Raw genomic sequence first — 86176 nt, 5'->3', positions numbered from 1 at the left:
ATTTTTCAGTGGGTACACATGGTACGACTTATGGTGGTAACCCGTTAGCAAGTGCAGTTGCAGGTGCAGTATTTGAGTTTATTAATACGCCTGAAGTACTCGAAGGTGTGAAGCATCGTCATCAATATTTCCTCGATGCACTAAATGCATTAAACGCTGAACATCAGATTTTTGAAGAAATTCGTGGTCAAGGTTTATTGATTGGCTGTGAATTAAAAGCTGAGTATGCAGGGAAAGCTAAAGATATTACGACTTGGGCGGGTGAAGAAGGTTTACTTGCTTTAATTGCAGGCCCGAATGTGGTTCGTTTTACTCCGTCGCTTATCATTCCTGAACAAGATATTGATGAAGGAATTGCTCGTTTAAAAAGAGCGTTGGCAAAATTGGCTAAATAAAAAAAAGGAAAGCTAGCCATGATGATCGTCCGTCATGCCGAGTTTCGAGACCTTGAAGATATTTATAAATTAGCGGGTAAGTCGGGTGTAGGCCTGACTTCCTTGCCACAAAATATGGATACACTTTCGGCTCGAATTTCACGTACTCGCAATACTTTAAATGGCAATGTCCATAAAAGTGAACAAGGCTATCTGTTTGTTCTTGAAGATACAGAAGCTCAACGTGTTATTGGTTTAAGCGCAATTGAAGTTGCTGTAGGACTCATTGAGCCTTGGTACAACTTTCATGTTGGTACTCAAGTACACGCTTCAAAAGCATTAAACGTTTATAAGTCACTACCTACCTTATTTCTGAGTAATGACAGAACGGGTAGTAGCGAACTCTGTACATTATTTTTAGATCCAGAGCGTCGTGAAAACCAAAACGGTAAATTCTTATCGAAAATCCGTTTTATGTTTATTGCTGCCTTTAAGCAATATTTCGAGAAAAAGTTAATTGCTGAAATGCGTGGTTTCTCAGATGAAAATGGATGTTCTCCATTTTGGGATGCGATTGGTCATCATTTCTTTAATATGGATTTTTCAACAGCAGACTATTTAAGTGGAATTGGGCAAAAAGTATTTATTGCAGAGCTTATGCCACGTTTCCCAGTCTATGTAGATCTCTTGCCGAAAGATGCGCAAGAGGTGATTGGAAAAATGCATCCACAAACTTTGCCTGCTTATCATGTGCTTGAGTCAGAAGGCTTACGCTATCAAGGATATGTTGATATTTTTGATGCGGGTCCAACCATTGAAGCCAATATTGATGAATTGCGGGCAGTAAAAGAAAGTCAGTTCTTAAACGTCAAAATTACAAGTGAAGCTGCGGTCGGTAAGACCCAATATCTCGTTGCCAATGATAATTATCATGACTATAAGGCAATGTTGATGAAGCTTGATCTTGTTGATAACACTATAAATTTAACACATGAACAAGCTGAAAAACTCGGTGTACAAGAAGGTCACATTGTTCGTGTGTTATCACTAAATCCAATGGAAGTTTCCTGATGTCAAACTCTTTATTTATAAACGGTGTCTGGTTACAAGGCAGCGGCACAACATTTGAAAAAACAAATCCAGTCGATAACCAAACTGTATGGTCAGGTGCCGAAGCAACTGCTGCTGATGTAGAGCAAGCTTGTCAAGCAGCGCGTACTGCATTTCCAGCATGGGCACGTTTACCACTTGCAGAGCGTGTAGCTATTGTTGAGAAATTCGCGGCTTTGCTTGAAGAAAATAAAAAGCATTTAGCAGAAGTGATTAGCCAAGAAACCAGTAAGCCATTTTGGGAAACATTAACTGAAGTTCAATCAATGATTGGCAAAGTTGCAATTTCAATCCGTGCTTATCATCAGCGTACAGGTGAAAGCTCAACTGAAATGGCCGATGGCGTAGCATCTTTACGTCACCGTCCACATGGTGTGCTTGCAGTTTTCGGTCCATATAACTTCCCGGGCCATTTACCAAATGGGCATATTGTTCCTGCATTATTGGCAGGTAATACCGTGGTATTTAAACCAAGCGAATTAACGCCATGGACTGCTGAAGAAACTGTAAAACTTTGGCAGCAAGCTGGTTTGCCAAATGGTGTTATGAACTTGGTGCAAGGTGGTCGTACCACTGGTGAAGCGCTAGCTGCCTTACATGAAATTGATGGTTTATTGTTTACCGGAAGTGCAAACACGGGTTATCACTTGCATAAGCAAATGGCGGGTGCTCCTGAGAAAATCCTTGCGCTTGAAATGGGCGGCAATAATGCATTGATTATTGATGAAATTATTGATGTCGATGCTGTAGTTAATCTCACTATTCAATCTGCATTTGTTTCGGCGGGTCAGCGTTGTACATGTGCACGCCGTATCTTGGTGAAAAATGGTGCAGAAGGTGATGCATTTATTCAACGTTTCGTTGAAGTTGCTAAAAATCTAAAAGTTGGTCGTTGGAATGATGAGCAACAACCATTTATGGGTGGTGTTATCTCGTCAGTTGCCGCATCAAATATGATGCTTGCTCAACAAAAATTGCTTGAGCTTGGCGCAAAAAGCTTGTTGTCAATGACGCGTCCACAAGAAGATAGTTCGTTACTTACACCAGGCATTGTTGATGTAACAGGCGTCACAGATATTCCAGATGAAGAATATTTTGGTCCGCTTACGACGATTCAACGTTATGACAACTTTGATGAAGCATTAAAAATTGCGAATGCAACTCGCTTTGGTTTGTCTGTTGGTCTGGTTTCACCAAAACGTGAACTATTTGATCAAGTACTTATTGAAGCGCGTGCTGGTATTGTGAACTGGAATAAGCCATTAACAGGTGCTTCAAGTGCTGCACCATTTGGTGGTGTGGGGGCGTCCGGTAACCACCGCGCAAGTGCCTTTTATGCAGCTGATTATTGTGCTTGGCCAATGGCTTCACTTGAAAGTGACAGCTTAACCTTACCAGAAAAATTATCTCCAGGGATTGTGTTGCCTTAAACACTAGGGAAAGAAAAATGAAAGGATATGAAGTAAATTTCGATGGTTTGGTGGGACCAACACATCACTATGCAGGCTTGTCGTTTGGTAATGAAGCATCGACAAAAAACCGTAATAACGCCTCGAATCCAAAATTAGCAGCTAAACAGGGCTTGCTAAAGATGAAAGCCCTGGCTGACATGGGAATGAAACAAGGTGTGCTTGTTCCGCATGAGCGCCCACATGTTCCAATGTTACGCCGTTTAGGTTTTACAGGAGATGACATTAGCGTTGTTGCTCAAGCAATGCGTCATTCACCTGAACTATTATCATCGCTAAGTTCAGCTTCGCCAATGTGGACTGCAAATGCGGCAACTGTTTCACCTTCGGCAGATAGCCAAGATGAACGCGTGCATTTTACCGCAGCGAACTTGAATAATAAGTTTCACCGTTCAATTGAAGCTGAAACTACAAGTCAGGTCCTACAAGCGATCTTTAAAAATGAACGTCACTTTGTACACCATGAAGCTTTACCACAAGTGGCCTTGTTTGGTGATGAAGGTGCGGCAAATCATAATCGTTTAGGTGGTGATTATGCTAAGCGCGGTGTTCAAGTGTTTGTTTATGGGCAACAACATTTAAATAATGGTTTACCAGGACCAAAACGCTATCCAGCTCGTCAGACGCGTGAAGCAAGTGAAGCAATTGCACGTTTGCATCGTTTAGATGATGCGCATACCGTTTTTGTTCAACAAAATCCGGATGTAATTGATCAGGGTGTATTCCATAACGATGTTATTGCGGTAAGTAACCAACAGGTTTTATTCCATCATCAACATGCATTCTTAAATCAAGATCAAGCTTTTGCTGAAATTCGTCAGAAAATGGCAAGCATCGGTGAAGATTTTATCTCGATTGAAGTTCCTGAAAACCGCGTTACTGTTGATGATGCCGTAGCAACTTATTTATTTAATAGCCAGATTTTGACTCGTCCAGATGGTGGAATGACCATTGTTGTGCCAGAAGAGTCTCGCCAGAATAAGGCAGTTTGGGGGTATCTGAACGATATGGTTCAGATGGGCACACCAATTGATGCTATTCAGGTATATGACTTACGTGAAAGTATGCGTAATGGTGGTGGTCCGGCATGTTTACGTTTACGCGTAGCTTTAAACGAAACTGAGTTAAATGCTGTAAATCCAAAAGTATTAATGAATGATCAATTGTTTGGAACCCTTAATCAATGGGTCGATAAACACTATCGTGATCGTTTAACACAAGAAGATTTGGCTGATCCGCATTTACTCATGGAAAGCCGTATGGCACTCGATGAGCTGACCAAAATTTTAGGTTTAGGTTCAGTTTATCCTTTCCAAAAATAATGAGGCGGTGACATGCAAGATTTTCTAGCATTAACCTTACAAGGTGAGCAGCCTAAAACCCGCGAAGGAAAACAAAATAATTTTTCTTGGCGTTGGTTAGGTGATGGACTTCTTGAATGTACGCCAAATGCACAGTACGACAAAGCTGTCGTACTGTCAGCTGGAGTACATGGTAATGAAACAGCACCAATTGAATTGTTATCTCATCTATACACAGATTTGTTTGCAGGACGTTTAAACCTTGCTGTGAGATTACTGTTTGTACTGGGTAATCCTTATGCAATGCGTCAAGGTAAACGTTATGTGCATGACGATGTAAACCGAATGTTTTGTGGTGGGTATAAAACTCTACCTGTGACTGAAGAATCAAAACGTGCTGAAGTTTTAGAGCAAGTGGTCACGACTTTCTTTCAAGAAAGTTCAAGCCAAGCAAAACGTTATCACTATGATTTGCACACCGCAATTCGCGCTTCTTTGTTGCCAACGTTTGCTTTATTTCCCTATCAAACACATGCTTATGATGCAGATTTGACAGCGAGCCTTGAAGCAGCTGACTTGGATGCTTTGGTTTACCACAATGCGGTCGGTAAAACCTTTACGCATTTTACTAGTGAAAATTTTAAAGCTGCGAGCGCAACTTTAGAGTTAGGAAAAGCCTTACCATTTGGACAAAATGACTTGAGCCAGTTTGCTGCAATTGATGAAGTGATTCGTCATGTGGTTTCTGAGCAAGCTTTGCCACCACGTAATAAAACAAAAATTCGGGTTTTTAAAGTATCGGACTCTTTAATTAAAAAAGACGAAGATTTTCAGATGAACTTATCGGCTGAAGCACCAAATTTTTCGACTTTTACCAAAGGTGAAATCATTGCAGCTCAACCTTCTGGCAATTATGTTGTTGAGCAAGATCAAGTCTGGATTTTATTTCCAAATCCAAATGTGAAAATTGGTTTACGTGCAGGTTTGGTTTTAACTGAAACCAGCTGAACATTTGATTTTTAAGAAATAAAAAAAGGGCAATTAATTGCCCTTTTTTTATGTATAAGATATTAGTTCGTACCGAAAAGACCTTTAACCCAAGATTTCTTTTCAGCTTTTTGTGCAGACGTTTGAGCACCAGCGTTTATATTTGCGTTTGTGTTAACTCCAACAGGGCCAACGTTAACACCAACATTTACACCAGTTTGAGCATTAATTGCATGTGCTGGTTGAGCTGCATTCAACTGTGCTTGGGCATCAGCTTTAGTATCAGCTACAAATTCTTTTTGCTCAGCTTGATTTTGAGCTACACGAGTTTTTACTGCATCTACATGCGCTTGAGCATTAGCTTGTTTTTCAGCAGTAAATTCTTTTTGGTCTGCTTGTTTTTCTGAAACTTTAGTCTTTACAGCATTAAAACCTGCTTTTGTATCAGCTTTAGCCTCAACAGCTAGGTTTTTAGTGCCGTTTGCAGCTTTAGTCGCTACATTTTTAGTACCTGTTACTGCTTCGGTAGCAAAATGTTTAGTACCCGTTGCAGCTTTAGTCGCTACATTTTTAGTACCTGTCGCAGCTTCGGTAGCAAAGTGTTTGGTACCCGTTGCAGCTTCAGTTGCTATGTGTTTTGTACCATTTGCAGCTTTAGAAGAAAGTTCAGTCACTTTTCCTGTTGTTTTTTTAGTTGCTTTAACTGTAGTGTCAGCAGCGACATGACCAGCATGCTTTGCTGTGCTGCCTACAGTGTGTGCAGTATTTTTGACTGTATTGGCTACGCCACTAACAAGACCACCCGGTTGTACATTTACTTGAGCAGAAGCATCTGCATTAACGCCCGCACTTTGTGCAAAAATAGAAGCAGAAGCAAGAACACTTGCAGTAACGATAGCTGTTTTCATCATTTTCATTGCGATATCCTTCAAAGAATATACCCTTTTAGTGAGGTATTTCATAAACGCAAACGAATCATAGCCAAGGGAATATGGGCTTGGGAACTGACTTCATCAAAACGTTACAACAGTGTTACGTTGAGTAAACAGACTAGGGAGGAATTGTGGAGATTAATAAAAATTAATAATAAAGTGAAAAAGAACATTTATTTATTTGAAAATCTAATTAAGCAAAATGAGTTCTTATTATTTAGTTTTTAAAAAAATATCTTTTAATTTTTTCATTTCGGTTTTTCGAATTTGTTCTCTATATCTTCAAATGTGATGTAAATCTCATTATTTATTGGAGTAAACGGCATAGTTATTGCTTATTATGAGAATAAGGCGCTTTTTAGCACTTTTTTGAACCATCTTCTGCCAGAAATATAAACGTACAGGGCAGAACTGTATTTTTGCTTATTCGGGATAAAGTTATTTTAACTTTTTAGTGGTTATGTATTTCATTAAATAGATTTTTCACATGAAAAATATATGAAAAAATGCTGCTTTATTTCAAATAATCAAAAATAAAAATAGATATCTATAAACAAAAAAACAGAGATATGACAGATGAAAATTATTGCTTCCCTTCTTGTAATAGTCGGCTTGATCGCCGTTGTTCTCTATTTAAAGCCCACAAGTGGTGCATCTGATGTGTTTAATTCTGCTTTACATGAGTCGAATTCGCCACAACCAGACACATCGTCTTTTCTTTCTAAACTTAAGGAGCCTACTCAACCTAAAAATCTATCTCAACATTCAATTCATCCACAATCGGTATCAGCTGATACTGTTCCTTTTTATGACACAAAAAGTGATCCTTCAATTCAACCGATTGATCCAGAAAAAGATCCAGCAAATGAAATAAAAGCGAAATAAGTAAATTGTTAGTTGAAAAACTACGGAGAAAAATAATGCAAAGTAAAACGTTATTTCTATTAGGTCTATGTACGATTTTAAGTACAACTGCATCAGCTCTTCCTTTAGATTCTAAAGGTGCTAAACAGCGATTAAATCAGGCAGCAAAACAAAAAGTATTTCAGGGTAAAATCGATTTAGATGCCTTGGTGAATAATGATTCGAATGATTTAATTGTTGAATACAATATTGCTTCGGTGAGCGTGCCTTCCGGGTTAGAACGGCGAAGTTATATTGCAACAAATAAGAAAAATTTACAGGCAAGATTTAACCGTGCTGGTGGTGTTCAAGTACTTCGGGACTACAATAATTTGCCTTTAGCTTTTTATCGGATTAGTAACCGCGAAGCTTTGGTCTCTTTACTCAATGATCCGAATGTTAAAGAGGTTTATCCAAATCGTATTAATCAAACCACGACCAATGAAAGTTTACCTTTAATTAATCAACCACAAGCAAATACCAATGATTTCACTGGTGAAGGCTCTAGTGTGGCAGTGATTGATACAGGGGTGAATTATCTTCATTCTGATTTTGGTTGTACGGCAGTAAACACACCATCAAATACTTGTCGCGTTGTTTACTCATTTGATAGTGCACCAGATGATGGCGCTTTAGATGATGATGGACATGGTAGTAATGTTTCAGGCATTGTGTCCAAGGTTGCCACCAAGACCAAAATTATAGGCATTGATGTTTTTAGAAAGGTCAGATCCCAAGGTAAATGGGTAAGCACAGCTTATGATAGTGATATCCTCGCAGGGATTAACTGGGCTGTAAATAATGCACAAACCTATAATATTAAAGCAGTTAACTTAAGCCTTGGCGTACCGGGTGTTAAATATACCTCGGAGTGTAGCGACAGCAGTTATGGAACGGCATTTGCTAATGCACGAGCTGCTGGTGTGGTACCTGTAGTCGCTTCAGGCAATGATGCATTTTCAGATGGAATTTCATCTCCTGCCTGTGTTGCTGGTGCAGTAAGAGTTGGTGCTGTTTATGACAGTAATATTGGTGGTGTGTCATGGGGGAATCCTGTGAAATGTTCTGACCCAACAACAGCAGCAGACAAAGTAGCGTGCTTCAGTAATGGTGGTAGCCTTGTAACTTTATTGGCACCAGGAGCAATGATTACGGCAGGTGGCTACACTATGGGAGGTACATCTCAAGCGACACCACATGTGGCAGGTGCGATTGCTTTATTACGAGCGAATAGCGTGAGTCCAACAGAAAGTATTGATCAAACCATCAGCCGTTTAAAAACGACAGGTAAACCAATTACTGACTCAAGAACGGGCTTGGTTTTCCCGCGTATTGATTTACTGGCAGCAACAAATGGTTTAACCATTAATTAATAGCTTATTTATAACTTTTAAATTAGGTCCAAGAAATTTTTAAAATAGCTATAACCCGTTGCAAAAGGTAGCTTTTGCAACGGGCTTTTTATGAAAAAGTATTAATGACACTTTTCTAAATTTGCTGGATTAAAGTTATTTTGGAGTTTTTTGAAATTATTCTGAATTTCTGGATCTTGAATATTAAAAGTCGTTGAGCTTTTGGTCGTAGAGTTTGTTGCCTGATTTAATATGCCTGACTCATCAGGGTATTGTTGTGTAAATGATGTGGCTGAAATGAGCCCTTTATCATTAAATACCCAGTGTTCAGTAACGTGTCCGCCCCCTAAATATCCCGTAAATTCAATCATACAAGCTTGCTTATCTTGTTTAATGAGTTTGGCTACATTACCTGTGGTTGATGGATAAGCTTCGATATTGGTATCTTGCTCTAGAACTTGTGCCTGAGAATAAGATGAAGAAGGCGGTGCAGAGGTTGCACATGCAGTTAATGCTAAGCAGCATAGTGTTGAAAAGAGAAGTTTTTGACTATTCATAAGGCAGATTCCTAGCTCTTTATAGTTGATGATCAATAGTTCTAAATGAATATCTGTATTTATAAAAGCGCGAATTTATCGCGCTGTCCTAGCAAATTAGTTAGTTGTTGTGCTCGATTTACTTAGCTCACCTTGTTCAATTGGGATATTTTCACCGTTTCGACTACTGGTAATATTTTGCTTCGCTTGATCTATTTTATTTTCTGTAAAAGCTTTGGCTGTATCTGCTTTCTGCTGAACAACTTCTGCTTTTTCAGCTGTAAATTCTTTGGTGTTTTTCCACTTTTCGCTAATTTTATTTGAGGTTTTTTCAGAAGCTCCTTGAATAGAGTCTCCTAAATTTTGTATGCCTTTTCCAGTTTTATATAACAATACACGACCTAAACTTGGGTTATCACCATAAGGTTGTGCTTTAGAAGTTGTTTCACCCACTTGTTGTGGTTGCGTTGTTTCAGCAAATAAGGTCGATGAAGCCAACATAGAGGTCGCAATACATATAATGTGTATGGTTTTCATTTTGGATAAATCTCCCCAACCAGAATCAAAAGATGAAGTGGTGATCTTACTGTTAAAAATAAAGCTTGTACTGCAATGAGATAAAACCCATACGATTTGATTACGATAAATCATCATTTCAAATATAATGAAATCGCATATCTAAATTCCTAGAATGATCTGGAGCTTCAGGTGATACAAAATATAGAATTAAAATGGTTATATGATCTGATCATTCTAGAAAAATACCGAAATTTTACAATAGCTTCTGATATTAGAAATATTTCACAATCTTCACTAAGTCGCCGTATTCAGGCTCTAGAAAATAGTTTGGGATTCGAGGTTTTTGACCGAGAAACTTCGCCGTTACAGCTGACAGAAAAGGGTAAACTTTTTGTTCTACACGCCAGAAATTTGCTAGATGATTTTGAGTTCAATATAGATCGAATTAAAGGTGATAATCATGTTAGAAGTAAAGTCACTATTGCGTCTGCTCACTCATTGGCGGGTTATATTTTCCCTAAAATTTTAGGGAATTTAAAAAACTATCAAGAAAAGATTTTTCATGTTGAAGCCATTAACGTAAATGAAACCGTAGATTCTCTTAAAAATGGCCAATGTGACTTTATTGCATCTTTTTATGATGATGATCTTATGAATCCACAATTTTTGTGTCATAAATTATTTTCAGCAAAGCTTTATTTAGTCACTGCACCTAATCATTTGGGTCGTCCTAAATATTCACTTGAAGATGCTTCAGTTCCGCTCATGAATTACACCGATGACAGTTACATGGGTAAAAAAGTAAATAAATTTCTACAAGAGCATCATTCAGACAAATTTGAGACAAACTTTGTGTCTTCAATGAGTTTACTGCTTAAAGATATGATTAAAGGGGGGTATGGAGTAGGGTGGTTACCTGATTACAGCATTCAGGACGAGCTTGAAAAAAATCAACTCATAATTGTGCCTATGAAAGATTCAGTCTTGTCTGTAGATATTTACTTATATCGTAGTAGCGCGAGGCTCAATACAGCTTCTGAAAGTTTATGGAGTTTCGTGAAGGCAATTGATTGGACAATTGCCTAAACTTTTTATGCATAAATCACATTGTCTTTTATTTAATTATGCAACTTTTGCTGTAGGAGCATTCTGATACCACGCAATTGCATTTTTAATGAGTACATCAGTTGTGTCTATAAATAGTTCAGGATAAGCCTCAATACTCTCTTCTAGAATGAGTGGGATTTCTGTACAAGCCAATAGGAATTTTATGTTTTTGTTTTCACTATAAAAATTAATAATTTCTTTCATCATTTGTTTAGATTTTTGAATATCCCCTGCTTTGTATTGGTAAATACTTTGCATTACTTTATTTTGCATTTCAGCCGAAGGAGTAGAGAAACCAATACTATTTTCAATAAACTGGCTTTGATAAAGCTCGGTGTTTATTGTGGCAGATGTAGCAAGAATACACACCTCATCAATTTGGCGATCTTGAATAAAATGAACCGCAGATTCAATAATACTGATCATTTTAGTCTGGGTGCGCTTTTGTAATTGGTTAAACCAGAAATGAGCAGTATTACAAGGAATAATGATACAACCGACTTCTGCTGCCTCTAAGATTTTAAGATATTCAGCCATTTTTTCGAGTGGTTTATTATCCTGATTTATAATCGATTGAGTTCTGTCAGGAATATCTGGGATAGAAACTGTAACGACAGGAATATGTTCCTGATCGCAATGTGCTGGTGTATTTTTAATAATTTTATTCATAGCATCAATCGTAGCTTGTGGCCCCATGCCACCTAGGATTCCAATTGCTTTATTCATGTTGAGCGACTCAAAAAATTCTATAGGTTTAGAATGAGCGTATTTTTATTATGATCATTGCAAAAAGCGGATGGCTTATGCAGGTTTTATTTCTAAATTAAAAATTAATTTAATTTAAAGTATTTGTTTTATAAGTATAAAATTTAAATTTCTGAAATTTAGTTATGCTTTTCATGCATGACAATTTTATATAAAGCATAGATTTTTGCATGGATAGTTTGTTTTAGGTAAAAATCTAAACGATAAATTCAGACTTAATTAAATCTAAAAACATGTCTCTGGCTTTATGGTTGCTCACGTTTTTATGCCAAAAAAATTGATTCTGCATAAAGGCAAGGTGTTCAAATTTATAGCCTCGAATATTGGTTAAATTTTTATATTGTTCATAAATACTCTTCGGTACCAAAGACACACCAGAGCCTGCACTGACACAACCAATAATGGTGGCGTAACTGGTAATGCTAGTAATTGGAAGTGAAATATTTTTGAGCTTAAGCCATTCTTCGAGAGATGCTCGGTAAGGACAACCTTCAGTCCACATAAAAATTTCTTTACCAATCAAGTCTTCTTGGTTGTGGATTTCTCCCAAAGAATGAGATGCAATCAAGACCATTTCTTCTTGGTAAATACTAAGTTTATTTAGCATAGGAAACTCGATATCACCCGCGACAATTGCACCATCAAGTTTGTGTTGAGAAATATCGACTAATAGCTGTTTCCATGTGCCTGTAATAATTTGAATGGAAACCTCTGGAAAACGTTGATGATATTTCGCCAGTAAATTGGGTAGGCGAGTTGTAGCAGAAGATTCAATAGCCCCAATTTTTAATGGACCAGAGGGCGGTGCATCAGGGTGAATACTTCGTTTCGCTTCATCGCATAGCGCTAAAATTTTATGGCAATAATTAAGAAAATTTTCTCCAGAGGGAGTGAGTTTTAAACTTTTTCCTTCCCGATAAAATAGCGGTGCGCCTAGTTCTTCTTCGAGTTGTTTAATGCGCGTTGTGATATTGGATGGTACACAATGTAGTTGCATTGATGCCTTAGCCATTGTTCCGCATTCAACCACGGTCTGAAACATTTTTAACTGTGCGATATCCATGTTTTATCATTCACTTTTAATGAATATTTGACTCAATATAAGTTAATTTTATTGAACTATCCATGCGCATATGATGAAAGAGTTCCATTTCATTAGTGCAGATTTAACATGGCAATTTCTCTTGCTGCCGAAACCCAGCCTCCCGCATTTAAGCTCTATTTATGTATTGCTGTGACCGTCTTTTGTTGGGGCTATTCACCTATTGGCGTACATAGTGCTTTGCATTCATATACACCGCAGCATATTGCCTTGCTCCGTTTTTTGATCGCATCGTTTTTTTTACTGCTTTTGGTCATGAAAAAAGGCATTCAACCTTTAAAGTGGAAAGATGTCCCTGCACTTGCTGTATTAGGTTTTTTCTCTGTAACGCTTCATCATTTGCTTATAAATACAGGGCAGCAATATGTAAGTGCAGTCGCATCTAGTATTTTGAGTCAATCTATTCCGTTATTTACTTTTATTATTTCAGCTTTGCTTTTTAAAGAAAAAATTAGTTTCAAACAATGGTTATGTATTTTGCTCGGTCTTTGCGGCGCCGTGTTGGTGGTTAGTGGAGATCATGGTTTTGGTGTACCGAGCCCTTATAGTTTATTAATTGTTTTAGCTGCAATTGCATGGGGCCTTTATTTTAATTTATATAAGAAATTTGCTTTAAATTATGATGCCTTGAGCATGATGTGCTACATCATTTGGTTTGGGACCATTCCTTTACTATTTTATAGCGCCAATTTACCCAATGAAATTTTACATGCCACTTGGCAAGCCAATATGTCGGTTGTCCTATTAGGTATTTTCCCAAGTGCGATGGCTTATGTACTCTGGGGATATGTACTTAAAAATATGCCGTTAACGATTGCATCGAATTTTTTGTATTGCTCGCCCATTGTCGCGATGAGTTTGGCAGTGCTTTTTTTAAATGAAAAACCATCCATGATGGTGTTGTTGGGTGGAGCGATTATTGTGGGGAGTTTGGTGTGGATGAATTGGGGGAATAGGCGTAGTATCGAATGAGCTATAGATATTTAAATATTCTGTAGATTGATGCTATGTCATGTGTTACTTGCTTTAAGAGAATGAGATGATTGTTGTTACCTTGACTTATAAAAAACCGTTAGCCGAAGTTGATGCTGTACTCAAAGAGCATATTGCATTTTTAGATCATTACTATGAGCAAAAGAAATTTCTGGCATCAGGGCGCCGAGAAAATAGAGTAGGTGGGGTAATTTTAGTTCTAAGCTCTTCGATTCAAGAAGCTGAAGAAATCATGAAAAATGATCCGTTTTATATTCATGATGTGGCTGATTATGATTTTATGTGGTTTGAGCCATCGAAAAGTTTAGAAGAAATTAAAGATTTTGTTTAATTTAAAAAATAAAGGGATCTATAAAAGATCCCTTTATTTAATAATGAACTAATTAGCCCTGCAACACACTCACATCAGCCACAGCAGTAAACAAGTTACGTAACTGAGCCAATAAACGTAAACGGTTTGCTTTTAGGTCAGCATCATCTGCCATAACCATTACACCATCAAAGAATGCATCAATCGGCGCGCGAAGTGCTGCAAGCTTAGAAAGGGCAGCAGTGTAATCTTTTGCTGCAAGTAATGGTTCAACAGCAGGGGTAACTGCTTGAAGTTCAGCGAATAATGCTTTTTCAGCATCTTCAACCAAGTTTGCCTCAACTACAGAACCTTCTGGTGTCGCTTCTTTTGCAAGAATATTAGCAACACGTTTGTTTGCAGCAGCAAGTGCAGCAGCTTCAGGTAATGTACGGAAGTGGTTAACAGCATTTACGCGCTTGTCAAAATCAAGTGGAGACTTCGGTGCAAGTGCTTGAACTGCTTGAAGCACATCAACAGCAACGCCTTGGTCTTCGTACTTAGCTCGGTAACGGCCTTCCAAGAATGCAACAGCATCAGCACGAGTCTTGTCGTGGTCTTTAACGATGTCGCCATAACCTTGAAGTGCAAGATTCACTAACTCTTCAATCGTTACATCTAATTCATTTTCAATAATTAAACGTAAGATACCAATTGCTGAACGGCGAAGAGCAAATGGGTCTTTAGAACCTGTTGGCGCTTGTCCAATACCGAAAATACCAACAAGCGTATCTAAACGGTCAGCAAGGGCAATGGTTGTACCTGTTTGGGTTTTTGGTAAAACATCACCAGCAAATTTTGGTAAATATTGCTCACCTAAAGCTTCAGAAACTTCAGTGTTTTCACCTTCAATGCGTGCATAGTAAGTACCTGCAATACCTTGAAGTTCTGGGAATTCACCTACGAGCTCTGAGGTTAAGTCGCATTTAGCAAGTAATGCAGCTTTTTCAGCATCTGCTGGGTTTGCGCCAGTGATTGCAGATAATGCAACAGCAAGTTTTGCAATACGTGTTGATTTATCCCAAAGCGTACCGAGTTGTGCTTGGAATACCATGTTTGCTAGTTTTTCTTTACGAGATGCAAGCGGTTGCTTTTGATCTTGTAAGAAGAAGAACTCAGCATCAGACAAACGAGGGCGAACAACTTTTTCATTACCTTCAATAATTTGAATCGGATCTTTAGACTCAATATTTGAAACAGTAATGAAGTAAGGCTGTAATTTACCTTCGCTATTGATCAAGCAGAAATATTTCTGGTTGTCTTGCATCGTCGTAATGAGTGCTTCTTGAGGAACAGCAAGGAAGCGCTCTTCAAAGTTTGCACGAAGAGCAACTGGCCATTCAACCAAACTTGTGACTTCATCAAGTAAATCCGCTGGAACAATCGCAGTCGAGTTCACTTCATCAGCTAACTTTTTCACTTGTTCTTGAATGGTTGCTTGACGCTTTTCAAAGTTTGCAACGACATACGCTTTTTCTAAAGCAGCTAAATAGTCATTTGCATGCGCTAACGTCACAGCTTCAGGTGCATGGAAACGGTGACCATAAGTCACATTGCCAGCTTTGTGATCTTGAATAGTTGCGTCAACAATTTGGTCATCTTTAAGTAAAAGAACCCATTTCACTGGACGTACAAATTCGGTACGGCTTGCCGCAGAACGCATACGCTTAGCAATTGGTAAATTGTCTAACGCAGTTTGTAAAATCTGTGGAAGTAAAGCGTCAAGGCTTTGTCCTTTCACATCTTTTAAATAGCAAACTTTTTCAACTTTACCTGCTTGGAAAGTAGAAAGCTGATCAACAGTAATGCCTTGACCACGCATAAAGCCTTCAAGTGCTTTAGTCGGTTTGCCTTCTGCATCGTAAGCTGCTTGAACTGCAGGGCCGTCAAAACGTTTTTGTGTGTCTGCTTGAGCAGCATCGATGTCAACAATTTTAAGTGCTAAACGACGTGGAGCTGCATAAGCTTCAATTGATGCGAAGTTTAAGCCCGCATCTTTTAAGCCTTTTTCTGTTTCAGCTTTTAGGGCATCACGTAAGTTTTTTAAGCTTTTTGGTGGAAGTTCTTCACAGCCAAGTTCGAATAAAACAGTATGTTTGCTCATTAGTTTTTCTCCGCCTTTGCTGCTTCACTTTCAGCTTGTGCTTTTAACTGTGCCAATACTTCATCACGTAAGTGTGGTTCTGCCATTGGGAAGCCAAGCTCTGCACGCGCTTGTACATAACTTTGTGCAATAGCACGCGCTAAAGTACGTACACGTAGGATGTAACGTTGACGCTCAGTCACAGAAATTGCGCCACGTGCATCAAGTAAGTTAAAGGTATGAGATGCTTTAACAACTTGCTCATAAGCAGGAAGAGAAAGTTTTGCTTCAATTAAACGGTTTGCTTCTGACTCGTAAAAATCAAACAGTTCAAATAGTTTTTCAACTGGAGCGTATTCAAAGTTATAAGTCGATTGCTCAACTTCATTTTGATGGAATACGTCGCCGTAAGTCACAGTACCAAATTGGCCTTTGGTCCAAACAAGGTCATAAACCGAGTCAACACCTTGCAGGTACATTGCAAGACGTTCTAAACCGTAAGTGATTTCGCCTGTTACTGGGTAACATTCAACACCACCGACTTGTTGGAAGTAAGTGAACTGAGTCACTTCCATACCGTTAAGCCAAACTTCCCAACCTAAGCCCCAAGCACCTAGCGTCGGAGATTCCCAGTTGTCTTCTACGAAGCGAATATCGTGAGTAAGCGTATCGATCCCGATTGCTTTTAAAGAATCAAGATAGAGCTGTTGGATGTTGTCTGGATTTGGCTTAAGCACCACTTGGAATTGGTAGTAGTGTTGCAAACGGTTCGGGTTTTCACCATAGCGGCCATCTTTTGGACGACGTGAAGGTTGAACGTATGCAGCATTCCAAGTTTCAGGCCCTAAAGCACGTAAGAATGTTGCGGTGTGGAATGTTCCAGCGCCCATTTCCATGTCGTAAGGTTGTAGTACGACGCAGCCTTGTTCGGCCCAATAGTTTTGTAGGGCAAGAATTAAGCCCTGAAATGTATCAATGTGCGAGATGGCGCGACTCATGTAGCATCCACGAATTTATGAGAAAAATTGCCCCTAAGTATAAGGATTTTGTGGGGGAGTGGCAAAGGCTTAATCAAAGGAATGCGCGATTAGCCTATTTGTTTCGGCTTATCCACTTCAAGCTTAACCAGTAGCAAAAGCTGGTAAATAAAATCATGAGATAAAAACTGTAGATCTTATAAATATCCCACCAAGGAGAAGGAAATGATCCGACAAAAATCAAACGTGCAATCGGGCTAATCAAAATCCAGATCGTAGTTGCGCTGATGAAAATACTCATCAGATTTAAACGATTTTTACGGGCGAGAAAATAGGAAATGATATATGCGAAAGGAATAACTAGAAGGCCATAAAAAAATAAATAAAACAAGAAATGGGCTAGTAAAATAACTCCAATCGAATAAAGGCTAAATTCAGCATTTAATGTCATTACCGCTAAGGCAGATAAACTCAGCAATGGGATGGGTGTAAGCGCAAATGCGTGAATAAGCGTTTTTTTGTTATATTGAAGCATATTAAAAATTATAGAATCGAGAATTAGTTATGCTGAAATTTTGCTGCAAACTCATTGTTTTATCCAGCCTTTTTTGTAGTCCATGGCTTTACGCGCAAACCGAAACTGATGAGCAAGATGAATACAGTCAATGTGTAGATCAGACCATTAAAGAAATGAAGCTTGAAAGCATTAATAACATGGTCGTGCATAGTTGTTCTGAAAAAGCTAAAAAGACTTATGAGGAAAAAATAGTTGCTCTTATTGATCAAATTCGCACACAAAGCGAAGAATACAAACAGCCAGAGCGTTACCAAGATATTTTAAAATCTCAGCGACTTTGGAAAGCTTATGTAGATCAGGAATGTAGTAATGCAGGCTCATACATTGGCTCACCGATGTATTCATATTGCCCAATGCAAGAGTATGCCGAGCGTGTAAAGCAGCTAGAAGAATACGTTAATTAAGATGGATTATTTTAAACGTCACCTCATGACGCTGAGCGTACTTCACTGGATTAAATTTAAGAATACAAAATGATATTTTTTAAACGATGCCATAAATGAGTCGTTTGATATGTCTGATCGCATTCGAGAAAAACTACAGATTCTTGCCGATGCTGCCAAATATGATGTGTCTTGTTCATCAAGTGGCAGTGACCGTAAAAACAAAGATAAAGGCCTAGGTGATGCCAGCCATTCAGGAATTTGCCATAGCTATACTGAAGATGGCCGCTGTGTATCTCTCTTAAAAATTCTATTTAGCAATGTTTGTATTTTTGACTGCGCCTATTGTGTTTCACGTCGTTCTAATGACGTCCAACGTGCAGCATTTACAGTGCAAGAAGTCGTAGACTTAACCATTAATTTTTACCGCCGTAATTATATTGAAGGTTTATTTTTAAGCTCTGGCATTTTTAAATCGGCCGATCATACGATGGAGCGTATGCTTCAAGTCGTGAAAAAGTTACGTCTTGAAGAAAATTTTAATGGCTATATTCATTTAAAAACAATTCCGGGGGCATCGCCTGAACTGATTCATGAGGCAGGTTTATATGCTGACCGTATGAGTATTAATTTAGAGATGCCGACCGAGGTTGGCCTAAAAACTTTTGCACCAGAAAAATCACATCAGGAAGTGCAAAAAGATTTAGGTTTGGTCCGTGACAGGCTCATTCAGCTTAAAGATGAACGCCAAATCATTAAGCATGTGCCGAAATATGTACCAGCAGGGCAGACCACCCAAATGGTAGTAGGTGCTCATCAAGAGTCAGATCAAGATGTCTTGTTTATGGCAGACAAACACTATAAGGAATTTAAACTCAAACGTGTCTATTTCTCTGGCTATATTCCAATTAATACCGAAAATAATTACTTGCCAGCAGTTGGTTCTGCACCGCCGTTGCTTCGTGAAAATCGACTCTATCAAAGCGATTGGCTGATGCGTTTTTATGGCTTTCAGGTCAATGAAATCGTCAATGAAAAACATCCAAACTTAGATCTTGATGTAGACCCGAAACTAAGCTGGGCATTAAGGCATCCTGAACAGTTTCCAGTAGATTTAAATCGTGCAGATTATCAGATGATTTTGCGTGTGCCAGGCATTGGAGTGAAATCAGCTAAGAAAATTGTGCAAGCACGCCGTTTTGGAAAAATCCATATCGATTTACTTAAGAAACTAGGTGTGGCTTACCAGCGTGCAAAATTCTTTATTCGCTGTGAGGACAGTCCAAAGTTCCAAAAGGAACTATCTTCTGGCTATATTCGACAGCAGATTTTAATGCAGGGATCTTCGAAATATGTGCAGCAACTCTCGCCACAATTAAGCCTTGGGTTTTAGTCATGTTTAATGATGAAGTGGCTTACTATTTTGATGGTTCAATGGTTGGACTGTTGAGCTGTGTTTTTCGCGCATTTCAGTTTAAAGAGCTACAGGTCAGACTCTGTTTAAATGATGCGGCTCAACATGGCTTATTTGCCGATAAAATTGAGGTTTCAAATAATGAGCAGCATGCCGAGCGTGTTTGGTCCGCACTACAAAAAAAGCTTTCATCTTCTTCGTTAAAACAATTTTATTTTGCTTATTTATCTGAATCTTTAGATGCCTATCAGCATTTATTTAATTACTGTATTTATGTGTTTAGTAGTCATTTTTCTGTAGAAAAAGATTATTCAAATCTTAGTGTTTTGGCGATTGCGCAGTGGACGAAAAAGGTCGGGCGAGAGAAGCATCGAATGGAAGCTTTTATTCGTTTTAAGAAAACAAAAGATGAGCTTTTTTTGAGTTTAGTTCGTCCTGATTTTAATGTTTTACCGCTTATTCAGCCTCATTTTAAACGGCGTTACCAAGATCAGCGTTGGCTTATTTATGACGAACAACGCAAGTTTGGAATTTACTATGATTTACGTGAAATACATGAAGTTTCACTTGAAGCTTCTGAAGTCGACCGTAATTTAAAAAATGGCATGAGTCAAAGCTTTCAGCTTGAGTTGGATGAACAAGAAGTTTTGTATGACCAGCTTTGGAAAGATTATTTTAATAGCGTTAATATTACTGAACGCCAGAATATAAAACTTCATGTGCAATATTTGCCGAAGCGCTATTGGCGTTACTTAAATGAAAAATTGTTGGAATATTAAAGTTTTAAAATAATAAAGATTATTTTCAATAAGCTTTCTTGTTGTTTAAAGATATAATTTAAATGCACTTTATGTGACTTTGGGCGTATACTTTTGCCCGTTATAAATAACGGCATATCCCCAAAGGTGTACTGTGAGTGTTATACAGCGAGAATGGTTACAGATTTTAAAGCCAAATTTTAAGGTTTTACCTTTAAAGGAACGGTTACTTTGCGGTATTGGAGCGTTGTGTGGTTTAGCAATTTCTTCCTTAATTAGCTGGTATGTTCTGGGTGGAATTAATGCTTGGTACATCGCTCCAATGGGCGCCTCATCTGTTCTATTGTTTGCTGTGCCGACTAGTCCCTTGGCTCAACCATGGAATGTGATTGTTGGTAATACCTTAGCTGGAATTATTGGTGTTGCCTGTGCGCAGTGGATTCCTGATTTAACTACAGCTTTTAGTGTCGCAGTAGGTTTTGCCATATTTTTAATGATGACCACCGACTCTTTGCATCCACCAAGTGGTGCAGTCGCAATTACGGCTGTGTTGGGCGGTGCTGCAATTCATAAATTAGGCTTTTATTTTATTTTTTATCCAGTTTTACTCAACTCGTTACTTTTACTCGGTTTCGCCATATTTTTTAATAGATTAATTGGGCGGCATTATCCGGTTACTGCTCATCTTAATGACCGTAGTAAAGATCCTACACCGACTCAAAAAGTATCTATTCAACCCAAAGACATTGAGTATGCATTAGGGCATCACACAGAATTACTAGATATTAGTCAGTACGATTTAGAAAAAATCATTTTAGAGGCTCAGGAACATGCCAATGAGCGCATGGTAAATCAATATATCTGTCAGGATATTATGAGCCGTGATGTTATCAAACTACATGAAGATGACGACATTCATCAGGCGCTCGATAAATTTAAACAAGTGAACTTGATGAGCCTACCTGTTGTAAATGCAGAAAACCATTTGGTGGGAACTTTAGCGTTATATGAAGTTGTTGAGTGGTTTAAGGGCGCAGCAGATCCAAGAAACTCTTGGCAGCACTATGTAAAACAAATTATGAGTCATCGAGTGGTCACGGTACTGCCAACTCAACCTATTCAAGATTTGGTGCCATACTTTGTAGAAAAGTCTTTTAACTACATTCCTGTGGTTGAAGATCGTAAGCTCGTAGGAATGATTAGCCGTGCAGATATGATTGCTGCGTTACAGCAACAGTTAAATCAAAAGCTATAATTTTTAGAATAAAAAAAAGCTACGGTTGATTAGGGGATGCAACCGTAGCGACCAAAATTATTAATTAACGTACTTGCTCTTCATTTACTGTTCGAACGGATTGTCGATAGCCTTCAATATGCTCTGGCTGTTTTTTCGGAATGACTAACCATAAAACCAGATAAACTAAAATTCCTGGAAAGGCCGCACTCATAATTGAGATCAAAACAAAAATGACACGTAGTAAAGTTACGTTCCAACCAAAACGTTCAGCAATACCACCCATTACACCGGCGATCATGCTGTGTCGGTTCGAGCGATATAAACCAGAACTGGCCATCTAATTCTCCTTAAAGATAAATAATTACAAGAAGCTATTGTGCTCTTGCTTAATAAAAATATGGAGGCGAAATAACGGGTTTAAAGTCCTCTCAAAAGTAAATTGGTTAAAATATGTAAAGGATTGGGATGAAGGAAACCAACATCAACTAAAATGCACTTTTTCAGGGCTTAAAGGTTTATTACAGCAATTGGTTAATGCCTGAAATGAATATAAACATGGCGGTTGCTGTTATCTGTGAATAATGTATATGTCTTTGAAGCGGTCTAGTTTTTTAGTTAAGTATTTAGTGGTAGGGGCTATGATGTGCCTGACACTGAGTGCTTGCGATATAAACCATGCCAACTCAAAAGATCACTCTAGTGCCAGCTCTAGTTCTACGCATGAAGAAAATCTAATAAAAAATAGTACATCTACAAAAACATTAGATTATGTGGCAGGCCGTACTTTTTTACCTGAAGAAAACTTAGATCAAACCAAAAAGTTAAGCGGAACCTTATTGCAATATGTAGGGCGCTATCACACCCGAATTTCATGTGAAGATGCTTTTGCTGATTGTGAGTCAGGTGAAGCAGAGTACATTTTAAATTTATTACCCAATGGATCGGCCTATTGGAATGTTATTCATTTTGGTCGCGTGGGAAGTAAAGATGGGGCTAAAAGTGCCGCTGTAAATGAACTGTGTCCTTCTTTAAATTGGAAGGTGGACGAAAAAGAGCATGAGTTAACCATTCAATGTCCTTTATCTAAAGTTAATTTTTATTTTAATTTTGATTCAAACAAAAGATTGGTTATGAATCTGGAAAAACTGTTTTATAGCGATTATGGTAAAAATCGTGAATTTTTAGAGCAAAACTATTTTGTTCCAAATCAGGCTTATGTATTAACTAAAGAATAAATATGACTTGAATAAAAAAGAGCGCAATATGAATTGCGCTCTTTTCGTTTCTCTATTTAAAAATCATTAGTAGTCGAAGCTAAAGTGTTCAACAGGTAATGATGTTAATGTACGAGAGCTTGTCACCATCGACTCTGCATGACCTTGAGTACGAGGTAACATACGGTCAAAGTAGAAGTCTGCAACTTTGATTTTAGCTTTATAGAATTCAGGCGTTTCTGCACCGTCACCTGCTTCAAGTTTTTCAGAAGCAATGACTGCTTGTTGCGCCCAGAAGTAAGCCATCATCACGTAACCAGAGAACATTAAAAAGTCTACAGAAGCAGAAGATACGATGTCACGGTCTTTACGTGCAGCAAGCATGATACGAACAGTTAAAGTATTCCATTGAGCACAAAGCTTAGTTAAGTCCCAAGCAAAACGACGTAAGTATTTATTACGTGCGTGCGCAGCACAGAATTTTAAGATTTCAGCAGTGTAGTCACGAACCACTTTACCTTTTGAGCTAAGCAATACTTTACGACCAATCAAGTCAAGTGCTTGAATGCCTGTGGTACCTTCGTATAGCGTTGAAATACGAGCATCACGAGCGATTTGTTCCATGCCCCATTCTTTGATGTAGCCGTGGCCGCCGTAAACTTGCATACCGTTATTTGCAGCTTCTAAACCAAGTTCAGTCAAGAAACCTTTCAAAATCGGGGTATAGAAACCAAGCTTGTCATCATAGTCTTCATAAGCAGCTTGGTCGCCACGTGTTAATGCATCTGTCATTTTGTCTGCAAGTTTTGCAGCATGATAGATCATTGAACGGCCACCTTCAGCAATTGCTTTTTGAGTCAACAATAGGCGGCGTACGTCAGCATGATGAATGATTGCGTCAGCAACTTTATCTGGATCTTTCTTACCAGAAAGCGCACGCATAGACATACGGTCTTTCGCATAAGGTAACGCACCTTGATAAGATAACTCAGCATGTGCAATACCTTGAACAGCAGTACCAATACGTGCTGTGTTCATGAAGGTAAACATTGCATGTAGACCTTTGTTCACTTCACCGATTAAATAACCAGTTGCATTATCAAAGTTCAATACCGCAGTAGCAGAAGCTCGGATCCCCATTTTGTGTTCGATTGAACCACAAGCGACTGTATTACGTTCACCAACACCGCCATCAGCAGTAGGGATGAATTTAGGTACGATAAATAATGAAATACCACGAGTACCAGCAGGAGCATCTGGAAGACGTGCAAGTACGATGTGAATAATATTTTCAGTTAAGTCATGTTCACCGGCAGAAATGAAGATTTTTGTACCAGAGATTTTATAAGTACCATCTGCTTGAGGTTCAGCTTTAGTTTTAACTTGACCTAAGTCCGTACCACATTGAGGTTCGGTTAAGCACATTGTGCCGCTCCAAGTTCCTTCAACAAGTTTAGGCATATAGGTTTGTTTTTGTTCATCAGTACCGAATTGCAAGATAGTATTCATACAACCCGAACTTAAGCCAGGGTACATCGTAAATGACCAGTTTGCAGTACCCATCATTTCTGATTTAATCAGATTTAATGACATTGGTAGGCCTTGACCACCAAATTCTTCTGGATAAGAAAGACCTTGCCAACCGCCCATTACGAATTGGTCATAAGCTTCTTTAAAGCCTTTAGGTGTTCTCACTTCACCATTGTCAAAATGGCAACCTTCTTCATCACCAGGTTGGTTAAGTGGCGACAATATGTTTTCACAATAATCTGCCGCACCTTCAAGAATCATATCAACTGTATCTGGATCTGCATTTTCACCATTTGATAAAGTTTTATAGTGAGCAGGGTAATCTAATACTTCATTCATTAAGAAACGAATATCATGTAGCGGGGCTTTATATGCTGGCATGGCTTTAATCCTAATTTTGAATCATTGTGGGATTATCTGAATCGATGATTTGATTATTCACTCACCTGATAAAAATACAATGATAATCACATCCGAAAGAAATGTCAGAAAAGCGAATTTTGTCGAAAATAAATACACCCGAAAATACATTTTCTGCTACATTCAGGACTTATACTTTTATGTGAAAAAACAACTATTTTTTATTTTTAGCAAGTTTTGCTAAAAAGATAAAGCTATAAGGTTTTAAAAAAGGTTATGCATTTAAAATATCTCAGTTTATGTTTATTTAGTTTGGGTTTGACCGCATGTGCGCAGCATAACCTACGTCCATCAGTGGCATCTGCCAACTTAGATCAAAAAGTCATTCAGGGTATGAATGCAATGTATGAATACCCAAGCTATGACTACCGCGGCCATTTTAAAGTTAATGTTCATCCAAATCAGCCTAAGAAAATCAGTACTGTAGAGAAAACGGCTCAGCTTGATGCTGGAGTGCAAAAAAAACTAGATCAATATTTACGTGAACAAAAAACTAATTTGAATAAAAAACAGAAGCAGGCGCTTTATGCTGCAATTGCAAATGAGCAATCTGTTTCGGGTGTATCTGACGAATCACGTTCAGAAAAAGTAAATGCCGTATTAATAAATTTATTAAATGATCTCCAATTTAGTTACGATGGTTCAGTTCATTACCGTCAAAAAATGGGGTCATTAAATCTCACGGCAAGATATGAGAAACCGACCTTATTGGTACAGGCAAAATTGCCAATGGTACTTGATCTGAAAGACTATAAATTTTACGTTAATTATTTCGGATTAATGCCTTATTTGGTCAATAAAGACAATCAAAATAACTTGGCGTATGTCGATTTTTCAAAGTATAAAAATCTGTTTACAAACGTCGATATGAAGAAGTTTGTTGAATATGCGAAAGCTTCTAGCGCGGTATCTTATCGTTTGGCTGAACCTCAAAATTTACAGCGTTTACCAATTACTGATGCTGACCGTAAAGCCGGAATTGTAGAAAAAATTCGCTTAAAAGATACGGTCGAAGAGTTATTGCTGCAATCGGAACTCTATGGTCAAGTCAATGAAAAATATTTGCAAAAAAATGTTTTAGGTTTTGATGACCAAAAGATTGCTGAATCTATAGCAACTGATCTTGCTGCTTCTGAAGCTAAGAAAAAGGCGACTGGTGCTGAGGGACAGAAGGTTTCTTCTGAAGATGCAGCGGCTGTCAGTCAGCAACTTTATTCGCTTATTAATGCTCATTTTGGCAATACATTGGCTTCTGAGGAAGGTGATGAAGACCAAGCAAGTGCAGCTCAAGATGTGGCAGCAGCAGAAGCAGCCTCTGATTCAGCTCAAGCCGAAGACATTGCTGTTGCAAATGCTGAACCAACTGCACAAGATGAAGAAGTGGCTACACTTACAGAAGATCAGTGTGTTGAATTACAGTCTCTTAAGAAACCAGTTGCCTTAGGTGATATTAATTACTGTCAAATTTACGGTATTAATGTGCTTGATCAGAGCGCTGTAAATACCGAAAAAACTCAGATGAAAGCTCGTCAAGCTGCCCTAAAACAAACTTTTGCTGCTTATGATCAGAACCAGTTTGTGAATGATGATGCATTTAAAGCTTTATGGTTAAAACATAAAGCCGAGATTGAGCAAGCTTTACCAAAAAAAAGAAATCCAATTACGATTGATGTTGGACTTGATGAAAAAGGCCGTTTAGTTAACGCAGACTATGATGTGGCATATACACCAGCCGAGTTTAATCATCGCTTTAATATTAAAGCGGACATGCAAATTTTAAATTATGGTAAAGCCACTTCAATTGATCAGCAGCAGCTTAAACAAGCTAAATCAGTTGCTGAAGCAAGCAAAGGTTCGCTATTTGAAAACTTTGTAAAAGGCTTTAGTGAAAAACTTGGGCAGAGTGATGTTTCTGAACATCCAGTTGGCTTACATAGCGATGTACAAGATTTAGATTCTAGTCTAGCGCTGTTGGCTAACCAAACTTATGATGCAACACGTGCCTATGACAAAACGTATAAGGCTGTGTTTATTGCAAAATTGACTGCCGAAAAACCGTCATATATTAATTATTATTCAGTTCAACAGTTGCAAGAAATTGCTGAAGTTTATGCTTACTGGTTCTCTGAAGAAGAAACTTATAATCCTCAAGGTAAGGCTTTAGAGCGTATAGAAGCATTGCAGAAAAAGCATCATCTTGAGCAAGAAGAGCAATTTGATAATGATTTAGGTCGTGCTGTGGACCATATTGTGATTACGACAATACAAGGTGAGGCAGGGCGTGAAGCATGGCAAAAATTACAGAAACAATATAAGCAGCCTGATCAGCTTTTCTCGAAGCAATATCAATTAAAATTTGAACAACAAAATGGTGCTTCTGCTGAAGAAAAACCATTGTTGTCGCAAACAGCTGATATTTTAGGTAAGGCTTATGCTGCTGCGCGTAAACAGCAACTTACGGAAAAAACAATTCAGAATTTAAAACCTGAACATAATGAATTTATTGATTATGAGATTTTCCGAGATGTTTATAAGCAGATGGTTACAGCTAAAAAATAATAGATGAGATAAAAAAAGAACCTACTTTAAGTAGGTTCTTTTTTGTTTTATAGAAAATCTTTTAATTCAGGTCTCACACCATTCCATATATAGAAGGCTTCAATAGCCTGACCCACTAACATCCCAAAACCTTCCGCATAAGGCACATTGCGTTGTTTAGCTTGCTCAAGGAAACTAGACGGCTTGCCATAAGCCATTTCATAGGCATATTTGAACTCTAGATTTTCTGGTAATTGTAATGCATCACCTGAAAGGCTTGCAGAAGTTGCATTAATTACAATGTCAAAACTCCCTTCTAACTCACTTAGAGAAATTGCTTGTAATTGAGCTTGAGGAACTGCTGCTTTTAAGTCATCTACCAGTTGCTCTGCACGAACGAGAGTACGGTTTGCAATCACAATCTTCTTAGCACCAGCCTGTACCAATGGGTAAATAACACCACGAGTTGCACCCCCAGCTCCTAAAATTAAAATATTTGTATTTTCTAGGTTCCAGTCTAAGGCTTGAATTGCGGCCACTAAGCCTTGGCCATCAGTATTATCGCCGTGCAATTTACCATTCTGCATCCATAACGTATTCACCGCTTTCGCAATTTGAGCGCGTTCGGTTAACACATCACACAAAGCAAAAGCTTGTTCTTTAAATGGTACGGTAACGTTCATGCCACTTCCGCCATTGGCAAAGAAACTACGCATACTCGGTTCAAAACCATCAAGAGGGGCAAGACGTTTTTGATAGTCGAGATCAACACCTGTTTTTTCAGCGAAAGCATGATGCAATTCAGGAGAGCGTGATTGTTCGATTGGGTTGCCAATTACTGCAAACTGTTTGGTCATTCTTATATCCAAAATTTTAAAATGGCATGAAGCAGTTAAAAACGTGTGCTGAATATTCAGCAGGCCTCACTATAAGCCAAATTGGAATAAGAAAAAATATTTGAATGAGGTTCAGAAAAGTGAAAATAAAAAAGGAGATTCTCTAGGGTGGAAGCCAAAGAATCTCCAAAAAGCAAAAAATTAAGCAACTTTTTCTTTTAGATTTAACCAGTCACGTGGTTTTAGGTAGTAGTCAGTTAAACGTTTCTCTGGGGAATCTTCATCCCATTCAGGACGATACGACCAACCTGCAAGGTTAGGGAGGCTGACTAAAATAGATTCGATACGTCCACCTGTTTGTAAGCCAAACAATGTTCCACGGTCATATACTAAGTTATATTCAACATATCTACCGCGACGGTAAAGCTGAAATTCACGTTGAGCTTCGGTATAAGGCTGTTCACGATGTTTTTCAAAAATTGGCAGAATGGCATTTAAATAACCATTACCTACAGCTTGAATATATTTAAAGCAAGTTTCGAAATCCCAGCCATTGAGATCATCAAAAAATAAACCACCAACACCACGTTGTTCATCACGATGTTTTAAATAGAAATAATCATCACACCATTTTTTATGTTCAGCGTAGACATGCTCACCAAAAGGCTGACATAAGTCATGAGCGGCTTGATGCCAATCGATAACATCTTGCTCATCTGGATAAAAAGGAGTTAAGTCAAAACCACCGCCAAACCACCAAATCGGATCTTGTCCTTCAGGTTCTGCAACGAATAAACGTACATTGGCATGAGAAGTCGGAATATTCGGGTTTTTAGGGTGAATCACTAACGAAACGCCAAGCGCTTGAGCTTTAGCGCCAGCAATTTGAGGGTGTCTTTCTGTAGCGGAAGCGGGCAGTTTACTAATGTTGATGTGAGAGAACATCACACCACCTTTTTCAATCACTGTACCATTTTGCAATACGCGTGAACGTCCACCACCACCTTCCTGACGTTCCCAATCATCAATAATAAATTCACTCGTACCGCCACCAGCTTTTTCTTGTTGTTCTAAACCAGCACATATACGGGCTTGTAAATCGAGGAGAAATTCGCGGACACGTTGAATATCTGTGGAAGTCGGATGTTGCATAATGACCCTCAAAGATGATTGAGATAGGAGATAGATACATCAAAACACAAAACCATAAAAAAAGTAAGGGATTTTTAAGAAATGTCTCAAAAATCCCCTGCAATTGCTTTTTTAATATTTATTTTTTTAAAAAATCATCTTTTTGGTAAAGGTGATCCATACGTTCACGTTTAGTTTTTAAATATTGTTCATTAAAAGGGTTACGTCCAACCGTTAATGGAACACGGTCAACAACATTAATTCCTTGATCTTTGAGTGCCTGAATTTTCAAAGGATTATTGGTAATTAATTTAACTTCTTTTACTTCTAAATGATCTAGCATGATGCTACACATGTCGTAACGACGTGCATCGGCAGGTAAATTTAAAAGTAAATTAGCATCTACGGTGTCATGACCTTGATCTTGTAAAGCATAGGCGCGAATTTTATTTGTAAGCCCAATACCACGGCCTTCTTGACGTAAATATAAAATAACGCCTTGGCCTGTCTCGTTGATGAGCTTTTGAGTTGCCTGTAATTGAGGACCACAGTCGCATTTTAATGATGCAAAGGCATCACCTGTTAAACATTCTGAATGTACACGAACCAAAACAGGGCCTGTAGGGGGATTTTCTAACCCTTTAGAAAGTGCCACATGTTCTTCACCTGATACTGGATCTTGAAACACAGAAATATTGAATTCACCAAAAGCGGTCGGGAGTTTTGATGTTGCAATGAACTCTATAGGCACAGATTAACTCATCTTTTAACCGAAAACGGTTTAAAGTATAGCGTAATGCTGGGAGATTGGTCGAATTGTCATAATCATTTTGCACACTAAGGTTTTCTTTTTTGTATAAAGATGACGATAATAGTTGATAAATAGTCAGATTATTCAGGATAATCTGCCAACCATACCCATGATGTATGAGAGACTGCTTTGCATGACCTCGTTCGCAAATGTGGCTGATTGAAGGTGACTTCATTCGATTGTATGATCGACCCATTTTGACCCAGCTTAGGATTTGCCAGGCTTATAAAGGCTTTGCCACATATGTTGTATACCGAAATTCCAACTCAACGCCCTGTTACGCCATTGTTAGATGCAATTGATCATCCTCAACAATTACGTCAGCTCGAGCATAGCCAATTGGTTCAAGTGGCTGATGAGTTGCGTCAATATATTTTATATGCAGCAGGCCAGAGTGGTGGCCATTTCGGTGCTAATCTCGGCGTGGTTGAGCTGACGGTTGCGCTGCATTATTGCTTTAATACACCAAATGACCGATTAGTTTGGGATGTGGGACATCAGGCGTATCCGCATAAAGTCCTGACAGGTCGTCGTGAGCAAATGACGACGATTCGTTCTAAGAATGGTTTAGCAGCATTTCCAGCCAGAGAAGAATCCGTTTTTGATACATTCGGCGTAGGACATTCATCAACAGCAATTTCAGCTGGTTTAGGAATGTCGTTAGCACGTCGCTATCAAAATGATCCATGTGAAGTCGTTTGTATTGTTGGTGATGGTGCAATGACAGCAGGTATGGCGTTTGAAGCCATGAACGACGCTGTTGCACATGATGCTGATTTAATTGTTGTGCTGAATGACAATGACATGTCAATTTCTTGTAGCACAGGCGGTTTTGCTAAACATTTAGCTGCAATTTGGGAAAAAGGCCATTTAGTAAATGTAGATGAACATGGTGAGGCTTACATTCAGCCACATCCAAAATGGACCTATAACTCTCGTTTGCATCAATCAGCAACAGATGCGGCAGATAATTTATTTAAAGCAATTGGTTTTGATTATTTTGGCCCATTCGATGGCCATGATGTAAATCAACTGGCCCAAGTATTTAATGCTCTCAAGAAGCGTAAAGGCCCGCGTTTAGTCCACGTCTATACTAAAAAAGGTAAAGGTTTCACTCCAGCAGAAGCGGATCCGATTACCTACCATGCAATTAGCAAAATTAATGCAGCCTCAGCAGGTAAAACACCACCTAAATATTCTGATGTATTTGGTCAGTGGTTATGTGATGAAGCGGCACAAGATGAGCGCCTACTTGCAATCACACCAGCGATGTGTGAAGGCTCAGGTATGGTTCAGTTTGCTAAAGAATTTCCGCAGAGATTTTTTGATGTAGCGATTGCTGAACAGCATGCAGTAACACTTGCAGCAGGAATGGCTTGTGAAGGCTTAAAACCTGTTGTTGCGATCTACTCAACATTCTTACAGCGTGGTTATGATCAGCTTATTCATGATGTCGCATTACAAAACCTTGATGTGACTTTCGGAATTGACCGTGCAGGTTTGGTTGGTGAAGATGGTCCAACTCATGCAGGTGCATATGATTATGCATACATGCGTACAGTGCCAAACATGGTCATCATGGCACCAAAAGATGAAAATGAATGCCGTCAGATGCTTCATACAGCCTATATCTATAATGGACCAGCGGCGGTACGTTACCCACGTGGCGCAGGTGTAGGTGTTGAAATTCAGCAAGAGTTGACTGCTATTGAGTTAGGAAAAGCTGAAATCGTTGCTGAAATTAAATCTGCTTGTGATGAACAGATTACAATTTTAGCATTTGGTAGCCGCGTTATGGTTGCCATAGAAGCTGCTGAGCAATTTGCACAAAAACATGATGTGGGTGTGCGTGTTGTAAATATGCGTTTTGTGAAACCACTTGATGAAAAAATTATTCGTGATTTGGCTGAGCACACACATTTATTTGTCACTGTTGAAGAGCATGCCGTTATGGGTGGCGCCGGAAGTGCGGTAAATGAGTTCATGGCTCAAGAACAAATTGTGAAACCTATCATTAATTTAGGCTTACCAGATTTGTTCTTACAACAGGCTTCACATGGACAAATGTTGCAAGACTGTGGTCTAGACGCTAAGGGTATTTTGAGCTCAATTGAGAAAGTTTGGATCAAGTTAAACCAGGTCGTTTAACCCTCAATAAAATTTTTGAAACATTTTCCCCCTAAAAGCGCATATATTTGCTAAAATATTTGCGCTTTTATGCATTATTCTTTGTCAAAATCTTCAAATTTGTCTAGTGGGTGTTCAATGGAACCTATGGTGGTTATGGCTGCGCGTGCGGCTCAAACAGTTGGTCAAGAGCTTTTAAAAGCGCATCAAAATCGTCATAAACTCGATTTACAAGTTGAAGAGAAAGGCATTGATGGCCCAGTAACACGTGTAGATCGTTATTTAGAACAGTTAGCGATTGATACGTTGCGTAAAAGTTATAAAAACCATAGCTTCTTAGGTGAAGAGTTTGGTTTACAAGAAGGCAAAGGCCATGATGCAGAGTGGTGCTGGGTAATTGACCCGCTTGATGGCACACAAAACTTTATTAATGGTTTCCCTCATTTCTGTATTTCTATTGCAGTTCAGCATAAAGGTGTTACTCAACACGGCGTAATCTACGATCCAGTACGTGATGAGTTATTCTCTGCAAGCCGTGGTCGCGGTGCAGTTATGAATCAACGCCGTATTCGTGTAAATGTAAAAGATAGTTTAGAAAATACATTCTTGGCAGTAGGCCATCCTTACCGTGCTAAACGTGCTGGTGAAATCGTATCTTATGCAGAGCAGCATTTCGCATCATTATTAGCTGTTACTGAAGCAGGTGCACAAATCCGTCGTGGTGGTTCAGCTGCTCTAGATTTAGCGTATGTAGCCGCAGGTCGTTTCGATGGCTTCTTTGAGCTTGGTTTAAAGCCATGGGATATTGCTGCTGGTGAACTTATTCTTAAAGAAGCGGGCGGTGTAGTTGTTGACGCACGTGGTGGTAATAATTCACTTGAAAATGGTCAAGTACTTGCATGTTCGCTTAAATTGCTAAAACCTTTAATGCAAACAGTTGTTCCAGCTTGGGATAAAGCTGCAAAATAATTTGGTTCATTATTAATAAAACCCTCTGTAATCAGAGGGTTTTATGTTTTAAATAAAGATTAAAATTAAGTTAATTCAAGAAATATGCATAAAGTTGATTAAAAAAGGTGACTTTTAAATTATTTCTGCTATAATCCGCCAACGCACTTAAATTTCCGTTCATTACCTGAACATTCTGTTCTATTCATTGTAAGCGCACGCTGTCCATAGAGAGGACCATTACTTGCGCCCCAATCGCTCAGCGATTCTTCAGGTTCGGCCGTAATCAAGCGTGCGTTTAGTCCACATCGTCGTTACTCGGATTGCTGCTGAAAAAACGTTTCAGCTAATTTTGCTTTGCCGCTTTTTGCCGATGTCTATTTTTTTGTATTTATTAAAAATGGAGCACCCACAAGGGTGAAACTCTCTATGAGCAAAACTTTTGCCGAATTTTCTTTGCATGAAACCTTACAACAAGCGCTTGAAGGTTTAGGTTTTACTGCCCCGACTCCTGTGCAAGAACAAGCAATTCCTGCTGCTTTAGAAGGTAAAGACCTTCTCGTATCAAGCCAAACTGGCTCTGGTAAAACTGCTGCATTCTTACTCCCAACATTAAATGCTTTAGCTGGTCAAGAGACTGTTGTACCGTTCAAAGACCGTATGAAAGCAGTAACTCAACCGAATATCTTGGTAATTTCACCAACTCGTGAATTGGCTCAGCAAGTAAGTCAAGATGCAATTGCATTTGTACGTCACATGAAAGGTGTTCGTATTGCTGCCATTATGGGTGGTATGCCATTTGCAAAACAAATTCAACAATTAAAAGGCGCGCAAGTTGTTGTTGCAACACCTGGTCGTTTACTTGACTTGGTAAATCGTCGTCAAATTAAATTAGATCAAGTAGATGCTTTAATCGTTGATGAAGCGGACCGTATGCTTGACCTAGGTTTCTCTGAAGACTTAGAAGCAATTAGCGAATTAGCGGCTAACCGTAAACAAACATTAATGTTCTCTGCAACATTTGCTGACCGTATTATTCGTCTTGCATCATGCATGATGAAAGATCCTATGCGTATCGCAATTGAAACAGGTCATTCAACCAATACTGATATTACACAAACATTGCATTGGACTGATGGCTTCGAACATAAGAAAAAATTACTTACCCATTGGTTAAGTGATGAAAACTTAGATCAAGCTGTTGTTTTTGCTAGTACGCAAGAAGATACAGATATGTTGGCAGAAGAACTTGCTGAAGCAGGTCATTCTGTAGTTGCACTTCATGGTGCAATGCCACAAACAGTTCGTAACCGTCGTTTACGTAGTATTCGTGAAGGTCGTGCAAAAATCTTAGTTGCAACTGACGTTGCTGCTCGTGGTCTTGACGTTCCGACAATCTCTCACGTAATTAACTTCGGTCTTCCGATGAAGCATGAAGATTATGTACACCGTATTGGTCGTACTGGTCGTGCTGGTCGTACTGGTCAAGCAATTACTTTAGCGACTTATCGTGAACGCGGTAAGATTCGTGCACTTGAAGAATATTTAGAAGCGCGTTTAAGTGTTTCTGAAATTGAAGGCTTAGAGCCATCTCCACCTCCTGCTCGTTCAGGTCGTGATGGCGGTGGTCGTGGTCGTGGCGGTAATGGCGGTAGCCGTGATGGTCGTCGTGGTGGCGGCGGTTTCGGTGGTGGTCGTCGTTTTGAAGGCGAAAGCAACTTCAAACGCCGTGAAGGTGGTCGTGATGACCGTCCACGTCGTAGCTTCGATGATAAACCACGTGGTGAGCGTCCAGCATTTGGTGGTGAAGATCGTCCACGTCGCGAGTTCAATTCAGACCGTCCACGTCGTGAAGGTGGTTTTGAAGATCGTCCACGTCGTGAGTTTGGTTCAGATCGTCCGCGTCGCGAAGGTGGTTTCAATGATAAACCGCGTTTTGACTCGAATGATGACAACCGTGGTAATCGCGTAGATTATAAACCACGTCGTGAAAGTGGTTTTGGTGATCGTCCAAAACGTAGCTTCGGTGGTGAAGATCGTCCACGTCGTAGTTTTGATGACAAACCACGTGGCGAGCGTCCAGCGTTTGGTGGTGAAGATCGTCCACGTCGTAGTTTTGATGACAAACCACGTGGTGAACGTCCAGCGTTCGGTGGTGAAGATCGTCCGCGTCGCGAGTTCAACTCAGATCGTCCACGTCGTGAAGGCGGTTTCAGCGATAAGCCACGTCGTAGCTTCGATGACAAACCACGTGGTGAACGTCCAGCGTTTGGTGAAGATCGTCCAAAACGTAGCTTTGGTGGTGAAGATCGTCCGCGTCGTAGTTTTGATGATAAACCACCGCGTCGTAAGTTCGACCGCTAATCAATATTTAGTTTGAAAAAAAAGGCCAGTAAAAATACTGGCCTTTTTTATTTTTCAGTTTTGTTATAAACTAACAAAATGTGAATTGGTTCAATTTTTTATTAAATAATGCGTAAAAGTAAGCGAAAAGAGACAATAATGGCACAATTGAAGAACCTTCTGGTTCAGCATGGGTTGCCTTATCTTTTTATTGCACTCGTTTTGTGTAATGGTGTTTACTTCGCCTACGCTTTTCTAAATGGAAGTTCTGTTGAGCAATTCCAAGCTTCTGAATTGACCTCTTTTTACGAACATACTTCTTCGAATTCTCTCAAGTAAGTTAGCTTTGCTTTTGTCAAAATTACAACAAGTTTGCTAATTTTCAGTGTTATAGTATGCGTGCATAAAAGTGCAGGAACGATTGCCATTATGAATAATAAAACTCCTCTCTCGACTCAACCGCTTATTGAAGTGAAGAACTTGAGTTTTAATCGAGGGGAACGCGTCATTTATGACAATATTAGTTTAAATATACGTCGAGGCCAGATTACGGCCATTATGGGACCTTCTGGTACAGGTAAAACAACTTTATTACGTCTGATTGGTGGACAGTTAGTTCCAGATCAGGGGGAAGTTTTACTCGACGCTAAAGATATTGCCAAAATGTCTCGTCAGGAACTTTTTTCCGCTCGTGCACGTATGGGCATGTTATTTCAGAGTGGAGCTCTATTTACGGATATGTCCGTTTATGAAAATGTGGCGTTTCCAATCCGAGCGCACACAAAGCTTCCTGAAAATCTCATTGCTGAACTGGTTGCATTAAAACTTGAATCGGTGGGTCTACGTGGTTCTGAACAATTAATGCCGACAGAACTTTCAGGTGGTATGAATCGCCGTGTAGCATTGGCTCGCGCGATTGCACTTGATCCCGATTTAATCATGTACGATGAACCTTTTGCTGGTCAAGACCCAATTGTGAAAGGTGTTTTGACACGTTTAATTCGTTCACTACGTGAAGCGTTAGATTTAACAACAATTATTGTTTCGCATGATGTTGCAGAAACATTATCGATTGCTGACTACATCTATGTGGTAGCTGAAGGAAAAATTCAGGGAGAGGGTACACCTGAAGAGTTGCAAAAACATGCTTCTCCATTTGTACACCAATTCTTAACAGGTTCGGAAGAAGGACCAGTTGAATACCAGTTTAGTCAACAAGCTTATTTAAATAACGAGGTTCGTCCATGAATACGATTGCCTGGTTAGGTAGACTCGTTATTGAGCGGATTCGAGGCATTGGTGCTGCGGCATATATGCTCTTGCAGATTATTTTTTCACTTCCTACCAAGGGTGGTTTTGGTCGCTTTGGTTACCAAATGCACCGCGTAGGTGTGATGTCCTTACTTATTATTACCGTTTCTGGTTTGTTTATTGGTGCGGTTCTTGGCTTGCAGATGTATAGCATTTTGGTCACTTTCGGTGCTGAGTCGATGTTGGGTACAGCGATTTCGTTAACCTTACTCCGTGAGCTTGCTTCTGTGGTTGCTGCATTGCTATTTGCAGGACGAGCAGGTTCTGCATTGACTGCCGAAATTGGTTCAATGAAGCAAAGCGAACAGCTTGCCAGTATGGAAATGATCGGGGTTGACCCTTTAAAGCAAATCGTATCACCACGTCTTTGGGCAGGTATAGTCAGTTTGCCAATGTTAACTGTGATATTTGCCGCCATTGGGATTATTGGTGGCAAAATGGTCGGTGTTGACTTTTTAGGTGCTGATGAAGGCTCCTTCTGGAGTGGCATGCAAAATACAGTGCGTTTCGGGCATGACATTATCAATGGCACGATTATTAAAAGTATTGTTTTTGCTTTGATTTGTACATGGGTCGCTGTTTATCAAGGCTATGCCTGTGATCCGACACCAGAAGGCATTGCAACGGCAATGACCCGGACGGTTGTGTATTCTTCATTATGTGTTTTAGGTTTTGATTTCGTGTTGACTGCGGTCATGTTCGGAGGGATTTAATGAAATCACGTAGTAGTGAACTGGCCGTTGGTATCTTTGTTATTATCTTCGGTATTGCATTGTTTTTCTTAGCAATGAAAGTTAGTGGGCTTGTTGGTACGAACTTAAGCGATAGTTATACCATGAAGGCTCAATTTGATAACGTCAATGGGCTAAAGCCACGTGCTAAAGTGACAATGAGTGGTGTTACAATTGGTCGTGTTGATTCAATTACGCTTGATCCGGTTACGCGTTTGGCTACCGTAACATTTGGTTTAGATGGAAAGTTGACAAGTTTCAATCCTGAACAATTAAAAGAAGTTCAGAAGAATGCGTTGGAAGAGTTGCGTTATAGCTCAGATTATACTCAAGCTTCTCCAGAGCAACAAAAAGCAATGGAACAGCAACTGACCAGTAACATGACCTCCATCACAAGTATTGATGAAGATGCTTATATAATGGTAGCAACCAATGGTTTGTTGGGTGAAAAATATTTGAAAGTTGTGCCTGGTGGTGGTGTGAACTACTTGAAACGAGGTGACACGATTTCAAACACTCAAGGAACTATGGATTTAGAAGATTTAATTAGTAAATTTATTACTGGTGGTGGGGCTGGTAAAGTTGCTGCCGGTTCAGGCTCAACAGAAGCGAGTGCTCCTGCAAGCACTGATAAAGATAGTGCACAAGCCTCATTTGTTGAGTAAAAGATTATTTGAAGGAGTGGTTCCTGGTGAATACGTTGTTTAAACAAACCCTGACAGCAAGTCTTTTGTCTACCATGATTGCAGGTACAGCATTTGCTGCACCTTCAGAAGCACCACCTGATTTTATCAAGCGTGTTGCTGATGGTTTGATTGCTCGTTTAAAAGCTGATCATGCAAAATTGCAAAGTAATCCAGCATTAGTGAAGAGTATCGTACGTCAGAATTTAGACCCGTATGTTGATTCACAAGCATTTACTCGCATTGTAATGGGTACTTATGCAACAAATCAGTATAGTACAGCGGCACAGCGTGCTCAGTTCGAAACTAACTTCCGTAATACTTTAATTGAAAATTACGGTAGTGCATTTGCTAAATATACGAACCAAAGCTATACCATGCGCCCTTACAAGGCAACTGCGGGTAAAAACCCAGTAGTAACATTGGACTTCAGTCATAACGGCGACAAAATTCCTGTATCTTTCCAGTTAGCTGATAAAGGTACACAGTGGAAAATCCGTAATATCAATGTTTCTGGTATCGATTTAGGATTACAGTTCCGTAATCAGTTTGCTGCAACAGTGAAACGTAATGGCGGCGATTTGAATAAAGCAATTGCAACCTTCCAACCGGATGCAGACGCTGCTGTTAATCAGAACAAACAAAAATAGTAGGTGAAGAGTGGTTCAGTATATCAACCAACAATTGGTTGTTTCGGGAAAAATTGATTTTGAAAATGCGGAACAACAGTATCAGGCAGGTTTAGCTATCATCAAGAAGCAGCAAAGCTTTCCTCTGGTGGTAGATTTAACAGAGCTTGAGCATGGTAGTACCTTGGCATTGGCTGTTTTAGTTCAATGGTTACGAGTGACTCCACAAAAAGCTGGTTTGCATTTTAAAAATGTACCCGAAAAAATGCTGAAGATCATTCAAGCCTGCCATTTGCAGGAAGATCTACATTTGATCTGATGTTCTAGATGTAAAAAAGCACCTATATTTAGGTGCTTTTTTATGCTTTGGACTAGCATTTTATTACAAAGCTTAAATCCATTTTTTCCAGCGGAAATAAATAATAGGGCCAATAAAGAAACCGATAATAATCAGTAAAACGATGATGAAACTAGTCGTACCATGGGCAAAAGGAAGTACATCTGTGTTCATCCCATAGATGCTGGCAATAAGCATCGGAGGAGCTAACATACTTGGTAAGATCGAGAATCGACGGATCGTGTCATTCTGTTCGGTATTAATGAATCCAGACGTTGTATCAAGCAAGAATCGTACTTTTTGGAATAAGAAAGCATCATGTTCTACGAGTGAGCGGACATCTTCACTCAATTCTCGAATATCAGCATCGTAAATATGACTGCCTAATGCTCGAGGACGTGATAAAAAAGTAAGTACACGTCGTAAATCAATTAAACAGAGCTGAGCTTTTCCTAGCATGTCTTCTTGTTGAGCTAGGCGCGTAATCATGTCATCTAGATCTAGAATTTGTTCACGTTGGTGATTGTTAAGAACCTCTGTCGAGTATTTTTCTAAATCTTTGTGGATATCTTCTAAGATATCCGCAAGCTCATCGAGTTTTGCTTCAAGAAGACCTAATAAAATCCATGTTGGATCTTTATAGTCCATGTCGTAGTCATTTCGACGAGCACGCGCACGAAAGGCACGGAACGCAACTAATTTTTCTCCCCGCATGGTAAAGAGACGGTCTTTATGTAAAATAAATGCGACCGTTTGTACCATCGCTAAAATGTGTGATGAATCTTCTGCATCACCATCCACTTGATAGTTTTTATTTTTCGTTAAAAAATAAGTACTGATATGCAAAATACCATCATCATCACGGTAGAATCGTGCTGAGGATGAAATATCTTCAAGCGATTTTAGTGTGGGTAAATTTTGGTCATAGGCATCTAGTACCCATTGTTGCTCTTCTTGCGAGGGTGCAATAAGATCAAGCCAGACTAATTCGGGATGTAGATCAAATCCACCATTGATGGTGGCATCTTCCAGACTTCCGCGTTCTGTGGCATAAAAGGCTTCAAGCATGTGTCTTTTTTCCTCACGCAGTCTGATGGAAATGGATGGGTGTATTTTAGACAAGGATTTGCCGAAAAACACTTGCCAATACGCTATTTTGCAAAAAAAAACTCTATCGATAGTTTAGTTTGTCAGCATGACAGTTCAATAAAACGGTTTTTTACACTATGAATTCAATTTGTATTTTCTGCGGTTCATCTCTTGGTTCAAACCCAATTTTCCAACAAATTGCCAAAATTACAGGTGAGGCTATTGCAAAACAAGGTAAGACCTTGGTTTATGGCGGCGGTCGCTCAGGCTTAATGGGCGTTGTCGCTGATAGTGCCTTGCAGGCAGGTGGACAAGTCATTGGCGTGATTCCTCGTGCTTTGGTCGATCGTGAGTTAGCTCATCCGGGCTTAACCAAATTATATGTGGTCGAAAATATGCATGAGCGCAAAACCAAAATGGCGGATCTCTCCGATGGTTTTATTGCTTTACCTGGTGGTGCGGGTACATTGGAAGAAATCTTTGAACAATGGACGTGGGCGCAATTAGGTATTCATCAAAAGCCATGTGCCTTCTTAAATGTAGCTGGCTTTTATGAAGATTTACTTAAAATGATTCAAGGGACGGTAGATAATGGATTTAGCCAAGCACGGTTCGTTGATAAATTGATCGCATCAGACAAAATTGAAGATATTCTTCAACAATTTGAGCAATATCAGGCTCCTGCTCCAAAATGGACAAATGCAGATGTTCAACCATAAACGAGGTTAAATAAGTGAAAACAATTACGGTCGCTGCTGCAGTGATTTTGAACGAGCAAAATCAGTTGTTGCTCGTGAGAAAGCGTAATACTCATGCTTTTATGCAAGTGGGTGGTAAGCTGGAACCCAATGAGGCGCCAGAGATTACAATGCAGCGAGAAATTTTAGAAGAAGTTGGAAGTTCTTGTGTAATTGAGCAGTTTCTTGGTCGTTTCGAAACGGCAGCTGCCAATGAGCCAGACCATATTCTGGTCAGTCATTTATATCTTGTTCAGCTTGATCAGGCGCCTAAAATCGCAGCCGAAATTGCAGAAATGAGATGGGTTGATTTAAATGATTCAGAAACGCACCTTGCACCATTAACCCGTGAAATTGTTATTCCTTGGTGTGAGCAGCATTTATCTACAGTTTAATCATTTTAACTGGTCAAAGTTGCCGCTAAACAAGCGGCATGGATAGATGTGCAGCCTAATTGTTTAAGTGCTTGACTGAGCGCATGAATAGAGCTTCCAGTGGTTATTACATCATCAATAATAAGAACACGGCGATAACGCCGTTTTTCTTGAGAAAGCGCAATAAATTGTTGCTCAATGTTCTCAAAGCGTTCAAGTCGAGAAAGCCCTTTTTGCGAATGTTCAGCAAGACGTTGCACCGGCTGCCAAACAGGTATTTTTAATTGTTTGCTTAAGATGTTTGCGAGTAACAACGACTGATTAAAACCACGTTCGATTAAACGTTGATTTGAAATAGGCATAGGTACGATAGCTTGTACCTTGGGAAATTTGAGTTGTTGTAAAATTTCACCTAACAAAATTTCATAATGTAATTTCTGTTCATATTTAAACTGCTGAATGATTCGGCTAACTGGATAAGCATACTCACAAGCCACAAGAACTGATTGATCATTGCGTTGAATTGTTTGTTTAAGCCAAGGTAACTGCTTCCAACAGTCCTTACAGAGCGAATGTTTTTCACGTACATCTGACTCACATAACAAGCAAGGTGAGAGCAATTGAATAAGATGCTGTGGATTTAAGAAACTAAACATACGCGTAGCGAGGTGCTTCTGGAAGCCAACGTTTTAATAATGCATCTGCTTGTTCTGGATAATCTTTTAAGACTTGCTGAGCTACATAATGAGCTTGACTGAGTAAGTGATCATCTCGCTCTAAACGAGCAACTCTAAACCCCATATCCCCAGTTTGTTTAGTACCTAGTAATTCACCCGGTCCACGTAACTCAAGATCTTTTTCTGCGATCACAAAGCCATCATTGCTTTCTCTTAAAATAGAAAGTCTCTCTTGCCCATTTTGAGAAAGAGGCGTTTTGTATAAAAGGACGCAAAAGCTGGCTTGAGCGCCTCGACCTACGCGACCCCGTAACTGATGTAGCTGAGAAAGTCCTAAACGTTCAGCATTTTCAATGACCATAATAGAAGAGTTAGGAACATCTACCCCAACTTCAATGACCGTGGTTGCGATAAGAAGCTGTAACTCATTATTTTTGAACGCTTGCATAACTGACTGTTTTTCGTCAGCTTTCATTTTGCCATGCACTAAGCCAATATTAAGTTCAGGAAAGCGTTCTTTCATTTCTTGATAGGTAGCTTCTGCTGCTTGAGCATCTAAAGTCTCAGACTGCTCAACCAGTGTACATACCCAATATGCCTGTTTTCCATCTCTACAATTTGAAGCAATTCGTTGGAGTACTTCCTCTCGACGATCAAGGGGAATCGTAACAGTTTGAATTGGAGTACGGCCTGGTGGTAATTCATCAATAATTGATGTGTCTAAGTCCCCATAGGCACTCATTGCTAGTGTTCTTGGAATAGGGGTAGCTGTCATGACGAGTTGGTGCGGGGTGAATTGCTCAGCACCTTTATTACGTAAAGCTAAGCGCTGATCTACACCAAAACGATGTTGTTCATCAATAATTACTAGCCCTAATTTAGCGAAGCCAACATTGTCTTGAAATAAGGCATGTGTACCGACAATAAGTTCCGCGTGGCCTTCTTTAATCTGTTGTTCTGCTTGGGCACGGGCTTTACCTTTTTGTTTTCCAGACAACCACGCAACGGTAATACCTAATGGTTCAAACCAACGTTTAAAATTCAAATAGTGCTGTTCTGCAAGAATCTCAGTCGGGGCCATTAATGCAACTTGCCAATCCGCTTCTAAAGCATGGCAAGCTGCTACAGCAGCAACTAAGGTCTTTCCGGCACCTACGTCACCTTGTACTAGGCGCAGCATAGGTTGTTGTTGTTTTAAGTCATTTAGAATTTCTTTAGATACACGTTTTTGTGCATTGGTCATTTGAAAAGGTAAAGCTTCTAAAAGCTTTTTAGCTAATATTTTACTGCTTGAGAAAGCAGGGGATGCAATTTGACGAATATAAGCACGGCGATTAAGCAAACTAATCTGGTGTGCAACCAGTTCTTCAAAAATAAGTCGTTGTTGGGCTGGGTGTGAACCTTGGGCCAACTGGAGCATATTGGCATCAACAGGAGGCTCATGAATGTAATACAAAGCCTCTTTAAGCGCATAGCCATTAGTATATTTTTTGGGGAGCAGCTCTGGTAAGGCATCACTATGGTGCTTTAAAGCTTGTTTTACATATTCGCGCAGTTTGGGTTGAGTTAGCCCATCTGTACTTGGATAAATTGCTGTAAGCTGAGTTTTTGGTAGAGGTGTATGTTCATGAATGAGCTGAATTTCGGGATGATACATCTCAAGTCCGCGAGCGCCGACACGAACTTCACCAAAAATACGTAAACGATGACCAGGCTTTATTTTGTCAGTCAGGTTTTTATAAATATGATAAAAGCGTAAGGTGACTTTACCGAATTCATCTTGAACCAAGGCTGCCATAGATTTTCTTTTCCCTGGAGGAAAATCAATTGATCTGACTTCACCTTCAAGTAAATAGCTACGCCCAACCACAAGTTGATTCATTGCAATAATCGTACTGCGGTCTTCATAATCACGTGGCAGATGAAACAGTAAATCATCTGTGGTAAAAATATTTAGTTTTTCGAGTAGGGCTGCTGAAGCCGATCCAACGCCTTGTAACTGATGGACTGAAGTCATGTCCCCTCAACGAGTTTTCTATGCATATATTATTTATCGGTTATGGTAAAACATCTCAGCGTGTTGCTAAACAACTATTTGAGAAAGAACATCAAATTACCACAATCAGCCGTAGTGTAAAAACGGATAGTTACGCAACACATCTTGTTCAAGATATCTTTAAACTTGATTTAAGTAAAATTGAACCTGTAGATGTCGTATATATTTTACTTTCTCCAAACGAGAGTACGGTTGAGGGCTACCAACATACTTATGTAGATAGTATTGAACCGATTCGAGATGCATTAAAAATACATCCAGTAAAAAAAATAATCGTAGTGTCGTCTACACGGGTATATGGTGAAAATGCAGGGGAGATCATTGATGATTTTAGTGAAATTAAGCCAAATGATGCACAAGGCCATATATTGCGTAATATGGAACGCCTTTGGCAAAAACACTATCCAGCACAATGTGTAATTGTTCGCCCAACTGGGATTTACGGAACCTCAGTTGCCCGTTTAAAAAAGATGGCTGAAAATAGTCAAAGTTATCCAAATATACATTATAGCAATCGAATACATATTGATGATTTAGCAAGTTTTTTGGCTTTTATGGCGGACTATGAAAATCATCAAGCGAGCTATATTGTGACTAATAACCAACCATTGCCTTTGCATGAAGTTATCATGTGGTTCCAAAAACAATTGGGGTTACCCGAGTTAACTTTAGAATCAAACCAAATCTCAGGTAAACGAATTTATGCAAAACATTTGCCTGAAACGGGTTTCCAATTAGAGCATCCAATTTGCTTTAATGACTATTTATTATGTTTAAATGTTCATAGCACTAAATAAAATTTTGATTAAACTTTAAATAAGAACAGAAATACCTGATGAGGCAGTCAAATTGCCGATAAAGATAAAAAGTTTGAAAGTGAAAAGAATTTGTTTAGCTCTTATTTTGAGCGTAACAGCTGTTGCGAGTTGGGCCGAGGATCAGGTGTGGTGTGCATATGATCCGATTGGTTCCCAAGGGGATATTACACGTCGTTTAAATGACATTCGGTTATATGCTCAGCAGTATCAAGTCAAATTTAAAGTGGTGACCTATCAAAAAGAACAACAGGCCATACAAGCTTTTGATGAGGGTAAATGTTCAGGTTTAGCGGCATCTAATTTTAATACTTATCGCTATAACCAGTTTATGGGAAGCACTGCAGGTATCGGGCTTATTCCTAATAATCGTACCGCGAAAAGCTTATTACAGCTTTTGAATCATCCAACAGTCGAAAAAAGATTAATTTCTAAGGATTATGAAGCTGTAGGAATGATTCCTATTGGTACTGCTTATATGGTCCTAAAAAATAAGAAAATCTCTAAAGTTGCTCAATTAAGAAATCAGCGTATTGGGGTATTACCAAATAATCCACCACAACAGGCATTGGTACGCAGTGTAGGTGCTCAGCCAGTTTATGTTGATTTATCTAATGCGATTGTTCAGTTTAAGCAAGACAAAATCGATATTGTTCCAGCTCCCATATACGGACTATTGCCATATAACTTACAAAAAGAATTTGGTCCAGATGTCCAAGTTATTAACTTTCCTTTGGCATATTTCGGCGTCAATTTAATTATTAAGCCACAAGCTTATCCTGCTAATTTTGGTCGAAAAATACGAGGATGGTTTGTTCAAAACAGCCAATTACTGACTAACCGCGCAACCCAGTGGGAAAATCATTTACCTGCTTATTACTGGGTAGACGTTTCTTTTTATGAAAAGCAGAGCTACGACGTTATGGTTGCAAAAATACGTAATCAGTACGTTCTTTCAGGTTATTACGATGCTTATTTTGTTCAACTTATGAAGCGTCTGCGTTGTATGGATGATCCACGCTATTTTGAGTGTCCAATGCGTTAATAAAATAAAAGGCAACCGAAGTTGCCTTTTATTTTGACTCAAAATTTTAAGATTTTTTACGTTTTAAACGTCGTTTTGCTTGTTGAGATGCCATCGCTTCAAGTGCATCTTTCAATTCTTCGTCGCTAAAGGTCGTGATGTGCTGCAACATTTGTAAGGTTACTTCATCAAGAACCAACTGTGCGCCAGCAGCCATTTGACGGAAATTATCATCAAACTCGATTTGGCCTTGGTCGTTGGTACGAATGTAATTTTGCTGTGTAAGTACTTTTAGGAAGCTTTGGAATAAAGCTTTGTCGAAGAACTCTGGCGAATTAAATTCATATAGAACTGACAAACGTTGTCCGAGTAAATGACTTAATTCTTCAACCTGTTTAGCAGAAATATTACCTGAACCACGTTGAGTAATGAGCGCAAGCGTCATGTAGTAACGCTCAAGACTTTGCTTAACCGGCGTAGCTAAAACAACAAGCTGATTGTGCTCTTCAGTGTTTGGTGCAGAGCTAATTAAATTGCCTTCATCATCTTGTTGAATAAGGTTTGATTGAACCAATGCATTTGCATATTGCTCAATTTGTTCTTTAAGTTCGCTACTCTTCCATTTAAGGAATAACTCTGCTTTCAAGAATGGGTAGAGCGTATAGATGACGTTGTTTAAATCTGAACGGCTGATTTTTCCATTATGTTCAACAAGTGATGCAACCAATGAAGGTAAAACAAAGGCGTGCAAAATGTTATTACGGAAATAGGTTAGAAGAACGGCTTGGTTATCTTCAATCGCAATAATATCGCCGAGTGCATGCTGAACTCGTTTAATGAGTTTAAGCTTTAAACCATAAGCAATAATTTCTTTACCTGAAAGTGGTGTCACTTCCATACGTTGGTCGTATGGGAAGTTCGATGCCAGATTGCGGTAAGCTTCAAGCTGCTTAATACAAATTTCTTCATCCAGCGTATGCTTTGGAGTTGCAAGCAAAATAATAGAAAGTAAAGAGACAGGGTTAATCACCACAGCTCGGTTAATATTTTCTAAAATTGCATGTGCAGAGCTATTTACGGCATCTGAAACTGCTTGAGGAATTGGGTCGTCATTTTTTTCGATAAAAACGTTTTCTGCATTATGTTGTTTAAGTAGATCATCAAGGAAAACAGGTTCACCAAAGTTCACGTGGACTTTACCGAAAATACGTTCAATTTTTCGTAAGGTTTTCACAATACCAAAAATTGATTCAGCTTCTTTCGGTTTACCTTGCATTTCGCCTACGTAGGTCGAGCCTTCCATCAAGCGTTCATAACCAATGTAAGTTGGTACAAATACAATTGGCTTTGTACGACCACGTAAATGACTATGAACAGTCATGGCAAGCATGCCAGTCTTAGGCGGTAATAGGCGTCCTGTACGCGAACGTCCACCTTCAATAAAGTACTCAAGTGGCGTGTTACGTGACAAAATACTATATAAATATTCTTTGAATACGGTTGTATAAAGCCCATTGCCGCGGAAAGAGCGGCGAATAAAGAAGGCACCACCACCACGTAAAAGCTGACCAACGAAAGGCAAGTTTAGGTTATCACCCGCAGCAATATACGGAACCATAAGGCCACGTCTATAAATCACATAAGACAATAATAAATAGTCAATATGGCTGCGGTGGCAAGGTGTGTAAACCACTTCATAATCTTTTGCCAGTTCACGAACAGTACTGAAGTTATGCACATCTACGCCATCATAAAGCTGGGTCCATAAGCGCGTTAAAGCAAGATCGGCAAAGCGGACTGCTGAATGTGAATAATCCGATACGATTTCATTGACATAACCAATCGCACGACGTTCAGCTTCGAGCATACTCACTTTCCCGCGAATACTTTCACGGCGGATTGCTTCTTGAACATCACGAGATTTGACAACCGACTGCATGACATTACGGCGATCCGATAAATCGGGGCCTAACACCACTTCACGCTGACGATCTAAGTAATCATTTAACGTACTTACAATATAAGTGGCTGGTGAAAGATTCGGATAATGCTGTTGAGCATATTCAACCAATTCACGTAGCGATTGTGGTTCATGAAACTCTAAATAAGATTGGCGGCCATGTAAGCCAATGTTGACCAATTGCTTAACGGTGCTTGGTGTAGCCCATGTATCTGAAAATAATAACTTAAACCAAGAATCTTCTTTATCTGGTGAGCGTCCCCATAAAACGGTAACTGGAACTAGCTCTATATCAAGTTCAGGATTTTCTTGTAAGACTTCAATCAGTTTTAGTAAGCGTGGTGGAAAAGCATGAGGAGGAGGATTCAGTAAATTATTTTCATCATTGTGCTGTAAAAATAAAACTGATGCTTTTTCCTGATGAGTGCCAACAACTAATGGATCTAACGCAGGTTTTAAATTTAAACGACGCGTTTCTCCATCAACCACCAAAGCATTGCTTCGAGAGTGGTTTTGTAAGACATAGCACACCACTTTTTGGCGCTCAGTCTTTGCTTCTGTTTCTGTTGTTTCTGATACTGGTTCAGTAGGAACTTCCCCAAGAACATGTGGTGTTACCACGAGGTCAAGTAGTTTACTCGAAAGCCGACGATACATTTGACCAAACCCACTCTTGGACATAAGAACTCCTACTTCTTAAAGACAAATCCCAGCACCAAATGCGGAGGGTAATTATTTTGAGGCATTTATTAAAAAAAACAATATGCTACTTTCTTATAAATTATAATGCTTTTGGCATATTTTATCGTTAAAAATCGTATTTTTAGCTGTTATATGAGCAATGTTCATCAGAAGTTGACTGATTGTTCCATGTTCAAATAGTTTTTTATGGCACAATAGATTCTACACATCTGTCCTTTAATACGATTTTTTACCTGAAATATGAAGGTATCTCTCATGAATGCGTTAACCCAAGAACTAGTCGAGCTTCTCACTTTAGAAAAGCTAGAAGAAAATATTTACCGTGGCATGAGCCGTAATCTTGTCGGTAAACGTGTCTTTGGTGGACAGGTTTTAGGTCAGGCTTTACGTGCAGCCTCTTATACAACGGATCGCCCAGCGCATTCTTTACATGCCTACTTTTTATATGGTGGCGATATTAATGCCCCAATTATCTATGAAGTAGACCGTTTACGGGATGGAAAAAGCTTTGTAAGTCGTCAAGTTCGTGCGATTCAGCATGGGCGAGTTATATTTTCAGCAATGGTGTCTTTTGCCAATCCAGAAGAGGGTTTGAACTATCAACATCAAGAACCTGAGTACCCAGCACCAGAAACACTTAAATCTGAAAATGAGCTAAAACAAGGTATTCTAAACTTTGTACCTGAAAATGTTCGTGCTAGTTTCATGCGTGAGCGTCATGTAGAAATTCGCCCAATTGATCCGGTAAACCCGTTTCAGCCGCAACCTGAAGCTCCTTATAATGCGCACTATATACGCACCCATGATCGTATTCCAAAACAGCTAGATGATATTGCCTTGCATCAAGCAATTGTTGCCTTTTATTCAGACTTTACCTTAATGACCACGGCTTTAAGACCGCATGGCTTAAGTTATATTTCTCCAAGTTTGCAATGTGCAAGTATTGATCATGCAATTTATTTCCACCGGCCACTTCGTGCTGATGAGTGGATGCTTTATGACATGGAAGCCACAGTGAGTGCGGCTTCAAGAGGTCTTAATTTTGGTCGTATGTGGCAAAATGGCCAACTTGTATGTAGTACGGTGCAAGAGGGTTTAATTCGTTTGCGGGAAATTGAAACTCAATAGTCCTATTGAAGAGCCATCTAACCAGATGGCTTTTTTATTTTTAATGGGAACGATGTGACAAAAAATTGCTCGAATGAAAAGCAACCTCATGTCATATTGTAAATAGGTATGCCAACTGAAAAAAATAATGCTGATATGAACTTAAATACACAAATTCTGATTGCCGCCATTTTAGGTTTAGCCTTTGGTTTCCTACTCACCATGTATCCAGACACAGCTTTTGTAAAACATAGTTTATATGGGCTTGGAATATTAAGTAGTGTTTTTATCGGGCTTCTTAAAATGCTTTTGGTGCCTTTAATTTTTAGTTCGATTGTTGTAGGGGTATCAAACCTACAAGCGGGCGGACAGTTAGGGCCAGTCTGGAAAATCACATTTTTATGCTGTTTAACTACAACGACTTTAGCCTTAATTTTAGGTATTAGTTGTGCTCATTTATTTGAGGTGGGGCGTGGCATAGATATTTCTATTTTCCAGACATCTATGCAAAATTATCAAGCACCAGATAGTTTAAACCCGGCAAGTTTTTTCACTAATTTTATTCAAAACACTTTAATCAATCCATTTAAAGCATTTAGTGACGGTAACGTTTTAGCCGTTGTGGTCTTTGCTTTATTTGTCGGCGTTGCTTTGGTACAGGGTGGGGAGCGTTTCAAAAGTATTCGTGTATTGAGTCACCAGTTTTTTGAGATGATGATGCTGCTCGTTGGCTGGGTCATGAAATTAGCGCCTTTGGGTATTTTTGCTTTATTAGCAAAACTAATGGCAACCGAAGATATTTCGGTATTAAGTCGTTTGGCTGAGTTTGCAGTCGTTGTAACAGGCACAACCATTTTCCATGGTGCTGTTGTTTTACCATTACTACTTTGGATTTTTGGCCGCATGAGCCCTTGGACTTTTTTCAAAGGGACACGTACAGCATTAATTACAGCATTTGCAACGAGTTCTAGCTCTGCCACGATGCCGCTTAGCATGAAGTGTGCACAAGAAAACTTAGGGGTGCGCCCTCAAACAGCGGGATTTGTTATCCCACTCGGTACTCAGCTTAATATGGATGGTACTGCTCTATATGAGGCGGCAGCTGCACTCTTCGTAGCAAATTTAGTGGGACTAGATTTAAACCTGACACAGCAAATTATCGTGTGTTTAACAGCAATGATCGCATCACTTGGTGCACCTGGAATCCCGAGTGCTGGCATGGTGACTATGATTATGGTTTTACAATCGGTAGGTTTACCAGCTGAAGCAATTGCCATTTTACTGCCAATTGACCGCTTACTAGATACGGTGAGAACGGTGGTAAATGTACAGGGCGATATGATGATTAGTGTGGTTGTAGATCGTTATACCAAAGATAAAGATATCAGTGTCTAATATCTCGAAATAAAAAAAGCAGGATTTAAAATCCTGCTTTTTTTATTTTTAAGCTGCTTGAAGTTCTGCTCTTTTTGCTGCTGGAGATTGCGATAAATAACTAACCGCATCTTCAGTGCTACCTTCTTTTACTGGATCATACCAAGGCATGAGGTAATCAATTTGTTGAGCAATAAGCCAAAATGGATTTGGTAATACTTGGTTATCTTTACGACTAATCTTAAGCCATTCTATAGCAACCCATACTGGGAAAAATCTCGACTTGGCCGCATCAGCAAAACGAGGGTCTTGTTTCATAATATGTGCAGCACCGTCTACCCATAAACCCAGTACCAGTACAATCACTGCGAGGCTTAAATAGTAGCGTGGAATATATCCACCACCCAAATGGCGGTACAAATCAAAGGCTACGGTACGGTGTTCAATTTCTTCTGAACCATGCCATTTTACTAGATCGACCATTTCAGGGTCAGCGCCTAATTCTTCCCAGCGTTTGTTATAGAGAGCATATTTGCCTAATACACAGGTCATATGTTCAACAGTGGCAATAACGCCTAAACGGAAAAGGTCCCATTGCTCTTGTAGAACTTGAGGGACTTCTTTATCGAAAGGCTTATCTGCTAAGGCTTTGGTAAATAGATAATTCATAATGTCCAGATTTCTCTGGATATCAATATTGCGCGCACTTAAATATTCTTTGTTTGCAGAGTTGTGTGCATTGGCATGCATAGCTTCCTGACGGATAAATGCTTGTACATCCTGCTTGAGTTTTTCATCTGTGATTTGCGGTAAAACCTTGTTATACAAACGGCAAAACCAGAACTCACCAGCAGGCAAAATATTATTAATTTCATTAATAAAATAACTTGCGAAAGGCTGATTAGGAATCCAGTCGACAGGGGTATCTTTCCAGTCAAATTTCACTTTACGTGGAAGAATTTTATAATCAATAGAAGAACCTAATGCCTTGTTCTTCAAAAAAGATAACAATTTCATCATTTAGTCCTGATTTTTAACTCGATGAAGTTATAACGAGTATAAAAAAAGCCCCTACATTTGTGTTTAGCAATAGGGGACAATTGAGTATAAATTTAATGAAAAAATTGTATCTGTTATGACAATTTAGCTTTCAGCATCTTCATCTGTCGCTTCAGGGATTGAATCGACATCAAATTCTGGCTGTTGATCTAGCGTAAAATGCAGACGTCCACCCATGACACTTGCAAGCTCTTCCAAACCTAATTTGTTAAGTGAAGAGAAAAGCTGAATGGAAAAATCAAGCTTCATTTTTTTAAGTTGTTGTTTAACTTCAAGCAATACTTTATTTGCAGGACCACGATTAAGTTTGTCTGCTTTCGTTAAGAGAATATGAACAAATAGATGACGCGAATAAGCCCACTCTAGCATCATCATGTCAAAATGCTGTAGAGGATGGCGAATATCCATAAGTAAGACTAAGCCTTGTAAGCTTTTACGGTGAATTAGATAGTTTTCTAATTCCTTTTGCCACACCTTTTTCATATCTTCAGGTACAGCTGCATAACCGTAACCTGGAAGATCGACTAAACGCTGATCAGGATTACCTAGACTAAAGAAGTTAATCATCTGGGTACGACCAGGCTTTTTAGAAGCACGGGCAAGTTGTTTCTGATTAGTTAATGCATTAATAGCACTAGACTTACCAGCATTTGAGCGTCCTGCAAAAGCAATTTCGTAGCCACTATCTTCAACACAAAGTGCCAATTTAGGTGCACTCATTAGAAACTCAGCTTGGCGTAACCAGTTTAGTGATTGTACAGCATAGGCTGTGATCGCCGGATCTGGTGCTTTTTCATAGCTGATCTTTTGCTTGGGTGCGAGTCTGGCTTTGGTGTCTTTCGATTTTTCACTACGACGCATAAAAAATAACTTTTTAAATGAGAGGGCTCGCGCCTAGTATAAAGGAGCTTGGGTATTCTTGCTAATTTTCAATAAATCAACTTATGAAAATCAATAGAAGTTAGATTTCTAAAAAGGCAATAGGGGAGTTAGCAGGAGCAGATTTTGATTGCTGCAAAACTTCTCCGAGTGTGTATTGGTCTAGGCTTTGATAAAAGCTCTCTAAAGCTTGATCTAAAATACCTTTTAGACCACAGTGGCTGCGTAATACACAAGGTGGTGTATTGCATTCAACGATTTGATTGTCACCTTGTAATATTCGAACAATTGAACCCAAATTGGAGTTAAGTGCATCTGGGTTTAAGCGAATTCCACCGCCTTTTCCACGAATCGTAATAATCCATTCTTGTTTGCCCATAAAGTGAACAACTTTAACCAGATGGTTTTGTGAAACATGCAAATCTTTCGCGATTTCTGCAATCGTGTAGGGTGCATCACTTGGGCGTGCAACATACATTAATATTCGTAATGCATAATCGGTAAATTTATTAAGCTGCATGATCACCAAAAATGGAAGAGAAAAAGGATGATCATCTTAGCCTGAAAGTTTAAATAAGAAAACTTTCAGGCAAGAGGTTTTTACATTACAGCGTTAAAGGAGCTGAAACCTGTACTTGATCGCCAACTCTATAATGTTCAAGCAAGATGTTTGAAACTGAAAATTCAGTATGGTTTTCTTCAGGCTGAACGTCAAAGTGATATGAGTTATTTTCTTGAGCTTCTGTAAATTTAAAAGCTTTCGGCTGTTCAAGCTGTTGCTCTGGGACTTGTACTTTTACCGAAATAAAAGCGTTTGCAGGACTAGTTAGTACGTCCTCATGATCAGTTGCTTTTAAAGTGAAACGTTTGCCAGATTCAAGAGGGTCAATTTGTGTAATTTCAAATGGACGCCAGCCAGCCCATCCACCTTTTAAGCTCTCAAGTTGTTCATATTTTTGTTTTTCAACGCCAATCAAGATATCTGCCAATTGTAGATAAGCTTGCTTCCACGCTTCGATAAGTTCTGATTCAAATGGCACGTTAAGTACTTCACTAATTGAATGAAGTAGGTTGTCACCAACAATTGCATATTGATCAGGCTGGATATCTAAGCTCACATGTTTAGTAGTGATACGTTCAACAGCTTTGGCTAGAACAGTAGGGTTCTCAATATTTTCTGCATAAGCAAGAACCGCAGCTGCAAGCGCACGCGGCTGACGTAAGCTAGTTTGGTCATCTAAGTTAAAAACATTTTTTAATTCGGGATTGTTATTAAGCATACGCTTATAAAAGTATGTAGTCAGCGAAATACCGTGTTCACGTAAAACCGGTACAGTAGATTTAACAAGTTCAATTTGTTGTGGAGTCATGGCTAGACCTTATTTATCTGGCTATATAAGATGTATTTAAAATACATCTTTAAAAAAATAATGGCAATAGCTTTCCGAGAAAAACCATAAAAAAATTAGGGGATATAAAATCCCCTTAAATTAACGTTATGTTATTAAATATTTTTTATTTACCAAATAAAGAGCCAAGTAGGCCTCGAACAAGTTTTTGACCTGTACTTCCTCCTAAACTACGTGCAGCACTTTTTGCAAAAGTTCCAACAATATCTTGGGTGAGTTTGGCTCTTTCACGTGCTGCTCGTTCTTCCTCTTTTAATTGATCACGTGCCAATCTTTCCTGCTCTTTCGCCTGCTGTTTTGCTAGGGTTTCTTGCTCTTTCGCTTGTTGTTTTGCAAGCTCGGCATTTTGTTGCTGCTGTTCGCGTTCAGCCACTTTATTTTGTAGCATTTCATAGGCGCTATCACGATCTACAACCTGCTCATAAACTCCAGCAATAATACTTTGTGAGATTAAAGCTTGACGCTCTTCTGGAGTGATTGGTGTAAATGCAGAGTAAGGAGGCATGACCCAACCACGCTCAACAATTTGTGGAGTACCTTGCTCATCTAGGCAACTAATGAGTGCCTCACCAACACCAAGTTCAGTAATCGCTTCATCAACTTTAAAGTTTGGATTGGCTCGGAAAGTATCTGCTGCGGTTTTTACCGCTTTCTGATCTTTAGGGGTAAATGCGCGTAGGGCATGTTGAACGCGATTACCAAGTTGACCTAGAACACTTTCAGGTAAATCGAGTGGATTTTGGGTAATGAAATAGATACCTACTCCTTTAGAACGAATTAAACGTACAACTTGTTCAATTTTGTCTTGGAGTGCTTGGCTGGCATTGTCAAATAATAAGTGAGCTTCATCAAAGAAAAACACGAGTTTAGGTTTATCCATATCACCGACTTCTGGAAGCTGTTCAAATAGTTCTGAAAGCATCCATAAAAGGAAAGTGGCATATAGCTTAGGTGTATTCATGAGCTTGTCAGCCGCAAGAATATTAATGTAGCCATGACCATTTGCATCGGTTTGAATAAAATCTAAAATATTTAAAGCAGGTTCACCAAAAAATTGCTCTCCACCTTGGTCGGCAAGGGCGAGTAAATTACGCTGAATAGCGCCTAGGCTTGCTGGAGATAAATTGCCATATTCTGCTTTAAACTCGGCTGCATGTTCACTCACAAAAGTGATCATGGCTTTTAAATCTTTAAAATCTACTAATAGTAGACCTTGGTCATCTGCAATACGGAATACAGCAGATAGCACACCCTCTTGAGTATCATTTAAATTGAGCATACGAGCCAATAAAATTGGCCCAATTTCAGAAATGGTAGTACGAATAGGATGGCCTTGTTGACCAAATAAATCCCAAAAAACAACTGGATTAGCTGCGAAAGGAACGCTATCAATCTGCAAAAGCTTTAGTCGTTCATTAAATTTATCTGAAGCTTCTCCCGCTTTTGCGAGACTCGAAACATCACCTTTAGCATCGGCAAGAAATACCGGTACACCAATTCGAGAAAAACTCTCTGCTAGAACTTTTAACGTAACTGTTTTACCTGTACCCGTGGCGCCCGCAATAAGTCCATGGCGGTTAGCAAACTGGGAAAGTAAAACAATTTCTTTGGATGTGTCATTAATGTTTTTAGCAATAACAATCGGTGTACCCATATATTTTTATCCTGTGGTTCGAGTCACTATGATCTTGTCGTTTTACAGTTGTTTCAGTGCATTTTCGATATCTTGTATTAAATCTTGTGGATCTTCTAGTCCTATACAGAAGCGAACCAATAATCCTTGTTGTAAATGTGTATTCTCAAGTTTTCTCATCATTTTTAAATCATAAAGCATAATCAGACTAACGGGTCCTCCCCAGCTAAAACCAAGCTTAAATAACGCTAAGGCATCGCAAAAACGACGTACTGCTGTAATGTCATATTCAGGTTTGAAAATAACACTGACTAGACCAGCACTTTGATTATCTATGCAGATTTCTTGCCAATATTGATGGCCTGGGGCGGCCTCATCACTTGGATGTAGAACTTGTGCAAATTGAGATTGGTTTTTTAGCCATTTAAGTAAAGTTTGAGCATTGGCTGATTGTTGTTCATAACGTAAAGACATATGAGCAAGACTGCGTTGGACTTGAGCTGCATCATCTCCTGAAACTGCAATACCTAAAATGGCATGTGTACGGAACAGGCGGTGATGAAGTTTCTCATCACGAGTTACAATGCTACCCATTAAGATGTCACCACCGCCACTCGGATATTTGGTGAGTGCATGCACGGTTAAATCGACTGATAGATGTTCATCAGAAAAATTAAAAGCATTAAACGCAAGCCCAGCTCCCCAAGTGTTATCTAGAGCAGTTAATACACCGTGCTTTTTAGCTTTTTTGACTAGATTTTTAAGATCAGGGAATTCTAAAGTAACTGAGCCTGCTGCCTCTAACCACAACAGTTTGCTTTTTTCAGTTGGTTGAAAGCTTGAGGCGTCAATAGGGTTGTACACTTTGACAATAACGCCATATTGATTTTGCAGATGATTTAAATGCTCAAGGTTTGGTCCATAAATGTTGTCTGGTACCCATACTTCATCATTAGTACTTAAAAATGCTGAGTTCACAACATTAATTGCAGATAAGCCACTTGGTGCAAGCAAACAATGCAATCCACCTTCAATTTGCGCAATATTGTCGCCTAAGGTGAAGGTGGTGGGGGTGCCGTGTGTCCCATAGCTATAGTCGTAGTCATCCGTCCAATGGCGATCAAAAAGGTGCGAAGTTGATTTAAAAATAATAGTAGATGCACGAAATAAGGGTGGTTGTACTGTTTCAATAAATTGCGGGGCCTTTCTTTGTGCATGAATGAGGCGAGTCTGGAAGTCGTTATGCTTTTTCATAGTGCTTTGCATTTTAAATAATAAAGTTAGATTAAGAGAAATTTAGATTCTTCGCTAGATTTACGAAGTTTTATAAGAGGTTTCGTTACAGTAGACTCATAAAATAAAAACTTGGCTTTATTTTTGCTAAGACCATTACAACATTCTAACAACAATAGGTTTAAGCGCATGAAGTCGCATTTACGTGTTCACTATTTTCAACATATCGCGGGTGAGGGATTTGGAAGTTGTTATTCATTTTTAAAAGCCCACCACGCGACAATTAGCTCTACAGAGTTTTTTGCACTTCCGGTTGATCGGTCACTTGAAATAGAAGCTTTGCCTCGAATTGATGAGGTTGATTTACTATTGGTCATGGGTGGCACCATGAGTGTAAATGATGAGGCAAACTTCCCATGGTTAAAGATAGAAAAAAGATGGTTGCGCCGTTATTTGGCAGCGGGAAAGCCAGCTATTGGTCTTTGTTTAGGGGGGCAGTTAATTGCTAATGCGTTAGGTGCTGCGGTAAGCCGTAATCGCTATCAGGAACTTGGATGGTCAACAGTTCAGAGAGTTGCGAATCTACCTCAAGAAAGCTTCCCATTACCAGAGAAGATAAAGGTGATGCAGTGGCATAGCGAGACATTTGAAATACCTAAAGGTGCTATACATTTGGCTGAAAATCAGGCCTGTCGTAATCAGATGTATCAGATTGGAAAAAATGTACTGGGTTTTCAGTTTCATCCAGAGATGACACCAGCAGCTCTAGCGCTTTTACTTGAAGATGAAGAAGAGCTTTCTATTTTTGATGGAGAATATGTTCAATCTACGCGTGAACTATACTATTCCGAAGCACAAAAATTTGAACAAGGTAATCAACTTCTAAATAAAGCGATTGAATTTGTAATAAGTGCTTAGTTTAGTTCCCAATACACGATTAAAGCAGGTTTTGTGGAGAAAATAGAAAAAGAGAATTGCATAAGACTTAAACAATCGTTATAATGAGCGACCCTCAATAGGAGGGGCATTTACTGCGAAGAAAGTGGTAAATGTGCATTACAGTCGTGGCATCGATCATGACCTTAGTGATTTTCACTGCCTTTGACACTTACCAATGGGTGAGATGCGTCAAAGGTGATTCTTTATATGTTTGGCTTGGAGTTTACTGGTATGTCTAACCAGAGAATTCGTATCCGTTTGAAGTCTTTTGATCATCGTCTGATTGATCAATCTGCTCAAGAGATCGTAGAAACCGCTAAGCGTACTGGCGCACAAGTTTGTGGTCCAATTCCGATGCCTACTCGCATCGAACGCTTCAACGTTCTTACTTCACCGCACGTTAACAAAGATGCGCGTGACCAGTACGAAATCCGCACCTACAAACGTTTGATCGACATCGTTCAACCTACAGATAAAACTGTTGATGCATTGATGAAATTAGATCTTGCGGCTGGTGTTGATGTTCAGATCGCTTTGGGTTAAGGCTTTCGGTTGATTAACTTTTAAGTTAATTAGGCCGCTTTTTTAGAGGTTTATGCACATGGCTATTGGTTTAGTCGGTCGCAAATGTGGTATGACTCGCATCTTTACAGATGCAGGTGTTTCTGTACCTGTTACAGTCATCGAAGTCGATCCAAACCGCATTACGCAAATCAAAACACTTGAAACTGATGGTTATCAAGCTGTTCAAGTAACTACTGGTGAACGTCGCGAATCTCGCGTAACTAACGCTCAGAAAGGTCACTTCGCGAAAGCTGGTGTTGCTGCTGGTCGTTTAGTTAAAGAGTTCCGTGTTACTGAAGCTGAGCTTGAAGGTCGTGAAGTTGGCGGTACTATTGGTGTTGATTTGTTCACAGTTGGTCAAGTAGTTGACGTAACTGGTCAATCAAAAGGTAAAGGTTTCCAAGGTGGTGTTAAACGTTGGAACTTCCGTACCCAAGACGCTACTCACGGTAACTCAGTTTCTCACCGTGTATTAGGTTCTACAGGTCAAAACCAAACTCCTGGTCGCGTGTTCAAAGGCAAAAAAATGGCTGGTCACTTAGGTGATGAACGCGTAACAGTACAAGGTCTTGAAATCGTATCTATTGACGCTGAACGTTCTGTTTTAGTTGTTAAAGGTGCAATTCCTGGTTCAACTGGCGGTGACGTGATTGTACGTCCTACCATCAAGGCCTGAGGGGAAATACCGTGAATTTGAAAACTGTTTCCGGCTCTGCTGTTGAATTGTCTGAAGTTGCTTTCGGACGTGAATTTAACGAAGCTCTTGTACACCAAGTTGTTACTGCTTACTTAGCAGGTGGTCGTCAAGGTACTCGTGCTCAGAAGTCACGTGCAGACGTTTCTGGCGGTGGTAAAAAACCATTCCGTCAAAAAGGTACTGGTCGTGCTCGTGCGGGTTCTACTCGTAGCCCAATCTGGGTTGGTGGTGGTAAAACTTTTGCTGCTCGTCCACAAGATTGGTCTCAAAAAGTAAACCGTAAAATGTATCGCGGTGCAATGCAATGTATCTTAGCTGAACTTGTTCGCCAAGATCGTCTTGTACTAGTTGAAGAGTTTGCTATTGCAGCTCCAAAAACTAAAGAATTGCTTGCAAAGCTTGGCGATTTAAATGCCGCTCGTGCATTGATCGTTACTGAAGCTGTAGATGAGAACTTATATCTTGCAGCACGCAACCTTCCGCATGTAGATGTGGTGGATGCTACTGCAATCGATCCTGTAAGCTTGATCGCGTTTGATAAAGTTGTGATGTCTGTAGCTGCTGCTAAGAAAATTGAGGTAGAACTCGGATGAACAACGAACGTATCTATCAAGTCCTTAAAGGACCAGTCTTCTCAGAAAAGGCACAAGTTTTAGGTGATACTGTTGGCGTTCAAGTATTCAAAGTAGATATTAATGCTACTAAACTTGAAGTTAAAAAAGCAGTTGAAAAACTTTTTGGTGTAGAAGTTGTTAAAGTTAACACTACTATTACTAAAGGTAAAACTAAGCGCTTTGGTAAAACATTAGGACGTCGTTCTGATGTTAAAAAAGCATACGTCACCCTGAAAGCTGGCCAAGATGTTGAAATGGCTGACTTGGGCGATACCGCTGAAAGCGCAGCGGAATAAGGACGAAAATTATGCCGATTCAAAAATGTAAGCCAACGTCTCCAGGACGTCGCTTTGTAGAGAAAGTGGTTCATGACCACCTTCACAAAGGCGCGCCTTACTCACCGTTGGTTGAAGCAAAAAAACGTACTGGTGGTCGTAATAATAACGGTCACATTACAACTCGTCACGTTGGTGGTGGTCATAAGCAACACTATCGTATCGTTGACTTTAAGCGTAATAAAGACAGCATCCCAGCTGTTGTAGAGCGCATTGAATACGATCCTAACCGTACAGCACATATTGCTTTGTTGAAATATGCTGATGGTGAGCGTCGTTATATCATTGCTCCTAAAGGCTTACGTGCTGGCGATAAAGTACAATCTGGTAACGATGCTCCAATTCGTCCAGGTAACTGCTTGCCACTTCGTAACATGCCTATCGGTTCTACACTTCATAACGTTGAACTTAAAATTGGTAAGGGTGCGCAATTAGCGCGTTCTGCTGGTGCTTCTGTTCAGTTGTTGGGTCGTGATGGTTCTTACGCGATTGTTCGTCTTCGTTCAGGCGAAATGCGTAAAATTCATGTTGAATGCCGCGCTGTAATTGGTGAAGTTTCTAACCAAGAAAACAACCTTCGTTCATTGGGTAAAGCTGGTGCTGCGCGCTGGCGTGGTGTTCGTCCTACCGTACGTGGTATGGCGATGAACCCAGTTGATCACCCGCACGGTGGTGGTGAAGGGCGTAACAAAGGTATTCAACCTGTAAGCCCATGGGGTCAAAAAGCTAAAGGGTACAAGACACGTACCAATAAGCGTACGACTAAGATGATTATTCGCGACCGTCGCGTCAAGTAAAGGAATCTGACTAATGCCTCGTTCTCTGAAAAAAGGCCCATTCGTCGATGCGCACTTGTTCGCTAAGGTTGAAGCGGCTGTTGCTAGTAACTCTCGCAAGCCGATTAAAACTTGGTCTCGTCGTTCGATGATCCTTCCAGATTTTGTTGGTCTAACAATTTCTGTTCATAATGGTCGTAATCACGTTCCAGTAATTGTTACTGAGCATATGGTTGGTCATAAACTCGGTGAATTCGCGCCAACTCGTACCTATCGTGGTCACGGTGTTGACAAGAAGTCTAAACGTTAATAGGTGTCATGATGGAAGTAACTGCTAAATTACGCGGTGCCGCTATCTCGGCACAAAAGGCACGTTTGGTTGCAGATCTTATTCGCGGCAAATCTGTTGCGCATGCTTTGAATATCTTAAACTTCAGCAATAAAAAAGCTGCTGTTTTAGTAAAAAAAGCATTGGAATCTGCGATTGCAAACGCTGAACACAATAACAGTTTAGATGTTGACGATCTTAAAGTTTCTACGATTTACGTTGATGAAGGTGTTAGCCTTAAACGTATTATGCCACGTGCTAAAGGCCGTGCAGATCGTATTACGAAGCGTACTTGTCACATCACCGTTAAGGTAGGGGTTTGATATGGGTCAGAAGGTTCATCCAATCGGTATCCGCCTAGGTGTTGTGAAACGTCATAACGCTAACTGGTATGCGAGTCCGAAACAATACGCTGAATACTTGCTTAAAGATCTTCAAGTTCGTGAGTTTTTAACTAAAAAACTTAAGAATGCGATGATCAGCAACATTCTTATCGAACGTCCATCAGGCGCTGCTAAAGTAACAATTAGCACAGCTCGTCCTGGTATCGTAATCGGTAAAAAAGGCGAAGATATTGAGAAATTACAGCGCGAACTTACCAGCATTATGGGTGTTCCAGCGCAAGTAAGTATCAATGAAATTGATCGCCCAGACTTAGATGCGCGTTTAGTTGCTGAAGCAATTGCTTCTCAATTAGAAAAGCGTGTAATGTTCCGTCGTGCTATGAAGCGTGCGGTTCAAAACACTATGCGTGCTGGTGCTAAAGGTATCAAAGTTGAAGTGTCTGGCCGTTTAGGTGGTGCAGAGATTGCTCGTACTGAATGGTATCGTGAAGGTCGTGTACCTTTGCATACATTACGTGCAGACATTGATTATGCAACTATGCGTGCAGAAACAACTTACGGTACGATTGGTGTTAAAGTTTGGATTTTCCGTGGCGAGATTTTAGGTGGCATGAAACAAGTCATGAACCCTGCTCCTGCTGAAGATCGTCCAGCTAAACGTGGTCGTGGTCGTGGTGAAGGTCAAGAGCGTCGTGGTCGTCGCGGTGACCGTGCTGCTGACAAGGGAGAATAATCCATGTTGCAACCTAAACGTACCAAATTCCGTAAGGTGCACAAAGGCCGTAATACTGGTCTAGCGCATCGTGGTAGTACAGTATCATTTGGTTCGATTGCAATCAAAGCAACTGAACGTGGTCGTATGACTGCGCGTCAGATTGAAGCTGCACGTCGTACTATTAGCCGCCGTATTAAGCGTGGTGGTAAAATCTTTATTCGCGTATTCCCGGATAAACCAATTACTCAAAAGCCTCTTGAAGTGCGTATGGGTAAAGGTAAGGGTAGCGTGGAATACTGGGTTTGCCAGATCCAACCAGGTAAGATCCTGTACGAAATTGAAGGTGTGAACGAAGAATTAGCGCGTGAAGCATTTGCTTTAGCTGCTGCTAAACTTCCGTTTAAAACCACTATCGTGACTCGGACGGTAATGTAATGAAAACTAAAGATTTACGTGAAAAGTCGGTAGAAGAGTTGAAAGCTTTGCTTGATGAGCAACAGCTTAACCAATTCCGTCTTCGTATGGCGAAAGCAACTGGTCAGTTGGGTAAATCGCACGAAGTGCAAGTTGCTCGTAAGACAATTGCTCGTATTAAGACACTCCTTACCGAAAAACAGGGGAACGGACAATGAGTGAAAAAACAGTCCGCACGTTAACCGGCAAAGTCGTAAGTGACAAAATGGATAAATCTATTGTTGTTCTTATTGAACGCCGCGTTCAACACCCGTTGTATGGCAAGTCAATTCGCCGTTCAACTAAGTTACACGCTCATGATGAGAACAATGTCGCTAAAATTGGTGATGTTGTGACAATCAAAGAAAGCCGCCCAATTTCTAAAACTAAAGCTTGGACTTTAGTGGAAGTAGTTGAAGCAGCTGCTGAGTAATTCGACGTTCTTGTTGCATCATCGGTCAATTTCGAGTACTCTTTGAGCCTTTCGAAATTGTGACCGGTGATGCTCGGTTTTGGAGTAGGGCAATGATTCAAACCGAAACTATGCTCGACGTAGCAGACAACAGTGGTGCTCGCCGCGTACAATGTATTAAAGTACTTGGTGGTTCACATCGTCGTTATGCTTCTGTTGGCGACATTATTAAAGTTACTGTAAAAGAAGCAATCCCACGCGCACGTGTTAAAAAAGGTGACGTGATGAATGCGGTTGTAGTTCGTACTAAATTCGGCATTCGTCGTCCAGATGGTTCTGTGATCCGTTTTGATGATAATGCTGCAGTTATCCTGAACAACAACAAAGCTCCGATTGCTACTCGTATCTTCGGACCAGTGACTCGTGAACTTCGTACTGAACAGTTCATGAAAATCATTTCATTGGCTCCTGAAGTTCTATAAGAGGCAATCATGGCTAAGATTAAAAAAGGCGATCAAGTTATCGTGATCGCAGGTAAAGAAAAAGGCAAACAGGGTACTGTATTGTCTGTTTCTGAAGACCTCGTTAAGGTTGAAGGCCTTAACTTAGTGAAGAAGCATCAAAAGCCGAATCGTGTAACTGGCGCTGAAGGCGGTATCGTTACTCAAGAAGCTTCGCTTCATATTTCAAACGTGGCAATTTTAAATGCTACAACCCAGAAGGCTGACCGTGTTGGTTACCAAGTGATTGATGGCGTGAAAACTCGCGTTTATAAATCAAATGGTGAATCAGTGGCGGTAGCGAAGTAATAGGTTGAAAAGGCAATGGCCAGACTTAAAGCACGTTACAATGATGAACTTAAAGCAAAGTTAAAAGAAGAACTTAGCATTAAGAACGTGATGGAAATTCCACGCATCACAAAAATTACCCTAAACATGGGTGTAGGCGCAGCTGCAACTGATAAGAAATTATTAGATGGCGCTGTAGTCGACATGCAATTAATTGCTGGTCAAAAACCAGTAATTACACTTGCTCGCAAATCTATCGCTGGTTTTAAAATCCGTGACGGTTGGCCGATTGGTTGTAAAGTTACTTTACGTGGCGACCAAATGTACGAATTCTTGGACCGTTTGATCTCAATCGCAATCCCTCGTATCCGTGACTTCCGTGGTTTCTCTTCGAAATCATTTGATGGTCGTGGTAACTACTCAATGGGTTTGAAAGAGCAAATCGTTTTCCCTGAAATCGATTTCGATAAGATTGATCGTATTCGTGGTATGGATATTACTATTACTACGACTGCTCGCACCGATGACGAAGGCCGTGCGCTTATGCGTGCATTCGGCTTCCCGTTCAAATAAGAGGTCGATATGGCTAAGAAAGGTATGGTTAATCGCGAATTGAAACGCGAAAAAACAGTTGCTAAATACGCTGCAAAACGTGCTGAATTAAAAGCTACGATTGCAAACGTAAATGCAAGTGAAGAAGAACGTTTCGAAGCGATGTTAAAGTTACAAGCGTTGCCACGTAATGCATCTCCGGTACGTCTTCGTAACCGTTGTGGTTTAACTGGTCGTCCTCATGGTTACTTCCGTAAGTTCGGTTTAAGCCGTAACAAATTACGTGACACAGTAATGCAGGGTGATGTACCAGGCGTTGTTAAGGCAAGCTGGTAAGGAGCGACTAAATGAGTATGCAAGATACCGTTGCCGACATGCTAACACGTGTTCGTAACGCACAAATGGCTAAGAAACAAACTGTTTCTATGCCTTCTTCTAAGTTGAAAGTTGCAATTGCAAACGTACTTCAACAAGAAGGTTATGTTTCAAACGTAGAAGTTGCTCAAGAAGAGACAAAATCTACTTTGACAATTACTTTAAAATATTTCGAAGGCAAACCAGTTATCGAAATGGTTAAGCGCGTAAGCCGTCCAGGTCTTCGCCAATACCGTGGTAAAGATAAACTTCCAAGCGTTAAGCAAGGTTTAGGTATTGCAATTGTTTCTACAAGCAAAGGCATCATGACTGATCGCGCTGCACGTGCTGCGGGCGTTGGTGGTGAAGTTATTGCTTTTGTTTCTTAATAGGTGATTCCTCATGTCTCGTGTGGCTAAAGCCCCAGTAACTGTACCGAATGGTGTAACAGTTACTCAGAACGGCCGGCAGGTCGAAGTGAAAGGCAGCAAAGGTACGTTGTCTTTCAACCTGCATGCGCTGGTCGAGCTAAAACAGGAAGAAGGTAAACTTCAACTTGCTCCAGTTAAAGAATCGAAAGATGCTTGGATGCAAGCTGGTACTGCTCGCGCTGTATTGAATAACCTTGTAAAAGGGGTTAGTGAAGGCTTCGAACGTAAGTTGCAGCTAGTTGGTGTTGGTTATAAAGCTGCGGTTAAGGGTACTGTTGTAAACCTTAACCTTGGTTACTCACACCCAATTGACTACGCTTTACCTGAAAGTGTAACAGCGGAAACTCCAACTGCAACTGAAATCATTTTGAAATCAGCAAACAAGCAGTTGTTAGGTCAAGTAGCGGCAGAAATCCGTGCGTATCGTGCTCCTGAACCATATAAAGGTAAAGGTGTTCGCTATTCGGATGAAGTCATTCTTCGTAAAGAAGCTAAGAAGAAATAAGGCGCGAGGTTCTTATGAACGAAAAGAAACAAACCCGTTTGCGTCGTGCGAAAAGCACACGCTTGCACATCCGTGCATTGGGTGCGACTCGTTTGTGTGTAAACCGCACTCCGCGTCACATCTATGCTCAAGTTATTTCAGCAGATGGTGGCAAAGTTTTAGCGCAAGCTTCAACTTTGGATGCATCTTTACGTAGCGGTACTACAGGTAATGTAGACGCGGCTACTAAAGTAGGTGCTTTAATCGCAGAACGCGCGAAAGCAGCTGGTGTAACTAAAGTTGCATTTGACCGTTCTGGTTTTAAATATCATGGTCGTATCAAAGCCTTGGCTGATGCTGCTCGTGAAAACGGCTTGGAGTTCTAATCATGGCTAAAGTTGAACAAAACGAAGGTCTTGTTGAAAAGCTGGTTGCCGTTGATCGTGTAGCCAAAGTTGTTAAGGGCGGTCGTATCTTCTCTTTCACAGCATTAACTGTTGTGGGTGATGGTAATGGTCGTGTTGGTTTTGGTCGTGGTAAAGCACGTGAAGTTCCAGCTGCTATTTCTAAAGCACTTGAAGCTGCACGTCGCAACATGATTACTGTAGACCTTGCAGGTACTACTTTACAACACCCTGTGAATGCTCGTCATGGCGCAAGCCGTGTATACATGCAACCTGCTTCTGAAGGTACTGGCGTAATCGCTGGTGGCGCAATGCGTGCCGTTCTAGAAGCTGCGGGCGTGCATAACGTACTTGCTAAATGTTATGGTTCTACTAATGCTGCAAACGTAGTAAACGCAACTTTCAAAGGTTTGCGTGATATGACTTCTCCTGAGAAAGTCGCTGCGAAACGTGGTAAATCAGTAGCAGAAATTCAAGGGTAATCAATCATGAAAACGATTAAAGTTACCCAGACTAAATCTTCTTCACATCGCTTGAAAAATCACAAGCTTTGCTTACAAGGTTTAGGTCTGCGTCGTATTGGTCATACTGTAGAAGTGCAAGATACGCCTTCTAACCGCGGTATGATCAACAAAGTCTACTATATGGTTAGTGTAGAGGAATAAGCCATGACTCTGCGTTTAAATGAGCTTGCGCCTGCGGAAGGTGCAAAACGTGAAAACCGTCGTTTAGGCCGTGGTATCGGTTCTGGCGTTGGTAAGACTGGTGGCCGTGGTGTCAAAGGTCAAAAATCACGTAAAAGTGGTGGCGTTCGTCCAGGCTTTGAAGGCGGTCAAACAGCGATTTATCGTCGTTTACCTAAATTCGGTTTCACTAGCCAAATCGCTTTAAAAACTGCTGAAGTACGTTTATCTGAGTTAAGCAAAGTTGAAGGCGACATCGTTAGCCTAGAAACTTTGAAAGCTGCGAATGTTGTTCGTCGTGACCAAGTTCGTGCTCGTATCGTACTTTCTGGTGAAATCACTCGTGCATTCACTGTTCAAGGTGTTGCATTGACTAAAGGCGCTAAAGCTGCAATTGAAGCAGCTGGCGGCAAAGTCGAGGAGTAATCTCGAGTGTCTATGTCTCCTAGTTCTTCAGGTCATGTCAACATGATGAAAGGTCAGCCATTTCACGTGAAATATCGTGAAATTATTCGCCGGATGAGTTTTCTAATCGGTGCATTGCTGGTCTTTCGACTAGGAGCGCATATTCCAGTACCAGGCATTAATAATGCTGCGTTAGAAAATTTATTTCATGCGAACCAAGGAACTATTCTTGGGCTATTCAATATGTTTTCTGGCGGTGCTTTAGAGCGAATGTCTATTCTTGCTTTAGGAATTATGCCTTACATTTCTGCATCAATTATTGTGCAGTTAATGTCTACGGTAATTCCTTCACTAGAAGCCTTGAAAAAGGAAGGTGAGCAAGGTAAGCGTAAAATTAATCAATATACGCGTCAGGGTACGTTGTTGCTTGCAGTGGTTCAGGCAGTTGGTATGTGCGCAGGTTTGATTGGTCAGGGTATTACTCTGTCAGTTGGTCTTGAGTTTTATATACCAGCGGTTACTTCACTTGTCGCTGGAACTATGTTCTTAATGTGGCTAGGTGAACAAATCACTGAAAGAGGTATTGGTAACGGTATCTCAATGATTATTTTTGCTGGTATTGTTTCTGGTTTGCCTAAATTAATTATGCAATCAGTTTCATCAGTAGATAATGGTCAGACAAGCTTAATTGGTCTTGTGATCTTTGGTCTTTTGTCTGTAGGTGTGCTGGCTGCCATTGTGTTTATTGAAAAAGCACAACGTCGTATTCCAGTGAATTATGCACAAAAGCAACAAGGTCGTCGTATATTTACAGCACAGCAGACACATTTGCCATTAAAAATTAATATGGCTGGTGTGATTCCTGCGATTTTTGCAAGTTCTTTACTATTGTTCCCAGCGAGTCTTGGTCAATGGGTGGGAAGTGCAGATGCAAATGCTGGATTAATTAAGCGTAGCTTACAAGATTTAGCTTTAGTATTGTCGCCTGGACAGCCTTTGTATTTGGTGCTCTTTGGTGCGTTAATTATCTTTTTCTGTTACTTTTATACGGCTTTAGTATTTAGCCCTAAGGAAGTATCAGAAAATCTAAAACGCAGCGGAGCTTATGTGCCTGGTATTCGCCCAGGTGAGCAAACTGCTCGTTACTTAGATCATATTCTTAATCGTTTGACGTTTATTGGTGCGATTTATATTACGGTCATTTGTTTAATGCCAATGATTCTACAAAGTTCTTTTGGTATTCCATTCTCTTTGGGTGGTACATCATTACTAATCGTAGTTGTCGTTGTTATGGACTTTATGGCTCAGCTACAAGCGCACTTAACATCTCATCAATATGATAATCAAACATTAATGAGAAAAACGACTGCTCATCCTAAGGGATAAGCGCACTTAGAGGTTTCATCATGAAAGTACAAGCTTCTGTAAAGAAAATTTGTGGTAGCTGTAAAGTTATCCGTCGTAATGGGGTTATTCGCGTAATTTGTAGCGCAGAACCTCGTCATAAGCAGCGTCAAGGTTAATCTAATCAAGACCTGTTGATTTCAGTAGGCGAATTGGGTTAATATCCGCCCCTCAAGATTTTGTGGGGCGGTTGATTATCTCTACTGCCTTTTTGGAGAAAGTGAATGGCTCGTATTGCCGGTGTAAACATTCCGGATAACAAGCATGCTGTTATCTCCCTCACTTACATCTTTGGTGTCGGTCGCCATACTGCTAAGAATATCTTAGCTACAGTTGGTATTACTGAAACTACTAAGATCCGTGAGTTGGACGATGCTCAGCTTGATGCGATTCGTGCAGAAGTTGCTAAGGTTCCTACCGAAGGTGACTTACGTCGCGAAATTTCCATGAACATTAAACGTTTAATGGATTTGGGTTGCTATCGCGGCCTTCGCCATCGTCGCAGCTTGCCTGTCCGTGGTCAACGCACCAAAACTAACGCACGTACCCGTAAAGGTCCGCGCAAACCGATTAAAAAGTAAGATTTCTGGAAGCTAAAAGATGGCTAAAGATACTCGCACACGCAAGAAGGTCACTCGTACCGTCTCTGAAGGTGTTGCACACATTCACGCGTCTTTTAATAACACCATTGTTACGATTACTGATCGTCAAGGTAATGCATTGGCTTGGGCCACCTCTGGTGGACAAGGCTTCCGTGGTTCACGTAAATCAACTCCGTTTGCTGCTCAGGTAGCAGCTGAAGTTGCTGGTAAAGCAGCTTTAGATTACGGTTTGAAAAATCTGGATGTCCTTGTAAAAGGTCCTGGTCCAGGTCGTGAGTCTGCGGTTCGTGCATTAGGCGCAGTGGGTTATAAAATTAACAGCATTACCGATGTGACGCCAATTCCTCACAACGGTTGCCGTCCACCTAAAAAACGTCGCGTGTAAGGAGAAACATTCATGGCTCGTTATATTGGTCCAAAATGCAAACTCTCTCGCCGCGAAGGGACAGACCTGCAACTTAAATCTGGCGTTAAACCTTTTGACGTCAAAACTAAAAAAGCTAACAAAGCACCTGGTCAACATGGTCAGGCACGCGGTGGTAAGCAATCTGAGTATTCACTACAATTACGTGAAAAACAAAAAGTCCGTCGTATTTACGGTGTGTTAGAACGTCAATTTAGTAACTACTATAAAGAAGCAGCTCGTGTTAAAGGCGCAACAGGTGAGAACTTGTTGAAATTGCTTGAAAGCCGTCTTGATAACGTTGTTTATCGCATGGGTTTTGGTTCTACACGTGCAGAAGCTCGTCAGTTAGTAAGTCACCGTAGCATTACTTTGAATGGTCGTCGTGTAAACATCGCATCTATTCAAGTTAAAGCTGGTGATGTAATTGCGGTTCACGAAGGTGCTAAACAACAATTGCGTATTAAAAACGCGATTGAGTTAGCTGCACAACGTGGTATTCCAGCTTGGATCGATGTTGATCATTCTAAGCTTGAAGGTACGTTTAAAGCTGCACCAGATCGTGCTGATTTACCTGCTGAAATCAATGAAAGCTTGATTGTAGAATTGTATTCTAAATAATCCTTGAGGTAGCAATAATGACGCGTACTGCAAACGAGTTTCTAACTCCGCAAGCGATCAAGGTCGAAGCGGTTAGCGGGACCTCGGCAAAAGTGATTCTAGAACCTTTAGAGCGTGGTTTTGGCCATACTCTAGGTAATGCTTTACGTCGCATTCTATTGTCTTCTTTACCTGGCGCTGCTGTGGTTGAAGTAGAGATAGAAGGTGTCGAGCACGAGTACAGTACTTTAGAAGGCTTGCAGCAGGACATCGTCGAGCTCTTGCTGAACCTAAAAGGATTGTCTATTAAGCTGTTCGATCAAAATGAAGCATATTTAACATTAGAGAAACAAGGTCCTGGCGAAATTACTGCTGCTGACCTTCGTTTACCTCATAATGTTGAAGTGGTTAACCCAGAACATTTGATCGGTACTTTGAGTGCTTCAGGCTCATTAAAAATGCGCTTGAAGGTTGCTCAAGGTCGTGGTTATGAAACATCTGATTCTCGTTTCCCTGAAGGTGAAACACGTCCTGTTGGTCGTTTGCAATTAGATGCTTCTTATAGCCCGATTAAGCGTGTTTCTTACACCGTTGAAAATGCGCGTGTAGAACAACGTACCGATTTAGATAAACTGGTAATCGACCTCGAGACAAATGGAACGGTTGATCCTGAAGAAGCAATCCGCAAAGCGGCAACAATCTTGCAACAACAAATTGCAATTTTTGTTGATCTTCAGAAAGACCAAACTCCAGTTGCTCAAGAGCCTCGTGAAGAAGTTGACCCAATCTTGCTTCGCCCAGTAGATGATCTAGAGCTTACTGTTCGTTCTGCTAACTGTTTGAAAGCAGAAAATATTTACTACATTGGTGATCTTGTTCAACGTACTGAAGTTGAGTTGTTAAAAACTCCTAACCTTGGTAAAAAATCGTTAACAGAGATCAAAGATGTTTTGGCATCGAAAGGCTTACAACTCGGTATGCGTCTTGAAAACTGGCCACCAGCTAGTCTTCGTATGGACGACCGTTTTGCCTATCGTAGCCGTTAATTAAGTAGGACTATCACCATGCGTCATCGTAATAGTGGTGTGAAATTAGGCCGTACAAGCAGCCATCGTAAAGCGATGTTCCAAAACTTGGCTAATTCTTTATTTGAACACGAGTTGATCAAAACAACTGTTCCTAAAGCTAAAGAATTACGTCGTGTTGCTGAGCCTTTAATCACTCTAGCAAAAAACGATACTGTAGCAAATCGTCGTTTAGCATTTGCTCGTACTCGTAATGCTGCAACTGTAGGTAAATTATTTACCGTACTCGGCCCTCGTTACAAAGAACGTAACGGCGGTTATCTACGTGTTCTTAAAGCGGGCTTCCGTGCTGGTGATGCAGCACCGATGGCTTACGTTGAGCTAGTAGATCGTGAAGTGAATACTTCAGCTGAATAATTGATTTTATTCAAAAAAGACCGGTTTTATACCGGTCTTTTTTATTTTTGATAAGTAGTAAAATTATAAAAATGTCCTCAAGTGACATAAAAAAACGGATAAATGGTCAAACTTGACATTGTGTATTGTCAAAATTGTGCTTTAATAAACTTATATTCTCAACAATGGGTATAAAAATAAAATGGAAAAGCAAGTTGATATTTTAATCATTGGCGCAGGTATCTCAGGAATTGGAGTTGCTGCCCATTTATCAAAAAATTCTCCACAACGCCAATTTGAAATTTTAGAGCGTCGTGAATCTTTTGGTGGAACATGGGATCTTTTCCGTTATCCAGGTATTCGCTCAGACTCAGATATGTCCACATTTGGTTTTAATTTTAAGCCGTGGTGTAAAGCGAATGTATTAGCTGATGGTGCTTCTATCAAAGGATATCTAGGCGAAGTTATTGATGAATATAAATTAAAAGAAAAAATTCACTTTGGTCATCGTGTACTTTCTGCTAATTATGATTCTGAATCAAAGAAATGGCAGGTTGTAATTGAAGATAGCAAGAAAAAACAACAGACTTGGATTGCTAATTTTGTTGTAGGGTGTACTGGTTACTATAACTATGACCAAGGATATGCGCCTTCTTTCCCAAATCAAGAAGCTTTTCAAGGGCAACTTATTCACCCGCAGCATTGGCCTGAAAATTTAGATTACACAGGTAAAAAGGTCGTTATTATTGGTAGTGGTGCAACAGCGATTACTTTAGTACCTGCAATGGCGAAAGGTGGGGCTGGTCATGTAACAATGTTGCAGCGTTCACCAACGTATATTGCTAGTGTACCGTCTATCGACTTTATTTATGAAAAAACGCGTAAATTTATGTCTGAAGAAGCGGCTTATAAATTTACCCGTGCACGTAATATTGGTATGCAGCGCGCTATTTATGCATTGTCTCAGAAGCATCCAAAGACTGTACGTCGTTTACTCTTAAAAGCAATTGAAGTGCAGTTAAAGGGTAAAGTTGATATGAAGCATTTTACACCTTCATACAATCCTTGGGATCAACGTCTATGTGTGGTACCAGATGGTGACTTATTTAAGATTTTGCGTGAAGGTAAAGCGAGTGTAGAAACAGATCAAGTTGAGAAATTTACTGAAAAAGGTATTTTACTTAAATCTGGTAAACATCTTGATGCGGATATTGTGATTTCTGCAACTGGTTTGCAAGTTCAAATTATGGGTGGGGTTCAGGCTACTATTGATGGTAAAGCTCTTAATTCATCTGAACATATGCTTTATAACGGCGTGATGTTGAGTGATGTACCAAATATGGCCATGATTATTGGCTATGTAAATGCATCATGGACGCTTAAGGTCGATATCGCTGCGGAATATATTTGTCGCTTGTTAAACTATATGGACAAAAATAGTTATGATGAAGTAGTTCCGTCTGGTGATAAGACTGAAATGGAAGAAGATACTGTAATGGGTAAATTATCTTCAGGTTATATCAGTCGTGCGGCACATGAACTTCCAAAACAAGGTAAGCATGCTCCATGGCAAGTTACTAATAACTATTTAGAAGATAGAAAGTCGCTTAAAAATTCAAAATTTGAAGATGGTGTTCTACATTTTCATAAACGTTCAGAAACGAATGAGCGTAAGCCAAAACTAGTATCTTAATAGATATTAGATAAATAAAAGGGGCGTAATGCCCCTTTTATATTGAATTTATTAAAGTGTCCTAGAGATTAATTCTTTCATAATTTCATTGGTACCTGCATAAATTCGATTTGCTCGGTGATCTATGTAGGCACGCGCAATCGGATATTCAAGCATGTAACCATAACCACCATGTAATTGAAGACATTCATCTACAACTTTTGAGAACATGTCTGAAATTTTATATTTAGCAGCTGCGGCCGCTTCCACACTCAATTTTTCTTCAAGTTGTAATTCCATACAACGATCTAGATAGGTACGGCAGAAATCGATTTCTGTTCTCAGTTCAGCAAGTTTAAAACGCGTATTTTGAAATGCACTAACAGGTTTGCCAAATGCTTTACGGTCTTTTGTATATTGGACAGTATGCGCAAATGCAGCTTCAGCGCCTGCCTGACAAATAATAGCGACTAGCATTCGTTCCCAAGCCAATTCTTTCATGAGCATAATAAAGCCCATGCCTTCCATACCTAAGAGATTTTCTTTAGGAACACGAACGTTATCAAAAAATAATTCGCACGTATCTTGGCCTTTCATGCCAATTTTATTAAGAGGCTTACCTTTGCTAAAACCAGCTCGGTCTGCTTCAACAATAATGAGTGATAAGTTCGCTGAACCTTTGTCGTTATTACCCGTTTTACAAACGACTACGACCATGTCACATAAGTAGCCATTGGTAATGAAAATTTTAGAACCATTAATGACATAATCATCACCATCAAGTACAGCTGTGGTTCTCACTGCTTGTAAATCAGAACCAGTACCAGGCTCAGTCATGGCAATAGCCGTGACCACTTCTCCGGTTGCCATTTTTGGTAACCACTTTTGTTTTTGTTCTTCATTACCAAAGTTATTTACATAATTGGCAACAATATCTGAATGTAAAGAAAAGCCCGTACTAGAATCCATAGCATAAGCTTGTTCTTCAATTAAGATCATACTGTACAAACGGTCTACTCCAGACCCACCATATTGCTCTGGCATTGTGGTGCAAAGAAGACCTAATTCTCCAGCCTTATTCCAAAGATCTCGATCAACATGTTGCTGTTTTTCATATTTTTCAATATTGGGAACAACTTCCTTTTCATAGAATTTACGTACTGTCTCGCGAAAAGCTTCATGCTCTTCGTTAAATAGTTTTCTCGGTAACATATTTGGAATAGGACGGATGGCACCAGATTGCATTTGTATTTCTTCCTTGGTTCAGGTGTGATGTTATTTCCTTAAACATACGGAAGCATTTCATGGCGAACAATGTGATGAATGCTCAATTATGAGTACAAGATGATAAATTTGGTCAATTTGATATTTTTAGCGATCTTTGGAATGTGATCAGGTAAACTAGGCGCACTATCAACGCAGATGGGGAAATAAATGTCTGACGAAATGACCTTGGAAGAACGTAAAGTAATTTATCGAGCACGCCGCGGCTTAAAAGAAATTGACGTCTATTTTGACCCTTATGTAAAAAACTATTATCTAACTGCGGATCCGGCAGAGAAGGCCTTATTTGCAGAATTAGTCGAACAAGAAGATCCAGATTTGCTAGATTGGTTCATGGAAGTTTCTGAACCTCCACGCACAGAGTTACGTGAATTTATTTATAAATTAAAACAGTACGTACATGGCTAAACTGTTTTGATAAAAGAATTGAATTTTGAGCTGAAATATAGTCGTTTCTCGATAATATTTCAGCTTTTTATTGGCTTGTGTTTAGCAATCCTACTTTATCAACTGTTATCACCTATGTGGTGGCTAGTTAGCCTGATCCTTTTATCTATTGGTTTTCTATTGTTTTTAAAACAATCACGAATTTCTCAAATTGCATATTTAGATCAAAAATCTTGGTCAGTTGCCTATCTTCCTAAAAAAGTTATTCACTGTGTAGAAATTAATAAAATAATTGATTATCAGCTATTTATGGTTGTTTATTTTGAGGGAGCACCTGTGAAAGTAGCCATAATCTGGTTTGATCAACTTCCTTTACAGTATTGGAAAAAGTTAAAAGTCCTACAGAAACTTCATTAATTGTTAGACAATTCTACATTTGTATATTTATTTAAAAATTATAAAAAACAATAATTTAATGTTTATTTTTTTGCTTGAACTCAGGATTGTCTAATTAAAATATAGAAAAAAGCCAAGGAAATACAATTGTCTGACAATTTCACCTATGGGTACCTATTTGATCGGTTAAAGTACAAACACCAACGTAAAGTGTGTCGGAGGTCTCAAAATGGAGATGCCAACATGGTCGTTCTTGGTCATTGCCATCATTCTGGCAGTGGTGATAGGAAGAGCAGGAACTTTACTCAGGGAACATCTTAACCGAGTTAATTTTAACAAAGTTAAGAGACAGAGGATGCAAGGTCGTCGATCAGTCAATTATTAAATTGGTTAGTCGATTAATTTCATCAAGTGTCCAGTTTATAACTGGGTGCGATTGTAGTAAGGAGGTCTCTCATGGAGATTTCAATGTGGATGTTTCTGTTAATTGCAGTAGTTATGGCTGTGGTAGTAGGAAGAGCAGGAACTTTACTTAAGGATTATATAGAACAAAAATAATATAAGCCGTTAAAAGCTTATCTCAGTTAATAAGTAGCATGTGCTGAACCGTCGCAATGCTACTTTTTTTTGCCTAAAATTTCTGTTTCCCTGAAAAACTGTCAATTTTATCTGCTGTGAAGTGTGTCAAAGTATAAGCGCTACAATTAGAGTAATTACTCTTTTATTCAAGATATGCATCTGCTAATGTACATCTGAAAAGGAAAAAACAAATTACATAGAGGACAGGAAGATGTCTAAAGTCCAAAAAATAAGCCAAGGTTTGGCGATGAGTTTTCTTGCAGCTTCAGTTTTATCAGGTTGTTCATACGTCGTGAAAACCGGAGCAAATGTTGCTTTAGGTTTTACGGAAAAGCACGTCGTTCCGCCTATTCTGGCAATGCAAGATGCTGAAATGGTTTGTAATACTGGTAGTGCCTTAACACCAGCAATCATGTCTACTAAAGGTATGGGTGCAGATCCAACGCGTGTTGCGGTATTAATGTATGCAGCTTCAGGTGTATGTGCTGAGAATCAAGCATTAGAACAGGAATTACGTTATTTGCGTGCATCAAAAGCAGGGCAAGTAACTGAAGCTCAAGATGCACGTATTGCACAAAAGCGCTGGGCAGCAATTGCTGCTGAGCGTCAATATACAGGCTATAAGTTGTTCGCTGATCGTTGGGAATCTAAATATAAATACCATTTAGGTGATTCTTGTCCAACGATGCGTAGTGATACTGATCAAACAGTTTATTTACTTGGAATGATTAGTGGCCTTCAGGCTGTGACCAATGATATTAACTCTGGTGGCGCAGTCAATGTTCCAAAAGATATCGCTGCTATTGTAGAGCGTGGCATGGTCTGTCTTGATAATGAAAAATTCTGGGGAGCACCTAACGCAACACGTGCTGTTATCTGGACTTTATTACCTGGGGCAGATGAAGGAAAACCTGATCCATATCAGACATTAAAGCAATCAGTGCAAATCGGTGAGCAAAAAGGTGTTCGCTTATCTCATGCGTTATATGCGGTAGCTGCTCAAGCAAGTGGTGATGATGCAAAAATCCGTGATGCATTAAGATCCTATGCTGCCTCTCAAGCTGATGATAAGCCTGTTAATCCGAACTTTAAGTTAATCGATAGTATGGCTGGTCTGATTGTACGCGGTATTTCTGACCGTTACTGGACTGAGCATACAGGTGTGCGTACTGGAGATGATGGTATGTCACATTTCTGGGATGATAAGAACGAAGGTGCAGCAGAGCTAGACGAGTTATTTGATGGCGGAGCCGCATCTGAAGCTCCTGCGGATTCATCTGCTCCACCAGCCGCACAGTAAACATATTTGAAAGACTAACTTCTTGCGAGTCTATTGTTAAGTTCTACAATAATTGTAAGAAGTTTAATTTCAAGGAGTGTGCCATGAAAGATCATGTACTGAATAATAAAGTGCTTTTGGTCGCAGTGTGCATTTCCATATCTGCATGTCTACAAGTATTTCCTGATACTTTTATTTATTGGCGGGAAAGTTTACTTGGTGAATTCTGGCGTTTATGGACTGCACATTGGGTACACGTAGGGTGGATTCATTTCCTTTTAAACATGATGGCATTCGCCTGTTTACCGTTTATCTTTCCGCACACCAAAGCGTGGCATCTTTTAAGTCTACTTTTACTGTTGCCACCGTTCATTAGCTTGGTCTTCTATTTTTATTTACCTTATATCGAGGCATATGCTGGTTTGTCAGGTGTTTTACATGGGCTATATACAGCAGTTGCTTTAGTTTATTTGCAATATCGTAAAGAACGGAATTTTGCTTTTCTGGTCTTAGGATTAATTATTGCAAAACTGATATGGGAAAATACTTTTGGACAAACAGGAACTGCCCAGTTAATAGGGAGCCCAGTCTTAACTGAAGCTCATTTATATGGAGCAATTGGTGGAGCAATCTTTGGGGGCTGCTATTGGCTTGCTCAAAGATTAAAAAAGAAATATTGACAATACAAACTGTTAAAAAAGTGATTTTAGTCATTCTTTATTAACAAAGTTTGATGCAAATTTGATCGTTGAATAAAGGGATTGGTAGAAGGGGGAAGGAATTAACCCCTGACCAAGAAAATTGCATGACTCAAGCTCCTGTTTTTCAGGTTTTTGAGAGAACAAAATTGGAATATTTATGCAAGAACATCAGGAAAAAAGATCTGGATTAGGTCTGTTGGGTTATATCTGGAACGAATGGATCTCAACATTCGTCATCCTCATTCTACTATTAATGACACTAATCATTGGTACCGGGGAGATGATCCACGGGCAATTATTACGTATCGGGGAACGTCTTTATGGTGATCCTGCGATAGGCATGCAATATTCATTTTTGCGTGCTGAACCTGAAAAGCCGACTTGTGATCGACATCCAAATATCGATGCTCAAGTAAAAGAACAAATGAAAGCGAATGCATCTGATGATTTTTCGAGTTTCTTTGGTGCAGCATCGGAAAGTGATGTCCGTGCATCGCTTCTCGCAGCGCAGCAACAATGTGACGAGAAATATCAAGCATATGACAAGACAATTAAATATATCGAAGCTAACCCTGGTGTGCGTACTTACCGTGCCATCGAGACTGGTTTCTTTGGTATTTTTAAATTTGGTACAGAAAACCGCGCAATTTTACTGATCTTTATGGTTCTAATTTCTGCGATTACTGCATCGTTAAAATTTCACCATATTGGCTTACGTAATCCAGCAACAAAAATCGATTACAAAGTCTATTCAATCTTTATGGTGATTGGTAATGCGCTACTCAGTTTCTCTGTAATTAGTCAGTATCGTTCAGTCATTAACTCTGGTGTGACACCTACCTATGAAACAGTAACCATTTACTGGATTTGGATGATTCTATTCGTTGTTCTGACTTTAATTAGTCTTTATCAACTATTTTTTTCACCACCAGCAAAACGTGAAGGCGGTAATATTGGTTTAGCCTTATTAAGTGTACCTTTATATGCTTACATGGCTTTGATTACGGGCATAGTATTCACATTCTTTATGGATTATCCAATGGGGCAAGGGATTTACCTTGGCTTGTTGGTTGAGTTCTCAGGTATTTTCTTAAACCTTGCCTTGTTTATTTGGGCAGGTATGCTTTTAACTCAAACACGTGTTATGGACTTGTTCCTTAATGTGCTTCGTCCATGGAATTTGGCACCAGAAACCTTAACATGGTTAATTCTAATTGCAGCTGCGGTACCGACGGCTTATACAGGCGCGTCAGGTATTTTCGTTATTGCAGCAGGTGCAATTATTTATAAAGAAGTCTGGAATGCGGGTGCTCGCCGTCAATATGCATTGGCTGTATCTGCAATGTCAGGTTCTTTAGGTGTGGTAGTACGCCCATGTCTACTGGTTGTTTTAATTGCAATGCTGGACAGTCGTCATGTAACGTCCGATGAGTTGTTTGGCCATGGTGTCTATGTATTTTGGTTAACAGCATTTATTTTCTTGGGTGTTTCATTACTCTTGGCTGAAGAGAAGTTCCGTGTAAATTCACCAAAAGTTGCGATTCCGGGCATGATGCGTGCCTTTGTACCTGTAATTCCATACATTCTGATCACTGCTGTTGTTCTTGCTATTTATAAATATGCGCTAGACACAGGAATGAATGAATTTACTGCCCCAGTAATTTTGCCATTAGTTCTGATTGCAATGATTTTGTATGACAAATTGGTCGCTACAAAAGAAACTCCTGCGATCAATATTCATGAGGCGATTGTTCGTGAACACGAACAGAAATCACCATTCCTTCGAGCGCATGATCCGCATAGTTCTCAATTCCGTCTTGGTTTTGGTGGAGCGCTTCGTTTTGCAACTTCAGAAACTGTAGGCCATATTGGTGCACTAATTATTCTGATGGCATTGTCTGCAAGTGTTGGTGGTTTAATTGAACGTTCTGAAGTGGTTGAATTATTGCCGACTCATTTAGGCAGTATCTATATATCACTGGCATGTATTGCACTGTTACTTGCTATTATTGGTATGTGTACAGATCCATTTGGTGCTGTAATTTTAGTTGCTGCAACCATTGCGCCTGTAGCATACGAAAATGGCATCCATCCAATTCACTTCTGGATGATTGTGTTGGTTGCATTCGAATTTGGTTATGTAACTCCACCAGTTGCCTTGAACCATCTACTCACGCGGTTGTCCGTCGGAGATGATGAAGTGAACGCTGCTGATGCTGAAGCGAAAGAGAAATATACAAGCTTCTACTTCCGCTATGAGCGCTGGTTGCTACCAATTATTGTCTTGTTCTCATCACTAGTATTGGTTACTTATGTGCCATATGTATTTAAGTTATTCGGTTGGTATCATTAACTTAAATTAAAGTATCGGTTATACAAAAAAGCCTTCCTAAATGGAGGGCTTTTTTTATTAAGAGGATTCAATAAATTTAGGAAAAAAGAATGGCTAGAGTTATGAATTAAAATAAAAAAAGCTAAAGTTATCTATCTTTAGCTTTTTTATTTCCCATTGAAAAACTATTGCTGTTTGAGCTGAGCTTCAAGCAATTTAACTTGTTCTTCTTTGAGTTTAGTTAATTGATCAGCATCAGCATGCTGAGCTTTTAAAGTTGCTTCCTGATCTTTTAGCTGGCGATGGATGTCATCGAGTTTAGACACTTCTTCTTTTGCTAAAGACTCTTGAGCTGGTACAGGCTGTTTGAGTACATCTTCATTCACAAGCTGTTGTGAACTTGCAGCTTCTGCTACAGGTTCTGAACTTGATGATGGATCCGTGGTTTTAGCAGGAGCGGGTGTCGAAACAGGTTGAGGATCAACCATTGGTGCGGATGACTCGGTTTTTTTGAAAAACCATTGTGCAGCTAAAAAAAGCACTACAAGAATGCTTAAGCCCCCAATTAAAATCCACAATAGTTTTGAGTTTTGTTTTCTTTGTAGTGGCATCTCTAAGACCTTTAGTCAGGACGACGAGGCTTGAACTGTATTACTCCAACTTCATCAGGTACAGCGGGTGCTTCAGGCTCATCAATATGAGTCGGACGATTTTCACTATAACCGCATTCGATACATTCAATCCATTCGTCTTCAGCGGTGGTTAGCATGACAATCCGATCTGTTGCTTCACATTTTGGACATTTAGCCCCAGCAATGAAACGTTTTTTCATCTTTATCACCCTAACCACACGATCAATTTAGACCCATAGTTTAAGCGGTTTTACTGTCATTCGTCCAACCTTGATGACGTAACAGTGCATCAATTTTAGGTTCACGGCCACGGAAACTCACAAATGCTTCAAGTGCAGTATCTTTACCACCCACTGCTAAAATTGCCTGACGGAATTCTTTACCAGTTTGAGTGTTGAAAATACCTTCGTGTTCAAAACGATCAAATGCATCACTCGCTAAAACTTCTGCCCATTTGTAAGAGTAATAACCCGCCGCATATCCACCAGCAAAAATATGACTGAAGCTATGTTGGAAGCGGTTGTAGTCCACAGCTGGAACAACTGCGTACTGCTTACGAATATCATCTAGGGTCTGCTGAATTTGCTCACTATTCAAAGCAGGTGTTTTAGTGTGAATAGTCAAATCAAACAATGCAAATTCAAGCTGACGTAAAGTTTGCATACCAGACTGGAAGAATCGCGCATTTAATAAAGCATCGAGTAATTCTTGTGGCAAAGTTTGTTTACTATCGATGTGTTCACTTAATACATCTAGGCTTTCTTTATCCCATGACCAGAATTCCATGAACTGGCTTGGTAGCTCTACTGCATCCCAAGCAACACCATGAGTTCCTGCAACTGAAATATTATCTACTTCGGTTAGCATATGATGTAAACCATGTCCAAACTCATGGAATAACGTGATTACTTCATCATGGGTGAGTAAAGCAGGTTGATCACCTACTGGAGGCGTGAAGTTACACACCATGTAGCAAATTGGTTTTTGTAAACCATGAACAGTTTGCATGCGTGAACGGAAACCATTCATCCATGCACCGCCACGTTTACCCGTACGTGCATAGATGTCAAAGAAGAATCCACCAATCACTTGGCCTTGGTCTTCTAATTCAAAATAACGTGCATCTGGGTGCCAGACTGGTGCTTGTCTTTCGATGATGCTAATACCATATAAGCGCTGCACGATCTGAAATAAACCCTGAATGACTTTAGGTGCAGGGAAGTACGGTTTTAATGCCTCTTGCGATAAGTTGAATTGTTGCTGTTTGAGCTTTTCAGAATAGTAAGTACTATCCCAAGGTTTAAGTTCGTCAACACCATCTTGCTTGGCAATCTCTTGAAGTTCAGCAATTTCTTGAAGAGCAGGGGCTCGAGCATGCTCAGCGAGATCAACTAAAAAGTCATGTACCGTTTTTACATCTGGTGCCATTTTGCTTGCAAGAGAATATTCAGCGTAGTTATTGAAACCAAGTAGTTTCGCCATTTCCTGACGAAGACTTAAAATTTCTTCCATAATTTTGCTGTTATCAAACTCAGTTTGTTCCGACTGATCAGATGCACGAGTGACATAAGCTCTGTAAAGCTCTTCACGCAAAGCGCGGTCATCTGCATAAGTCATGATTGCAAAATAAGCTGGGAAATCTAGAGTTGCTACAGCTTGATCGAGTTCACGTTGTTTACCGTATTGTTTTAATAACTCAACATTACTTTCAGGAAGACCTTTTAGCTCAGTTTCTGTAAGCGGTTTAAAGTACGCTTGTGTTGCATCAAGTACGTGGTTAGAAAAATCAGAAGAAAGCTGTGAAAGGCGAGCAGAAATATCTGCATAGCGTTTTTTTTCTTCACCCTCTAAAGCCACACCAGAAAGTTTAAAATCACGTAAAGCGAGACGAATAGCACTTTGTTGGGCTGGACTAAGAGAGGTATAACCCTGACCATCATGGATATGCTGATAAGTTTGATAGAGCGCCGTGTGTTGACCAAGTTGAGTGTAATATTCACTCAAAGCTGGTAATAACGATTGATAGACTTCTCTGGTTTCAGCATTGTTCATCACCGCATTTAAATGTGATAAAACACCCCATGATTCACTAAGATTGTTTTCAAGTGTATCGACTTGTTCAAGTACGACAAGTTGTTGAGCGGTATCGGTAGGTACAGCGGTAAGAGTATTTAAAAATTCTTGGCCTGCTTGAATCGCTTGTTGGATGTCTTGTTTTAAATTTTCTAATTTAATTTCATCAAAACGCGGGGTTGGTAAGGTCGCTTGCTGTAAAGTCATTGCTGTTAGCCACATTATTTTTTAAACATGTTATTAGATGTAGGTCCTCTCAAGCCAGAAATCAAGTTTAATGTGCAAAATAAGCTTTTTAAAAAGAAATAAGTCCCAAATCGGGACTTATTTCTAGGCTAGCAACATCTAGTATTTAATTATTCAGCCTTTGATTTTGCATTGGCCTTTTTCTTTTTAGGCTTAGACTTTTTCTTTACTTTTTCTGGTTTACTTTCGGCTTTTGCAGAAGGTTTTTTACCAGATTTTTTAGTATAAGAACTCGCCTTGGCTTTTTCTTTCTTTTTATGAACAGGTCTTTCACCATCACTACTTGTTGGTTTACTGAAAACTTCTTCAGTTGCCTGTGAAGATGTTTTAGTTGTGCGTGGAGCTCGGCTTCGAACGACTCTTCCTGCATGCGTGATTTGCTGAAGAAGCTGGAAGTCAATTTTACGTTCTTCAAGATTTACGCCAGCAACCTGAATTTTAACTTCATCGCCTAAACCAAAGACTTGACCACGATTTTGACCTACCAGATTTTGGCTCGCTTGGTCATAAATAAAGAAGTCATCGCCGAGTTGGCTAATATGAATCATGCCATCGACATATAGATCTTTAAGCGTAATGAATAAACCAAATTCGGTTACTGCACTTACGATACCAATAAACTCATCACCCAAATGCTGTTGCATATAGTGACACTTCAACCAAGTTGTTACGCTACGAGAAGCTTCATCTGCACGGCGTTCAGTTTGAGAAAAATGTTCACCAGCATCATCAAGCGCAGCACCAGAGAGTGGATAAGGCTTTTGTTTCAAGTGTGCCTTAATAGCACGGTGTAACAATAAATCTGGGTAACGGCGGATTGGCGAAGTGAAATGGGTATAGGCTTCATAAGCCAAACCATAGTGCCCCGCATTTTTTGCACCATAATAAGCTTGCATCATTGAGCGTAATAAAACGGCATGAATACTTGGAGCATCAATACGGTCTTTGGTCGCTTCAATAACTTTTTGATAGTCTGCTTGAGTTGGTTGATCAGGGAAGGGTAGACCAAGCAATTTCACAAAGTCTTTTACTTTCTGAATACGTGAAAACTCTGGAGCTTCATGCACACGATATAACATTGGAACATCATGTTCTAATGCATATTCAGCTGCAGCAACGTTAGCAAGCAACATACATTCTTCAATGAGCTTATGTGCTTCATTACGTGTACGTGGCAAAATTTCTTTAATCCCGCCCAGCTCATCAAAAGTCATGTACGTTTCAATGGTTTCAAATTCCATTGCATGGCGGTCAGCACGCAAGTTTTTCAAAATTTGATAAAGCTGGAAAAGTGTATTTAAAGATTTATGAACATCACGATCTTTTGGAATCGCATCTGTTGCACCTTCAAAGTATTGCGCTACCTGTGTATAGGTCAAACGTGCTTTTGAGTGCATAACCGACGGATAAAAATCGTAACCAGTTACACGGCCTGAACGAGAGAGCTTAAGGTCGCAGACCATACATAAGCGGTCTACATGAGGGTTCAGAGAACACAAGCCGTTTGACAAAGCCTCTGGTAGCATTGGTAATACGAAGTGTGGGAAATATACCGAAGTGCCTCGTTCTTCTGCTTCTTCGTTGAGGGCTGAGTCTAAGCGTACATAATGGCTTACATCGGCAATTGCGACTACAACGCGGTAACCACCACCCGGACGTTTTTCTGCATAAACTGCATCGTCAAAATCTCGAGCGTCTTCACCATCAATTGTAACTAATGCTAAATCTCTTAAATCAATACGACCCTCACGGTCTTGAGCAGATGGCTCTTTAAAACTTTCTGCTTCTTTTAATACCTGAGCTGGAAATTCATATGGCAAACCAAATTCAAGAATGGTTTGTGGAATGATAATTTCTGTATCAGCTTTGTCTGCCATAGACTGAATAATATGTGCTGTTGAAAACTCTTCACGGGTCGGATAGCTATCAATTGCAACACGTAGCATATCGCCAACATTCGCCTCAGCATGTTTTACGAGTTCTTTTTCTAAAGGAATAGGCTGATGCTGATTAGGATTGTTGGGTTGAATAAAATATTCACCCTCATGAACTGACAATTTACCAATTAATTGTTTAACACGATGCTGTAAAACTTCTGTAATAAAACCCCAAGGTTTACCTTTACGGTCTACTGAAGTCTGGCGCACTCTAACTCGGTCACCATTAAATACTAAACGTAATTCACGTTCAGGAAGTAAAAGATCAGTTTGACCATCAATATGTGCTGTACCTAAACCTTTACTATTAATATAAACAGTTGCTTCATATGTTGGTTGATCTGCCACCAACTGAAATTTAAAACCGTCTTTCATGATTTGACCATCACGAACCATAGCACTTAAACGATGACTTAATGCTTCGATACTTTTTTGGTCATGAATATTAAAATGATCGACAAGCTCTGCATGAGATTGTGGTGTTTGCAACTGCTCCAACGTATCTAAAATCAGAGTACGGCTTGGAATAGGATTGTCATAACGTTCAGCTTCAGCTTTCGCTTCAGGGTCAGCCCAGTTTTTTGTCATGTCGTTTTGTTTCACGCTTGGCAGATAAGTTTAGCATAAGCCATGCAGACCCGAACTGCACGTTCAGGTTTGCAATAATGTGTTATGCACTACAGTATTTTGATGAAGAAATAATATCTATCTTAACAAGCGTTTGATCGAAAAAGACGAAAATAATGAGGAAATTGCTTAAAAAATAATTCATTGAACTAAAAAACAAGAAAATTTCAGTATGATGACTTGAACAATGTGGTTTTAGTTTGTATTATGGCGGCTCGTTCCGGTGAGGTGGATGAGTGGCTGAAATCACTTCCCTGCTAAGGAAGCATACCTATTACTGGTATCGAGGGTTCGAATCCCTCTCTCACCGCCATTTACTTAATGCGCTCATAGCTCAGCTGGATAGAGCACTTGGCTACGAACTAAGGGGTCGGGAGT

93 protein-coding genes, 1 tRNA gene and 2 pseudogenes are annotated in these 86176 nt (G+C 39.8%); 67 read left to right on the top strand and 29 right to left on the bottom strand.

What is annotated here, in order from left to right; translation table 11 throughout:
- From ODQ17_RS14025 to astE, 5 genes are all read left to right on the top strand, one after another.
- Positions 1–395 (top strand): aminotransferase class III-fold pyridoxal phosphate-dependent enzyme (locus ODQ17_RS14025; protein ID WP_322904428.1); only part of this gene is annotated, 395 nt, incomplete at its 5' end.
- Between the two features lie 18 nt (positions 396–413).
- Positions 414–1445, top strand: a complete 1032-nt coding sequence (astA, locus tag ODQ17_RS14020) for an arginine N-succinyltransferase (RefSeq protein ID WP_224972944.1) — start codon at positions 414–416, stop codon at positions 1443–1445.
- On the top strand, positions 1445–2914 hold the full coding sequence (gene astD, locus ODQ17_RS14015; protein WP_322904425.1) for a succinylglutamate-semialdehyde dehydrogenase: 1470 nt from the start codon (positions 1445–1447) through the stop codon (positions 2912–2914). The genes astA and astD overlap by 1 nt, the downstream gene beginning before the upstream one ends.
- Positions 2915–2931: 17 nt before the next feature.
- Positions 2932–4275, top strand: a complete 1344-nt coding sequence (gene astB, locus ODQ17_RS14010; protein ID WP_199943421.1) for an N-succinylarginine dihydrolase — start codon at positions 2932–2934, stop codon at positions 4273–4275.
- Positions 4276–4287: 12 nt separating this feature from the next.
- Positions 4288–5262 (top strand): succinylglutamate desuccinylase, encoded by a 975-nt coding sequence (gene astE / locus ODQ17_RS14005; protein ID WP_322904421.1) that lies wholly within the window; start codon positions 4288–4290, stop codon positions 5260–5262.
- 62 nt (positions 5263–5324) lie between these two features.
- Here the strand turns inward: astE and ODQ17_RS14000 are convergent, their stop codons facing one another.
- On the bottom strand, positions 5325–6158 hold the full coding sequence (locus tag ODQ17_RS14000) for a hypothetical protein (protein ID WP_322904418.1): 834 nt from the start codon (positions 6156–6158) through the stop codon (positions 5325–5327).
- A 591-nt stretch (positions 6159–6749) separates the two neighbouring features.
- On the opposite strand from ODQ17_RS14000, the gene ODQ17_RS13995 reads away from it, so the two are divergent.
- Together ODQ17_RS13995 and ODQ17_RS13990 are read left to right on the top strand one after the other, a co-directional pair.
- The gene (locus tag ODQ17_RS13995; protein WP_322904416.1) at positions 6750–7058 is read left to right on the top strand and encodes a hypothetical protein; all 309 of its coding nucleotides are present in this window, start codon (positions 6750–6752) and stop codon (positions 7056–7058) included.
- Positions 7059–7093: 35 nt separating this feature from the next.
- The gene (locus tag ODQ17_RS13990; RefSeq protein ID WP_322904414.1) at positions 7094–8449 is read left to right on the top strand and encodes a S8 family peptidase; all 1356 of its coding nucleotides are present in this window, start codon (positions 7094–7096) and stop codon (positions 8447–8449) included.
- 101 nt (positions 8450–8550) lie between these two features.
- Here the strand turns inward: ODQ17_RS13990 and ODQ17_RS13985 are convergent, their stop codons facing one another.
- Positions 8551–8985, bottom strand: coding sequence for a hypothetical protein (locus tag ODQ17_RS13985; protein ID WP_013196749.1), 435 nt, complete (start codon positions 8983–8985; stop codon positions 8551–8553).
- Between the two features lie 96 nt (positions 8986–9081).
- Positions 9082–9501 (bottom strand): hypothetical protein, encoded by a 420-nt coding sequence (locus tag ODQ17_RS13980; RefSeq protein ID WP_005301126.1) that lies wholly within the window; start codon positions 9499–9501, stop codon positions 9082–9084.
- Between the two features lie 171 nt (positions 9502–9672).
- Between ODQ17_RS13980 and ODQ17_RS13975 the strand changes: the two genes are divergently transcribed.
- Positions 9673–10569 carry a LysR substrate-binding domain-containing protein gene (locus ODQ17_RS13975; protein WP_322904412.1) on the top strand — a complete coding sequence of 299 codons (897 nt, stop codon included), beginning with the start codon at positions 9673–9675 and terminating at the stop codon, positions 10567–10569.
- A 36-nt stretch (positions 10570–10605) separates the two neighbouring features.
- On the opposite strand, the gene ODQ17_RS13970 is transcribed toward ODQ17_RS13975, so the two are convergent.
- On the bottom strand, positions 10606–11316 hold the full coding sequence (locus tag ODQ17_RS13970; protein ID WP_322904410.1) for an aspartate/glutamate racemase family protein: 711 nt from the start codon (positions 11314–11316) through the stop codon (positions 10606–10608).
- Positions 11317–11551: 235 nt separating this feature from the next.
- On the bottom strand, positions 11552–12418 hold the full coding sequence (locus ODQ17_RS13965; RefSeq protein ID WP_322904408.1) for a LysR family transcriptional regulator: 867 nt from the start codon (positions 12416–12418) through the stop codon (positions 11552–11554).
- A gap of 108 nt (positions 12419–12526) precedes the next feature.
- Here ODQ17_RS13965 and ODQ17_RS13960 point away from each other — a divergent pair, with 108 nt between their 5' ends.
- Positions 12527–13429 (top strand): DMT family transporter, encoded by a 903-nt coding sequence (locus tag ODQ17_RS13960; RefSeq protein WP_322904406.1) that lies wholly within the window; start codon positions 12527–12529, stop codon positions 13427–13429.
- Between the two features lie 67 nt (positions 13430–13496).
- Positions 13497–13781 carry a YciI family protein gene (locus tag ODQ17_RS13955; RefSeq protein WP_002116836.1) on the top strand — a complete coding sequence of 95 codons (285 nt, stop codon included), beginning with the start codon at positions 13497–13499 and terminating at the stop codon, positions 13779–13781.
- A 52-nt stretch (positions 13782–13833) separates the two neighbouring features.
- On the opposite strand, the gene glyS is transcribed toward ODQ17_RS13955, so the two are convergent.
- From glyS to ODQ17_RS13940, 3 genes are all read right to left on the bottom strand, one after another.
- A complete protein-coding gene (gene glyS, locus ODQ17_RS13950) occupies positions 13834–15903 on the bottom strand; it encodes a glycine--tRNA ligase subunit beta (RefSeq protein WP_322904403.1) in 2070 nt (689 codons plus the stop codon).
- Positions 15903–16880: a glycine--tRNA ligase subunit alpha gene (glyQ, locus tag ODQ17_RS13945; RefSeq protein ID WP_002044989.1), complete on the bottom strand. Its 978-nt coding sequence runs from the start codon at positions 16878–16880 to the stop codon at positions 15903–15905. Before glyQ ends, glyS begins: the two co-directional genes overlap by 1 nt.
- A gap of 94 nt (positions 16881–16974) precedes the next feature.
- The gene (locus ODQ17_RS13940) at positions 16975–17394 is read right to left on the bottom strand and encodes a hypothetical protein (RefSeq protein WP_322904400.1); all 420 of its coding nucleotides are present in this window, start codon (positions 17392–17394) and stop codon (positions 16975–16977) included.
- 29 nt (positions 17395–17423) lie between these two features.
- Here ODQ17_RS13940 and ODQ17_RS13935 point away from each other — a divergent pair, with 29 nt between their 5' ends.
- From ODQ17_RS13935 to ODQ17_RS13920, 4 genes are all read left to right on the top strand, one after another.
- The gene (locus ODQ17_RS13935; protein ID WP_322904398.1) at positions 17424–17840 is read left to right on the top strand and encodes a lysozyme inhibitor LprI family protein; all 417 of its coding nucleotides are present in this window, start codon (positions 17424–17426) and stop codon (positions 17838–17840) included.
- Positions 17841–17949: 109 nt separating this feature from the next.
- Complete coding sequence (locus ODQ17_RS13930) at positions 17950–19212, top strand: putative DNA modification/repair radical SAM protein (protein ID WP_322904396.1); 1263 nt, start codon at positions 17950–17952, stop codon at positions 19210–19212.
- 2 nt (positions 19213–19214) lie between these two features.
- Positions 19215–20012, top strand: a complete 798-nt coding sequence (locus tag ODQ17_RS13925; protein WP_322904394.1) for a TIGR03915 family putative DNA repair protein — start codon at positions 19215–19217, stop codon at positions 20010–20012.
- 133 nt (positions 20013–20145) lie between these two features.
- Positions 20146–21246 carry an HPP family protein gene (locus ODQ17_RS13920; protein WP_322904391.1) on the top strand — a complete coding sequence of 367 codons (1101 nt, stop codon included), beginning with the start codon at positions 20146–20148 and terminating at the stop codon, positions 21244–21246.
- 64 nt (positions 21247–21310) lie between these two features.
- Here ODQ17_RS13920 and ODQ17_RS13915 read toward each other — a convergent pair whose 3' ends face one another.
- Entirely contained in the window at positions 21311–21565 is a 255-nt protein-coding gene (locus ODQ17_RS13915) for a PspC domain-containing protein (RefSeq protein WP_002116779.1), read from the bottom strand.
- A gap of 250 nt (positions 21566–21815) precedes the next feature.
- On the opposite strand from ODQ17_RS13915, the gene ODQ17_RS13910 reads away from it, so the two are divergent.
- Positions 21816–22463 carry a hypothetical protein gene (locus tag ODQ17_RS13910; RefSeq protein ID WP_322904430.1) on the top strand — a complete coding sequence of 216 codons (648 nt, stop codon included), beginning with the start codon at positions 21816–21818 and terminating at the stop codon, positions 22461–22463.
- A gap of 66 nt (positions 22464–22529) precedes the next feature.
- On the opposite strand, the gene ODQ17_RS13905 is transcribed toward ODQ17_RS13910, so the two are convergent.
- Positions 22530–24353 carry an acyl-CoA dehydrogenase C-terminal domain-containing protein gene (locus ODQ17_RS13905; protein ID WP_322904389.1) on the bottom strand — a complete coding sequence of 608 codons (1824 nt, stop codon included), beginning with the start codon at positions 24351–24353 and terminating at the stop codon, positions 22530–22532.
- Between the two features lie 255 nt (positions 24354–24608).
- On the opposite strand from ODQ17_RS13905, the gene ODQ17_RS13900 reads away from it, so the two are divergent.
- Entirely contained in the window at positions 24609–26951 is a 2343-nt protein-coding gene (locus ODQ17_RS13900) for a hypothetical protein (RefSeq protein ID WP_322904387.1), read from the top strand.
- 47 nt (positions 26952–26998) lie between these two features.
- Here the strand turns inward: ODQ17_RS13900 and aroE are convergent, their stop codons facing one another.
- From aroE to ribA, 3 genes are all read right to left on the bottom strand, one after another.
- Entirely contained in the window at positions 26999–27787 is a 789-nt protein-coding gene (aroE, locus tag ODQ17_RS13895; protein WP_322904385.1) for a shikimate dehydrogenase, read from the bottom strand.
- A gap of 180 nt (positions 27788–27967) precedes the next feature.
- Positions 27968–28918 carry an oxygen-dependent coproporphyrinogen oxidase gene (gene hemF / locus ODQ17_RS13890; protein ID WP_322904383.1) on the bottom strand — a complete coding sequence of 317 codons (951 nt, stop codon included), beginning with the start codon at positions 28916–28918 and terminating at the stop codon, positions 27968–27970.
- A gap of 118 nt (positions 28919–29036) precedes the next feature.
- The gene (gene ribA, locus ODQ17_RS13885) at positions 29037–29648 is read right to left on the bottom strand and encodes a GTP cyclohydrolase II (protein WP_252061090.1); all 612 of its coding nucleotides are present in this window, start codon (positions 29646–29648) and stop codon (positions 29037–29039) included.
- 303 nt (positions 29649–29951) lie between these two features.
- On the opposite strand from ribA, the gene dxs reads away from it, so the two are divergent.
- The 9 genes from dxs to ODQ17_RS13840 all read left to right on the top strand — a co-directional run bounded on the left by dxs (position 29952) and on the right by ODQ17_RS13840 (position 38799).
- The gene (gene dxs / locus ODQ17_RS13880; RefSeq protein WP_322904380.1) at positions 29952–31856 is read left to right on the top strand and encodes a 1-deoxy-D-xylulose-5-phosphate synthase; all 1905 of its coding nucleotides are present in this window, start codon (positions 29952–29954) and stop codon (positions 31854–31856) included.
- Positions 31857–31973: 117 nt separating this feature from the next.
- On the top strand, positions 31974–32804 hold the full coding sequence (locus tag ODQ17_RS13875; RefSeq protein ID WP_004789677.1) for an inositol monophosphatase family protein: 831 nt from the start codon (positions 31974–31976) through the stop codon (positions 32802–32804).
- A gap of 408 nt (positions 32805–33212) precedes the next feature.
- Positions 33213–35147, top strand: coding sequence for a DEAD/DEAH box helicase (locus tag ODQ17_RS13870; RefSeq protein WP_013196768.1), 1935 nt, complete (start codon positions 33213–33215; stop codon positions 35145–35147).
- Positions 35148–35255: 108 nt separating this feature from the next.
- Positions 35256–35465, top strand: coding sequence for a hypothetical protein (locus ODQ17_RS13865; protein WP_322904378.1), 210 nt, complete (start codon positions 35256–35258; stop codon positions 35463–35465).
- Positions 35466–35555: 90 nt separating this feature from the next.
- Positions 35556–36374 (top strand): ABC transporter ATP-binding protein, encoded by an 819-nt coding sequence (locus tag ODQ17_RS13860; RefSeq protein ID WP_199943436.1) that lies wholly within the window; start codon positions 35556–35558, stop codon positions 36372–36374.
- On the top strand, positions 36371–37150 hold the full coding sequence (mlaE, locus tag ODQ17_RS13855) for a lipid asymmetry maintenance ABC transporter permease subunit MlaE (protein WP_322904376.1): 780 nt from the start codon (positions 36371–36373) through the stop codon (positions 37148–37150). The genes ODQ17_RS13860 and mlaE overlap by 4 nt, the downstream gene beginning before the upstream one ends.
- A complete protein-coding gene (mlaD, locus tag ODQ17_RS13850) occupies positions 37150–37833 on the top strand; it encodes an outer membrane lipid asymmetry maintenance protein MlaD (RefSeq protein ID WP_005301188.1) in 684 nt (227 codons plus the stop codon). The genes mlaE and mlaD overlap by 1 nt, the downstream gene beginning before the upstream one ends.
- A 26-nt stretch (positions 37834–37859) precedes the next feature.
- On the top strand, positions 37860–38501 hold the full coding sequence (locus tag ODQ17_RS13845) for an MlaC/ttg2D family ABC transporter substrate-binding protein (protein ID WP_004789665.1): 642 nt from the start codon (positions 37860–37862) through the stop codon (positions 38499–38501).
- A 10-nt stretch (positions 38502–38511) separates the two neighbouring features.
- The gene (locus ODQ17_RS13840; RefSeq protein WP_322904374.1) at positions 38512–38799 is read left to right on the top strand and encodes an STAS domain-containing protein; all 288 of its coding nucleotides are present in this window, start codon (positions 38512–38514) and stop codon (positions 38797–38799) included.
- Positions 38800–38871: 72 nt separating this feature from the next.
- Here ODQ17_RS13840 and ODQ17_RS13835 read toward each other — a convergent pair whose 3' ends face one another.
- Positions 38872–39885 (bottom strand): CorA family divalent cation transporter, encoded by a 1014-nt coding sequence (locus ODQ17_RS13835; protein WP_004789661.1) that lies wholly within the window; start codon positions 39883–39885, stop codon positions 38872–38874.
- Positions 39886–40043: 158 nt separating this feature from the next.
- On the opposite strand from ODQ17_RS13835, the gene ODQ17_RS13830 reads away from it, so the two are divergent.
- A complete protein-coding gene (locus tag ODQ17_RS13830; RefSeq protein WP_004789659.1) occupies positions 40044–40625 on the top strand; it encodes a TIGR00730 family Rossman fold protein in 582 nt (193 codons plus the stop codon).
- Between the two features lie 14 nt (positions 40626–40639).
- Entirely contained in the window at positions 40640–41038 is a 399-nt protein-coding gene (locus ODQ17_RS13825) for an NUDIX hydrolase (RefSeq protein ID WP_322904372.1), read from the top strand.
- A 5-nt stretch (positions 41039–41043) separates the two neighbouring features.
- Here the strand turns inward: ODQ17_RS13825 and ODQ17_RS13820 are convergent, their stop codons facing one another.
- Entirely contained in the window at positions 41044–41673 is a 630-nt protein-coding gene (locus tag ODQ17_RS13820; protein ID WP_322904370.1) for a ComF family protein, read from the bottom strand.
- The gene (recG, locus tag ODQ17_RS13815) at positions 41666–43711 is read right to left on the bottom strand and encodes an ATP-dependent DNA helicase RecG (protein ID WP_151767397.1); all 2046 of its coding nucleotides are present in this window, start codon (positions 43709–43711) and stop codon (positions 41666–41668) included. Before recG ends, ODQ17_RS13820 begins: the two co-directional genes overlap by 8 nt.
- 20 nt (positions 43712–43731) lie before the next feature.
- On the opposite strand from recG, the gene ODQ17_RS13810 reads away from it, so the two are divergent.
- On the top strand, positions 43732–44547 hold the full coding sequence (locus ODQ17_RS13810; protein WP_322904368.1) for an NAD(P)H-binding protein: 816 nt from the start codon (positions 43732–43734) through the stop codon (positions 44545–44547).
- Positions 44548–44626: 79 nt separating this feature from the next.
- Positions 44627–45610 carry a putative solute-binding protein gene (locus tag ODQ17_RS13805; protein WP_322904366.1) on the top strand — a complete coding sequence of 328 codons (984 nt, stop codon included), beginning with the start codon at positions 44627–44629 and terminating at the stop codon, positions 45608–45610.
- Between the two features lie 46 nt (positions 45611–45656).
- Here the strand turns inward: ODQ17_RS13805 and plsB are convergent, their stop codons facing one another.
- A complete protein-coding gene (gene plsB, locus ODQ17_RS13800) occupies positions 45657–48230 on the bottom strand; it encodes a glycerol-3-phosphate 1-O-acyltransferase PlsB (RefSeq protein WP_322904364.1) in 2574 nt (857 codons plus the stop codon).
- Between the two features lie 276 nt (positions 48231–48506).
- Between plsB and ODQ17_RS13795 the strand changes: the two genes are divergently transcribed.
- A complete protein-coding gene (locus tag ODQ17_RS13795; RefSeq protein WP_003653674.1) occupies positions 48507–49379 on the top strand; it encodes an acyl-CoA thioesterase in 873 nt (290 codons plus the stop codon).
- Positions 49380–49487: 108 nt separating this feature from the next.
- On the top strand, positions 49488–50753 hold the full coding sequence (locus ODQ17_RS13790) for a dicarboxylate/amino acid:cation symporter (protein ID WP_005301217.1): 1266 nt from the start codon (positions 49488–49490) through the stop codon (positions 50751–50753).
- A 48-nt stretch (positions 50754–50801) separates the two neighbouring features.
- Here the strand turns inward: ODQ17_RS13790 and ODQ17_RS13785 are convergent, their stop codons facing one another.
- The 7 genes and pseudogenes from ODQ17_RS13785 to ODQ17_RS13755 all read right to left on the bottom strand — a co-directional run bounded on the left by ODQ17_RS13785 (position 50802) and on the right by ODQ17_RS13755 (position 56966).
- Positions 50802–51752 carry a metal-dependent hydrolase gene (locus ODQ17_RS13785; RefSeq protein ID WP_322904361.1) on the bottom strand — a complete coding sequence of 317 codons (951 nt, stop codon included), beginning with the start codon at positions 51750–51752 and terminating at the stop codon, positions 50802–50804.
- A 123-nt stretch (positions 51753–51875) separates the two neighbouring features.
- On the bottom strand, positions 51876–52652 hold the full coding sequence (gene yihA, locus ODQ17_RS13780) for a ribosome biogenesis GTP-binding protein YihA/YsxC (RefSeq protein WP_004789642.1): 777 nt from the start codon (positions 52650–52652) through the stop codon (positions 51876–51878).
- A gap of 100 nt (positions 52653–52752) precedes the next feature.
- Positions 52753–53190: an RrF2 family transcriptional regulator gene (locus ODQ17_RS13775; RefSeq protein ID WP_005301222.1), complete on the bottom strand. Its 438-nt coding sequence runs from the start codon at positions 53188–53190 to the stop codon at positions 52753–52755.
- Between the two features lie 85 nt (positions 53191–53275).
- Complete coding sequence (locus ODQ17_RS13770; protein WP_322904360.1) at positions 53276–54040, bottom strand: globin domain-containing protein; 765 nt, start codon at positions 54038–54040, stop codon at positions 53276–53278.
- Positions 54041–54042: 2 nt separating this feature from the next.
- A pseudogene (locus tag ODQ17_RS13765) lies at positions 54043–54155 on the bottom strand (hypothetical protein); the annotation flags it as partial.
- Between the two features lie 30 nt (positions 54156–54185).
- Entirely contained in the window at positions 54186–55733 is a 1548-nt protein-coding gene (locus ODQ17_RS13760; RefSeq protein ID WP_144732986.1) for a helicase HerA-like domain-containing protein, read from the bottom strand.
- Positions 55734–55775: 42 nt separating this feature from the next.
- A complete protein-coding gene (locus ODQ17_RS13755; protein WP_322904357.1) occupies positions 55776–56966 on the bottom strand; it encodes a PLP-dependent transferase in 1191 nt (396 codons plus the stop codon).
- Positions 56967–57134: 168 nt separating this feature from the next.
- On the opposite strand from ODQ17_RS13755, the gene ODQ17_RS13750 reads away from it, so the two are divergent.
- From ODQ17_RS13750 to ODQ17_RS13605, 30 genes and pseudogenes are all read left to right on the top strand, one after another.
- Positions 57135–57863, top strand: coding sequence for a type 1 glutamine amidotransferase (locus tag ODQ17_RS13750; RefSeq protein WP_049837382.1), 729 nt, complete (start codon positions 57135–57137; stop codon positions 57861–57863).
- Between the two features lie 252 nt (positions 57864–58115).
- Positions 58116–58427, top strand: coding sequence for a 30S ribosomal protein S10 (rpsJ, locus tag ODQ17_RS13745; RefSeq protein ID WP_000070912.1), 312 nt, complete (start codon positions 58116–58118; stop codon positions 58425–58427).
- Positions 58428–58485: 58 nt separating this feature from the next.
- Positions 58486–59124 carry a 50S ribosomal protein L3 gene (rplC, locus tag ODQ17_RS13740; protein WP_004639526.1) on the top strand — a complete coding sequence of 213 codons (639 nt, stop codon included), beginning with the start codon at positions 58486–58488 and terminating at the stop codon, positions 59122–59124.
- An 11-nt stretch (positions 59125–59135) separates the two neighbouring features.
- Positions 59136–59738 (top strand): 50S ribosomal protein L4, encoded by a 603-nt coding sequence (gene rplD / locus ODQ17_RS13735; protein ID WP_003653663.1) that lies wholly within the window; start codon positions 59136–59138, stop codon positions 59736–59738.
- Entirely contained in the window at positions 59735–60055 is a 321-nt protein-coding gene (gene rplW / locus ODQ17_RS13730; RefSeq protein ID WP_003653662.1) for a 50S ribosomal protein L23, read from the top strand. The genes rplD and rplW overlap by 4 nt, the downstream gene beginning before the upstream one ends.
- Before the next feature lie 11 nt (positions 60056–60066).
- Positions 60067–60891: a 50S ribosomal protein L2 gene (gene rplB / locus ODQ17_RS13725; RefSeq protein ID WP_004789629.1), complete on the top strand. Its 825-nt coding sequence runs from the start codon at positions 60067–60069 to the stop codon at positions 60889–60891.
- A 13-nt stretch (positions 60892–60904) separates the two neighbouring features.
- Complete coding sequence (rpsS, locus tag ODQ17_RS13720) at positions 60905–61180, top strand: 30S ribosomal protein S19 (RefSeq protein WP_001138119.1); 276 nt, start codon at positions 60905–60907, stop codon at positions 61178–61180.
- 11 nt (positions 61181–61191) lie between these two features.
- Positions 61192–61521 carry a 50S ribosomal protein L22 gene (rplV, locus tag ODQ17_RS13715; RefSeq protein WP_004639524.1) on the top strand — a complete coding sequence of 110 codons (330 nt, stop codon included), beginning with the start codon at positions 61192–61194 and terminating at the stop codon, positions 61519–61521.
- 1 nt (position 61522) lies between these two features.
- Positions 61523–62339, top strand: a pseudogene (gene rpsC / locus ODQ17_RS13710) (30S ribosomal protein S3).
- Positions 62279–62692 carry a 50S ribosomal protein L16 gene (rplP, locus tag ODQ17_RS13705; RefSeq protein ID WP_002049688.1) on the top strand — a complete coding sequence of 138 codons (414 nt, stop codon included), beginning with the start codon at positions 62279–62281 and terminating at the stop codon, positions 62690–62692. Before rpsC ends, rplP begins: the two are co-directional and overlap by 61 nt.
- Positions 62692–62889, top strand: coding sequence for a 50S ribosomal protein L29 (gene rpmC, locus ODQ17_RS13700; protein WP_000849928.1), 198 nt, complete (start codon positions 62692–62694; stop codon positions 62887–62889). Before rplP ends, rpmC begins: the two co-directional genes overlap by 1 nt.
- Complete coding sequence (gene rpsQ / locus ODQ17_RS13695) at positions 62886–63143, top strand: 30S ribosomal protein S17 (RefSeq protein WP_001291845.1); 258 nt, start codon at positions 62886–62888, stop codon at positions 63141–63143. The genes rpmC and rpsQ overlap by 4 nt, the downstream gene beginning before the upstream one ends.
- A 92-nt stretch (positions 63144–63235) precedes the next feature.
- Positions 63236–63604: a 50S ribosomal protein L14 gene (gene rplN / locus ODQ17_RS13690; protein WP_001982634.1), complete on the top strand. Its 369-nt coding sequence runs from the start codon at positions 63236–63238 to the stop codon at positions 63602–63604.
- Positions 63605–63613: 9 nt separating this feature from the next.
- The gene (gene rplX / locus ODQ17_RS13685) at positions 63614–63931 is read left to right on the top strand and encodes a 50S ribosomal protein L24 (RefSeq protein WP_322904354.1); all 318 of its coding nucleotides are present in this window, start codon (positions 63614–63616) and stop codon (positions 63929–63931) included.
- Between the two features lie 15 nt (positions 63932–63946).
- Positions 63947–64483 carry a 50S ribosomal protein L5 gene (gene rplE, locus ODQ17_RS13680; RefSeq protein ID WP_004789621.1) on the top strand — a complete coding sequence of 179 codons (537 nt, stop codon included), beginning with the start codon at positions 63947–63949 and terminating at the stop codon, positions 64481–64483.
- A gap of 9 nt (positions 64484–64492) precedes the next feature.
- On the top strand, positions 64493–64798 hold the full coding sequence (rpsN, locus tag ODQ17_RS13675) for a 30S ribosomal protein S14 (RefSeq protein WP_004789619.1): 306 nt from the start codon (positions 64493–64495) through the stop codon (positions 64796–64798).
- Positions 64799–64809: 11 nt separating this feature from the next.
- Entirely contained in the window at positions 64810–65205 is a 396-nt protein-coding gene (gene rpsH, locus ODQ17_RS13670) for a 30S ribosomal protein S8 (RefSeq protein WP_004789617.1), read from the top strand.
- 13 nt (positions 65206–65218) lie between these two features.
- Positions 65219–65752 (top strand): 50S ribosomal protein L6, encoded by a 534-nt coding sequence (rplF, locus tag ODQ17_RS13665; protein ID WP_005301272.1) that lies wholly within the window; start codon positions 65219–65221, stop codon positions 65750–65752.
- Positions 65753–65766: 14 nt separating this feature from the next.
- Positions 65767–66117: a 50S ribosomal protein L18 gene (rplR, locus tag ODQ17_RS13660; protein ID WP_003653654.1), complete on the top strand. Its 351-nt coding sequence runs from the start codon at positions 65767–65769 to the stop codon at positions 66115–66117.
- A gap of 2 nt (positions 66118–66119) precedes the next feature.
- Positions 66120–66617, top strand: coding sequence for a 30S ribosomal protein S5 (gene rpsE / locus ODQ17_RS13655; RefSeq protein WP_003653653.1), 498 nt, complete (start codon positions 66120–66122; stop codon positions 66615–66617).
- 6 nt (positions 66618–66623) lie between these two features.
- Positions 66624–66800, top strand: a complete 177-nt coding sequence (gene rpmD / locus ODQ17_RS13650) for a 50S ribosomal protein L30 (RefSeq protein WP_000849088.1) — start codon at positions 66624–66626, stop codon at positions 66798–66800.
- Between the two features lie 3 nt (positions 66801–66803).
- Entirely contained in the window at positions 66804–67244 is a 441-nt protein-coding gene (gene rplO, locus ODQ17_RS13645; RefSeq protein WP_004789613.1) for a 50S ribosomal protein L15, read from the top strand.
- A gap of 45 nt (positions 67245–67289) precedes the next feature.
- Complete coding sequence (secY, locus tag ODQ17_RS13640) at positions 67290–68609, top strand: preprotein translocase subunit SecY (protein WP_171056864.1); 1320 nt, start codon at positions 67290–67292, stop codon at positions 68607–68609.
- A gap of 20 nt (positions 68610–68629) precedes the next feature.
- Entirely contained in the window at positions 68630–68746 is a 117-nt protein-coding gene (rpmJ, locus tag ODQ17_RS13635) for a 50S ribosomal protein L36 (RefSeq protein ID WP_000867907.1), read from the top strand.
- A gap of 105 nt (positions 68747–68851) precedes the next feature.
- Complete coding sequence (gene rpsM, locus ODQ17_RS13630; protein ID WP_004789609.1) at positions 68852–69208, top strand: 30S ribosomal protein S13; 357 nt, start codon at positions 68852–68854, stop codon at positions 69206–69208.
- A 19-nt stretch (positions 69209–69227) separates the two neighbouring features.
- On the top strand, positions 69228–69614 hold the full coding sequence (gene rpsK / locus ODQ17_RS13625) for a 30S ribosomal protein S11 (RefSeq protein ID WP_001040166.1): 387 nt from the start codon (positions 69228–69230) through the stop codon (positions 69612–69614).
- A 12-nt stretch (positions 69615–69626) separates the two neighbouring features.
- Positions 69627–70253, top strand: coding sequence for a 30S ribosomal protein S4 (gene rpsD, locus ODQ17_RS13620; protein ID WP_005301294.1), 627 nt, complete (start codon positions 69627–69629; stop codon positions 70251–70253).
- A gap of 17 nt (positions 70254–70270) precedes the next feature.
- Positions 70271–71278 carry a DNA-directed RNA polymerase subunit alpha gene (locus tag ODQ17_RS13615; protein ID WP_003653641.1) on the top strand — a complete coding sequence of 336 codons (1008 nt, stop codon included), beginning with the start codon at positions 70271–70273 and terminating at the stop codon, positions 71276–71278.
- Between the two features lie 18 nt (positions 71279–71296).
- A complete protein-coding gene (gene rplQ / locus ODQ17_RS13610) occupies positions 71297–71674 on the top strand; it encodes a 50S ribosomal protein L17 (protein WP_002049717.1) in 378 nt (125 codons plus the stop codon).
- Positions 71675–71855: 181 nt separating this feature from the next.
- Positions 71856–73346: a flavin-containing monooxygenase gene (locus ODQ17_RS13605; RefSeq protein ID WP_322904352.1), complete on the top strand. Its 1491-nt coding sequence runs from the start codon at positions 71856–71858 to the stop codon at positions 73344–73346.
- Between the two features lie 51 nt (positions 73347–73397).
- On the opposite strand, the gene ODQ17_RS13600 is transcribed toward ODQ17_RS13605, so the two are convergent.
- On the bottom strand, positions 73398–74570 hold the full coding sequence (locus ODQ17_RS13600) for an acyl-CoA dehydrogenase family protein (RefSeq protein WP_192835005.1): 1173 nt from the start codon (positions 74568–74570) through the stop codon (positions 73398–73400).
- A 189-nt stretch (positions 74571–74759) separates the two neighbouring features.
- Between ODQ17_RS13600 and ODQ17_RS13595 the strand changes: the two genes are divergently transcribed.
- From ODQ17_RS13595 to ODQ17_RS13575, 5 genes are all read left to right on the top strand, one after another.
- Complete coding sequence (locus ODQ17_RS13595; RefSeq protein WP_005301304.1) at positions 74760–75017, top strand: FAD assembly factor SdhE; 258 nt, start codon at positions 74760–74762, stop codon at positions 75015–75017.
- 6 nt (positions 75018–75023) lie between these two features.
- Entirely contained in the window at positions 75024–75413 is a 390-nt protein-coding gene (locus tag ODQ17_RS13590; RefSeq protein ID WP_322904347.1) for a hypothetical protein, read from the top strand.
- 769 nt (positions 75414–76182) lie between these two features.
- Entirely contained in the window at positions 76183–77271 is a 1089-nt protein-coding gene (locus ODQ17_RS13585; RefSeq protein ID WP_013196784.1) for a hypothetical protein, read from the top strand.
- 83 nt (positions 77272–77354) lie between these two features.
- Positions 77355–77930 (top strand): rhombosortase, encoded by a 576-nt coding sequence (rrtA, locus tag ODQ17_RS13580; RefSeq protein ID WP_004789598.1) that lies wholly within the window; start codon positions 77355–77357, stop codon positions 77928–77930.
- A 178-nt stretch (positions 77931–78108) separates the two neighbouring features.
- The gene (locus tag ODQ17_RS13575; protein ID WP_005301316.1) at positions 78109–80304 is read left to right on the top strand and encodes a TRAP transporter large permease subunit; all 2196 of its coding nucleotides are present in this window, start codon (positions 78109–78111) and stop codon (positions 80302–80304) included.
- A gap of 164 nt (positions 80305–80468) precedes the next feature.
- Here ODQ17_RS13575 and ODQ17_RS13570 read toward each other — a convergent pair whose 3' ends face one another.
- The 4 genes from ODQ17_RS13570 to rnr all read right to left on the bottom strand — a co-directional run bounded on the left by ODQ17_RS13570 (position 80469) and on the right by rnr (position 85759).
- Positions 80469–80894 carry a hypothetical protein gene (locus tag ODQ17_RS13570; RefSeq protein ID WP_013196786.1) on the bottom strand — a complete coding sequence of 142 codons (426 nt, stop codon included), beginning with the start codon at positions 80892–80894 and terminating at the stop codon, positions 80469–80471.
- An 11-nt stretch (positions 80895–80905) separates the two neighbouring features.
- The gene (locus ODQ17_RS13565; protein WP_004639498.1) at positions 80906–81115 is read right to left on the bottom strand and encodes a YheV family putative zinc ribbon protein; all 210 of its coding nucleotides are present in this window, start codon (positions 81113–81115) and stop codon (positions 80906–80908) included.
- 40 nt (positions 81116–81155) lie between these two features.
- Positions 81156–83210, bottom strand: a complete 2055-nt coding sequence (locus ODQ17_RS13560; RefSeq protein WP_322904342.1) for a M3 family metallopeptidase — start codon at positions 83208–83210, stop codon at positions 81156–81158.
- 134 nt (positions 83211–83344) lie between these two features.
- Positions 83345–85759 (bottom strand): ribonuclease R, encoded by a 2415-nt coding sequence (gene rnr / locus ODQ17_RS13555; RefSeq protein ID WP_322904340.1) that lies wholly within the window; start codon positions 85757–85759, stop codon positions 83345–83347.
- 261 nt (positions 85760–86020) lie between these two features.
- Here rnr and ODQ17_RS13550 point away from each other — a divergent pair.
- A tRNA-Ser gene (locus ODQ17_RS13550) sits at positions 86021–86111 on the top strand.
- The last annotated feature ends 65 nt before the right edge of the window (positions 86112–86176 follow it).

This window comes from Acinetobacter sp. IRS14 (assembly GCF_034650275.1).
Lineage (GTDB): Bacteria > Pseudomonadota > Gammaproteobacteria > Pseudomonadales > Moraxellaceae > Acinetobacter > Acinetobacter oleivorans.
Note: the sequence above shows the minus strand (reverse complement) of the source record. Positions and strands in the feature narration are given on the sequence as shown.

What these genes read in the sequence shown, in the direction of transcription:
- astA (WP_224972944.1), top strand. Translation starts at nt 414, where the DNA reads ATGATGATCGTCCGTCATGCCGAGTTTCGAGACCTTGAAGATATTTAT.
- astD (WP_322904425.1), top strand. Translation starts at nt 1,445, where the DNA reads ATGTCAAACTCTTTATTTATAAACGGTGTCTGGTTACAAGGCAGCGGC.
- astB (WP_199943421.1), top strand. Translation starts at nt 2,932, where the DNA reads ATGAAAGGATATGAAGTAAATTTCGATGGTTTGGTGGGACCAACACAT.
- astE (WP_322904421.1), top strand. Translation starts at nt 4,288, where the DNA reads ATGCAAGATTTTCTAGCATTAACCTTACAAGGTGAGCAGCCTAAAACC.
- ODQ17_RS14000 (WP_322904418.1), bottom strand. Translation starts at nt 6,158, where the DNA reads ATGAAAATGATGAAAACAGCTATCGTTACTGCAAGTGTTCTTGCTTCT.
- ODQ17_RS13995 (WP_322904416.1), top strand. Translation starts at nt 6,750, where the DNA reads ATGAAAATTATTGCTTCCCTTCTTGTAATAGTCGGCTTGATCGCCGTT.
- ODQ17_RS13990 (WP_322904414.1), top strand. Translation starts at nt 7,094, where the DNA reads ATGCAAAGTAAAACGTTATTTCTATTAGGTCTATGTACGATTTTAAGT.
- ODQ17_RS13985 (WP_013196749.1), bottom strand. Translation starts at nt 8,985, where the DNA reads ATGAATAGTCAAAAACTTCTCTTTTCAACACTATGCTGCTTAGCATTA.
- ODQ17_RS13980 (WP_005301126.1), bottom strand. Translation starts at nt 9,501, where the DNA reads ATGAAAACCATACACATTATATGTATTGCGACCTCTATGTTGGCTTCA.
- ODQ17_RS13970 (WP_322904410.1), bottom strand. Translation starts at nt 11,316, where the DNA reads ATGAATAAAGCAATTGGAATCCTAGGTGGCATGGGGCCACAAGCTACG.
- ODQ17_RS13965 (WP_322904408.1), bottom strand. Translation starts at nt 12,418, where the DNA reads ATGGATATCGCACAGTTAAAAATGTTTCAGACCGTGGTTGAATGCGGA.
- ODQ17_RS13960 (WP_322904406.1), top strand. Translation starts at nt 12,527, where the DNA reads ATGGCAATTTCTCTTGCTGCCGAAACCCAGCCTCCCGCATTTAAGCTC.
- ODQ17_RS13955 (WP_002116836.1), top strand. Translation starts at nt 13,497, where the DNA reads ATGATTGTTGTTACCTTGACTTATAAAAAACCGTTAGCCGAAGTTGAT.
- glyS (WP_322904403.1), bottom strand. Translation starts at nt 15,903, where the DNA reads ATGAGCAAACATACTGTTTTATTCGAACTTGGCTGTGAAGAACTTCCA.
- glyQ (WP_002044989.1), bottom strand. Translation starts at nt 16,880, where the DNA reads ATGAGTCGCGCCATCTCGCACATTGATACATTTCAGGGCTTAATTCTT.
- ODQ17_RS13940 (WP_322904400.1), bottom strand. Translation starts at nt 17,394, where the DNA reads ATGCTTCAATATAACAAAAAAACGCTTATTCACGCATTTGCGCTTACA.
- ODQ17_RS13935 (WP_322904398.1), top strand. Translation starts at nt 17,424, where the DNA reads ATGCTGAAATTTTGCTGCAAACTCATTGTTTTATCCAGCCTTTTTTGT.
- ODQ17_RS13930 (WP_322904396.1), top strand. Translation starts at nt 17,950, where the DNA reads ATGTCTGATCGCATTCGAGAAAAACTACAGATTCTTGCCGATGCTGCC.
- ODQ17_RS13925 (WP_322904394.1), top strand. Translation starts at nt 19,215, where the DNA reads ATGTTTAATGATGAAGTGGCTTACTATTTTGATGGTTCAATGGTTGGA.
- ODQ17_RS13915 (WP_002116779.1), bottom strand. Translation starts at nt 21,565, where the DNA reads ATGGCCAGTTCTGGTTTATATCGCTCGAACCGACACAGCATGATCGCC.
- ODQ17_RS13910 (WP_322904430.1), top strand. Translation starts at nt 21,816, where the DNA reads ATGTCTTTGAAGCGGTCTAGTTTTTTAGTTAAGTATTTAGTGGTAGGG.
- ODQ17_RS13905 (WP_322904389.1), bottom strand. Translation starts at nt 24,353, where the DNA reads ATGCCAGCATATAAAGCCCCGCTACATGATATTCGTTTCTTAATGAAT.
- ODQ17_RS13900 (WP_322904387.1), top strand. Translation starts at nt 24,609, where the DNA reads ATGCATTTAAAATATCTCAGTTTATGTTTATTTAGTTTGGGTTTGACC.
- aroE (WP_322904385.1), bottom strand. Translation starts at nt 27,787, where the DNA reads ATGACCAAACAGTTTGCAGTAATTGGCAACCCAATCGAACAATCACGC.
- hemF (WP_322904383.1), bottom strand. Translation starts at nt 28,918, where the DNA reads ATGCAACATCCGACTTCCACAGATATTCAACGTGTCCGCGAATTTCTC.
- dxs (WP_322904380.1), top strand. Translation starts at nt 29,952, where the DNA reads ATGTTGTATACCGAAATTCCAACTCAACGCCCTGTTACGCCATTGTTA.
- ODQ17_RS13875 (WP_004789677.1), top strand. Translation starts at nt 31,974, where the DNA reads ATGGAACCTATGGTGGTTATGGCTGCGCGTGCGGCTCAAACAGTTGGT.
- ODQ17_RS13870 (WP_013196768.1), top strand. Translation starts at nt 33,213, where the DNA reads ATGAGCAAAACTTTTGCCGAATTTTCTTTGCATGAAACCTTACAACAA.
- ODQ17_RS13865 (WP_322904378.1), top strand. Translation starts at nt 35,256, where the DNA reads ATGCGTAAAAGTAAGCGAAAAGAGACAATAATGGCACAATTGAAGAAC.
- ODQ17_RS13860 (WP_199943436.1), top strand. Translation starts at nt 35,556, where the DNA reads ATGAATAATAAAACTCCTCTCTCGACTCAACCGCTTATTGAAGTGAAG.
- mlaE (WP_322904376.1), top strand. Translation starts at nt 36,371, where the DNA reads ATGAATACGATTGCCTGGTTAGGTAGACTCGTTATTGAGCGGATTCGA.
- mlaD (WP_005301188.1), top strand. Translation starts at nt 37,150, where the DNA reads ATGAAATCACGTAGTAGTGAACTGGCCGTTGGTATCTTTGTTATTATC.
- ODQ17_RS13835 (WP_004789661.1), bottom strand. Translation starts at nt 39,885, where the DNA reads ATGCTTGAAGCCTTTTATGCCACAGAACGCGGAAGTCTGGAAGATGCC.
- ODQ17_RS13830 (WP_004789659.1), top strand. Translation starts at nt 40,044, where the DNA reads ATGAATTCAATTTGTATTTTCTGCGGTTCATCTCTTGGTTCAAACCCA.
- ODQ17_RS13820 (WP_322904370.1), bottom strand. Translation starts at nt 41,673, where the DNA reads ATGTTTAGTTTCTTAAATCCACAGCATCTTATTCAATTGCTCTCACCT.
- recG (WP_151767397.1), bottom strand. Translation starts at nt 43,711, where the DNA reads ATGACTTCAGTCCATCAGTTACAAGGCGTTGGATCGGCTTCAGCAGCC.
- ODQ17_RS13810 (WP_322904368.1), top strand. Translation starts at nt 43,732, where the DNA reads ATGCATATATTATTTATCGGTTATGGTAAAACATCTCAGCGTGTTGCT.
- plsB (WP_322904364.1), bottom strand. Translation starts at nt 48,230, where the DNA reads ATGTCCAAGAGTGGGTTTGGTCAAATGTATCGTCGGCTTTCGAGTAAA.
- ODQ17_RS13795 (WP_003653674.1), top strand. Translation starts at nt 48,507, where the DNA reads ATGAATGCGTTAACCCAAGAACTAGTCGAGCTTCTCACTTTAGAAAAG.
- ODQ17_RS13790 (WP_005301217.1), top strand. Translation starts at nt 49,488, where the DNA reads ATGCCAACTGAAAAAAATAATGCTGATATGAACTTAAATACACAAATT.
- ODQ17_RS13785 (WP_322904361.1), bottom strand. Translation starts at nt 51,752, where the DNA reads ATGATGAAATTGTTATCTTTTTTGAAGAACAAGGCATTAGGTTCTTCT.
- yihA (WP_004789642.1), bottom strand. Translation starts at nt 52,652, where the DNA reads ATGCGTCGTAGTGAAAAATCGAAAGACACCAAAGCCAGACTCGCACCC.
- ODQ17_RS13775 (WP_005301222.1), bottom strand. Translation starts at nt 53,190, where the DNA reads ATGCAGCTTAATAAATTTACCGATTATGCATTACGAATATTAATGTAT.
- ODQ17_RS13770 (WP_322904360.1), bottom strand. Translation starts at nt 54,040, where the DNA reads ATGACTCCACAACAAATTGAACTTGTTAAATCTACTGTACCGGTTTTA.
- ODQ17_RS13760 (WP_144732986.1), bottom strand. Translation starts at nt 55,733, where the DNA reads ATGGGTACACCGATTGTTATTGCTAAAAACATTAATGACACATCCAAA.
- ODQ17_RS13755 (WP_322904357.1), bottom strand. Translation starts at nt 56,966, where the DNA reads ATGAAAAAGCATAACGACTTCCAGACTCGCCTCATTCATGCACAAAGA.
- ODQ17_RS13750 (WP_049837382.1), top strand. Translation starts at nt 57,135, where the DNA reads ATGAAGTCGCATTTACGTGTTCACTATTTTCAACATATCGCGGGTGAG.
- rpsJ (WP_000070912.1), top strand. Translation starts at nt 58,116, where the DNA reads ATGTCTAACCAGAGAATTCGTATCCGTTTGAAGTCTTTTGATCATCGT.
- rplC (WP_004639526.1), top strand. Translation starts at nt 58,486, where the DNA reads ATGGCTATTGGTTTAGTCGGTCGCAAATGTGGTATGACTCGCATCTTT.
- rplW (WP_003653662.1), top strand. Translation starts at nt 59,735, where the DNA reads ATGAACAACGAACGTATCTATCAAGTCCTTAAAGGACCAGTCTTCTCA.
- rplB (WP_004789629.1), top strand. Translation starts at nt 60,067, where the DNA reads ATGCCGATTCAAAAATGTAAGCCAACGTCTCCAGGACGTCGCTTTGTA.
- rpsS (WP_001138119.1), top strand. Translation starts at nt 60,905, where the DNA reads ATGCCTCGTTCTCTGAAAAAAGGCCCATTCGTCGATGCGCACTTGTTC.
- rplV (WP_004639524.1), top strand. Translation starts at nt 61,192, where the DNA reads ATGGAAGTAACTGCTAAATTACGCGGTGCCGCTATCTCGGCACAAAAG.
- rplP (WP_002049688.1), top strand. Translation starts at nt 62,279, where the DNA reads ATGTTGCAACCTAAACGTACCAAATTCCGTAAGGTGCACAAAGGCCGT.
- rpmC (WP_000849928.1), top strand. Translation starts at nt 62,692, where the DNA reads ATGAAAACTAAAGATTTACGTGAAAAGTCGGTAGAAGAGTTGAAAGCT.
- rpsQ (WP_001291845.1), top strand. Translation starts at nt 62,886, where the DNA reads ATGAGTGAAAAAACAGTCCGCACGTTAACCGGCAAAGTCGTAAGTGAC.
- rplN (WP_001982634.1), top strand. Translation starts at nt 63,236, where the DNA reads ATGATTCAAACCGAAACTATGCTCGACGTAGCAGACAACAGTGGTGCT.
- rplX (WP_322904354.1), top strand. Translation starts at nt 63,614, where the DNA reads ATGGCTAAGATTAAAAAAGGCGATCAAGTTATCGTGATCGCAGGTAAA.
- rplE (WP_004789621.1), top strand. Translation starts at nt 63,947, where the DNA reads ATGGCCAGACTTAAAGCACGTTACAATGATGAACTTAAAGCAAAGTTA.
- rpsN (WP_004789619.1), top strand. Translation starts at nt 64,493, where the DNA reads ATGGCTAAGAAAGGTATGGTTAATCGCGAATTGAAACGCGAAAAAACA.
- rpsH (WP_004789617.1), top strand. Translation starts at nt 64,810, where the DNA reads ATGAGTATGCAAGATACCGTTGCCGACATGCTAACACGTGTTCGTAAC.
- rplF (WP_005301272.1), top strand. Translation starts at nt 65,219, where the DNA reads ATGTCTCGTGTGGCTAAAGCCCCAGTAACTGTACCGAATGGTGTAACA.
- rplR (WP_003653654.1), top strand. Translation starts at nt 65,767, where the DNA reads ATGAACGAAAAGAAACAAACCCGTTTGCGTCGTGCGAAAAGCACACGC.
- rpsE (WP_003653653.1), top strand. Translation starts at nt 66,120, where the DNA reads ATGGCTAAAGTTGAACAAAACGAAGGTCTTGTTGAAAAGCTGGTTGCC.
- rpmD (WP_000849088.1), top strand. Translation starts at nt 66,624, where the DNA reads ATGAAAACGATTAAAGTTACCCAGACTAAATCTTCTTCACATCGCTTG.
- rplO (WP_004789613.1), top strand. Translation starts at nt 66,804, where the DNA reads ATGACTCTGCGTTTAAATGAGCTTGCGCCTGCGGAAGGTGCAAAACGT.
- secY (WP_171056864.1), top strand. Translation starts at nt 67,290, where the DNA reads ATGAAAGGTCAGCCATTTCACGTGAAATATCGTGAAATTATTCGCCGG.
- rpmJ (WP_000867907.1), top strand. Translation starts at nt 68,630, where the DNA reads ATGAAAGTACAAGCTTCTGTAAAGAAAATTTGTGGTAGCTGTAAAGTT.
- rpsM (WP_004789609.1), top strand. Translation starts at nt 68,852, where the DNA reads ATGGCTCGTATTGCCGGTGTAAACATTCCGGATAACAAGCATGCTGTT.
- rpsK (WP_001040166.1), top strand. Translation starts at nt 69,228, where the DNA reads ATGGCTAAAGATACTCGCACACGCAAGAAGGTCACTCGTACCGTCTCT.
- rpsD (WP_005301294.1), top strand. Translation starts at nt 69,627, where the DNA reads ATGGCTCGTTATATTGGTCCAAAATGCAAACTCTCTCGCCGCGAAGGG.
- ODQ17_RS13615 (WP_003653641.1), top strand. Translation starts at nt 70,271, where the DNA reads ATGACGCGTACTGCAAACGAGTTTCTAACTCCGCAAGCGATCAAGGTC.
- rplQ (WP_002049717.1), top strand. Translation starts at nt 71,297, where the DNA reads ATGCGTCATCGTAATAGTGGTGTGAAATTAGGCCGTACAAGCAGCCAT.
- ODQ17_RS13605 (WP_322904352.1), top strand. Translation starts at nt 71,856, where the DNA reads ATGGAAAAGCAAGTTGATATTTTAATCATTGGCGCAGGTATCTCAGGA.
- ODQ17_RS13600 (WP_192835005.1), bottom strand. Translation starts at nt 74,570, where the DNA reads ATGCAATCTGGTGCCATCCGTCCTATTCCAAATATGTTACCGAGAAAA.
- ODQ17_RS13595 (WP_005301304.1), top strand. Translation starts at nt 74,760, where the DNA reads ATGTCTGACGAAATGACCTTGGAAGAACGTAAAGTAATTTATCGAGCA.
- ODQ17_RS13585 (WP_013196784.1), top strand. Translation starts at nt 76,183, where the DNA reads ATGTCTAAAGTCCAAAAAATAAGCCAAGGTTTGGCGATGAGTTTTCTT.
- rrtA (WP_004789598.1), top strand. Translation starts at nt 77,355, where the DNA reads ATGAAAGATCATGTACTGAATAATAAAGTGCTTTTGGTCGCAGTGTGC.
- ODQ17_RS13575 (WP_005301316.1), top strand. Translation starts at nt 78,109, where the DNA reads ATGCAAGAACATCAGGAAAAAAGATCTGGATTAGGTCTGTTGGGTTAT.
- ODQ17_RS13570 (WP_013196786.1), bottom strand. Translation starts at nt 80,894, where the DNA reads ATGCCACTACAAAGAAAACAAAACTCAAAACTATTGTGGATTTTAATT.
- ODQ17_RS13565 (WP_004639498.1), bottom strand. Translation starts at nt 81,115, where the DNA reads ATGAAAAAACGTTTCATTGCTGGGGCTAAATGTCCAAAATGTGAAGCA.
- ODQ17_RS13560 (WP_322904342.1), bottom strand. Translation starts at nt 83,210, where the DNA reads ATGTGGCTAACAGCAATGACTTTACAGCAAGCGACCTTACCAACCCCG.
- rnr (WP_322904340.1), bottom strand. Translation starts at nt 85,759, where the DNA reads ATGACAAAAAACTGGGCTGACCCTGAAGCGAAAGCTGAAGCTGAACGT.